Genomic DNA, 112,005 nt, shown 5'->3' with positions numbered 1-112,005 from the left:
TTAGCTCGCGTGGGTACCGCCAATCCAAGACCCGGGGCTTAAGCTCCCGCGCCCTTCGCGACGCTACCCTTGTAGAGCATATTCGCGACGTTCACGCTGAAAATTACGGCGTCTACGGCGTGCGGAAGATGTGGCGCATGCTGCAACGCCAGGGCGTTGACATTGGGCGTGAGCAAACAGCCCGGCTGATGCGCAGCGCTGGTCTGTCCGGCAAGGGAAAAGGTGGGGCACCAATTACGACGCGTAAGCCCACAGGCCCGGATCTTCGCCCAGATTTGGCAAATCGTGAGTTTAAGGCTCCTGGCCCTAATCGTCTGTGGGTGGCGGACATTACGTATGTGCGCACCAGGAAAGGGTTTGTGTACACAGCTTTTGTCACTGATGTGTACTCCCGGAGGATTGTCGGGTGGGCGTTGTCTGATTCGATGCGCACTGAGGCGTTGCCGCTGCGGGCGCTCAACCAGGCGATCGTGTGCGCCACGGAAACGGCGGGCCTAATTCATCACTCGGACCACGGGTCGCAGTATGTGAGCATCGTCTACAACGAGCGCCTGGCTGAGCATGGAATTACGGCGTCGACCGGCACTGTTGGTGATTCCTACGACAATGCTCTGGCGGAGAATGTCAACGGCTCCTACAAGAATGAGCTGATTCATAGGCGAACGTGGGCCGATGTCGTCGACGTGGACATCGCCACGTTCGAGTGGGTTAACTGGTGGAACGAATCACGGCTCCACCAGAGCCTAGGCTACCGCACCCCGGCTGAAGTCGAAGCCGAAATATGGGAACACCACCCCAGTCGAAAAATAATGGAAATCAAGGCAAATGCCTAGGAAAAACCCGGGGCACTTCAGTTATGCCTTCTGGCGGATTCAGGTAGGTAAATAGCGTTCCGTCGTTGATAAGTTCATTGAGCCTGTTGAAGCTTCGCCTAGCGCCACGGTGCGTGAACCAGAATTTTTGACTCGGCTTGACCCACCGCGGTATATCCGCGGCTTTTACCTGGCTGCGGTATGTTTTCTCTTTTAGCCAGGGGCCGAATGTCACGCTGGCCTTGTGGACTCTAGTAATGAACTCGCGTGCTTCATCTTGAGTTTCGATATGTGTGAGCTGATACGCGAACTTGCGCAGTGCTTTATGTGCCAGATAGCGGGGATGACGTGAGATGTCGGTGAGGATATTGCGCTGAACATGAACGAGACATCGCTGGATTTTGGTATCTGGCCAGTGCTTTTTAATGACTGCGCGGGCACCGCCAGAGCCGCCGATCGTGACGATTAGTGGTGGTGCGAGCATGTCTAGGAGTCTGGCGTAGTTGTATTTTGATTCCCCGGTGCACCACAGCCAGGCCACGGGGTGTTCCGCGGTGCACGCAACAAGCAGGCATTTCTTGTGAAAGTAGGTGCCGTCGATAAACAACTGGTCGTAGACGCGGAACTTGTCGGTATGTGAGGGCACCACGATGAACCAAAAGAAGGTAAACCACCGGGTCAGTGTGCGTCGGGTGACGTGAAGGCGGTGTGCTATGCGTTGGGCTGGTTCACCAGTGAGGACCCAGTCTAGAAAGACTTTGAAGTGCTGGATATTGGCGGTGTTGGCCCTGGTGCCGGTTTGAGAAGCGTTGCAGTTGGGGCAACGCCAGCGTGGGGTTCTGGCTGTTGTTGTGCCGTTCTTGTGCATGCTTGTGTTCCGCAGATCGGGCATGCTGGGCGATTCCTAGACCTGTCATAAGAATTGCCGTAGCAGATTCAAATACCACAGGTTGGCAATGACCGGCGTATTTGAGGGCTAAACCTCGGTTGGAACTGATTCCAATTCAATATCCGCACATTGCCCCAGCTCAAGGAATGAATCGACACCACAAATCCCACACAAATGTCCCTTAAGCCTGTTACCTACTAAAAGTAGGAAACAGAGGCACCCAACCCCCCAGGATCACAACAACTTGACAATTGGCGTGCCTAAAACAGCTTGATCAATTTTCTGTAATTCTCTAAGCTTTGTACTCAATTCTCGGTTAATTCAAAAGCTTTTCCTAAAAGCAGTTGTTTTATAAACCGAATAAATCTGCGCGCAGGCTTTCTGCGCTGCTGCGACCAGTAATGCTCAACTAAGGAACTCATGACGACTCCCAATCTCCGTCCCGCGAGTACCCTCGCTGTCATCCCGGATCGTTCGTCCGACGCCCCGGCGCTGTACACGGGGGCCAAGCGCATCAGCGACATTCTACTCTCCGCAACGGCGCTCATTCTTCTCTCTCCTGTCCTGCTCATCGTTGCGCTCCTCATCAAGCTTGACGATGGCGGCCCGGTCTTCTTCGCGCAGACCCGCGTCGGCTACCGCCAGGGACACTTCACCATGCTCAAATTCCGCACCATGCGCACGAACGCCGAGCAGCTCGTGGACCAGCTCCTGGACCTGACCCCTGTTAGGTAGACACCTGATATCCAGCCCTGTTGGGTTGGGAAGAAAGGTAATCTACCACCATGCCTAGGTACTCCGAACAGTTCAAACGTGATGCTGTGGCCCTCTACGAAAACAATGAGGACCTCTCACTTCACGCGGCTTCAGCAGAGCTAGGAATCAATCGTTCCTCACTTTATTCCTGGCTTAAGCAGTACGGCACCGGCAAGCGTGTCCGCACAAAAAGCATGCGCGACAAGGCACAGGCGACGACTGATTCTGAACGAATCCGTCAGCTAGAAAAAGAAGTCTCTAAGCTTCGTGAAGAACGCGATATCCTGCGTAAGGCCGCGAAATATTTTGCCGAAGAGACACGCTGGTAATCCGCTTCCAGTTTGTCTATGACCATCGAACCGAGTACTCGGTCAAGCGGATGTGCCACGTGTTAAAGCTCAATCGCTCCTCGTTCTACAAATGGGTCAACACCCGCGAAAAACGCAGGTTAAAGATGTGTTCGGATGCTCTTATTGGTGCACGAATCAAGAGCATCTTCGATGATGAGCACGGGCTTTATGGTGCTAAACGCATCGCTGCAAGCCTTAAAGCCGATACGGACTTTCCTCCGATCAATCACAAGAAGGTCGCACGCATTATGAAATCCATGGGGCTAAAAGGCTTTACCAAACAACGTCGATGTGTCACTACCAGGCGCAAGCCTGGTCATCGAGTCATGCCAGATTTAGTAGGCCGCAAATTCACCGCTGATAAGCCGAACCAGGTGTATGTAGGCGATATCACCTACCTGCCGTGTAAGGGAGGCAAGAACATGTACCTTGCCACAGTCATCGACGTCTACTCGCGCAAACTTGTCGGTCATGCGCTCGCCGATCACATGCGGGTATCGCTGGTTATCGAAGCTTTGTCCCATGCCAGCAAGGTTCGCGGAAGCCTTAAAGGGGTAATTTTCCATTCTGATCATGGCAGTGTGTACACCTCACAGGCTTTTCAAGACCACTGCACCCAACTTGGTGTTCGCCAATCCATGGGAGCAGTGGGAACGAGTGCCGATAATGCCCTGGCAGAATCGTTTAACGCCACTTTAAAGCGTGAAGTTCTGCGAGATAGGAAAGTTTTTGACAATCCCATCATCTGCCGCCAAGAAGTCTTCCGATGGTGCATGCGCTACAACACGCGCAGACGGCACTCCTGGTGCAACCTTCTAGCCCCCGATGACTTCGAAGCACTCACATCAGCTACACTGACCCAAGCAGCATAGCTAACCCCCGACGTGTCTACTTTCCGGGGGTCAGGCCCCCTCGCCGCCCAAGCCTCCGCAGGCAACGCTGGCAACGAGGTGCTCTTCAAGCTGCAGGACGACCCGCGCATCACGCGCGTGGGCCGCTTCTTGCGCCGCACAAGCCTCGACGAACTGCCACAGCTCTTCAACGTGCTCACCGGCCGCATGTCGCTTATCGGACCGCGCCCGCCGCTGCCGCGCGAGGTCGCCAAGTTCACCCCGCGTGAGCTGGGCAAGTTCAACGCCAAGCCGGGAATCACGGGCCTGTGGCAGGTTATGGGGCGTTCCACCTTGTCGTGGGAAGACTCCATCAACCTGGACCTGCGCTACTGTGCTGAGCGTTCGTTCGGCATGGACATCATGATCTTCTTCCGCACCTTCAAGGTGCTTGCCACGCAAGAAGGCGCGTACTAAACCGCCTTCTTCGCCACTTAGCTCCCCCTGCGGTGTTCTCACTCCCTGACGGCCGCAGAGGGAGCTCTTTCGTCGCTCATGCCATATGCGCCACGGCAGTCACGGCGCGCAGGCCCGAGGAGCCGCGGCGGGCCGGCGCGCTCGCCAACGCAGCAAGGCTGCTGGCGACAGAAAACTGACGGCAGAGAAAAAGCCTGGCTCCAGCATTTGCTGGAGCCAGGCTCTTGTGCGTGAGGGATTTAGCCGCGGTGGAAGCCCGTGGCGTCGGCCTTGTGGGGCAGCACCCGAAGGTCAGACACGATGCGCGGCAGGCGGCGCAGGAAGCCGACTGCATCGACGGTGTAGCGGCCGATGAGTCGGCGCGGCTCGTGCGCTATGCGCCACGCCCAGCCTAGGCGGTACTTGTGGACCCACACCGGGAAGTACTGCTCATTGGCGGCCAGCTGATCGATCCAGCCACCGGCGGTACACACGATGGCTTCGGGCAGCGCAACGTGCAGCTCGGCAGCGACTTCCTCTTGCAGCGGTGCGCCTAGGCCCAGCACGACGACGTCGGGACGCCAGGCGCGCAGCTGCGACGGATCGCGGCGCAGCTCCTTGAGCTCGCCGTAGCCGTCGAAGGCGCAGGTCTGGTGCCCGCCGATGCGCTCCGCCGCCCGCGTCGCCACGCCCGGCGCGGAGCCGATGAACGCAATGCGCTGGTCCGGCTCGAGGACGTCACGAAACAGGACCGGAAGGACGAGGTCGGCCGAGGTGCGGCCCATGTCCATGCCGCAACGCGCCAGCATGAGCTGAAGCAGCGTGCCGTCGATGCCGATGTCCGTCATGGTTTCGAGCGCAGACCACTGCGCCTGCTGCACCGACCAGTGGTTAAGCCATGTGACCACGGCGCCGGGTCGTGCGATGCGCCGAGCGAACTCCGCCACGGCCGGATCCGGTGCAGGTGATGCGCCCGCGCTGGACGGGACGCGGTCGGTGGTGCTGTTATACGTCATGCGGGATTCTCCTTATTGTTCCGCGTCTGCGTCTGCAGAAGCTGCAGCGTCAACGTCGTCGGCAGCGGCATCGTCAGTGAGCTCGGCTTCTGCGGCATCGTCATCGGCTTCTGCGACGGAATCCTCGGCGAGGTCCGCGGCGGCTTCGGCCAGCGCGGCGAGGGCGGGATCGCCCGAGGGCTCGGTGACCGTGGCGCTGAGGTCGAAGACGAAGGACGGAGCCGACTTATAATTGAGGTGGGTTTCGACGGCCAGGCGGTTGCTGCCCGCATGGAAGCGCGACAGCGGAACCTCGACGACATAGCGGTCGCGCGCGGCAACCGACGCGCTCACGGAGCTATCCGCATACGCGGTGTGGGCGACCTCAGACCGAGGCTCGCCCAAGCGGACGCGGCCGACTTCCTCGCCGTTGAGTCGCACAAGCGCGGCATCGTCGGCCCGGACCTCGAGACGCACCACCGCGTCGTCGCCGTGTTGTTCACGCAAGGCGGCGAGGTCGTCCTCAGAGAGCTCAATGTCGTTAACGAAGTACGCGGTGTTCGCGGCGTAGGTCAACGGCGTGGCAACGTCACCAGCACCCCAGCCGATGGGAGCGGCGTCCTCGTTCCAGTCTGCGACGTCGAGGGTGGTGGCCCAATCCTCGGCGGGGGCATCGGCAGCGTAGGAGTAGCGCCAGTCCGCGCCCGCGGCGATGAGCTCGCTGCGGTCCACCGGAATCTCCGTGATGGTGGCCGGTGCCGAATCCGTGACGAGCAACGACGCGTCGAAAGTCAGGGACGGGCTGGACTTGTAATTGAGGTGGGTTTCCACAGCGACGATATTTTCGCCGGGCTTCAAGTAATAGGACGGGATGTCGATCGTCGTGCGCTCCTCTGCGGCGCGCGCGGCGGAGACCACGGCATTCGCGCGGGTGGTGTCCTTCACGTCGCCCTCGTCCATGCGGACGCGTCCGACCTCGTGGCCATTGACGTAGACCACAGCGCCATCATCGGCAATGACCTTAAGCGTCGCCGTCGTAAACGCTGTCGGGTCCGCGACGTCGAAGAGATGCGCAAACCACGCGGTGACGGGGCGCTGTGCCGCGGCCGGCGTCTGGAATTCGGTGCCGAGATCCGCGCCGCCGTAACCCAGCGGCGCAGCACCCGCCTGCCATCCGTCGCGCGTGCCCTCGGTGGTATTCCACGCAGCGTCCGGCGCGCCCTGGTTATAGGAGTACTGCCAGTCCGCGCCCGCGGCGATGAGCTGAGGGTCGTCGTAGCCGAGCGAACCTGCCTCCGGCGCGACGGCCACGTGGGTCGTCGCGGAACGGTTGCCCGCCTCGTCCACTGCTCGGACGAAGTAGCGGTCATCGCCACCGCGCGGCACGGTGGCGCGCGGGCTGATCGACGTCGCGACGACGCGGTCGTCACGCAAGACCTCGTAGCTGGCGGCATCGGAAGCCTCAGCCCAGGTCAGGCCGACGGTCTTCGCAGTAGATTGGTTGAAGGTGACCTTATCCGGCACGCGGGGAGCCTCGCGGTCCTGGGCCGGGTAGCGGACGAAGCCGCCGTTCCACTGTGCTGTGGTGAGATTCGTGCGGGAACCGGTGAAGTCGCCGCCAGCCCACAGCGCGCCGTCCTCCGCGATGAACAGCGACCAGCCGCCGCCGTTGTTCGACCCCAGCATGTACGGTGAGAACTCGCCCAGCTGCTTGCCGGTCTTGGCGTCCCAGGCACCGACCCACTGGATGTTGTCGATGCGGGTGCGGGACTCGCTCAGCGTCGGCCACGAGTAGGAATCCTGGTAGGCGTTCTCATTGCAGTGGCAGCTGGCGTAGGTGACCTCGCCGTTGGAAGCGATAGTCTGCACGTCGCCGCCGTTGGAGCTCATGATGGAGCCAGAGACGCGGTTCATGCTCTGCGGCTCGTAACCGAAGAGGGAGTGCTGGGCGCCGCCAATGAAGACGAGCTCGCCAGAATCCTCGATGGCTTGCTGGTAGGTGGCGCTGGTGTCGCTGGCCTGGAACTGGAAGTCCACGGCCGGAGCGGCACCTGCGGCCGTGGTGAGGACCGCTGCTTTGTTCACCGGGTTGTCCACGGACTTCGTGAAGTAGCCCGCCGCGTAGAAACGCCCGCCGTCAGCCGAGACGTCCGTGTCCACCACGGTGCCGTTGAATTCGGGATTCCACGAGCGGTCCGGCACGCCGTCCAGGCTCACGCGGCCTGCGGAACGCGCGTAGATGTAATTGTCGCCGCCGCTGGTGAGGTGGGTGAACTTACCGCCGAGGTAAACATGGTCCCCGGAGAGAGACAGCGCCTTGACGCTGATAATGCCGTCGCGCAGACGCGAGACGACGTTGAGCGTCCACGATGCATCGATAGCGCCCGTCTTCGGATCCACGAGGACGGTGCCGCGGTGCTCTTCGCCGCCGGCGCGCAGGAAATCACCGCCGATAAGCAGCTTGCCGTTGGGCAGAACGAGGAGAGCCTTGACCTGACCGTCGAGATCCACGGCAAAGTCGCGGCGGACCTCACCCGTGGTGGCGTCGAACGCGGCGACCGCGGTGCGCGGGAGGGACTCGCCCGTCGCGTGGTTTTCTGCCGCCGTGAAATTGCCGCCCACGAAGACGGTGTCGTCTTTTTGCGCAAAGGCCTGCACGGGGGCGTTACCCTCGGTGCTACGGCCGGTCAGGTTACCTGTCACGCCCCACTGCGTGGGCGACGAGAAGCTCGAGACGACTGCGGAATTCGTTACCTCGTCGAGGCCGGCATCCGGGATGGGCTCAAATCCGGCATCGGCGTTGCTCAGCTGCGGGCGCAGATACAGCTCCGCGTACGGCAGCGCGGCATATCCATTCGTGCTCCAAATAAATGAGTCAGCCCCCGTACGGCCGACCCTTTTCCACGGGCCATAGCCGAAGCCGATCTTGTATTGCCGGGCCCGCGTGGTGGAAATATCTATGCCGCGCAGGCCGATGGCGTTGCCCATGAACCTGTCCGTACGGTCTGCGCGGTACCACAAGGGCCCATTATCGAAACGGAAGAGCGCCGGGTCCTCGGCGGAAAGCGCCCACGACCAGTTCTCCATGCGCTGCGGTTTGATATCCGCGGTCTGCCAGCGCGTACCGGAGTTATTGGTGGCACGCACGACGCGCATACCCTCGTCCAACTCGTTGATGTGCTGGCCGCTCAGCAGACCATCGATGGTCTTGGTGGGCAGCTGCGCCGGAGCGAAGTCCGCCGGGGTGCGATCACGGCTAGTGAGCGCGGAAATATCGCCTTGGCCTGCGGGGTAACGGTCCCAACCTTCGCGGCCGCGACCAATCATGACCCAGCCGCCACCGTCCATTTCCTGATCGCAGAAGAATTCCTGCGGCGCCTCCATCTGCGGGGTGAGCAGCCAGTAGGAGCCGTTCTTGGCATCAGGGTTGTCTTGTTTAATAGCCCAACAGGACGCGGCAGCTCGGTCCGGGCTGGACCCGTCCCGCGTGACGACGGCCGGGGTGTCTTGTGCCGCTGGACTCGGCGCCGGCTCCTGCGCGCCTGCGACGGGCGCGAGGATACCGGCGCACAGCGCAACCGCTGCGGCGAGAAGCGAAAATCGTGAGTGAGACATGGAGTTCTTTCTAAAGTTGTGTTTCGCTGCGAAAGCGGCACCGAGGCGCCAAGTCACGAGCGCTTTCCTTGTTTGGCGGCGACGAGCTCGCCCAGCGCTCCAAGGCGTAGCAGCGCGCGCCACCGCCAGCACACTGCGATATACGCAGCACCGCCGACCGCAAGCGCCCCGAGGAGCGCCCACAGGCTCTGGCCACCCAGCCACACCGCCACACCGGAAGCGAGGCCAAGCGTGCCGAGCACCACGGCGACGGGGGCAAGAACCTCCCGCGCCGTGAGCGCAATGCCCAGAAAGACCTTGACCTCGACGGCGGCCATGAGCGCATCAAGCACCATCGAAGCGGACCACGCCACGGCGGCGCCGATGATCCCGTAGCGCGGCATGAGCACGAAATTCGCGCCGACGTTGACGGCCAAGACGACGAGCTTGTTGAACGCGGCCCATCCACTGCGGCCGCTCATAACGAGCAGCGAGTGGATATTGCCCGCCAAGAACGTCACGGCCACGCCTGCCGCAAGAACCGCCAGCGCCGTTCCGCCCTCGCGGAACTCAGGGCCCAGCAGCCCGAGGAAGATCGGCGCGAAGAAGCCCAAAAACACGTACGCCGGCGTGCCAATGAGCACGAGCCACATCGTGGCGGTGAGGTAAAGCTCGCGGGTACGCGACATCTCGCCGCGGTGCAGCAATGCGGACAGTTGCGGGGAAACGACGACGCGCAGCGCGGCATCGACAAGCAAGCCGGCTTGAACGAAGCGGGAGGCGCCGGCGTAGATGCCTGCCGCGTGGTCGCTAAGAAGCCAGCCGGCAAGCAACACGTCGAACCACACAATGGCCTGTTCCAGTCCCGCGGACAGCGTGCGCGGGACCGCAAACCCGAAGACCTCACGGACCTGGCTCGCGCGCGGCAGCGCACGCTCCGAGGCACCATGAACCTCTTCGATACGGCGTAGGCGCCGCAGCACTAGCACGGCTGCCGCCACCGCCATGAGCGCCATGGGCAGTGCCCACGCCGCCGATGCCGCCACCGCCGCGCCACCCGCTACCGCCACGACGGCGATGAAAGGCGGACGCAGGACGGGAAGGCCGATATTTGCCACCATCACGTAGTCGCGCACTGAGCCCAGGGCACGCAGGATGGCAGCAAGGATGAGAAATACAGAGCCGAAAGGAATAAAGAGCGCAATCACGCGCACCGAGCGCGCGACCTCGGGGTTGTCAGTCCACAATAAGGGCGCGGCGATCTCCAGTGCAACAACGAGCACCAGACTCACGGCCACCGCAATGATAAGGAAGCCGTAGACGACAGGGCGAACCTGCCGCGCATCGTCGATCTTTACGCGGGGAAGAAGGTAATTTGACGTCGAATCCAGCCCGAATTTGGCAAAGGCAAGGACGACGGAAAACGCACCAGTAGCCTGAAAAATAATTCCCGCGTGTGCCGCACCAAAAAGTCGCGAAATGACGATGGTGAGGACAAAACCCAAGGCTGCGCTGGTCGCCGATCCGACAAAGCTTAAGGCTCCGCCGCGGGCGAGTTCGCGCTGCTGTGAGCCCGAGTTCTCTGCCGCCGCCGTCGCTGCGGACGCGTCGTGCGCACGGTCGTTAGCCGCGGTCTCTGCGCCAGCTCTTGGTGCGCTCATATACTTTCACTTTCTACGGCTTTTTAATAGCTATCAATAAGCCAGTTCTATTTCTTTCTAGATTCCTGTACATTCATCTCATTAACACCCTATAGGATGTCTGGATAAAATAAGAATCATGCGGGATTTTAAATACTCTTTTCATGGTCGGCAAGGTTTTTTGCGAAAAGGTTTCTCGACAAGCGTCGGAATTGCCTTGGTCGCTAGCCTCGTTGCCTGTAGCAAGGACGAGGCGGACGAGAACACCGCCACGGATGCGCCGGCCTTGGCCACTGAAAGCACCAAAGAAACACGCTCGGCGTCCGCGTCATCGACCTCGCAGGCACCTACATCTGGTGCGGCAGAAACTACCGATGCCGCGAAGGAGCTAGGGTCGGGACGCCGCGGCGGCTCGTCCGACGGGGACGCGAAGGACACGCCGCGTGCTGGCCGCGCTGCAGCACCGCACTCTCCCACCGCGACGATGGAGATGCCCGCGGGGCTTGATGCGCAGGGCGTCGGTGCGGCCCTCGCCGCAGGGCAAGAAGCCCTTACGAACCCGAGCGAGGCGCTACCGGCACGCGCCTCCGAGGCCCTGGGTGCCGACGCGCTCGAGGACGCGGAGAACCAGCGCATCGAATACGAGTCCAATGGCTGGCGCCGAGAAGGCACCGGTGAGGTCGTGGAGGCCGTCGCACTGGCGCCTGCCGACGAGGGCGCCTCGGACGGCACGACGCGCGTGGTGCGCGCCTGTGTGGACAATTCCGGGGTGCGTACCTTCGACGCCGACGGCACGGATATCACCCCGAACCTGCCGGCGAGCGAACGTCGCTCGATCACGTTGCTCACCTTCGAGCGCGTCGACGGCCAGTGGAAGCTGATGAAGACGAGCTTCCCGGACGATCCACGCTGCTAGACGCGTGACACGCCTCGCTTACGGCTCGCACCGCTAGCGAGCCCGCGCGGATGCCGCCCGAGACGCCGACGCCGCGGCGGTGCGCCGGGATGCAGGATGGAGGGGATTCTGGGTCTCGGCGGCGCGGTGGCGAAGCCCCAGGCCCAGCACCACGAGCGAAACCAGCACGCCTGTCATCATGCCGTAGAAGAAGGTCTCCACGAGCGTGGCGAGCAGAACACCGCCAAGGACGGCTCCCGCAGGGTCACGGCACGGCATGAGCGCAATCCAACCCAGCACGAAGGGCAGTAGGAACAGCACGAGACCAACGATGCCATGGGAAAACAGCACGGTCCACAGCTGACCCTGGGTACCGAGCGACGGCAGCCAGGGATATTCCGCCGGGCGCGGAGAACCAAAGCCGAAGAGCGGGGACTCGAGCGTGCGAGCCCACGTCGTGCGGTAGAGCGCCCACCGGTCGTCCGTGGAGTTCGTCGTGGAGACGCGGTTAAAGAAGCTCGCGCCCAGGGGCGAGAAATACCACGCCGTCGCGATGAGGACGAGCCCCAGTGCGGCGCTGCCCACCGCGCGCATGGCGCCACGCCGCAGAGCCTGAAAGCCCACCCACACGGCGACAACGCCCAGTCCGATAAACATGCCGCGGTTGAGCGTCGCCAAGGCCGGTGGCAGACTCACCAGCGCGATGGCCAGCACGCCCCACATGCGAGGGCTGTTGCGCACGAACCACGCGTGGAGCAGCACCAAGGGCAAGACGAGGGAATACACGTTACCCCACGTATTCGCATAGAGGAAGGGCGCGGCCGGGCGAACGTCCTGGGCGACCCAGGCATTCGGGTTCCACTGCGAAGTGCGACGGATGACCATGTCCGCGATGAGGTCGTTGTGTTTAAGGAAGCCCGGGGTCACATACGACGTGGGCGTGCGGATAACGAGTTCAGGCGCTGCCATCGCGAGGTAACCGCATGCGGTCATGCCCACGAGGAACCACACCATCGCCCGCGTCACGCGGTGCGCCGGCAGACTCCCCCGCGCCGAGTAGACGTGGACTGCGAAGACGCCGGCCGAGGCATAGAGCAACAGGCGGTAGACCGCGCCGATGATGCGCCCCGGGGTGTCGTTGAACGGCACCGAAGCAACGACCCACAGCAAAAACAACGCCCAGATAATAATCGGGACTGCGGCAACGAGTTCCCGGCGGCCGAACCACGTGACGACCATGACGGCCGCGGCCACAATCCAGATGAAGTCTCCTACTCCCAGCAGCCACCACAGCGCGTACGCGGCAAACGGAGCGAGCAACGGCCAAGCAGGCAGGCGCGCTGCGTCGTGCGCGCCCGTGCTCATGACGCCCTCGTCGCCCACCGGGCCTGCGCGTAGAGAACAGGTCCACGCAGGAAACCTCGGATTTCTTGGCGCAGCAACTGAGGGGGCATCGGCAAGCCGCTGCCCGCATTGCCTTGGACGCGCTCCGAACCCGGCGCGATGCGACGCAGGATGCGCGGAATGCGGCGTGCGAGCAAGGCGATCGCAGCGGGATGGTGCGTCACCGCCTTGGTGAGCAGCGCCGCCATGCCGGTTCCATCGCCGTACGACTGCGCGATTAGGCCGGCGACGTTCTCGCGGTGGGTGTGGTGAACGACCGCGTCGGGCGTTGTGATGATGGCGCGACCGGCACGCAGTACACGCGCGAAGGCATCGAGGTCCTCGCCGCCCTTAGTCAGGCTGCCGGCCCCCAACGCGGTGTCGAACTCGCCCATCTCGGAGAGGACGGCACGCGGATACGCCATGGAGACGCCGGCACCGACGCGCGCGGTAGTCAAGGGGAAGAAGGGGCCGCCTTCGCCCGGATCGCCCAACGCACGCACCGCCGCGGGTTGCGGGGCGCTGGCCCAGACGGTGGGGCGCACTTGCTTGGGGAAACCGCCGCGATCCTCAAAGAGGAACTGCGAGGGATAGCGCAACTGCGCGGGGAAGACGGGTCCGGTCACGGCGCCGATCTGTCCGGCGGGGGCCGCGGCGAAGACGTCAAGGATGCTGGCCATCCACTCCGGATGCACCTGCGCGTCATCGTCGCTGAACGCAATGATCTCGCCCTGGGCCGCTGCCACGCCGCGGTTGCGGGCATGGGACAAGCCGCCCCGGGGTTCGTCGACGATGCGCAAACGCGGGTCCTCGATGCCTGCCAGTGCGCGGCGGGTATCCCCCGTAGCAGGCGCGTTATCGACGACGATGACCTCAAGGTCGTTGTGTGTCTGCGCGAGCGCCGCCGCCACGGCGCGTGGGAGCAACGGGTTGCGGCCCATCGTGCACAGAATAAGGCTGGCGCTCAGCCCCGCGCCCGCACCCTGCGTCCACGCGCGCTGGACACCAGGCAGGCCGGCGGCCTCGGCTTGGGCGAGGCGGTGCAGCTCCTGCTCATCGAGCGGAACAAAAGGACTGCCAGTGACCTCGCGGTAGCCCAGCGTGTGTCCGTCTTCGCGGATGAGCACGCGGGCCTCGTGGGACGAAGGCTCGGCGTTCTCATCACCGGAGAGAATCTCCAGAGTGTCGGTGCCGCGGTCGTAAACCGCAATGGCGATAGGTGCGATATCGAGCACGTCGATATCCGCAGGGTCAGGCGTGCCGGGCTTGTCTGCGCCCGGGCGGACGGTGGAGTGCGTCATTCGTGGCCTCCCTTAGTGCTTCGCAGCGGTCGTAATGATGCCGCGCAGCGTCACGCCCACGCTCGCGAGGTCGCGCTGCAGCTCCGCGCACTGCGTCGTGGTCCAGCGCACCGGGCCCACGAGGAGCACGTCGGTTCCCTGTTGTACGGCGGCGAGCCGCTCAGCGCGGTGGGTGTCGGCCGCGAGCATCTGAGCGCCTGTGGCGTGTGTAACGGCGTCTGCAGCCGCAACGGTCTCGGCGTCCTCACCATCACGCAGCACGGTCACACCTTGGGCACCGCGGGTCGCGTGCGCCGCTTGGGCGGCGGCGAGGTCCCAGCGCTGGGCATCGCCCGCGGCGCCGACGCCGATGAACACGGGCGCGTGGAAGACGCGCTCTAGATCCGCGATCGAGCGCGGGCGGCGCATCCAGGTATAGGCCAATAAGGCAAGGACGACGCCGAAGACGAGACCGCCCAGCGCACCCGCGAGGAGGAACTTGACCGGCGACGGGGAGCGATACACCGGGTTATCCCCTGCTGCGGCGATAACACTGCCAGCATCAAAGCTCACGTAGCTCAGAGCCGCCCGGCGGTCGCGCAGCGTAGCGAGACGTTGCGACAAAATGTCCTTCTGCACGACGTTCGTCGAGGTACCAAAATCTTCTTGGGAGCGCGCGATAGCCTCATCGAGAGAGGCCTTCGTGTCCTCCACGCGGGCCCGGGTCAGGCTTACGCGCTGGCTCAGGTACGCCGTTGCCAAGGCATCGGCGCCCACGATAGCGCGGTCCTCGTCCGGGTTCGCGTATGTCAACGTCACCACGGTTCCCTCGGCATCACCGGACGCTTCCACGCCCTGGAGTTCCTCCGTGGTCCAGTCCTCGCCGAGCTTTTCTTTCGCCGCGCGCGCCGTCTCCGCAGACTTGGCGATCTGCAGCTCCGTGGAAAAGTCCACGAGCGTCGACGGCGCCTTGTCCCCCACCAGCGGGTCGGCACTCACGGCGGCGACGTTGACTTGGGTACTCGCCACGTAATTGCACGGCGTAACCACCAGGTACACCGCCGCGGCGATGAGCCCCGCCACGATGCCGACGGCAATCCACCGCGGGCGCTGGGTGAGCGCAGCCCACAAGACGTCAAAACCCACGGCGTCAGACGGGGCATTTCGGGTGTCGTTCATGAATTTACGATCCTCAATCAAAGGGGACGGACAGAAAAGATGATAAGGTCAGGCAGAAATATCGCGCGCCCACGCAAGACGCGAACGCAGGCGATGTTCCAGGGCGGCGTGCTGGACGGGGCCTAGGCGGCGACCAGCGGTGCGAATGAGGTCGGCGAAGTGCGCCAGTTCCCGTTCGCGAGTCGAGGCGTCATGCTGCGCGAGGGTGACAATGCGGGTGAGACGCTCGCCTACGAGCGCCGCGCTCAAGTCCCCGAAAGCCTCCGCCTGGTCCGCGTTATCCCAGGACGCGCTGCGCCACGTAGTCGACGCCGTGATCTGATCCGGGTGGACGCGGTACTTGAGCCCCCACACGCCCAGGCGGCGCAGGCGGAAGCCCGCGCTGACGGCGCGCATCCACAAGTCATAATCCTCGGCGGGCACCGCGCGGTAGCCGCGTACGGAGTCGAGTGCCGCACGCGTCGCAACCATCGCTGGGTGCGAGACGGGATTCGTCAGGAGCAGGTGCAGGCCAAACGCCGCCGGGGTAATGCCCAGTGGCACCGCGGGACGCGTCCGCGCCCCTGTGGTGTAGAGGACCTGGTTAAACACGATGTCCGCGCCACGTCCGAGTGCAGGCAGCGCGCTGCGGAAGCGCCACGGCAGCGTGATGTCGTCGGCGTCCATGCGCCCCACCAACTCGGAGTCCGTGTGCGCGAGAAGCCAGTTCAGCGCTACGGCGATGCCACCAGAGGGCGGCTGGGATTCCACACGCAGACGCGCATCGCCCCGGCCTGCGTCCGCCGCGCGGGCCGCCGTCGCGTCAGTGGAGCCGTCGTCGAGGACGACGAGCTCCGCGTCGCGCGGTAAGGCCCGCAGCGTCGAGGAGACCGCCTCACCGACGGTGTTCTGCGCGTTGCGGGCCGGCAGGAGGACGCTGAGCCTAGGCATGAGCACCTCCAGAGGGGACATCGGCAAGCTCCGCTGCGGCGCGGTCGACGGCCGAGAGATCTTTAAAACGGCGCGTGAGCGAAACCGCAGAGTGCGCCGCGGCGACGGCGGCGAGTAGTCCGTAGACCACGGCAAAGGCCGGCGCCCAGCCCCAGAAGACAAAGCTCCAGCACAGCACACCTGGGTCGGTAGGCAACAAAATCCACGAGCGCAGGTTGCCGCCGCGAGTCTGCTGCGCGCCTGCCTTGCGCACCAGCGCCTCAGCAAGAATCTGGCTGAGGAACTGCCCACTCGTCACAACGGAGTACCCGAGCGCCACCAAGGCCAGCCATGAGTACGGGCCCTCGTGGGCCGTGACCGCGATGGCCACGGCCACGTGAACGAGCGGCGAGCGAAACGCGTCGACGACGTGGTCAACCCACTCGCCCGACTTCGACGACAGCTTGGACACGCGCGCCAGTTGGCCGTCCGCGGAGTCAAAAAGGAAGCCCAGCGCGAGCAGGACTGCAGCAAGTACGCCCGTCGACACGGCAAACGGCGCGAAGATGAGCACGAGCATGCCCGCCACCGACAGGCACGCGGAGATGGCCGTGACCTGGTTCGGCGTCCAGCGCAGCTGATAGCCCAGCGCCGCAATCACGCGGGCACCGCGCCGGTTGACCCAGCGCATATACGCGGGTACGCCTTGCGCGGGCTTCTGCGCGGCGTCAAGCTGCGCGATCGCCCAGCTAAAACGAGACTGTGTCGTCGCCATCGGTCCTTATGCCTCTTCCCGTGCGGCACCAGCGCCGGTGAGCGCCACGTCGCGCTCCGCGATTTCGTGGGCCAGGAACTTACGCAACATCGTCGACGAGGTCGACTTCGTGTACGGCAAGTAGACCACGCGGGCACCGACCTCAGCGAGCTCAGCCTCCAGGCGCGCACCCTTTTCCGTACCCTTCCAGTCGTCGCCCTTGAAGAGCACGTCAAAGTGCACTTCTTCCCACGCGACTCGCTTGTCCTGGTCATGGTCGGCGATCACGCCGTCGACGAAGCTCAAGCTGCGCACGAGCTCCATGCGCTCAGCGTGCGGGACGATGGGAGCACGGTTCTTCATGCGAATGAGCGACTCGTCGGTGGCCACGCCGGCAATGAGCGTGGTGCACAGCTTGCGCGAGGCGCGCAGAATGTTGAGGTGGCCGATGTGGAGCATATCGAAGCCGCCTGGAACATAGCCCACGATGGACTCGAGGGCAGGTTCGGCGAGGAGTTCCTCGACGGTGGTGCGGGTGGTCGCAGTGCGGTCGGCGTGGTGGTCGTTCACAGCGTTCGTGCTTTCTCTTCGTGGTCGTGCGCTCGCGCGCGCACTGGGTGCGCGCCGGAAGTCGTGGGACTTCTCTCCCTTCCCGGCCCAGGCTCCAAAGTCCCGGGCGGATATCGGAGAAAGATATCCGCAAAGCCGTGGAATTTCTAAATTAGATTAATCCGAAATTCGGGATAAATATAACTGTTTCATTCACAGTAGCCTTTATTGCAATAAAGTAAAAGACGCACCAAAAGAATTTCTCGTTCTCGGTTCGTTGCACACTCGTTGCCCCGCCGCCCCCGCCGCGCACCGATTACTGCGACAATGGAACCCGTGACTGATAATTCTCGCCCATTTCCCTCCCCGGCCGACTCCGGCGCCGCCGAGGTGCACGCGACAGGCCTGCCGAGCCTCGAGCGCCTGCGCGCCGCCCTCGCGACCTCGCCCCTGCCCGGCGCCGCGCCGTTGCTCCATCAGGTCGATGACTATATCGCGCCGCGCCTGGCCAACCTCGACGCTCCGCTGCTCGCCGTCGTGGGCGGCTCCACCGGCTCCGGCAAGTCCACGCTGGTCAACGGTGTGCTCCACGAGGAGGTAACGACGTCAGGCGTCATTCGCCCGACGACGCGGCAGCCCTCGCTTATCGCGCATCCTTCGGACGCGGAGTACTTCGGCGCGCCGCACGTCCTGCCTGGGCTTGCGCGCGAGCACGGCGAGGCGAACCCACAGGCGACGACGTTGCGCATCGTGTCCACCGAGGCCGTGCCCGCGGGCCTCGCGCTCATCGACGCGCCGGACTTCGACTCCATCGACGACACGAACCGCGCCCTCGCCTCGCAGCTCCTCGCCGCCGCGGACCTGTGGATCTTCGTGACGACGCCAGCGCGCTACGCCGATAACCTCGTGTGGCAGTTCCTCGAGGACGCCGCTGCCCGCAACATCGAGGTCGTCGTGGTCCTCAACCGCGTCGACGAGGACGCGCTCGCTACCGTCCCCGCGGACCTGCAGCGCATGCTCGCCGAGCACAACCTCGGTGCCGAGTTTTTCGTCGTGCCGGACCAAGGTCCTCTCGAGGGCTTGCTGCCCGCCGCGCGCACGGCCGACCTGCGCGCGTACCTCGAGCGCTTGGCTGCCGATACCGCCGCGCGCCACCAGCTGGCCGCCCGCACCGTCGCAGGCGCCCTGGCCAAGGTCGCCGCAGGCACAGAGACGCTCGCCGCGGAGCAAGAGTCTCGCACGGACTTCGCCGCGCATATCGACGAGGTCGTCGCCGGGCACTACGCCGACGCCCGCGCCCACGTCGAGGACGTCACCCGCGATGGCAACCTCTTGCGCACCGAGGTCCTCGCCCGCTGGCAGGACTTCGTGGGCACCTCGGATGCTTTCCGCGCGGTCGACCGCTGGTTCTCTGCGACCCTCGACCGAATCGGATCCTTCTTCACCGGCAAGCCCGCACCTGTACGCGAGGTCGAGACCGAAATCGAAGCCGGTCTCCACGGCGTCATCATCGACGGCGCCGAGACCGCCGCAGCCCGCGCGTGGTCGTACCTCGGGTCCTCCGCGCCCGAGCTGCGCGCCGCCGCATCCCCAGGCCTCGCCCACGCCAGCGCCGATATTTCCGAGCGCGCCGCCCTCCTCGTGCGCGAATGGCAGGCCGAGCTCGTCTCCGACATCGAGGAAAACGCCGCGGGCAAGCGCATGACCGCGCGTCTCGCCTCGCTGGGTGTTAACGCCGTGACCGTCGCGCTCATGGTCGTCGTCTTCGCCTCGACTGCGGGACTTACCGGCGGCGAGATCGCCATCGCTGGCGGCTCCGCCGTCGTGGGCCAGAAGCTGCTCGAGACCATCTTCGGCGAGGACACCGTGCGTCGCATGGCCAAAGCCGCCCGCGAACGCCTCGACGAGCGCGTCGGCGCACTCATGGATTCCGAGCGCGAGCGCTACAACACCGTGACCGCGCCGCTCACGGAGGGCCCCTCCGCAGACGAGCTGCGCGCGGCCGCCACCGCCGCCACCGAGGAGGTCCGCAATGTTTAACCGTTCCCACTCCCTGTCCGAGCGTCTCGACGCCCTCGACCGCGCCGCCGAGTCCGGCGGCGAGTTCTTCACGCCCGAGCAGCACGCCGCCATCTCCCGCGTCCGCGAGTCCGCCGCCGCCCGGCGCGCGCTGTCCGCCGAGCACACGGTGGTCGGCTTCTTTGGTGCCACCGGCTCCGGCAAGACCTCGCTGTTTAATGCCGTGGTCGGCGAGGATCTCGGCGCCTCCTCGCCACGCCGCCCCACCACGTCGTCGCCGCTCGCCGCCGTGTGGCACCCCGAGGGCTCCTCCGAGCTGCTCGATTGGCTCGACGTCGAAGACCGTCGCAACCGCCTCGGCGACTTCGCTCCCAAGGCCGGCCCGCTCATCCTCCTCGACCTGCCGGACTTCGACTCAGTCGAAGCCTCCAACCGCGCGATCGCCACGCGCCTCGCGGGCCAGGTCGACGTCCTCGTCTGGGTCACGGACCCCGAAAAATACGCGGACAACATCATCCACGACGACTTCATCCGCCCGCACGCCTCGCACTCGGCGGTCACCCTCGCGGTCCTCAACAAAGCGGACAAGCTTGCCGATGCCGACGTCCCCACCATCGCCGACTCCCTCGCCGAGCTCCTGCGCGAGGACGGCCTCACCAAGGTCAAGGTCGTGCCCACCTCCGCGAAGACTGGCCTTGGCGTCGACGACCTGCGCACAGCCATCGCCAAGGTCGCCGCGGCCCACAACGCGCAGACCGTCCGCATCGAGGCCGACCTCGACACGGTCACCGCCGCGTGGGCCGACGAACGCGCACCCAAGGACGTGCCCGCGAAAGCCAAGAAGGAACTCGACGAACACCTCGCCACCGCCGCTGGCGCCGAGCGCCTCGCCGCCGCGACGGCTGCCGCCTACCGCAAGCGCCTGGGCCAGACCACCGGCTGGCTGCTCACCTCCTGGATGCTGCGCTTGCGCGCCGACCCGCTGCGCCGCCTCGGCCTGCGCGAGGCCTCGGACGACACGGGTGTGCACCGCACCTCCCTGCCGCCGCTCGACGCGGCAGGCCGCGCCCGGGCCAACAAGGGCCTGCGCTCCTACGCCGCGGCCGCCGCGGACGGCCTCTCCCCCGCCTGGGCCAATGCCGTCGCCGACCGCGCGGAGTCCATCACCGATACGCTTCCCGATGCCCTCGACCGCGCCGCCGCCCGCACCCGCCTGCCCGCACAGCCCTCGAAGGCCTGGGGCATCCTCACCTTCATCCAGTGGCTCGCACTCCTCGCTGCCCTCGTGGGCGTGCTGTGGTACCTCGCCGCGGCCTTCATCCCCGGCGCGCCCTGCGCAAGGAAATCGCCGCAACCTCGCAGGAGCTCATCGTCGAACCGCTCAGTGAACTGCGCTCGAGATACGGCGCATTCCTCGACGACATCCACGCCGCCGCGCGCTAACCCCCCACACGCGAACCGGTTGCCTTGAAGGATTTCACGACAACGAAGGGCCCACAAATCCCGGATTTCGGTTCCTTGATTGTCGCGAAAAGCAGCAACGCCGCCCAGCGCATGCTGGACGGCGAGGAAGCTAGACGGGGTTAGGCGGGGGCATCGGCAGGCTCGGGTTTCGGGGCAACCGTAGCGAGCGGGTCACCGAAGTCGATGGTCTCGCCCGCCATGTAGGTCGGGAGCACCGGGCCGGTCTTCTTCGAGTTGGACACGACGACCGGAGTGGTCACCGGGTAGCCGGCGGCCTTGATGGCTTCGATGTCGAACTCGCACAGGACGTCGCCGACCTTGACCTCGTCGCCCTTCTTCACGTGCGGGGTGAAGTGCTGGCCCTTGAGGTTCACGGTGTCGAAACCGATGTGCATGAGGATGTCCACGTTCTTGCCCGCGGCGTCCTTGCCGCGCACGGCGTAGGCGTGGCCAGACGGGAACGTGACGGTCACCGTGCCGTCGATGGGCGCGACGAGCGTGCCCACGGTCGGCTCCACGGCGGCACCGGCGCCGAGCTTGCCCGCAGCAAACATCGGGTCAGACACGGAAGACAGCGCGATGGCTGTGCCGGACAGCGGCGAGGCGATGCGGAAAGCGTTCGGGTCGGCGACAGCCGACGGGGCGGCACCGTCGGTGGCAGCGGCCGGGACGTCGGTCGCGTCAGGATCAATGGTGCCATTGCGGGAGATGAGCACGCGGCCATACGCGAAGGTTGCGCCAAAGGCCACCACGAGGGAAAGCACGCAGCACAGCAGGAACTGGCCGTAGTCCTCCGGACGGATGGACACGACGCCGATGAAGCCAGCGGCACCGAGCGCGGTGGCCTTGACGTCGAGGAGGGCGACCATCATGGAGGCAATAGCGGAGGCGCCCATGCCGATGTAGAACGGCCAGCGCAGGCGCAGGTTCACACCGAAGATAGCGGGCTCGGTAATTCCAAAGAGTGCGGAGATACCGGATGCGCCGGCCAGGCCCTTCATCTTGTCAGACTTGGTCAGGAAGTAGATGGCCAGCGCCGCGCCGCCCATGGCGATATTGGCCGTGGACGCCGTCGGGAAGACGAAGGAACCGCCCTCGTTCCACAGCATCGTCTCGATGGGCGGGAAGGACTGGTGCAGACCCGTGATCACGATCGGCGAGTAGACGAGACCGAAGAGGAAGCCGGCCACAGGACCCGCGAACTCGGCGAGGTTCGCCAAGCCCAGGCCCAGCCAGTCGCCCGCGGTACGCAGGAACGGGCCGATGAGCGCAAACGTAATGAAGCCCGTGACCAACAGCGTGAGCAGCGGGGTGAGCATGAAGTCCACGGTGCCCTTGAGGCGCTTGTGGAGCCACTTCTCGATGGTCGCGAGGATCCAGGAAATAACGAGCGTCGGAAGAATGGAACCCTGGTAGCCGGCCTGCGCGACGTCGAGGCCGAAGATGTGCCAATACGGCATCTCGCCGGCCTCGATGGTCGCAGCCACGTTATAACCGTTGACGAGGTCCGGCATCACCATGGCCATCGCCATACCCGCGCCGAGGAACTCGTTGCCGCCAAAGCGCTTCGTTGCGGTAAAGCCCACGAGGACGGGCAGGAACGCAAACGGCGCGGACGCCAGCAGGTTAATAAGACCGGCAACATCTGCCATGGCCGGGAACATCTCAATAACGGACTGCTCGCCAAACAAACCATTGACGGTCAGGACGTTATTGAGCGCCATGAGCAGACCGCCACCGACCAGAATCGGGATGAGCGGCACAAAGATATCGGCCAGCACCTTCACGGCACGCGAGAAGCGGTTGCCCGAGCCCGCCGCGATGTCTTTGAGGTTATCCGTCGACACGGCGATGTCCTTGGACGTCGCCTTGTTGATTTCGTCGAACACGACGTTGACGTCGCCCGGGCCGACGATGACCTGGAACATGCCTCCGGCCTCAAAAATGCCTTTGAGGTCCGGATCGTTTTCCAGGGCGGCCTTGTCGACTTTCTTGCTGTCTTTGAGCACCATGCGCAGGCGGGTGGCGCAGTGTGCGAGCGCCACGATATTGTCTTCGCCGCCGATAGCGGAGAGTATTCGCGCCGCGACCTGTGAGTGATCCATTCCGGCGTGCCTCCTCGGAGAGTGAGATGAACTAAATTGGGTCACTTTCCATTAGACATGTCACCCCACAGAAAGCCAAGCATTCGGACATAAATATAGGACGATTCACACCCTAACGGGCAATCCAGCCCTTCCACCGGGCATCGCTGGCACCAAAAACGACCGATGCCCCCGCAATCCGCCCATCACCCGCGAAGACTTCCACTGCGCAGCCATCCGCGATGAGCTCCACGGAGCCAGCCGGGCAGGGTACGATGCGCTCATCCTCACCCACCGCCAAACGGAGTTCTCCCCCGCCATAAGTGACGCGGAAGGCGTCGGCCCCGGAGTCGTCGACAAGCACGTACGTTCCCTCACCGGCCGTCAGCGTGGCTACCGAACCGAACCCAGCACGTGCTGCCTCCGGCGGCACAGCCGGCAGCGACCACAACGGCGCCTGGCGCACCCAGCCATCCTCCAGCCACACGCGCCGCGGCAGGGTGAGTGTGTGGACCCACCCTTCTTCCACAGTCGGGGTGTCATCCTGCGCGGGCAGCCCCATCCATCCCAGCATGATGGCTTCGCCATCCTTTTCCACCAGCTGCGGCGCATAAAACTGGTGCCCATAATCCAACTCGCTAAAGCCCCGCTCCACGTGGAAGACGGTGCCCTCCAGCCGGCCCACGAGGTAACCGCACTGATCGGAGGAGGCGTAGTGCGTGGTGTCGTCGGCAAGCACCGGCTCAAGACCTTGCGGGCAGATGACCAAGACGTCTTTGTCCTCCCCCGTCGCGCGGTCCCGGAGCGTGAGCAAGTTGGGGCACTCCCACATGTAGCCGCCCGGCACGAGGTCCGGGCTCAGGCCCGGCTGAGCACTCGAGGTATCAAAGGTGATCGCACCTTCAAAGGACCACTGCGCCAAGTCCGTGGACCGGTAGAGCACGGCGTGCCCTGTTTCATCCTCCGCCTGGGCGCCGAGCACCATGCGCCAACCCTGCGCGTCGCGGGTGATCTGGGGATCGCGATAGTGCCCCGTGAAGCCCTCCGCGGGGCCATTGATGAGCGGATTGGCGGAATCGTGCTCATAGAAGCCACCTTCTGGACCACCAGCATCGACGGCACGGACGCGATTCTGCGAGGGTATCCGCACGTCATCGCACTTGAGGTTTCCTGTATAAAACAGCCACACGTCCTCACCGTCAACCACCGCGCCGCCCGAGTAGCAACCATGGGCGTCGTGCTCCCGGATGGGGTACAGCGCGTCCGGGTAGTGTCGCCACGGCTTCGCCTCGCCCAAGGAAGCCACGGCATGCCCCCAGCCCGTCTGCTTAGCCGCGTGCGGGAAGCAGGGGTCATGCTGATAGTAAACATGCAGGTTGTTGCCGTCGATGAAGACTCCATTCGGGTCATTGAGACGGCCGGAGGGCGGGGAGAGGTGGAAAAGCGGACGGTAGTTCATGCTCTCGATAGTATGGATTCCATGGACATTATGGTGTGTGGCGAAGACCTTGTTGACCTCGTCCCGCGCGGACGCGGGCAGCTGGTGGATTTAACACCGGCATTGGGTGGCGGTCCCTTCAACGTGGCGGTCGCGGCGAGCCGTCTGGGCGCTAGCGTGGGATTTCAGTCGCGGCTCTCGCGGGATGCCTTCGGGCAGGCGCTCATGGAGCGTCTACATAAAGAACGAGTGGATACTTCGCTCGTGCAGCGGGGTGAGGAACCCACGACGCTGGCGGTCTGCAACATCGGTGAGGACGGCTCAGCCACCTATTCCTTCTACACGGAGGGCACGGCGGACCGCCTAATAGAGCCTGCGCTTGCCGACGTCCCCTGGGCCTGCTTCGGCACCGTCTCCCTCGCCCTCGAACCTGGCGCCTCCCGTTATGCCGCGTTGCTGAAGGACCTTGCCGCGAAGGGCACCAAGGTCGCGCTGGACCCTAATATTCGCCCCTTCTTCGCCACCCCGGAGCACCGCGAGTTCTTGTTGTCTTTGTTGCCGCACGTCACGTTGCTGAAGTTGAGCGAAGAAGAAGTGGAATTCCTGGGCGAAGACGCACTGGCCCAAGTACCCGTCGTCGTGACCACGCGCGGCGCGGAAGGGCTGAGCGTACGCACGGATTCGGTGTCGCTGCAGGTCCCGCCGGTTAAGGTCGAGGTGGCGGACACCATCGGTGCTGGCGACACGGTCATGGCCGCGCTGCTGAGCCAGTTGCTAACGCGGGATATCAGCGCTTTAAGCGCCGAAGAGTGGCAGGAGATCCTCCACTTTGCGGCGACGGCCGCAGCCATTACGGTTTCGCGCACGGGCGCGCAGCCGCCCACGTTTTCTGACGTGGAGGAGCGCCTATGAAATATCCACTGCGCGCCGGCGTAGTGCACGGCCTGCTCTTTGTGCTGGTGGCCGTGGCCTTTATCCTGCCGGCACTCTTCGGCGCTGCAGCACTACTGCCGGTGCCGCTCGCGGCGTGGGCCTCGGTGGTGCTCGCTGCACTCGCGCTTGTCGACGCCTCCTACCACGCCTTCTCCCCTTCCCAGCGCCCCACCCGCGGTTTGCGAGCCCTTTCGGCTGTCGGGGGCGTCGCGCTCATCGCTGGCTGGTTGATGTGGCTGCGGATCTATAACACCATCGACCTGGTCAGCGCCATGCCCTACCGTATCGGCACGTTCCTTCTCGCGGTGGGCGCGGTGTTGAGCGCGTTCTGTTTCGCTATTGCACTCACGCACCGGGGCACACGCTAGGCTCTTGGACGCTTACGCCCCGGGTTCGCGGCCCGATTCAGAGCACGCGTTCCCTAGAGGACTTCGTCTGGGGTGTAGTCCACGTACAGCGCACCCATGGGAACGCTCGCATCGCTTTGCCACCAGCCACGGTCGGGCTCAAAGGGCAAGGTGACGTGCTTGCCCTCGTAGCCTGCCCACGCCCTTTTCTCAACGAGCCCAATGCAATTCTTGCCGGAAAAGGTCAACGTTTTCCGTGACGGGCTGCCACTCTTGTATCCGCTCAAGGTGGTAGGCGCATCCAAAGCCAAGAACCAGACTTCTGCCGAGGCGTAATCGGACACGACAATGCCTGGCACGCCACCATCGAGGTCGCCTGCTTTGACCTTGTGCACAGTGCCTGACACCGTGGTAGGAGCGTCAGCAGGATTGCCCTCGCTGGCAACGCGATCCTTTCGGTACTCGCACTTTTCGATGCCGCTGGCGACGGAGGTGTCCGCCTCGGCATTGTTTCCATCGGTGGATGCAGATGTCTTCGTGTCCTCGACGGTGCCAGAATTACCGGCACCAGGCGAGTAGCCCGCCGGAAGCGTCGGTTTGGGCCCTGCTGCTTCGATGCTCGGCTGTGGCTGTGCCTCCGATTCCGGATCAGGCTGTGCCGTTGGAACGTCCTCAGCGGATCCGACAGCCGGGGCGTCGGCAGCAACGGTAGCCGGCTCCTCTGCGGCGCAACCGACGAGGGTTGCTACGGAGGAAGCACAAACAAGCGTAAGCAGAGAGCGAGAGAGCGCGGACATAGAGAAATTAGCCTTTCAGGAGATGAACGGCCCTACCCTAGCACGTTCCCGCAGCTCACTCCGCATAAACGGAGACCACTCCCCTGTCAGGCTGCTGCCTATGGTGTGCCAAACCAGTGCATGAAAAAGGGCCCCCACGGTCACTGTGGGGGCCATTGTCATCGAGAAGGGCTAGATATTACTTAGCCTTCTCCACGATCTCGACGAGACGGAAGTGCTTGTCCTTGGACAGCGGGCGAGTCTCGGCGATGAGAACGCGGTCGCCGATGCCGGCGGTCTCGTTCTCGTCGTGCGCCTTAACCTTCTTGTTAGTGCGCATAATCTTGCCGTAGAGGGCGTGCTGCTTGCGGTCCTCGAGCTCGACAACGATGGTCTTATTCATCTTGTCGGAGACAACGATGCCGGTGCGGGTCTTGCGAGCGCCCTTTTCCTTCTTAGTGTTCACGTTTGCCTCACTCATGATTAAGCCTCAGCTCCCGGAGCAACGGACAGGCCCAGCTCACGCTCGCGCAGAACGGTGTAGATGCGGGCGATGTCGCGCTTAACCGTGCCGATGCGGCGGTTGTTGGTCAGCTGGCCAGTGGCCTTCTGGAAGCGAAGGTTGAAGAGCTCTTCCTTCGCATCTTTCAGGCGGTTTTCCAGCTCAGCGTTGTCGAGCTCACGGAACTCGTGGGCGGGGGTACCGGTAGCCATTAGAACTGGTCCTCCTTCTTGATGATACGGACCTTGCACGGAAGCTTCTGGCCAGCGCGGCGCAGAGCCTCGATGGCGGTAGCTTCGTTCGGGTAGGTCATCTCGAAGAGGATGCGGCCCGGCTTAACGTTGGCAACCCACTTCTCGACGGAACCCTTACCGGAACCCATACGCACGCCGAGCGGCTTCTGGGTCAGGGGGCGGTCCGGGAAGATGTTGATCCACACCTTGCCACCACGCTTGACGTGGCGGTTGATGGCAATACGTGCGGCCTCAATCTGGCGGTTGGTGATGTACGCCGGCTCGAGAGCCTGGATAGCGTAGTCACCGAAGTTGATGCGGTTACCGCCCTTGGACACACCCGAGCGGGTCGGGCGGTGCTGGCGACGGTACTTGACGCGCTTAGGAATCAGCATGGATTAGCCCTCCTGCTTCTGCTGTGCGCGCTGGCGACGCTGGCCACCACGACGCGGACGACCGTTGCGGTCACCGCGGCCACGGCCCTGCGCCGGAGCGTTCAGTTCGGACTCGCGGACGCCACCGACAACGTCACCCTTGTAGATCCACACCTTGATGCCGATGCGGCCGAAGGTGGTGTGGGCCTCTGCGGTGCCGTAGTCGATTTCGGCGCGAAGGGTGTGCAGCGGAACGCGACCCTCGTGGTAGCGCTCGGTGCGGGACATCTCAGCGCCGCCCAGACGACCAGACAGGAGGATCTTAATACCCTTAACCTGCGGCTGGCGCATAGCGGACTGGATGGCCTTGCGCATTGCGCGGCGGAAAGCCACGCGGTTGACCAGCTGCTCAGCGACAGACTGTGCCACCAGGGTGGCGTTGGCGTCGACCTGCTTGACCTCGAGGATGTTGAGGGCAACCATCTTGCCGGTGAGCTTCTCCAGCTCGCGGCGAATGCGGTCAGCCTCAGCGCCGCGGCGGCCAATCACGATGCCCGGGCGGGCGGTGTGAATGTCCACGCGGACGCGGTCGCGGGTGCGCTCGATGACGACGTCGGCGATGCCGGCGCGGTCGAGGCCCTTCTCCAGGTACTCGCGGATCTTGATGTCTTCGGCTACGTAGTTTGCGTAGTCCTTATCGGCGTACCAGTGGGTCTTCCAGTCGGAAGTGATGCCCAAACGTAGGCCGTGAGGATGGATCTTCTGGCCCATTACTTGGCCCCTTCCTTCTGGCTCTCGACAACCACGGTGATGTGGCTGGTGCGCTTACGAATCATGAATGCGCGGCCCTGTGCGCGCGGCTGGAAACGACGCATGGTCGGACCCTCGTTGGCATAAGCCTCGGAGATGACCAGGGTGCGCGGGTCCAGACCGAAGTTGTTCTCAGCGTTGGCAGCTGCGGATGCAACAACCTTGGCAACCGGCTCAGCGGCGCCCTGCGGAGCGTACTTCAGGATTGCAAGTGCCTCGGCTACGGACTTACCGCGGACCAAGTCGATGACGCGGCGTGCCTTCATCGGGGTAACGCGGACGTAGCGAGCCGTTGCGGATGCGGAGGTGATGGTGTCACTCATCGCTTATCGACGTCCCTTCTTGTCGTCCTTGACGTGACCCTTAAAGGTCTTGGTGGGTGCGAACTCACCGAGCTTGTGACCAACCATGGAGTCCTCGACGAACACCGGCACATGCTTGCGGCCGTCGTGGACGGCGAAGGTGTGACCGATGAAGTCGGGCAGAATGGTGGAGCGGCGAGACCAGGTCTTGATGACCTGCTTGGTGCCGGCCTCGTTCTGAGCATCAACCTTGTTGAGGAGGTGCTCATCGACGAACGGGCCCTTCTTAAGGCTGCGTGGCATTGTTTACCTCCTCTTAGCGCTTCTTGTTCGGGCGACGACGGCGCACGATCATGTTGTTCGAGTAACGGTTCGGGTTGCGGGTGCGGCCTTCCTTGTGGCCCCACGGCGACACCGGGTGGCGACCACCCGAGGTCTTACCCTCACCACCACCGTGCGGGTGGTCAACCGGGTTCATAACGACACCGCGGACGGTCGGGCGGACGCCCTTCCAGCGCATACGGCCGGCCTTGCCCCAACGGATGTTCATCTGGTCAGCGTTGCCAACCTCACCGACGGTGGCGCGGCAACGGATGTCGACGCGACGGATCTCGGAGGACGGCATACGCAGGATGGCGTACTTGCCTTCCTTACCCAGCAGCTGGATGGAGGCACCAGCGGAGCGGGCCAGCTTCGCGCCAGCGCCCGGCTTGAGCTCCACAGCGTGGATGGTGGTACCAGTCGGGATGTTACGCAGCGGCAAGTTGTTGCCAACCTTGATATCTGCGTTCGGACCAGCCTCAACGATGGTGCCCTGCTTCAGGCCCTTCGGGGCGATGATGTAGCGCTTCTCGCCGTCTGCGTAGTGCAGCAGGGCGATGTTGGCGGTACGGTTCGGGTCGTACTCGATGTGTGCGACCTTTGCAGGGATGCCGTCCTTGTCGGTACGACGGAAGTCGATCAGACGGTAACGGCGCTTGTGGCCACCGCCGATGTGGCGGGTGGTGATGCGGCCGTAGTTGTTACGACCACCAGTCTTGCTCAGCGGGCGCAGCAGGGACTTCTCCGGGGTCGAGCGAGTGATTTCCTCGAACTCGGACACGGAGGATGCGCGGCGACCCGGAGTTGTCGGCTTGTACTTACGAATAGCCATAATTCTTCCTTTTCCTTTCGGCTCTTCGGTGGGGCTTAAGCGCCTGCGCCGAAGACGTCGATGGAGTCGCTGCCTTCACGGAGCGTCACGTAGGCGCGCTTGGTGGACTTACGCTGACCGTAGCCGGTGCGGGTGCGCTTGCGCTTGCCTGCACGGTTCACGGTGTTCACGGAAGCAACCTTCACGCCGAAGATCTGCTCGACGGCATCTTTAATCTGGGTCTTGTTGGAGTCCGTGGAGACGTAGAACGTGTAGACGTTCTGCTCCATCAGGCCGTAGGACTTCTCGGACACAACCGGTGCGATGATGACGTCGCGCGGGTTAGCGAGCTTAGCCATTACTTCTCCTCCTTAGCTTCCTCGGCGGCGCCGGTAGCGCGCTCGACGAAGGTGTGCAGGGCCTCAACGGAGAACACAACGTCGTCCGAGTAGAGGACGTCATAGGTGTTCAGCTGGCCGGCGTCCAGGATCTGGACGTTCGGCAGGTTGTTGGCGCTGCGGCGAGCATTGATGTCCTCGCGGCCGATGACCAGAAGAACATTCTTGCGGTCGGTGAGGCGCTCGATGAAAGCCTTGGCCTGCTTGGTGGACGGGGTCTGGCCCGGGACGAGCTCCTCGATGACGTGGATGCGCTCGTTACGTGCACGGTCAGACAGTGCGCCGTAGAGAGCAGCCTTGATCATGCGCTTCGGGGTGCGCTGGGAGTAGTCACGCGGGACCGGGCCGTGCACGGTGCCACCACCGGTGTAGTGAGGCGCACGGATGGAGCCCTGGCGGGCGCGGCCGGTGCCCTTCTGACGGAACGGCTTGCGACCACCGCCGCGGACCTCGCCGCGAGTCTTGGTCTTGTGGGTACCCTGACGAGCAGCAGCGAGCTGTGCGTTGACAACCTGGTGCATCAAAGCAATGGATGCCTCGGTGTCAAAGAGCTCGGCCGGCAACTCAACGGTGCCGTTGGTCTTACCGTCAGCGGTCTGGACGTCTAGCTTGAGGTTGCTCATGCGTGTGCACCGCCCTTCACTGCGGTCTTAACGGTGACGAGGCCACCGCGCGCACCCGGGATAGCACCCTTGATGAGCAGCAGGTTGGACTCGGCATCAATCTTCTGAATCTTCAGGTTCTGGGTGGTCACGCGGTCCTGGCCCATGCGGCCAGCCATGCGCTTACCCTTGAAGACGCGGCCCGGGAACGAAGCGCCACCAATGCCACCAACGCGGCGGTGAGCAGCCTGGTTACCGTGGGCAGCGCCCTGGCCTGCGAAGCCGTGGCGCTTCATGGCGCCAGCGTAGCCGTGACCCTTGGTGGTGCCGGTAACGTCAACGAAGGACACGCCCTCGAAGATGTCCACCTTGACCTCCTGGCCGACCTCGTATGCGGAGGTGTCGTCCATGCGGATCTCAGCGACGTAACGGCGCGGGGTCACGCCAGCCTTCTTGAAGTGACCGGTTGCAGGCTTGTTGACCTTGCGCGGGTCCTTCTCGCCGAAGGCAATCTGGATGGCGTTGTAGCCATCGGTTTCTTTCGTACGGATCTGGGTAACCACGCACGGGCCAGCCTCGACGACGGTCACCGGCACAACGCGGTTCTCCTCGTCGAAGACCTGGGTCATGCCGAGCTTGGTGCCCAGAATTCCCTTGATCTCGTTTTCACTCATTGTTTGTTCTCCACCAAATACGTTGTGTCGATCGCTTACTGGATATTCACGTCGACGCTTGCCGGAAGGTCGATGCGCATGAGGGCGTCAACGGTCTTCGGGGTCGGGTCGAGAATGTCGATGAGGCGCTTGTGAGTGCGCATCTCGAAGTGCTCGCGAGAGTCCTTGTACTTGTGCGGAGAACGAATAACGGCGTATACGTTCTTCTCGGTTGGGAGCGGCACCGGGCCGACAACACGAGCACCCGTACGGGTAACGGTCTCGACGATCTTCTTAGCAGAAGCGTCGATGGCCTCGTGGTCGTAGGCCTTCAGCCGAATGCGGATTTTTTGTCCCGCCACGCTTATCCTCTTCCTCGCTTCCCCACTTTCACATTCCCGGCGTATCCGGGGCGTGAAGCGGTGGGAAATTGCTTCTCGATTTCTCTATAACGTTGTCCGGGCTGGAAGCCATGGCTCAACGCCAGTTGTCTGACTGTCATGACGACCACGAGAGTGACTTAAGGCAAAAGCCCAGAGTGCAGTGCTCGTGACGGGGTACAAGACCCGTAGTCAAAGTAAATAGGAAGAAGACTGGGGCGTTAGATCTCAATGATCCGCAACCAAAGTCTTATTCATATACTGCCGCTGTTTATTTGCCATGCCCCTTCTCCGGTCCATCTTCTCGGGATTGTCTCTGCTCAAGCGCGGACCTAGCCCGATCGGATGACCTTCGCGTGTAGTTCTAAAAGAACCCCACAACAAAGGTGTCATGTTCGCCTTACCAGCAACAACGCCCTACAAGCTGAAGCCTGTGGTTACGTCGCTGTGTTAAAGCAACCCCTGTATTTAAGCACGTAACCTCGCGTTTTCCAAACTCCTGCGGAAACAGTGGGTAACATCACGTTTTGGCCAAGGATTGACTCTCCGCCGCCCCGCGGACCGCGTTCGCGGTTAAGCTCGTGACGTAGATACATACCTACATCAACTACACAATGAGAGGGATCCACCATGGCTGAGAACACCACCCCCAAGGACGTCGCCGAGCAGACCGCCCCGGCGAACGACACCACCCCGGCCCCTGCCCCGGAGCGCAACAAGAACCTGGAGACCGATTTCGGCACCACCCGCATCGATGATGTCGTTGTGTCCAAGATCGCCGGCATCGCCGCCCGCGAGGTTTCCGGCGTCGCTGCCCTCGGCGGCGGTGGCGCCCGCATGATGGGCTCCATCCGCGAATCCTTCGGCGCTTCCGAGGACGTCCGCCAGGGCGTGAGCGTCGAGGTGAACAACGGCACCGCTTCCATTGATATCGCCATCATCGCCGAGTACGGCGTGGCCATCCACGAGCTCGCCGAAGCCATCCGCCGCAACATCATGAATGCGGTCGAGCGCATGACCGGCCTGTCCGTCGATCGCGTCGACGTCGTCGTCCACGACGTCAAGCTGCCGCGCGAAGAGGACGAGTCCACCGAGGCAACTCCGGCGGTTACCCAGGGCCAGGCATAACGTGACCTCTGCCGAGCTCACCCTCCCCCTTGCCACGTCCATAGCGGCGGCGGTGACGGATCTGAGGGGCGTCGCCAAGCTTTCGCCCGGCCGGTTCGGGGAGGTCGCGCTGCTCTTTCCTGGTGAGCGCGTGCACGGCATCCGCCGCCCCAGCCCGCAGGATGACACGCACCTGGAGCTGCACATTGTCGTTGATGTCAGCGCAGGCGTGCCACTCGCCGAGCTTGGCGACGTCACCCGCACCACCGTCCGCGCCACCTGGCCCGCAGTGCGCCGCGTAGACGTGGTCTTCGACGACGCGGTCTAAAAGGAACCGACATACAGAACTAAAGGAAAACCATGAAGAACTACACCTCCCTCGGCGTGATCGCCGGCTTGGTTCTGGCCTTTTTCATCTACCTCGGCGTGTGGTACGTCGCCCTCGCGGTCTTGCTTGCCGCGGTCGGCGGCGTCATCGGCGCGCATTTCGACGGCCGCATTGACCTCACCGCGGTGTGGAAGGGCGTGGTCGGCCAGGATAGAGGCCGAGGCTAGTGAGCACCGAATCAACCGGGGTCGCCCTCTTCGGGCGAACCCGCTTTTCCCTGCGCGCGATGGAGAAGGTCATTAACGCCGCCATTGCGAGCGTGCCGGGGACCGCGGCTGTCGACGCCAAATTAGCCGGCCTCGCCGGCCGCGCCTTTCCGCGCGTGATGGCGCAAATGGATCCGGATACGCAGATGGTGGCGGTGGATGTCGACATCGCTGTGTACTGGCCCTCCCCCGTCACCGAGGTGGCGAAGGCAGTTCGCACGGCAATCCGGGAGGCAGTCCGCGATTTCACAGGTTTTCGCACCACTCGCGTCAACGTAACGGTGGGCGGTGCGGTCCCAGGCGAGCGCACAACCGCGCCGGCGGTCGAGACACGCGCGCCACTGTCGGCGCAGATTCCGGCGATTGTTCCGGAGCGCGCTGTGAAGCCGGTGGACGTAAGCCAGCGCGCCGCGGTGCGCCAAGTGTCGACCCCGGCGCCGGTCCCTGTACGCACGGTGAGGGTGCCGGAGGCGGTGCGGGTGAGGGGCGTCGGCAAGCCTGCGGACGTTAAGGTGCGCACGGAAGGTTTCGGCCCCGGCGAGAATCGCTACGACAAGCTGCGCCCCATCCACACGCCCGAACCGCAGCCGCTGCGCGCAGTCACGGATCCTGCGCCGGTACAGGTCCGCTCGGTGCCTGCGCCACGGGAGTTCGCGCTGCGCCACGTCGAAGTGCCCCGCCCGGTTGAACCGCGCGGCGTGGACCTTCCGCACACTTCTCCGCTTCGCGTCCCGCATGCCAAGCCGCTTCAGCTTCGCCCAATTGCGATTCGGCCCTCGGCCGAGTTCACACGCCGGGTAGACGTTCCACGTCCGGTGCCGCTGCGCGCCATCACCATCCGCGAAGGAGGTCATCATGAGTGAGAACTCGCTGCCCGCTGGCTTTGGCCAACGCCCGAAAGCCTCCCCACCGGCGCGGGGGTGGACCATCATCGTGGGCATCCTGCTGCTCGCGGCCGCCGTCGTCGTGGGGCGTGAGGCCTGGGTGGCAGGTGCCAACGAGGGCGCAACCTCGTGGCTGCAGCCCTTCATCGACGTGATGTCCTCGCCGGAGATCCATACATGGATGCTTGTGGCCGGGGGCGTGGCGATCTTCGTCGGGTTGATTCTGTTGTGGGCGGCGTGTGCGCCGCGGAAGACAACGCACGTGCGGATTGGCTCCGAGGATGCGTCGATGTGGCTGCGCGCGGTGGATATTGCGCGGGTGGCGTCGGCAACGGCGCGTCGGGTGCCGGGAACGACGGCGGCGCGGAGTCGGGCCAAGATCACCAAGGAGCGCTCCCGTATCACGGTCACGGCCACGGGCGATGCCGATGATGCGCAGCTTAAGGAGCGCGTGACTGAAGCGGTGACGGCGGCGCTGGCGGCTATCACGCCAGCCCCGGAGGTTACCGTGGTGATTGAGAATGAACAGGAGGACATCGCCAATGTCTAAGAAGCTTGCCGGTGTGGACCGTGCGCTTTTGGCCATACTGGGAATCCTGCTTATTGCCTTGGGGGTGTGGCCGATCCTCATCCACTTCGACGTGTCTTTCGCTACGTACTTGGCCTCGTGGGTGGACCACGACACGTGGGCGGGTCTGCCTGGGCAGTCTTGGTGGCCTTTTGCGCTGGGCTTGGCGACGATCATCTGTGCCCTCACCGGCCTGTGGCTGGTGATAAGCAACCTGCGCCATCATCGCTTTAATTCGATGCCCTCGGAGGAATCGAATGAGGAGGGTGCGATTAAGACGGAGATGCCCGCGATTGCAGGGGCGGTAGCGGATACTCTCGCTGACATTGAGGGCGTGGAGAAGGTATCGCGGCTGGTGGCCTACGACCGCTCGCGGCCGACGTTGCAGTATGACGTGCTGGCAGATCCCGATACCCCGCTGCTGCGCATCAAGGATGCCATTGAGGTCAATGACCGCGACTTCCGCGCGGCCTTCCCGGACGTGGATGTGGATACGCGGTACAAGGTTCACTTCACGAAGGTCCGCAACGCGGCCACATAGCATTTCTCTTGCTCATAAGCCGCCACTGAGCTCGGCGTTTGCTCCTCCGGTTGCGGGGTTGCTGGTGCTGTTTTAGTCTCTGTGCTCATGGGGGATATCGAAACCTATCTCCGCCTTCGCAACTCGGGGATTGCACTGGTGGAGCATGCACCTGGCTCACCCGATGAGCTCCGCGCGCTCGGCGCGGATGCCTCTGATGCCACCGAGCTTGCCGGCCTACACCAGGTGTACTTCGGTCCCACCCGCTTTAGCGGCAAACAACGCAAAGCCCGCCACGCAGCACTCGCCCAGAAACACAGCCTTGGCACCCTCACACTGATTGAAACCTACACCGCACGCGTGAAAAAGACCCTGGATGCCTGGAACCTCCGCGCAAAACTCGCCGCCACACCCGCACACCGCATCCCACATGTTGCCGCCGCACGACTTAAAGAACTGCGTGCTAAAAGAACCGCCAAACCAGGCGTACGCATCACCTACCGGGAACAAGGCCCCAACACCCTTTCCATTACTGACGATGCCACCACGATTGCCAACATGCGCGCAGTCTTAGAATCCACCAACACCACCGACCTCCTTCAAGCCGCCAATGACGTCTTCTTCAAAGAAGGCACTGGATCCACACCCGCGGTGCGCACCCAAGTCATCGTCACATTAAATGAGTTGGACCAGATCATCAGCGGCGAGGGTGATGAAATAGAGCTCAACCTGACTAACGGCGCGCGCATGACAGGCGCAGAGTTTCTCACCCACACGTTTGCCGAAATAGGCTACGCCACCCTCGTCCACCCTCTTGACGGGCCCATCAACACCTGGCGCCTATCGCGCGGAGCAAACCTCAACCAACGCCTTAGCCTGCACGCGGAATTCCACACCTGCTCAAGACCAGGCTGCAACAAACCAGCCGATTACTGCCAAGTCCACCACCTCATCCCCTGGCAAGCAGGTGGCTTTACCAACATCAAAAACCTCACCTTCCTGTGCGCCTACCACAACGGCATTAACGACGATGACCCACAAAGACCTACCGGACGCGGCTACATGTACCGACTCAACACCGGGGTTAGCTTCATCCCACCCTGGGGTGCACCGATAACCGCAATGCCGGAATACCAAGAAGCACTAGCCAGACTCAACACCGAGAAAGCAGCCGCAAAGGCACAGGCCACAGCCCAAGGATCACCGGTCCAAACCCTAGACACAACACCACAACAACCACCGGACCCACCACCCGACAGCAGCTAACCCCAGCCACCACACACAGCAACAACTGAAAGGAAACGGCTCACCACCAGCGACAACACCGCTACCCGCCAACCGAGGGAAGGTTCGCGGGCACACCGGCGATCCTTCAGACACCACCACCCACAAACCACAACAAGGCACGCAGGAAAACCTGCGAGCTTTATGCCAGCGCTACCCATCATCCAAAGCCAGACTAACGGGCAATCCGGCGATCCCAAGTCCGGCTTCACGTGCTGCCGGAAGCAGCAAGAGCTACGGGATCCTTAAGCCCTTAAAGGCGAAGCCAGGCTGGCAGGATCCCCGACTACGCTTCACAGGCCACGGGAAGCGGCATATGCAACGGGGACCCTTAGCTCTTAAAGGCGAACCCGCCAATCAAGGCCAGCCCTAGTAAGGCTCGGCGCACCAGGACTGATTAAAGGGGTGGCGAGGGAGGAGCACTCCAGGGCTCTGACTCGGCAAGGATAAGCTCCTTGATGACGCCAAACGTGTGCATGGACCCGCGTGAGAGGTGAACACAGAATGGGCTTCCGACTTCGCCTGCCTCGATGCGATGCCACGAGAAATCAGTGCGGATGAGCTCCCGGTTTTTGCGCTCGATGATATGCAGACCGTGGTCTGAGGTTACCCTCGTTTAGTGGACACCCTATTTGTACGGATCTTGTGTCCGTAAGAGAGGATGTTCATTGTGAGTCAACAGCGCAAGAAGTACACGCCGGAGTACCGGCGTGAGGCCGCGAACCTGGTAATCGAGTCAGAGCGCCCAATTGCCCATGTGGCTAAGGAAATCGGTGTTTCCGCCGGGCTTTTAGGCCGGTGGGTCAAACTCGAGCGTGAACGCCGAGGAGCCTCGGATGGGATGAGTGAGGCTGATCTTCGTGCTGAGAATGCTCGTCTGCGCCGTGAGTTGGCGGAAGCCAAGATGGATAACGAGTTTTTGTCAAAAGCGACAGCCTTCTTCGCTTTGAGGCAACGCGAGCAGAAAAGTTCGAACTAATGCAGCAGGAGAAGGCGAACTACAGCATCAAGCGCATGGCACGACTATTAAAAGTATCTCGGTCTGGATACTACAAATGGGCCCATGTGCAGCAGAAACGACTATCCGGAAAGGATGATCGGGCAGCATTTTACGATGATGTTGACCGTAAGATTCATCAGATTTGGAAAGACTCCGATGAGGTTTATGGTGCTCCGCGGATCACCGCAGAGCTTGCCGAGCGCTACCACATTTCGCTTAACCGTAAGACTGTGGCGAAGCGGATGCGCATGATGGGCATTGAAGGGATTTCACCGCGTGCCTTTGTCCCGGTGACTACAATCCAAGCCAAGCGTAAGTCGAGTCTTCCTGACCTGGTCAAGCGCATGTTTGATACTGGTGAGCTCAACCGAGTGTGGATGTCAGATATTACCTACCTTCGCACCGGTGAGGGCTGGTTGTACTTGTGCGCGGTCCGCGATGGTCATTCCCGCAGAGTGCTGGGCTGGGCTATGGATAGCGTGCAAGACACACACCTGGTCGAACGGGCCCTGCGGATGGCGCATACACTGCGCGGTGATGTTCCTGATGGGCTGGTGTTTCACGCTGACCGCGGAACGCAATTTACCAGTGAGAAGCTCTGGGAGGTCTGCAGCAGACTGGGCATTGCTCAGTCTGTGGGGCGTACTGGTGTGTGCTTCGATAACGCGATGGCTGAGTCGTTCTGGTCGACGCTAAAGACTGAATTCTACGACCGTAAGCGATGGCCTACCCGTGATGCTGCACGCAAGGCCGTTGCCTACTGGATTGAAGTCGTCTACAACCGTCGGCGCCGGCACTCTGCACTCGGAATGGTCAGCCCCGTCGACTTCGAGAACCACACCGGCGCAATCAACAGCAGAAAAGAAATAGCTGCCTAACCACTAGGTAGCTCCACTACGTGTCCACGATTTGCGGGCAACCCCAGGTCGAGGAGGATGGTTTCCGTTTCGGTGCGGATGAACCACACGCGGTCCCCCACGCTGCGGCGCTTCAATCCAGTCAAGCTGCGATGGTCTTCGCGCAGCCGGGTAACAGACTCGATAACACCAAAGCGGTGCTCGAAACCTTCAGTGTCTGCGAGGACAAGCGGGCGGCCAGGGCCCACCGGACGGAGTGCTGAGACCTGCCACGCCACAGGTTGCCCTCGTTGTCCTTCCTTCGATACCGGCCGTACGACTGCCACGCACGTGGCTCGATGCGGCTGGGAATTAGAGGCGTAGTCCTCTTGAAACTGGCTTGGGATGCGCTGCTCATCGAGGCACCGTGAGGACTCGGTGGGATCCTTGTCAACCACGCCCGCTCGAAGCGCGGTGGGCACATTGGACACTGGGTGCTCTGAGGACTCGGCGGAAGTCTGAACAACAGGGCCCTGAGGAGAATAGGTAGGGACTGTGGGCGTCAAGGTGACGCGGTGAAACGGGGTAACGACGAGCCAGAGGCCTTCGGTGATGAGGTGGCCGTCGAGAGGCACGAGCGGCGGGTGGACGGCTGCCATGGACTCTAGGCGGGCGGTGAGTTCGTCGTCAGGCACGCCCCAGCCGTATCCTTCCGCCGCCAGCATTCCGAACAGAGTTCCCAAGGGTAAGTCCGGTTGGCCTTCCCACGCGGCACGCAGAGCGGCGAGGGTTCGGTCAATACGGGTTGGGTCAAACATGACTCCTAAGCCTAGTAGGCCCACGATCACCAAAGCCGCCCAACCCCATCAGGGATTGAGCGGCTTACAGACCTGCTAATCAGGAAGGGCCTTAAGCCCTAGCGAGAATTAGCCGAGGATCTTGGTAACGCGGCCAGCGCCGACGGTACGGGAGCCCTCGCGGATAGCGAAGCGCAGGCCCTCGTCCATAGCGACCGGCTGGATGAGCTCTACGGACATCTCAACGTTGTCGCCCGGCATAACCATCTCGGTGCCCTCAGGCAGCTTGATAACGCCGGTAACGTCGGTGGTGCGGAAGTAGAACTGCGGACGGTAGTTGTCCATGAACGGGGTGTGGCGGCCGCCCTCTTCCTTCTTCAGGACGTAGACGGAACCCTCGAACTTGGTGTGCGGGGTGTAAGCGCCCGGCTTGATGCAAACCTGGCCACGCTCAACCTCTTCACGCTTGGTACCACGCAGAAGCAGACCACAGTTGTCGCCAGCCTCGGTGTAGTCCATCATCTTGCGGAACATCTCGATACCGGTAACGGTGGTGGACATGGACTTGTCCTTGATACCGATGATCTCGATGTCCTCGTTGACGTTCAGGGAGCCACGCTCAACACGGCCGGTAACAACGGTACCGCGGCCGGTAATGGTGAAGATGTCCTCGATCGGCATCAGGAACGGCTTGTCCAGCTCGCGCTCCGGATCCGGGATGGACTCGTCGCAGGCGTCCATCAGGTCGATGACGGACTGTACCCACTTCTCGTCGCCCTCGAGAGCCTTCAGAGCGGAGATGTGAACGATCGGAGCTTCCTCGTCGTAGTCCTGCTCAGCAAGCAGCTCGCGGATCTCCATCTCGACGAGCTCGATGATTTCCTCATCGTCAACCATGTCGCACTTGTTCAGTGCAACGAGGATGTACGGAACGCCAACCTGGCGAGCCAGAAGAACGTGCTCGCGGGTCTGCGGCATCGGGCCATCGGTTGCAGCAACAACCAGGATGGCACCGTCCATCTGAGCAGCACCGGTAATCATGTTCTTGATGTAGTCGGCGTGGCCCGGGGCGTCCACGTGTGCGTAGTGGCGCTTCGGGGTGGAGTACTCCACGTGGGAGATGTTGATGGTAATACCGCGCTCCTTCTCCTCAGGAGCCTTATCGATGGAGTCGAATGCGAAAGCGGTGTTCTCCTCCGGGTAAGCGTCAGCCAGAACCTTGGTGATCGCTGCGGTGGTGGTGGTCTTGCCGTGGTCGACGTGTCCGATGGTGCCGATGTTCACATGCGGCTTCGTACGCTCGAACTTCTCCTTTGCCACTGTTTGTCCTCCTGGACTCTATGGCGGCTACGTATTTCGCAGCCACGTGGTTTGTATTGCCATTGGCACTTCGAGCCGAAGCCCATAAGCGCTAATGACGCTTTCTTACGTGCCAGTTACACGATCCTAGATTTATGCCGCAGTTTTTTCAAACTGCCCAAATAGGAGGTAACCCCGCCCAACACGTGCGGACGTTGACCCTCGACAAGAATCAATTTAAAGGATCCTGGGAGGGTAACGGCCGGCTCAACGCGCAAAAACCTTTACGCACTCAGCGGACCGCTACCTCCCCAGCGTTGGGAGCTGGTGCCTACTGGCGAAGACTACCAGCCCCCACAGGCAAGGGAATCGATCGGATCCCCTTAAGCCTTAGGCCTTGGCGCCGGTGCGCTCCTCGATGATCTCCTGTGCCACGGAGGAGGGAACCTCAGCGTAGGAATCGAAGACCATGGTGAAGTTTGCACGACCAGCGGTGGAAGAACGCAGGTCACCAATGTAGCCGAACATCTCGGACAGCGGAACCTTAGCCTTAACCACCTTGGCGCCGGAGCGGTCTTCCATAGCGAAGACCTGGCCACGGCGGGAGGAGATGTCACCGTTAACGGTACCCATGTACTCCTCCGGGGTCACGACCTCAACGGCCATGATCGGCTCAAGCAGAACCGGCTTTGCCTTAGCAACGGCCTCCTTGAGGACCTGGGAGCCAGCGAGCTTGAAGGCCATCTCAGAGGAGTCAACATCGTGGTAAGCACCATCCTCGAGGGTGGCCTTGATGTTCACCAGCGGGAAGCCAGCAACGAAGCCGTACTGCATAGCGTCCTGGATACCCGCGTCGACGGACGGAATGTACTCCTTCGGAACACGGCCACCGGTGACGGAGTTCTCGAACTTGTAGGTTGCGGACTCGCCCTCTTCCAGCTCTTCCGGATCCGGGTTATAAGGCTCGATGGTGACGATAACCTTTGCGAACTGGCCGGAACCACCGGTCTGCTTCTTGTGGGTGTAGTCCAGGGACTCAACCTTCTTGCGAATGGTCTCACGGTAAGCAACCTGCGGGTTACCGATGTTTGCCTCAACCTTGAACTCGCGCTTCATACGGTCAACCAAGACGTCCAGGTGCAGCTCACCCATGCCGCCGATAACGGTCTGGCCGGATTCTTCGTCGAGCTGGACCGTGAAGGTCGGGTCCTCTTCAGCCAACTTCTGAATAGCGGTACCCAGCTTCTCCTGGTCAGCCTTGGTCTTCGGTTCAATAGCAACCTGGATAACCGGATCCGGGAAGTCCATGGACTCGAGGATGATCGGGTTGTCCGGGTTACAGAGGGTATCACCGGTGGTGGTTTCCTTCAGGCCGATGAACGCGTAGATGTTACCGGCGTCAGCGTGCTCGACCGGGTTCTCCTTGTTCGCGTGCATCTGGAAGAGCTTGCCCACGCGCTCCTTCTTGTTCTTGGTGGAGTTGAGCATGTTCTCGCCTGGGATAGCCTGGCCGGAGTAAACGCGCACGTAGGTGAGCTTGCCGAAGAACGGGTGTACGGCAATCTTGAAGGCCAGTGCGGAGAACGGCTCCTGAACGGAAGGCTTACGGGTCAGGGTCTCCTCGCCATCGAGGGAGGTACCGTTGACCTCGCCGATGTCCAGAGGGTTCGGGAGGTAGTCAACAATGGCGTCGAGCAGCGGCTGAACACCCTTGTTGCGGTAAGCGGTACCGCAGAAGACCGGGTAGATCTCGGAGTTAACGGTCAGCTTGCGGATAGCGCCCTTGATTTCCTCAATGGTCAGCTCTTCGCCGCCGAAGTACTTCTCCATGAGCTCTTCGTCAGACTCAGCGACGGTCTCGAGCAGCTTCTCGCGGTACTCCTCAGCCTTCTCCTGAAGGTCGGCCGGGATCTCCTCGATGGTGCCATCGGTACCAATCTCGGTCTTGCCGCGCCAAGTGATGGCCTGCATGTTGATCAGGTCGACGACGCCGTCGAAATCATCCTCAGCACCGATCGGCAGCTGCATAACCAACGGCTTAGCGCCGAGGCGATCGATGATGGTCTGAACGGTGAAGTAGAAGTCAGCGCCCAGCTTGTCCATCTTGTTGACGAAGCAGACACGGGGAACGTCGTACTTAGCAGCCTGGCGCCACACCTGCTCGGACTGCGGCTCCACGCCTTCCTTACCGTCGAAGACAGCAACAGCGCCGTCGAGAACACGCAGGGAGCGCTCAACCTCAACGGTGAAGTCCACGTGACCCGGGGTGTCAATGATGTTGATCTGGTTATTGTTCCAGAAACAGGTCACAGCGGCGGACGTAATGGTAATGCCGCGCTCCTTCTCCTGCTCCATCCAGTCAGTGGTGGCGCCACCGTCGTGGGTCTCGCCGACCTTGCGGTTGATGCCGGTGTAGTAGAGGATGCGCTCGGTGGTGGTGGTCTTACCCGCATCGATGTGCGCCATGATGCCGATATTGCGGACCTTGTGCAGATCCTTAAGCACTTCTTGTGCCACAGTTAATACCCCAACTTAATTGTCGTCGACGCCGGCGTCAGTTATGCACTGACGCAACTTCAAATGACGTCTTCATGGATAGGTCTTGGTCTATTTTGCCACGTCTAGGCTTCTTCGTCAGCGTGAGAGCTAAAGCCCACGCCATAAAAAATAGCCCGAACAACGCTATTCAAGTTTAGGTTCCCCACTAGCTAGCGTGCAGAGCTCCACCAAAGGGAGCGAGAACACGCACTGTCAGCGCAGGTAAACGATGATATCGCTGTTCGAGCCATGATGCCATGTGGCGGGTTCTACCGGCGGGATTACCAGCGGTAGTGAGCGAAGGCGCGGTTGGCCTCAGCCATCTTGTGAGTATCCTCACGACGCTTAACAGAAGCGCCCAGGCCGTTGGATGCATCGAGGATCTCGTTGGCGAGACGCTCGATCATGCTGTTCTCACGACGCTGACGGGTGAAGGTCACCAACCAACGCAAAGCCAGGGTGTTGGAACGAGCCGGCTTAACCTCAACCGGCACCTGGTAGGTAGCGCCACCCACGCGGCGGGAGCGGACCTCGAGGTCCGGGCGGATGTTGCCCAGAGCCTTCTCCAGGGTGCCAACCGGGTCGGTACCGGTCTTCTCGCGGCAAACCTCAAGAGCGCCGTAAACGATGCGCTCAGCGGTGGACTTCTTGCCGTCACGCAGGATCTTGTTCACGAGCATGGTGACCTGCTCGGAGTTGTAAACCGGGTCCTTAACTACAGGACGCTTCGGTGCAGCATTCTTACGCATTGTTGATTACTGTCCCTTCTTTGCGCCGTAGCGGGAACGAGCCTGCTTACGGTCCTTCACGCCCTGGGTATCCAGTGCGCCGCGGATAATCTTGTAGCGAACACCCGGGAGGTCCTTCACACGACCACCGCGGACGAGCACCATGGAGTGCTCCTGCAGGTTGTGGCCCTCACCCGGAATGTAGGCGGAAACCTCGATACCGGAGGTCAGGCGCACACGGGCAACCTTACGTAGAGCCGAGTTCGGCTTCTTCGGGGTGGTGGTGTACACGCGGGTGCACACGCCACGGCGCTGCGGGGAGCCCTTCAGGCCGGCCGTAGCAACCTTGGCCTTCTTGGAGTGGCGGCCCTTTCGGACCAGCTGCTGAATAGTTGGCATAAATCTAGTCTTTCTCTATGACTTCGGCTTGAACTGACCGCTTTCACAAGTCCAAACATGCAAAAATAGGGGCTCTTCTCCGGGGCCCTTCCGCATGTCCAGAACGTCCCTCAACCACAGAATGGTCGAGATACCGATCAGACTTTTCATCTCCTATAAAGATGAAACCTTGAACAGACTACCACCACCCCGCTGATCTGCTCAAATCCATGATGTGGCTGCTTGGCTTGGCACTCAAGCTGCAGTGAGTATTAGCGCCACTCCCAGGTCAGGTCCGCCTCCACCGCGCGCTCAGCGAAGTGCTGTTGCTCCTGCTTCTCCCAGGTTTCAAACCACTCTTCGTAGCCAGGGTCGCGCTCAAGGGCGCGCTCGCGACGCTTCTCACGCGGCCCGTCGATGCGCACGGTCACCACGGAGCCGCGCTCGTTGGCGGCGGCTACGGTGGCCTCAGTAACCGAACCTACGCCTTCAACGATCAGATCGTCGCGCTCATCCAAACTAGCCCAGTCCTTCGGCGCGTTGGCTTCCCAGTCCCAGCGCCAATAGCCCGGGTTATTCTCCCGCAGCACTTGTTCCGAGACCATCTTTGAGCCTTCTTGCAGCCCATGCCAACCAGGATAGAATTCGTCGAGGTGGACAACGCGCCATCCAGTGCGCTCCGCCAGCGCCACGGAGGTCCAGGTCTTGCCGGCGCCCGAGGGGCCGTCGATAAGCACGGTAATTGGGCGCATCGGCCGCTTACGTGCCGCCGCGAGCGACATCACATCATTCAAGAGCCTGTCCATCTCGGCGGCGTTGGTATCGGCAGTTCCCTTACCGCCTTCCCGATGGTCCGTGCGGTCCGTGTCCTGCATGTTGTCTTTCACCACTTCTGGGTTTGTCTAGCGTGCAGCTTTTAAGAGAGTCATCCTAGAGTCCAAAAAATCTCCAGGACCCACTGAGAACCGAAACTACCACCGGAAGCGCCGCAAGGCCGGTTCCCACCACCATCACCAGCCAGTCCCGGCCGGCGAGACGTGAGGGCCGCGCCCAGGTGCGCTGGCCACCGCCCGGCGGTGTGCGCCCGAATCCGCGCGCCTCCATCGCCGTGGCCAGCTTCCCGCCGCGGCGCAGGGCCAACACCAACAACCCGAAGGACATAGTGATGAGGTGCTTGATGCGGCCTTCGTCAGTAAGCCCACGCGCACGCCGCGCCATGGCCAGGTACTGCCAGTCTGATTTAAAGAGCGTCATCATGCGCACCCCGGCCACAGCACCGATAACGAAGCGTGAGGGAAGCTTGAGGATCTGCGAGAGGGCATCCCCCAGCTCCGTCGGGTCAATATCCCGCGCCAGCACCACCATGGGCAACGCCACCGCCAGCACACGCACAGTAATGGCGATGGCCAGCTCTAGCGAGTTATCACTCACCGTAATCAGCCACCAGCTGAAGTACTCCCTGCCACCGGGCGCACCGTAGAGCAACATCGAAATTCCGGACAACGGCGCAATAAGAAACAGGAACCACCCAGCCTTCACCAACCGCGGCCACGACACCCCACACAGCGGCGCGAAAAGAAGCGTCATAACCAACGACACGACTGCGGAGACCCAATCCACCGAAAGCAACAAGGGCGTAACCCACACGAACATCAGAAAGATGCGTGTCAGCGGATTCACCCCGCGCAGCAAACCAGCACTGCCCAAACGGCCAGCGCCCTTCACGCTCACCGAAGACGAATTAGCCACGGCTCACCTCCACGCGGTGGTCACCCAACGCGGAAATAAACAGCGGATCGTGGGTGACTGAAGCAATCGTCGTCCCCTCATCCGCCATGCGCCGCAATAACCACACCAGCTCTGTGAAGGTATGGGGGTCTTGGCCGAAAGTCGGCTCATCAAGAAGCAGCACCTCCGGCGCCGTGACCAACGCCGTGGCCACGGACAACCTGCGCTTTTCCCCTCCGGAGAGAGTAAACGGATTGGCGTTGAGCAGATGCCCCAGGCGCAGCGACTCCACGAGCTCCGCAATGCGCGCCTCCGGCACCTCGCGGTGCATAACCCGGGGTGCTACGCGCAGCTCTTCTGCCACTGTGCGGGCGACGAACTGATGCTCCGGGTTCTGGAAGACGAACCCAATGCGGTCCGCCAACTCCCGGGACTTCCACGTCAGCGGCGAACCTTTCAGCCCTCGGCGCACGTACTCTGCCACACCAATCTCTCCGGAGACTGCCGGAAGCAATCCTGCGACCGTCATCAGCCACGTGGTCTTGCCCGCACCATTTGGCCCAGTAATCACCGTGGACATCCCCCGCGGCAGGGCGTAGCTACGCGGCGGCCCGAAGCGGGTGACCAGGTCCGTACTCCACAGCGCCGCCGTCTCCGGTACTGCCCCAGTGTTGCTTGGCGACGTCCCGCCGATCTCCCGCGCCCGCGGCAAACCGCTAATAGACCGCGACGCTACCACAGTGTCTAAAGGACCGTCAGCGACGATGCGCCCGTCCTTCAGCTCAATAGCTCGGTCGAGCACGCCTTTCCACGCCGCGTGCTGGTGCTCTACAACGATGAGGGTTGCACCCGTGCGCTCCACCATGGTCGTTACGGCCTCGATGACCTCACGCGCACCCTCCGGGTCGAGGTTCGCCGTCGGCTCATCCAGCAGCACCATGCCCGCCCCCATCGCGATGACACCAGCCAAGGCTAGGCGTTGCTTCTGCCCACCGGAGAGCTGCTCGGTGGGAAATGACAAGTCCACCGATGGCCCCACCATCGATAGCGCCGCCGACACCCGCTGCCAAATCTCCGAGCGTGGGTAGGCCAAGTTCTCACAACCAAAGGCCACGTCATCGCCCACGCGCGCGGCAATCACCTGCGAGTCCGGATCCTGCAGGACCAGCCCCACCGGAATCGTGCGTCCGGGTGGCTCCACGTGGCCAGAGGCATCTTCAAGAAGAATCTCCCCGACACGGGTACCTTCATCATCCCCACCAAGCACGCCCGCTATGGCTGCCAGCAGCGTGGATTTCCCGGAACCGGAATCACCGCACAGCAGCACCTTCTCCCCCGGCGATACAACCAAATCAATATCCGCCAGCGCCGGCGCACGCCTCCCTGCATGCGTCCAGCCATAGCCACGGGCCACAAGCTTCGTGGCCCCAGCACTACCCACATCAGCCATCAGAACCAGCCATCACAGTCAGCAACGCCAACCAACCTCAGTCAAAGATTCACAAACAACAAACAACGCGAAACAAGCAGCAAGCAACGAGCAAATAGCCTCAAGCAATACTCGTTTAAGCACTGTGTTGTTCGCGGCCGACCGCAAAGCGGTCCAGCGCACCAGTCTTCGCAAGAGCCTTAACCACGAAATAGCCCACGGCACCCGCCAACACAGCACCGGATATGCTCAGCGTCACCAGGTAGATGATGTTGAACTGCAGAGTCTTGCCCAGGTTTCCGGAAGTAAACAGCTCCAGGACAAACGCACCCCAGCCCGCAGCCATGCCACCGAGCATCGCAATACCCAAGCCAAAGCGGCGGTAGAGGAAAATAGCCAAGACAATCTCGACACCAATGCCCTGCGCAATACCGGAGTACAACGTACTAATCCCCCACTGGGAGCCCAGCACCGCCGACACGATGGCCGCCAGCAACTCCACATAAAGTGCAGCACCCGGCTTGCGGATAATCAGGCCACCGACAACACCACCCAGCAGCCAAATACCAGTAGCAATACCACCCAAGCCCGGTGTGAGCGCGTCCATAGCCTGAAACCAGGCGTATCCCACCGTGTTCCATGCCAGGAACACAATTCCGCACGCCACACCCAGCACGGACGCCACCACGATGTCAACGACGCGCCAATTCAAACTGCGTGAAGCAACACCATTCGCAGTTTCGCCGCTATTAACAAATCCACCATGAGATACAGAGTTCATGATCCCTCCCTTTCGCCGGCATTATCCGGATCAGGTTCGACGGTTCGCCGCTACTCAGCGGCATCTCAGCCTCCCCAGCCAATCCATGCACAACCCAATAAGACAAAAGAAATGGAATCGGGTTAAGCGCAATCAAGGCAAACAAGGAAGCACCCGTGACGATGTGTAATTGGAAGCCGCCAGCGCCAAAAGAGCACCAGCTAAGCACGCTCAAAAAGCACTGTCAGCTTAGCAAGAAGGACCTCACGAGAGCACATCTACCTCTGCTTTAGACAAAAGAAGCGAGCCGCTAGTTCAGGAGAAAACGAATGTACCCCGTCGCGTCCTCTGACCTACGCGACGGGGTACGTGCACACCGGCTTCAACAAGGCAGCGGCCATGAGCCTCCACTCGTACAGCTTAAGGAAAGGAGAAACTTCGGTAGAGACCAAAAAGATGGGCATTAACAAATAGTGTTTCGGAATTATCGAACAAGCACTATCTAGAAATGAACTTTCAAACAGTACCAGCCGAAAAAGCTTGACTGCAAAGTCTCACTTCATCAACTCTCAAGTCGGGTAGGAGGTTAACGCACCCCCCAGGGTGGTGTTCGCGGACGACACCCGTCCCTGTACTTTGATTACTTAGAGACACCTGCACCCAGAGCACAAGCATCAACACTAAGCCCCATAGCCAGAGCACCAGCATCAATCAACGCTACAGAGCCAGCAGCCTGCTGGTGGTCGCCACCAAAGCGCTCCAAATCGGCATCGCTATCAGCCATGCCACCAGCTAGCGGCCTACCGAACGTACCAATCTTCTTTTGTGAAGATGATGACCATCGAGACCTCACTTTAAAGTTTATAGAACGCCGACCGCACCGTCATGGCTAGTAGGTAGGACACCGGCGCCACGGTCACGACGGTAACGAGGAATTGAATGACTTCGGCGCGGAACTGAATCGCGGCATCACCGGGAGCGAGGTCGCGGGTGACGAAGGTGGCGATTCCAGTGACTAGCACAGCAGCAGCGCCAGCGAGTGCCCCGCTGAGAATAGTGAAGCGCGTGTATTTGAAGGCGAAAAAGGCCGCTTCCATGGCCAAGCCCGTCGCGATGATTGTTGACCACCCCAACTGATCAAAGCTCCCAACCAACGCACGGCACAAAATAACGGTCATGACATAGCCCACGAAGGCCGCACCCGGCTTGCGGGTGGTCAAGGCCGCGCACAGAGCACCCATAAACTGCAGCACCCATAAGGCAGAGAGTAGAACCATCAGATTCTCCCAACTGAGGGGCATATCCTCCCCCTCTGCCACTCGTTGAAAAATCGCTGCTTTGCCCCACAGCAGCAATGCGCCCATGAGGGAGAAACCCATGACAACAAGGGCGTCAACCCCTGTCCATGCCTTACTGCTTTCGGCAGTCGCGCGCGAGGATGAAGTCGAATCGTGGACTTTCTTGTTGGACTGGGTCATGGTTACGGCCCTTCTTGATTGGAGTACGGGGTCGATTGAGGCTGGTCTAGTAACGCTGTTGTTGGCTATGCCGTTGGCGCTATTCTAAGCAAAGCCAAATAATCCCGGATACCAAAAAGACCCGCACCTCTTCCCCACCAGTGTGTGGTGCGTGAAGTGCGGGCTTTTTGGTTTCCCTTTGGTGTTCAAGGGCTAAGGACTAGGTCCTAGAACGTGTAGTCCTCCTCCAGCGGGACGGAGGCGCCGGTGAACTCACCGAAGCCGTCGTCGCCGTAGATGGAATCACCGTAGGTCGGGATGGAGTACGCAGCGTTGCGTGCAGCCTCAGTCGGCTTAACGCTGATGTTGCGGTAACGGGAAATACCGGTACCGGCTGGGATCAGCTTACCGATGATGACGTTCTCCTTCAGACCAATGAGCTGATCCGAGCGCTTGTTAATAGCGGCGTCGGTAAGCACACGCGTGGTCTCCTGGAAGGAGGCCGCCGACAGCCAGGACTCCGTAGCCAGCGAGGCCTTGGTAATACCCATGATCTCGCTGCGCAGCTGAGCCGGCTGGCCTCCCTCAGCGACCTGTGCGGCGTTAACCTGCTTGGCCTCAGAGAGGTCAATGAGGTTGCCCGGCAGCAGGTCGGTGGTACCAGCGTCGATGACGGTACCGCGACGCAGCATCTGGCGGATGATGATCTCGATGTGCTTGTCGTGGATGGCCACACCCTGTGCACGGTAGACAGCCTGGACCTCGTCGATGAGGTGCTTTTCCACACCACGGCGGCCGAGGACCTCCAGCACGTCGTGCGGGTCAGGTGCACCACGCATGAGGCGATCACCGGTGCTGACGTGGTCACCGTCGCGCAGGGAGCGCTCAATCATCGCATCCGGGTTGGACTCCATCGGGCGGCGAACCTGAGCCAGGCCCTGGCGCTTCGACAGCTTCTCATAAACGACGTTGTCGGAGCCATCATCAGGGGTGATGGTCAGCGTCCAGAAGTTGCCCTCATCGGATAGGGAGACGGTGCCGTCGACAGAGGCGATAGGCGCACGGTTCTTCGGGTTACGGGCCTCGAAGAGCTCCTGAACACGCGGCAGACCACCGGTAATATCGCCACCGACACCACCCTGGTGGAAGGTACGCATCGTCAGCTGGGTACCCGGCTCACCAATGGACTGCGCGGCCACGATGCCGACGGCCTCGCCGATATCGACCAGCTGGCCGGAGGCCATGGACTTGCCGTAGCACTTGGCACAGACACCGGCCGGGGTCTGGCAGGTCAGCACGGAGCGGACCTTGATTTCCAGCACACCAGCGTTGACGATCGTGCGGCTGAGTTCCTCAGTCAGGTCGGTGCCTGCCTCAGCGATGACCTCGCCGTTTTCATCCTTGACGTCGTTAGCCACGACGCGGCCGGAGGCGGAGGTCTCCCACAGCTCGTGCAGGTCGTAGGAGCCAGGGGCAACCTCGATGCCGAGCGGGACGCGCACGCCCTGGCGGGTGCCACAGTCCTCCTCGCGGACGATGACGTCCTGCGCCACGTCCACCAGACGACGGGTGAGGTAGCCGGAGTCAGCGGTACGCAGAGCGGTATCCGCCAGACCCTTACGGGAACCGTGCGAGTTGTTGAAGTACTCCAGAACCGACAGGCCCTCGCGGAAGGAGGTCTTAATCGGACGGGTGATGTAGTCACCCTTGGAGTTCACAACCATGCCCTTCATGCCGGCCAGGGTCCAGATCTGACGCATGTTACCGGCAGCACCGGACTTCACGATCATCGGAATCGGGTTGTCGTCGGGGTACATCTCTTCTACGGCGTTACCCACGGTGTCCGTGGCATCCTTCCACAGCTCCACCAGGCGGTCGTAGCGCTCGCGCTCGGTCAGGGCACCCTGCTCCCAGTACTTGCGCTCGATGCGCTCTGCTTCCTTCTCATAAGACTCGAGAACCTCGGTCTTGTTCGGAAGAACCAGAACGTCGTGCATAGTGATGGTCACGCCGGAACGGGTGGACCAGTAGAAGCCCGCGTCCTTCATCTTGTCCAGAACCTGGGCAACGGTGATCATTGGGTACTTCGCGGCGAGGTCATTAATGACGTCACCGAGCAGCATCTTGTTGCCGGCGCCGCCCTTACGGACCATGACGCCCTCAAGGTACGGGTAGTTCCACGGCAGCAGGTCATTGAACATGATGCGGCCCAAGGTGGTCTCAGCGAGCCAAGCCTGGCCCTTCTGCCAACCATCCGGGAACTGCTCTGCCTCAATGTCTGATGGCGGACGCAGGTGGGAGATGCGCACCTTGATCGGGGCCTGCAGGCCCAGAACACCACGGTCACGAGCCATGATGGCCTCCGCGTAGGAGGAGTACACGCCCTGCTCCGGACGGTCTTCGGTGGCGGACTGGTAACGACCCTCACCGCCGATCTCGTCCTCGGCCTTGTCCATGGTGAGGTAGTACAGGCCGGTAACCATATCCAGGCGCGGCATAGCCAGCGGCTTACCGGAAGCCGGGGACAGAATGTTGTTGGAAGCCAACATCAGCACACGTGCCTCAGCCTGTGCCTCGGCGGACAGGGGCAAGTGGACTGCCATCTGGTCACCGTCGAAGTCAGCGTTGAAAGCCTCACAAGCCAACGGGTGCAGCTGAATGGCCTTACCCTCGACGAGCTTCGGCTCGAAGGCCTGGATACCCAGGCGGTGCAGGGTAGGTGCGCGGTTCAGCATCACCGGGTGCTCGGAAATAGCCTCTTCGAGGACGTCCCACACCTCGGAGCGTTGGCGCTCCACCATGCGCTTAGCGGACTTGATGTTCTGTGCGTAGTCGTTTTCCACCAGGCGCTTCATGACGAAGGGCTTGAACAGCTCCAGTGCCATGAGCTTCGGCAGACCACACTCGTGCAGCTTGAGCTGCGGACCAACAATAATCACGGAACGACCGGAGTAGTCCACGCGCTTACCCAGCAGGTTCTGGCGGAAGCGGCCCTGCTTACCCTTGAGCAGGTCAGACAGGGACTTCAGCGGGCGGTTACCCGGGCCGGTGACCGGACGGCCGCGACGGCCGTTGTCGAAGAGCGCGTCAACGGACTCCTGCAGCATGCGCTTCTCGTTGTTCACGATGATCTCGGGAGCACCGAGGTCGATCATGCGCTTGAGGCGGTTGTTGCGGTTGATCACGCGACGGTAGAGGTCGTTGAGGTCGGAGGTAGCGAAGCGGCCACCGTCCAGCTGCACCATCGGGCGCAGCTCCGGCGGGATCACCGGGATAGCATCCAGGACCATGCCGGCCGGGTCATTGCCCGAGCGCAAGAAGGCTGCAACAACCTTCAGGCGCTTAAGGGCACGCATCTTCTTCTGGCCCTTGCCGTTGTTGATGATCTCCTTGAGCTCCTCGGCCTCAGCCTCGAGGTCGAAGTTGCGGATCAGTGTCTGGATAGCCTCAGCACCCATGCCGCCAGTGAAGTAATCCTCGTAGCGGTCAACCAGCTCTTCGTAGATAGTCTCATCGATGATCATCTGCTTCGGAGCCAGCTTGATGAAGGTGTTCCAGATTTCATCGAGGCGAGCAACCTCGCGCTCACCGCGCTCGCGGATGTGCTGCATCTCCTTGTCGGCAGCGTTCTGGACCTTGCGGCGGGCGTCGGCCTTAGCGCCGGCGGCCTCCAGCTCAGCCAGATCCTGCTCGAGCTTGGCAGCGCGCTCGGCGATCTCTGCCTCGACGTCATCCTCCACGTCCTTCTTCTCCAGCAGCATTTCTGCTTCCAGAGTGGACTGGTCATTGTGGCGAGCTTCCTCGTCCACGGAGGTGATGATGTTGGCGGCGAAGTAGATGATGCGCTCAAGGTCCTTCGGAGCCAGGTCCAGCAGGTAGCCCAGGCGGGAAGGAACGCCCTTGAAGTACCAGATGTGGGTAACCGGCGCTGCCAGCTCGATGTGGCCCATGCGCTCACGGCGCACCTTGGACTTGGTCACCTCGACGCCACAGCGCTCACAGATGATGCCCTTGTAGCGCACGCGCTTGTACTTACCGCAGGCACACTCCCAGTCACGGGTCGGGCCGAAGATGCGCTCACAGAAGAGGCCGTCCTTCTCCGGCTTGAGGGTGCGGTAGTTAATGGTTTCGGGTTTCTTGACCTCGCCCTTGGACCAGCGACGGATGTCCTCTGCGGTGGCCAGCCCGATGCGGAGCTCGTCGAAGAGATTTACGTCAAACACGTAATGTCTCCCTTTCACCCCCCGTCAGGGGGAAGTTGATGGCTTTGAATGTAGGTGGTGTTTCGTTATGCCCGCCGCTGTTGATAGGCGGCGGACCAAGAAGCTAGGCGATGTCTGCGTCGGAGCGCTCGTCGCGGGACAGGTTAATGCCCAGGGACGGAGCGCCGTCCATGTCGTCATCGTCGGAGCCGGACAGTTCCATCGGAGTGCCGTCGGTGGAGAGAACCTCCACGTTCAGGCAGAGGGACTGCAGCTCCTTGAGGAGGACCTTGAAGGACTCCGGGATGCCCGGATCCGGGATGTTGTCACCCTTGACAATGGCCTCGTAGACCTTGACGCGGCCGACCACGTCATCGGACTTGATGGTCAACAGCTCCTGCAGGGTGTAGGCAGCGCCGTATGCCTGCATTGCCCACACCTCCATCTCACCGAAGCGCTGGCCACCGAACTGTGCCTTACCACCCAGCGGCTGCTGGGTAATCATGGAGTACGGACCGGTGGAGCGGGCGTGAATCTTCTCGTCGACGAGGTGGTGCAGCTTGAGCATGTACATGTAGCCGACGGAAACCGGGTACAGGTAGGGCTCGCCGGAGCGGCCGTCGAAGAGGCGGGCCTTGCCGTGCTCATCCACCATGACGTCACCATCGCGGTTCGGCTTGGAGGAAGCCAGCAGACGAGAGATCTCCTCGTTGGTGGCGCCGTCGAAGACCGGGGTTGCGGTGAGAGACTCCGGCGGGACGTCGTACAGCTCTTCCGGCAGGGTCTTGAGCAGCTCAGCGTTGGCCGGGTCCTCGGTGTCGATCTTCCAACCGGCGTGTGCCAGCCAGCCGAGGTGAACCTCGAGAACCTGGCCGATGTTCATACGACGCGGCACACCGTGGGTGTTGAGGATGATGTCCACCGGGGTGCCATCCTCCATGAACGGCATATCCTCCGGCGGGAGAATCTTGCCCACAACGCCCTTGTTACCGTGGCGGCCGGCGAGCTTATCGCCGTCCTGGATCTTGCGCTTCTGAGCCACGTAGACGCGGATCATTTCGTTGACGCCCGGGGCCAGATCGTCATCATCCTCGCGGGAGAAGCGGGAAACGCCGATGACCTTACCGGTCTCACCGTGCGGCACCTTCATAGAGGTATCGCGAACCTCGCGGGCCTTCTCACCGAAGATGGCGCGCAGGAGGCGCTCCTCCGGGGTCAGCTCGGTCTCACCCTTCGGGGTGACCTTACCGACGAGGATATCGCCCGCGCGGACGTCAGCACCGATGCGGACGATGCCGCGCTCGTCGAGGTCACGCAGAACGTCATCGGAGACGTTCGGGATCTCGCGGGTGATCTCCTCCGGGCCCAGCTTGGTATCGCGAGCATCGATCTCGTGCTCTTCGATGTGGATCGAGGTGAGGATGTCTTCCTCCACGATGCGCTGGTTGAGGATGATGGCATCCTCGTAGTTGTGGCCTTCCCACGGCATGAAGGCAACCAGCAGGTTGCGGCCGAGGGACATCTCACCGTTGTGGGTACCGGGGCCGTCGGCAAGCACCTGGCCTGCCTCCACACGGTCACCCAGGGAGACCAGCGGAGTCTGGTTGTAGTTGGTGTTCTGGTTGGTGCGCTCGAACTTGCGCAGCATGTAAGTATCGCGCTGGCCCTCGTCATCCATGATGGTGATGAGGTCCGCGGTGACGTTCTCGACCACACCCGCCTTCGGGGTGATGATGAGGTCACCAGCATCGTAGGCAGCGCGCTGCTCCATACCGGTGCCCACGTACGGGGCCTCGGAGCGAACCAGCGGCACGGCCTGGCGCTGCATGTTCGCGCCCATGAGCGCACGGTTAGCATCGTCGTGCTCGAGGAACGGAATCATGGCGGTTGCCACGGAGACCATCTGGCGCGGGGACACGTCAACGTAGTCCACGCCGGAGGCGTCGGTCACACCGATATCGCCATCCTTGAGGCGGACCTCGATGCGGTCGCCGGTCAAGGTGCCGTCGGCATCCTTCTCAACCTCAGCCTGCGCGATAGCGAAGCGATCCTCTTCATCGGCGGTGAGGTACTCCACCTGGTCGGTGACTTTGCCGTCCACAACCTTGCGGTACGGGGTCTCAATGAAGCCAAAAGCGTTCACACGGGCGTAGGAAGCCAGCGAACCGATCAGGCCAATGTTCGGGCCTTCCGGCGTCTCAATCGGGCACATGCGGCCGTAGTGCGAAGCGTGAACGTCTCGCACCTCAATGCCGGCGCGCTCACGGGACAGACCGCCCGGGCCCAGCGCGGACAGGCGGCGCTTGTGGGTCAGGCCGGACAGGGAGTTGTTCTGGTCCATGAACTGCGAGAGCTGGGAGGTACCGAAGAACTCGCGGATAGCAGCAGAAACCGGACGGACGTTGATCAGGGAAGTCGGGGTAATCGACTCGGCGTCCTGGGTGGTCATGCGCTCGCGGACGACGCGCTCCATGCGGGACAGGCCCACGCGGACCTGGTTCTGGATGAGCTCGCCGACGGTGCGCAGACGACGGTTACCGAAGTGGTCGATGTCGTCGGTGTGGATGGAGATCATCTCACCGTTCGGGGCCTTCATCTCACGCTCGCCGGCGTGCAGGCGCACGAGGTACTCGAGGGTGACAGCGATGTCTTCCTCGGTCAGGGTCATCAGACCATCGTGGTCTCCGCCCAGGCCGAGCTTGCGGTTGACCTTGTAGCGGCCCACCTTGGCCAGGTCATAGCGCTTGGCGCGGAAGAAGGAGTTATCCAGCAGTGCCTGTGCGAGGTCACGCGTGGGCTGCTCGCCTGGGCGCTGCTTGCGGTAGATCTCCAGCAGAGCCTCATCGGTGTTGGCCACGCCATCGGACTCAAGGGTGGACATCATGAGCTCGGAGAAGCCGAAGCGCTCCTTGATCTGCTCTTCGCTCCACCCCAGGGCCTTGAGCAACACGGTGACCGGCTGGCGGCGCTTGCGGTCGATACGAACGCCGACGGTGTCGCGCTTGTCGACGTCAAACTCCAACCATGCACCGCGGGAAGGAATCACCTTCACGGAGTGCAGCGGGCGCTCGGTGGACTTGTCGATGGTCTGGTCGAAGTAGACACCCGGGGAACGCACGAGCTGCGAAACGATAACGCGCTCGGTGCCGTTGACGATGAAGGTGCCCTTATCGGTCATCATCGGGAAATCGCCGATGAAGACGGTCTGGGACTTAATCTCCTGGGTGTCGTTATTGATGAATTCTGCGGTGACATACAGTGGCGCCGAGTAGTTGATGTCCTTCTCTTTGCACTCGTCCACGGTGTTCTTCACCGGCTCGAAGCGAGGCTCCGACAGGGACAGGGACATGTTGCCCGAGTAATCCTGGATCGGAGAAAGCTCCTCGAGGATATCCTCAAGGCCGCTCGTCACGCGTGCGTCTTCGCCGCGCTCTGCCTGCTCGCGCTCGCGCCACTCGGGGGTGCCGATGAGCCACGCGTAAGAATCGAGTTGTAGATCAAGGAGGCCCGGGACGGCGATAGGCTCGCTGATTTTAGCGAAGGAGTATCGCTTCGGGGCTCCAGGGATGTTGGCCACTGACTTGGTCTGGCGGGAGACTGCCAAGATGGGTCCTTCCAGTACCTCTGGCGGATTGCGGCCCCACCCTGGCCGGTGAGGTGCAAAACCGCTGGTAGATTTAGCATTCGGTCTGCTGTGGAATGACTGGGTTTAGAATGCACAAAATCACCTTGTCAAGTCGGTTTTACCATCACCGCTCGAAAGGCTAAATGTGCACTAAAGATCCAGATTCCAGCGCAACGAAATAGCCTATAGCATAATGGCAGCCTTGTAAAGGCGAAACGTGCCGTCGGCGTGTCGCTGCGGAGATCCGCACGCGCGGGCCTCTAGCGCGCGCGGCTAGCGGGCGTGGCGGTTGGCGGGACGTCGAAAAGCACCCAGCACCCCAAGCAGCACCAGAAGCGCGCCGATGCCGACGCCACCCCAGCGCACCCACTGCCCCACAGCACTCCGCGGGAAGCGCTCTGCTTGCTGGAGCAGCTCCGCGCGGGATTCCTCATCAGTGGCACCGTTGAAGGCGAACTGCACCTCACGCTCGTTGCCCTCGCGGTCAGCCCAATAGTCCCGCACATCAACGTCCATCCCCACGACGAGTCCGGTGGCTTGGTCTACAAAGAGGTCCCGTGTTGCGGCATGGAAGAGGTAGCCCTGCTCGGTGGAGCCGTCCTCGTTGCTCAGCGTGGTGGTCGTGTTCCCGGCATAAAGGGTAGCCACGTTGGTGGGCTCAATCTCCTGATGGTAGCGGTAGACCGTGCGACCATCGATGTCGAGGGATTCCTCGAAGACGGCGTCGGCAGCCTTGCGCAGCACCGGGTCAAAGACCGGGTAGGTGGTCTGCTCGGCATCAGCGGGCAGCTTCAGCCAGTAGCCCTCGACTGGGACCTCCGCCGTGGGCGAGCCCATGGTGTGGGAGAGCGCCGCTGGGCCCGTGGCCTCACCGCTGAGGCGGTCGACGGGATAATTCCACACGCGCGCAAAGCTTAAGTCCTCCACATTGCCGGTGCCGCCACGGATGGCTGACTCCCCCACCCGCAGCGTCGCCGTGTCCTTGTCCGCCGGATCCTGGATATCCATATTGAGCTGATAGGTCATCGGCCCCTCGTACTGCGAGGCACCCTCTGCAGACAGTGCTTGCCCAGTGGCACTCTCATCCTGCATCGTCCACGTGGTGTCCTTGATATCCAGCGGCAGGCGCGGGCTAAAGCTCAAGAAGCTCGACGCCGCCAAGCCGGCAGCGATCAGCGCAACGCCGAGGCCGAGCAGGAGGACGGAGAAGATACGGGACTTGGGCAGCATGGTGGCTCATTCTACAGCTCATTCCCATTAAAACGGGAACAACCCCGCACCGCACACAAGCGGTACGAGGTTGTTGGTGCGCAGCGAGTGTACTGCGCAGGAAAGCTGAGTAATTCAGGTGAATTACTTGAGCTCGACGGAAGCGCCAGCCTCTTCGAGCTTAGCCTTAGCAGCATCAGCGTCGTCCTTGGAAGCACCCTCGAGGATAGCCTTCGGAGCACCCTCAACGAGCTCCTTAGCTTCCTTCAGGCCCAGGCCGGAGACGATCTCGCGGACAGCCTTAATAACGCCGATCTTCTTAGCGCCAGCGTCGGTCAGAACGACGTCGAACTCGGTCTTCTCTTCCTCAGCGGCACCGCCGGCAGCCGGGGCACCAGCAGCAACAGCAGCAACCGGAGCAGCGGCCTCAACGTCGAAGACCTCCTCGAACTCCTTGACGAACTCGGAGAGCTCGATGAGGGTCATTTCCTTGAAAGCTTCAATGAGCTCGTCCTTGGTGAGCTTAGCCATGATTGGCATCCTTTCTCATTGTTCCTGGCCGCGCTAGGCAGCCAGATAAGTGTGTGTGTTTAAGTTGTGCGCCTGTAAGTGGCGTCTTAAGCTTCCGCAGCCTTCTTGTCCTGCAGGGCCGCAGCGGTGCGGACCATCTTGGTTGCAGGAGCGTTGAATACGGCGGCAGCCTTTGCCATAGAACCCTTCATGGCGCCAGCCAGCTTTGCGAGGGTGGTCTCGCGGTTGTCCAGCTTGGCGATGGCCTCAACCTGGTCGGCAGACAGAGCGTTGCCGTCCATGTAGCCACCCTTGATAACGAGTGCCTTGTTGTCATCAGCGAACTTGGTGATGACCTTCGCAGCATCCACTGCCTCGCCCTTGATGAACGCAATAGCGGTCGGGCCAGTCAGGTGCTCGTCAAGACCCTCGATGCCAGCTTCGTTGGCAGCGATCTTGAAAAGGGTGTTCTTGGCGACGGAGTACTCAACGTCAAAGCCGAGGTTGGTACGCAGCTCCTGGAGCTGACCCACGGTCAGGCCACGGTACTCGGTAAGCACGATGGAGTTTGCACCCTCGAGCTTCTCCTTCAGTGCCGCCAGGTCTGCGGTGTTCTTCGGGTTTGCCATTTTCTACTTCGCCTCCTTTCGAAACATCTCTTGTGTTTTCCGCCGGGGCCTTCCCTACTCCGCTTGCCCGATGGACAGATGGACAACCGAAATAACAAAAGCCCCGTGCAAGAGCACAGGGCGCGCGCGGAAATCCGCGCTCATTCGCAAAGTGTCTCCTGCGTGGGCCGCCCTCTAGGATGAGGAACCTTCGATCCGGGTATCCGGATGACCGACGGTCTTCGGTGAACTTTGACTCGGCCTCAGCGGGCCGTTCAAACTTCGCTAGGTACTTTACAACCCGACCTGTCACAACTCCAAATCGCTCCGCTGGGAGTTTCCTACTCGAGCTCGTGTATGAGCATGTCTAGTCACCGAGCACCCCACGCGGAACGATGACAGGGGCGTCGCCTCGCGGGTCATCCCAGATCTCGACGTCGATGCCATAGGCGGCTGCCAACACGTCTTTCCGCAACGCCTGGCGGGGAGTTCCCTGCGCGATGACCTCGCCATTGTTCATGACCACCATGGTGTCGGAGTACTGGCCGGCCAGCATGAGATCGTGCAACACGACGACGACTGTTTTCCCCGCGTCGGCTTGTTTGCGCACAAGCTCTAAAACGCTAATGGCGTGGGCTGGATCGAGGAAGGTTGTGGGTTCGTCGAGAAGCAGCACCGGCGTGTCCTGCGCCAAAGCAAGCGCCAGCCACACGCGCTGGCGTTGGCCGCCCGAGAGCGCCGCGATGTCACGGTCGATGAAGTCAATAATACCAGTCTCCACGCAGGCCTGCGCGATGATGTCGCGGTCCTTCGCGGACAGTCCCCGCCCGCGGCCCAGGTGCGGGTAGCGGCCGCGCGCTACGAGCTCGCCCACCCGCAGCCCATCCGGCGCCATCGGCTGCTGCGGAAGGAGCGCCACGTGGGCAGCTGCTTCCTTCGGGCTCATAGCATGCACGTCCAAATCACCGATGTGCACGCTCCCCTGTCGCGGGCGAAGAATCTTAGACAAGGTCTTCAACAGCGTGGACTTGCCGCAACCATTCGGTCCAATAAGCGTGGTGATTTCACCTGGGCGGGCCACCAAGTCAACGCCGGACAGGATGTCTTCCCCGTCCTTATAGCCGGCATGAATACCGGTAGCTGTAATTTCTCTGTCTTTCACAAGTTTTTTATCCTCTCCGCCGTGCGGCATTCCACACCAAGATGACCAGGGCACAACCTCCGATGATGGAGGAGACAGCGCCCACTGGAGCGTCCATCGGCAGCATTCCAGCAATGACAGCGCACGCGCTCAACAAAGCGGCGCCGGCAGCGCAGGAGACTAGGGGCACCGGCGTGGGCGTTCGGGCAACAATGCGCCCCACATGCGGGGCCAGGAGCGCGATGAAACCAATGGGGCCGGCCACGGATACGGTCACCGCGCAGATGCCCGTAGCTGCGACCAGCAGCAGCGCGCGTGTTCGCGTGATGTTAACCCCGAGGGAAAGGGCCGAGAGATCATCATGCGCAAGAAGCGGCAACTCCCGAGCACACCACAGGCCAAGCACCACAAAAGGAGTCAACCCCACGAGCAAAGGAAGAATGACCTCCATCCGCACGAAGCCCGTGGTTCCCGCCAGCCACAGCTGCGATTGCGCCGCGCGGAGGAGCTCGGCTGCGCGCAAGAGATACGCCACCAGCGCTTGAAACAGCAGGGAGAGCGCGATTCCGACGATGACGATGCGGTTGCTCGTGCCGATTCCCCCAAGTGCCACCAGCAGGATGGCTGCCAGCACGGCACCCAACAGCGCGAGCCCGGCCCTCCACCAGAACATGGAGAGCCCGTCGGCAAGCAGCGGCCGGGAGACTACCGTTCCGAGGACCACCATGACGGACGCGCCACCAGTCACGCCAAGAATGTCAGGCGAGGCCAGCGGATTGCGCGACATTGACTGCGTCCACGACCCCGCCAGTCCGAGCGCGGCACCCACAATGAGGGTCGCGAGAGCTACCGGCATGCGCAGGTCCCAGACAACGCGAATTTCGCTACGGCTTCCCCCGCCGTTGAGAATCTCCAGGACCCGCCCCGGACTCAAGGCCACAGGCCCCTGGCCCAAAAGGAGGACATATGAGCTTGCTGCGACCAGAACAAAGAAGCAGGTCGCTGCCCATATCCATGTCCGGCGCTGCCGCTCTTGGGAACGCAGTTGCTTGACGACGTCCCCCTTCTGCAACCCCCTCATAGCTTGTGCTCCCCACGGTGTACGGCCCAGATGAGAAATGGTGCGCCCACAAAGGCCAAGACGATGGACATCTCCAGCTCAGAGGGACCTGCGATGAGGCGGCCGAGAATATCCGCAGTGAGTACGGAGCAACCACCGAGCAATGCGGCCGGTGCAATCATCGCGGTAACTTCTGGCCCCGTGAACCGGCGCAGCAGATGGGGGATAGCGAATCCGACGAAAGCAATGGGCCCCGTCGCCGCGGTAGCGCATCCTGCTAGGACAACGATGCTCAAGGCAGCACCGCGCCGCGTCAGCGTGGGCGAGCCACCTAAAGCAACCGAGGATTCCTCCCCCATTGCCAGAAGATCGAGCGGGCGCGCCACACGTGCGGCGATGATAAACCCGATGAGCAATCCGGCACCTGCGATGGCGACATCCTCTGGGCCGCGCCCGAACGTGGAGCCAATGGTCCACCGGCGCATGCTGTCGAGAACATCCGTGGAGTACAGGCCGATCAGCATGGCGCCAGAGCTCAAGGCGGCAGCAACGCCTGCGCCGACTAGAACCAGCGTCAGGGGATCCTGAAACCTGCGGGACACGCCCAGCACTAATGCCGTGGCTAAGCCAGCGCCGAGGAGGGCGAGCGCGGTCCGCATTCCGGTTGAGGTGGCGACACCTAGCGCCGCCCCGAGGGCAACCAGGAACGAAGCTCCCGCGGTAATACCGATGAAGCCCGGATCAGCCAAGGGGTTTCTAGTCCAGGACTGGGCGATAACACCCGATACCGCGATTGCGGCACCCGCGAAGTAGGCCACGAACGTGCGGGGAATACGCAAATCCCACACGATGTTCTCGATATCTGCTTCGCCTCCGCGGAGGAGCGCAGACAACAGATCCGGCAGCGGAATAGCCCTCGAACCCACCGCCAATGAGCACAGCAAAAGGAGGAAGGTCGACACAACTAGGGCCGTGGTGAGCAGTGCGCGGCTTCTCCCCCGCGAATCCAATGCGGCTGCCTCATCGCCGTGGCGCGCATCCGCAGCACCGTGGATAGCCTCAGCCTTCCTCGGTAATGCGAGCACTTAAAGCTTCTCTTCGAACTTGTCGACGGCCCACGGGATCGTCAGCGGGTTCGGCATGCTCATCGCATTGCCGGTGTCCGTGTCCAGGTAGCGCACACGGCCATCCTTGACCACGTCGAGGCCCTGGAACGTGGAATCCTTCTTGAATTCATCGGCCGCGCCGTTGTAATCCAAGACGAACAGGTAGTCCACGTTGTTGAGCTGGGAGTAGTTTTCCGGGGCATAGTCCACGAAGAAGCTGGAGCCATCACCCTGCAGTTCCTTCGGAATGTCAAAGCCGAGGTTCTCAATGAACTGGCCGCGGCCGTCTTCTGCTGTGTAGAGGCCCAGCTTCCCGTCATAGGGCATGACGATGGCTGCGCGCTTGCCCTGCAGCTCCGGGTGGGAGTCCTTGAACTGCTCAAAGGCGTCCTCCGCTTGGTCAATGAGCTTCTCCCCCTCCTCTTCCTTATCCACGGCAGAGGCGATGGTCTTAACTTGCTCCTCCCAGGGAATCTGCCAGTCTTCGAAACCTTCGGGCTTCACGGTCAGCGGGGCGATATCCTCGAGAGATTTCTTCGCCTCCTGATCCACAGCTTGGTTCACGGCGATGATCTGCGTGGGATCCGAGGCCGTGACCTGTTCAAGAACCTCTGCCGTGAAACCGGAAGCGGTGTTATAAATCACCTCGGGCTGGGCGTCACCCAAAAGTTCCTTCGCCCATGGGCCAACGCCGGAGCCATCACCGTCGCCTTGCGAACCCCAGGGCGCTACGGCAACCGGAGTGATTCCGAGTGCCAGCACGGTATCGGCATCACCGAGCCCCAGGCTGGCAACGCGCACCTCCTCAGCACTGTCCGCACCCGCGCTGTCCTCGCCACTTCCGCGCGAGCACCCCGCTAAAGCAATCGCTGCCGCTGAGACAATAGCGAGCACTGCTTTCGCGCGCTGGTTGATAGCAACCATGGAATGAACCTTTCCTTCACAGGGAAGCGGCACGCACATTAACGCGCCCCCTAACTTATTTGAGGCTAGCCTAACCTGCGCGTTATGATGGTTTCAAATTGGCCTCTACCTAGGATCAATTCCCTTGACGCATCACCGCCTACTTCCCGTAACCCTCACCGGGAACACCCGCCTCAAGCCGCGACTGCACCGTTTAACTTTTCACTCGCCGGCTTTTAGTGACTACCCCTTAGCCGGGCCTGACGAGTATTTTGGGCTCCTCATGCCCCAAGACGAGCAGGATTTTTCGCCCTTCGCGGTCGACGATGCCAATGTTCGCGCCGCCGTCACCCGATTGCCCGACGACATTCGCCCAGCATTGCGCTGGTACACCATTCGCAAGCTCAACCAAGAAGCGTGCACCATCGATGTCGACGTGGTGACCCATGGCGATAATGGCCCGGGTTCACACTGGATCCTCAATGCCCAACCCGGGGATACCGCCGGAATATATACCGGGCAAGCACTGTGGCAGGCCCCTAGGAAGTCACAACTGTTACTCGCGGATGCCTCTGCTCTACCGGCACTGTGGCACATCCTCGAGCACTACGAAGCCTTCTCACCGGAAATCTTGGATGCAGTCGACGTCGTTGCCATGATCACAGACGACGATGAAGTTGAAGACGGCTTGGAGGAGACGTGGCGCGGCAAGGTCCGCTCACTCACCATGGTCCTGGCTCCACACGACGAACACTGCACACGCGCCAGACAACTTCTCGGCTCCCGCTTCACCCCCGATACCGCACCAGATTCGGTATGGGTTGCCGGTGAAGGGGATCTCGCAAAAGCTGTGCGCTCATTAGCCGTGCATGACTGGGGCGTTCCGCGCGAAAACGTCATCTGGTCCGTGTACTGGATGAAAGGGAGGCCGCGGCCTTAGAGCAGTCTTCGCCTCTAGAGCCTGCCGCCTGGGGCACAGGGACCAAAGCAATGGCACCTCATGCAAAGGAGCGCATGCATTCACCTGGGCTTATCTCGATTCAGCGCTGCATATGGTGTCTTTAGTCTGGTCCCCCTTCCCCTCCTCCAGTCAGGTGCCTCAGCTGCGCTGGGGGCTAAAGCGCGCTGGGCCTAAAGTCTCCGCACACAGGACAACGCGGGTCCCAGTGAAATCTGGGACCCGCGTTGTAAGGGGTCTTGTCTATCAGGCGGTTTCTCACGCCGCCCGCCCTGCAAGACTCAGGGTGTTCTCTCTATCTCTCATGCGCCTCTCTCAAACGCACGAGATTATTATGCGGCACGTTCCTTGTAATCCCATACCACCAACCTGCCAATTGCCTGTTAGTGAGAAAAGTGCCGTTACCCTACACAAATCCAGCACTAGACACGGGAAAAGCCGCAGGCAGAGGTCTACCATGGGGCTAATGATGAACCCACGGATTCATTCTCAAGCCCAACCACCTATTGGCCATACCCCGCTGATGCGCGTGGACGCCATTAATCCCCGTACCGATGTGCACCTCTACCTCAAGCTAGAGCAATTCAACCTGGGTGGATCCGCCAAGGACCGCACCGCACGCGCACTCATCCAAGCCGCGCTTGACGCCGGCGACATAGGCCCCGGATCCACCCTGGTGGAGTCTTCCTCGGGCAACCTCGGCATGGCACTGGCCCGCCAGGCCCCACTTGCGGGGATGAAATTCCACTGCGTGGTCGATCCGCGCGTCAATTCCTCCACCGTGGCCACGATGCGGGCCTACGGCGCCCACGTAGAATTGCTGGATCACCCGGACCCGGAAACCGGCGATTGGCTCACCGCTCGCCGCACCCGCGTGGCCGAGCTTCTAGAAGAGATCCCCAATTCTTTCAATCTCAACCAGTACTCCAACGAGGCCGCCTTTTACGCCCACGCCGAAGGCACGATGACGGAAATCGTGGACCAGCTCGGACAGGCACCCACCCACTTGCTCGTCGCTATGAGCACCACCGGTACTCTCGGCGGCTGCGTGCGAAAGCTCACTGAGCTTGGCGCGGATACGGAGACCATCGGTGTCGATGCCGAAGGCTCCGTGTTGTTTGGGGGCCAGCGCGGCACCCGCATGCTGCCGGGCTATGGTGCTGGCATTGTCACCGATCTATCCACCAAATTCTCACCGTCCTCAGTAGAGCGTGTGCCCGATCTGGATGCCATTGTGGCAGCCCGTCGCCTCGCCCAGGCCGAAGGCCTTCTGCCTGGGGCCTCCGGTGGCGCGGTTATCGCGGCATTCCAGCGTCTCGCGCCTACCCTTCCGGCCGGTGCAGAGGTCGTCGCCGTACTCCACGACGGTGGCCAGCCTTACCTCGATACGATCTACAACGATTCCTGGGTCTGCGAGCACTTCGACATCTCTCCTCCCGAGCTCGCCGCGCGCGTCGAAGGGGATTCAGAGTGAGCCCGCAGGAACCTTCCCGCCGCATCGCCATCATCGGCGGCGGTCCACGCGGGCTGTGGGCCGTAGAAGAACTCATCGAGCGCGCCCGCATCCCCGTGGATATCACCGTCTTTGATCCCTACCCCGCCGGCGCCGGCGCGGTGTATCGCCCGCAGCAGCCGTCGCAATGGCGCCTTAACGTCAATTGCGCCATCGTCACCACCGCACACGATAGCTTCAACGCTTGGCGCACCCGCCGCGGGGAATCCACCACCGATGCCTTCCCGCCGCGCGCGCAGGTAGGGCAATTCCTGGCCGATACGTGGGCTGCTGCCCTGCACCGCGCCCCGCAGCACGTACGCATTCGACACCTACCCCAGCGTGTGCGTTCGGTGTCTACCGCTGACGACGGGTTCATCGTCGATGGCTCGCCCTTCGACGAAGTCCTCGTCTGCACCGGCCACGATCACCTCCACCCCGGTGCCTTAGTTCACGAGCCTTCCCGCGTTCCGATCACCGGACTCTACTTCGGCGCCGATTTGCCCAGTGCCCCGCGACGAATTGGGGTGCGCGGTGCTGCCTTGAGCTTCATCGATGTCTGCCTGCTGTACGGCGATACCGCCGAGCTCATCTTCCCGGTGAGCCGCAGCGGGCGTTTCATGGAGGTCAAGCCCGCCCCGGGCACGCCGCAGCCCGAGATCCCGGCCGACGTAAGGCGCGCCTGTGCCGGCGTGCACAATGCCGATGATTTGCGCGACATCCTCCTGGCGGCCGCCGGATCGATGGGTGAGTTTTCCACCGGGGACCTCGCTGCAGTGCTCGACGGCCACGACTTTTCCGGCGATGCCGTCGCGGAGCTGGATGCCTCCCTCCGCGCCGCCGAGGGCACCGGGACGCTTACCCCGGCTGCGGCTGTAGGCGCGGCGTTTCGGGGGCTCTTTCAAGAATGCGTTGAATGGCATAAGACTCATGGCGCCATGCCCGGCTTCCGTGAGCTCTCGCGCACCCTCGAGCGCGTGGCCTTTGGCCCACCACCGGTCACCGCGCGGCACCTGCTCGAGCTCATCCGCACAGGCGTGGTAGATACCCGCTACCTCGCCGCCCCGGACCAGATAGACCACTGGCGCGAGCAGGGTGGCATTGATCTGCTTATCGATGCCACCGTAGCTCCCCAAGCCATCCTCACCCCTTTCCACGATGTCCCCGGCGTCGTGGAAATCGGCCGCATGAATGAGCTTGAGCTTCCCGGCCATGACTCGTTGAACCGTTCCGTGCACGATGACATCCCCCGTTGGGCGGAGAAAGTAGGAAACCCATGACCAACCACACCACCCCGTTACCCGTTCATGGCACCGTTGCGCTGCGCGCGCGGTGGGAAGAGTGGATGACGGAATTGGTGGGCGACCCACAGCAAGTTTCCCGCCTTACCTCCGAGTATGGCTCGCCCGTTAATGTGCTCAACCCCGCGCCGCTGCGCCGCAACGCCCAAGAGCTCCTCGATGCCGGCGCCTCTCATGGCGTGGACACCCAGGTATTTTTCGCTCGTAAGGCCAATAAAGCCTTGTGCTTCGTCGACGCCGCCCGCGAGGCTGGCCTAGGCGTGGACGTCGCCAGTGAAAATGAGCTGCGCCAAGTGCTTATCCGTGGAGTCGCGCCCGAGCGGATTATCCTCAGCGCGGCTATTAAGACCGACGCGTTGCTGCGCCTAGCTATCGACCGCGGAGTCACCATTTCCTGCGATTCGCGAGCGGAAGCCGAGCGCATCGCTGCCCTTGCCAAGGCCCTCAACCACACCGCGCACGTCGCACCGCGCCTTGCCCCCAACCCGGATAACCTACCGCCGACGCGCTTCGGTGAGCTCCTTCACGCATGGCAAAGCCATGCCTGGCCCGAAACCATCCACACTGACGGCGTTCACGTACACCTGCATGGTTATAGCGAATCGGACCGCCGCACCGCACTCGCGGAGGCCATCGCCCTCATCGAGCACCTCCGCTCGGCCGGCCAGCCTGCTTCCTTCATCGATATCGGCGGCGGTGTTCCCATGAGCTACCTCGAATCCCGCGAGCAATGGGAGTATTACCAGCAACGCATCGCAGCCCAGCGCGCCGGCACCGGTGAGCCTTTCACCTGGAAGTCCGACCCGCTCTCAAATACCTACCCCTTCTGGCAAACACCCACCCGCGGCCAGTGGTGAGACCAACTTCTTTCTGGTGAGGTAGCCGGGTTTGGACCTGCCGGCCGTGCCTTGAGCGAGCGGAATATTTCTCTTCATTTGGAGCCAGGGCGCAGCCTGCTCGATGGCTGCGGCATCATTCTCGCTGAGGTCAGCTTCCTCAAAGAGCGCTCCGACGGCCTGCCCCTCATCGGCGCAGCTATGAACCGCACCCAGTGCCGTACCGCGGCGGATGACATTTTGCTCGACCCGCTCCTCGTGCCCACTGCCGGAGACCGCGGTACGGTGGGCCGGGAACCGCGCACCGGGTTCGTGGTGGGGGCCTATTGCATCGAAGATGAAGTCATCCTGCGCCGCGAGCTCGATTTCCCAGAGGGCATAGCGGTGGGCGATACCCTCGCTATCCCCAACACCGCCGGTTACTTCATGCATATTTTGGAATCTGCCTCTCACCAGATTCCGTTAGCACGCAATGTCTACCTGGACGCAGACAGCCGGGGCTGGGAGCCAGACGATATCGACGCTTAACAATCCCCGCCGCTATCTGCACGGGACTGGCAGGCATAGGAAAAGGGCTCCGAGGGTAAACCTCGAAGCCCTGTGCCATTTAGCGCGATGCGCTCGACCGATTTACTCGGTGTAGTTCTTCTCCACGGAAGCGTCGACCGGGATGCCCGGGCCGGAGGTGGTGGAGATGGTGACCTTCTTGGCGTAGATGCCCTTAGCGGAGGCCGGCTTCAGGCGAATGATCTCGTCGTACAGCGCGCCGTAGTTCTCAGCCAGCTTCTCAGCATCGAAGGAAGCCTTGCCGATGATGGCGTGCAGGTTGGAAGCCTTGTCAACGCGGAAGGAAATCTTACCGCCCTTGACGTCAGCAACGGCCTTGGACACGTCAGCGGTCACGGTGCCGGTCTTCGGGTTCGGCATGAGACCACGCGGGCCCAGGACGCGGGCAACGCGGCCAACCTTGGCCATCTGATCCGGGGTAGCGATAGCAACGTCGAAGTCGATGTTGCCCTCGTTGATAGCAGCGATCAGCTCTTCGGTGCCCACGATGTCGGCGCCAGCAGCCTTCGCAGCCTCAGCGTTGTCGCCCTCAGCGAAGACAGCCACGCGGACGTCCTTACCGGTGCCGTGGGGCAGGGAGACAGTGCCGCGAACCAGCTGGTCAGCCTTACGCGGGTCAACGCCGAGACGGAAGACAACATCAACGGTGGCGTCGAAGTTCTTGGAGGAGGTCTCCTTGGCCAGCTTGGCGGCCTCGATCGGACGGTACAGGCGGGAGCGGTCTACCAGCTCAGCGGCAGCCTTGTATGCCTTGGACTTGGTGCTCATAAGTGCAATTCCTTTTCTTGGATTGATGTGGTGTTAGCGGGCCGAAGCTGGCCCTGCCACGCGCGATACAGAACGTATCGCGCATTAAATCGAATTTTTACTTAGCCGAGACGCCGTCAACGGTGATGCCCATGGAGCGAGCGGTACCAGCAATGATGCGGGCGCCGTTCTCGATGTCACGAGCGTTGAGGTCCTCGAACTTGGTCTGTGCAATCTCCTTGCACTGATCCCAGGTCACGGAGCCAACCTTGTCGGTGTGCGGAACGCCGGAGCCCTTCTTGATGCCAGCGGCCTTGAGCAGGAGCTTAGCTGCCGGCGGGGTCTTCAGCTTGAAGTCGAAGGAGCGGTCCTCGTACACGGTGATTTCCACCGGAACGACGTTGCCGCGCTGGGACTCGGTCGCAGCGTTGTAAGCCTTGCAGAACTCCATGATGTTGACGCCGTGGGCACCGAGTGCCGGGCCGACCGGCGGAGCCGGGTTAGCAGCGCCTGCCTCGATCTGGAGCTTGATCAGGCCAGTGACCTTCTTCTTGGGAGCCATCGAATTACCTCTTTCCTGTGGTACCGGAGTGCCGCCACGATGAATAACAGCGCCCCGTCCGGATGCTCACGCATTGTGGGCCACCGGAGGATGAACGTTTCAAGATGCGCAAAAGCGCACGGCGTTCAAGTCTAGAACACCGTGCGCCCAGCTCAAAATCGCTTTTTAGGAGATACGCTCGATCTCCGTCGGGGACAGCTCCACCGGGGTCTCGCGGCCGAAGATGGACACCAGGCCCTGCATCTTGCCGGTCTCTGGGTCGATCTCGGAGATGGTGGCGGAGACAGAAGCCAGCGGGCCAGACAGGATGGTGACGGCCTCGCCCACCTCGAAGTCGTGCGCGTAGGCCTTGGCGGCCTCCTTCTCCGGCATGGCCACAACCTGCTCGCCCTCGGAGTCTGCTGCGGAGTCCTCCGGAGAGACCGTCGGATCGTTCGGCATGAGGAACTTAGCAACGTCGCGGATCTTCACCGGGGTCGCGTTGCCCTCATTGCCCACGAAGGAGGTCACGCCCGGGGTATCGCGGACGACGGACCAGGCGGCGTCGTTAAGCTCCATGCGCACCAGCACGTAGCCCGGCAGCAGCTTGCGCTTGACTACCTTCTTCTTGCCGTCCTTCTTTTCAATGGCCTGCTCGACCGGCACAACGACCTCAAAGATGGAATCCTCCACCTCGAGTGTCTGGGCACGCATATCGAGGTTGGTCTTCACCTTGTTCTCATAACCGGAGTAGCACTGGATGATGTACCACTGGCCCGGCTGCTTCTTCAGCTCGCGGGTAAAGGCGCGCAGGCGGGACTTATACTCGGCGTCGGCTACTGCGGCGGCGTCTGCCTCAGCGCTTGCCGACGCCTCCCCTGCACCCTCGCCTTCAGCCTCATCCGTGACGCCACCGAGAGCAGCCTCAGCGGCCTTGGTAGCAGCTTCCTTTTCGGCAGCTTCCTTCTCCTCAGCGGACAGTTCCTCCTGCGGCTGCTGGGATTCCTCAGTAGCCTCGACCGCTTCGGCGGCCTGTTCCTGGACGTTATCGATCATGGCCTGCTCGAGGGAGGTGCCAGTGTTTTCTTCGCTCATTGTCTGCTACTCCAAATTGGTGTTCATTCTTCCAGTCCCCCACCAGGGTACTCGGCGGGACTAGGGCAAAAAGTATCCCGCCGTTTCCCCTAGTCGAGCTAGCGGGAAGGCGGCGGGATGAAAGTATGAAATTAGTGTACTAAGGCGCGAGGATTGCTTCAACTCCGAGGCCGGTCAGCGTGTCCACGCCCCACACCAGAGCGGTGAGGACGATAAGAAAGGCGAAGGTCACCAGAACGTACTGAAGCATTTCCTTGCCGGTAGGCCACACGACCTTCTTCATCTCAGAGACGACTTCACCTGGGAAGGAGCCGACGGATCCGCCGAAAGAATCTTCCTTCTTATCCTCGACGCGCACGACGCGCTTGTCGGTGTAGGAATCAGTAGAGGTGGTCGCTGCGCCAGAGAGCTGACGCTTGCCGGTTGGGCGCGGAGCCCCGGTGCTCGGCTGCTTTTCCTCGCTCACGGCGATTCCCTCCTTGGAAGTGATGTGGCAGGGGCGACAGGACTCGAACCTGCAACCTACGGTTTTGGAGACCGTTGCGCTACCAATTGCGCCACGCCCCTCTGCGTGCCCTTTTGGGACAACGCACAACCCTACCAGAACAGTGATTCCCCATGGAAACCACGTGCCGTATAAGGCTGGGAGTCGGTAGTGAAAAAGCGCCCATATGCGGGCGCTTTTCTTTCCCGGTAGCGATGGCGAGAATTGAACTCGCGACACAGCGATTATGAGTCGCTTGCTCTACCACTGAGCTACACCGCCATATTCACTTTCTGAAAGCTTCCAGAAACATGAATGGAGCCCCCTGACAGAATCGAACTGTCGACCTTTTCCTTACCATGGAAACGCTCTGCCGACTGAGCTAAGGGGGCACAGCCTCTTAGAGTCACGGAGTTTCTTCCGCTGTGCTCTCGTTGAAGCCTTGAAAAGATTAACCCGAAACGCTTAAACAACACAAATCGCCAGTACGACAATGGTTTTTGCGCACTTTTCAGGCACCTAAACTCGCACACATCACCCTTGCACCACTCTCGCGGTAGACCGCCCCTACTCCAGGCGCACCAAACCCAGCTATTGTTGACGTATCAAATACTTTATGTGCTCTAGGGAGGACACATGAGCTCTGGTACCCAGAAGCAGACACCGAAGGACTGGGCCAGCGACGCCCAGAATGCCTCGACGGACGGCGAATTCAAGCGAGACACCAACTACATCGGCGACCGCATTCTTGCCTCGGTCACCGGTGACGAACCACAGCCTTCCGTGGCTGGTAGCGGCGAGGCCCTCGACTGGCCGGTGCAGCCCCACCGGTATCGCCTCATTGCTGCGCGCGCTTGCCCGTGGGCACACCGCGCCGTCATCGTACGGCGCCTGTTGGGACTGGAAGATGTCATCTCCTTAGGCCTGGCGGGCCCCACCCACGACAAGCGCTCCTGGACTTTCGACCTCGCCCCCGACGGGCTCGACCCCGTCCTGCGCATCCCCCGCCTGCAGGATGCGTATTTCGCGCGCTTTCCTGCCTATCCGCGGGGCATCACGGTGCCAGCCATTGTGGAAGAGTCCAGCGGCAAGGTTGTCACCAACGACTTCAACTCCATGGTGCGGGACTTCCAGACAGAGTGGACCGACTTCCAACGAGAAGGCGCACCCAACCTGCTGCCGCCGTCCGAGCAGAAGGAGGAGATGGAGGAAATTAACGACTTCATCTTCAGGAAGCTCAACAACGGCGTGTATCGCGCGGGATTCTCCGCATCCCAGGAGGCTTATGAAGAGGCCTATGCGGATGTCTTCGAGGTCCTCGACTGGCTGGAGGAGCGGCTAGCCCACCGCCGCTTCATCATGGGTGAGCACATCACGGAGACCGATATCCGGGCATACACCACCTTGATCCGCTTTGACGCTGTCTACCACGGCCACTTCAAGACCAACCGGAATAAGATCAGCGAGATGCCGAACGTTTATGGCTACTTGCGCGAGCTATTCCAGCTCCCCGGTTTCGGCGATACCACCGACTTCACCGAGATCAAGCAGCACTACTACATAGTCCACCGCGAAATTAATCCCGCCCAAGTGGTGCCGGCCGGTCCCGACCTTAATGGCTTGGCACAGCCCCACGGCCGCGATTACCTGCCGGGTGCGCCCTTCGCTGAAGGCACCACCCTGCCGGGGCCGTTGCCTGAAACTGAGCGGTTGAGGAACCCCACGGATTTCCAGCGAGAGCTGTTCTCCTTGGATTAGACCCTGAGTCACCCGGAGATCGAAAAATCCCGCAGACTCATCATCGCGTCTGCGGGATTTATTCTGTGCCAGGTAGAAGATTCGAACTTCTGAAGGCGAAAGCCGGCGGATTTACAGTCCGCTCCCTTTGGCCGCTCGGGCAACCTGGCAAGCACTCTTGAGTGCGGTTATGTACTTTACTACGAACTCCCGCCTAACATGCAAATCGCCAGGCAGGAGGGGCTTTTAACCCACGCGCTGAACGGTATAGTCCGCCAACTGGCGCAGTGCTTCACTAGCCGTGCATTCCGGCAGCAGGGAAAGCTGGTCCTCGACCACGCGCAGGTACGCGTTGACGTCGGCCAACGCCTTGTCACGGCCGCCCGACTGCCACAGCAGCTCGATGGCGCGTTGCACGGAAGCGTCATCCTCCAGCGGGCCTGTCAGCAGGGCGCGCAGCTCATCGCCGACCTCGCCTTCCTCCTCCAGGGCATAGAGCACCGGCAGGGTGAACACGCCCTCGCGCAGGTCCGTGCCCGGGGTCTTCCCGGATTCCTCGGAGTCGGAGAAGATGTCGATGACATCGTCGACGATCTGGAAAATCATGCCTACGGCCGCACCGATTTGGCGCAGCGCCTCGCACTGTTCTGGACCCGCACCCGCGTGGTAGGCACCCAGGTAGCCGGCGGAGGCAATCAGCACCGCGGTCTTTTCCCGGATCACCGCCGTGTAGTGCTCTACGGCGTTGGCTTCGCCAGCACCGATGGTTTCCCGCATCTGGCCGGTGACGAGCTCCTCGAAAGTCTCCGCGAAATGCTCCACCGTGTGGGTATCCAGCTGGCTCATCAGCCGCGAGGCGTGCGCGAGCAGTGCATCGCCCGCCAGAATCGCCACCGAGTTGGTCCACCGGAAGTTCGCGGAATCCACGCCGCGTCGGCGCTCCGCCTCATCCATGACATCGTCGTGGTAGAGCGTAGCCACGTGGACCATTTCCACCACGGTTGCCGCCTTCACCACCTCGGGGGATTGTGAACGTTCACCGAACTCGGAGGCCAACAACGCCATCATCGGGCGGAAACGCTTGCCACCAGCCAGGGACAGGTGGCGCACTTTGTCCTTGATGAAGTCCTGCCCGCGGTCGAGCTCCGTATTCAGCAGGTCCTCTACAGCAGCCATCCCGGCGTTGATACGCTCGGTGAGCTGCGCATCCCCCAAGTCCACGTGCTTGGCGTGAGTTTGGCCGTGTGACATTAAACGTGTTCCTTTAAGCTCAAAAATCCTAGTGTTTACTTACCGTAGCCCATGGCACGGCCCTCAACACACTTGTGGCCACTATCCCGTGCAATGATAGTCCCCATGTCGGAGCAGATCGATTCCACCCTTGTTGACGTCGCCATCGTAGGCGCCGGGCCCGCCGGCGCTGCCGCCGCTATCCACGCCGCACGCGCCGGCCATGAGACGCTGCTTGTCGACGCCTCCCCTTTCCCCCGCGACAAGACCTGCGGCGATGGACTGACCCCGCGCGCCATGCACCAGTTGGAGCTCCTCGGCATCGAGGTCAACGCGTCCTACCGCAACCGCGGCCTCAAACTGCATGGCTTCGGCGGCACCGTCACCGCCCCGTGGCCTAAGACCTACCCCTCGCACAAAGGCACGGCCCTGCCGCGCTATGAATTCGACGCGCTGCTGGTTGAGGCTGCGCAGGCAGCCGGCGCGCAACTGATAACCGGCGCGGCGACACAGCCGGAGCTGGACGGCAACCGGCTGGTGGAGTTCTCCGTCGGCAAGCGCCGCGTGCGCGCCCAGTGGGTCATCGTGGCCGACGGGGTGCGCTCGACGTTTGGCAAGCAGTTGGGCCGCACCTGGCACCGCGAGGAGGTCTATGGCATTGCTGCACGCGCTTATGCCGATTCACTGCGGGACGGCGAGGAATGGATGCACTCCCACGTTGAGCTCAAGGACCCCGAGGGCGTGGTGCAGCCGGGCTATGGCTGGATCTTTCCGCTGGGCCAGGGGGTCAATATCGGCTTGGGCGCGCTCTCTACGGCCGCCCGCCCGGCCCGCCTCAACACGAAGAAGGCGCTGGATTTCTACGCTGAGCAGCAGCGTTCGGAATGGGGCCTGGGCGAGCTGCGCAACGTCACCTCGGCGATGCTGCCCATGGGTGGTGCGGTGTCTGGAGTTGCCGGCGCGAACTGGATGCTCATCGGTGACGCTGCGGCATGTGTTAACCCCCTCAACGGCGAGGGCATCGACTATGGCTTGGAAACGGCAACACTCGCCGTGGAGATGCTCGGCACCAAGGACCTCACCTTGGCGTGGCCAGACCGGCTACGCGCCGAGTATGGCGAGGCCTTCCTACTTGCCCGCACCGCCGCGCGCCTGCTGACCTACCCACAATTCCTGCCGCTGGCCGGGCCCGTGGCCATGCGCGGGCCGGTGGGCCGCATGCTCATGCCGGCCGCAGCGCGTCTCATGGGCAACCTCATCACCGACGAGGACAAGGACCTCCTCGCCCGCGCCTGGCGGCTGGCCGGCGGGGCAGTTTCTACGCTGCGGCGCGATACACCTCTCTGGGCCTAAGGCGCCTAGGCGGGCTTAACTGCGGAGTGCAACGCCACGATGCCGAAGGTCAGGTTGCGCCACCCAGCTTGCTTCCAGCCATTGCGATTAATAGCGGCGGCCAGCTCATGCTGCTCCGGCCACACACGGATGGACTCCGCGAGGTAGATATAGGCCTCCGGGTTGGAGGAGACCACCTTGGCAATCGGCGGCAGCAAGCGGGTCAGGTATTCCTTGTAGACGGTGCCGAAGACCGGGATGACCGGCTTGGAGAACTCCGCCACTGCTAGGCGCCCGCCGGGCTTGGTCACGCGCGCCATCTCCCGCAGGCCCAGCTCGAAGTCGTGGATATTGCGCAAGCCATAGGAAATGGTCACCGCGTCAAAAGTGTTATCCGCAAAGGGCAGGCGCATTCCATCGCCGGCCACCTTGGGAACATCGCGTTCCGCGCCAGCCGCGAGCATGCCGAGGGAAAAGTCACAGGCCACGCACCACGCGCCGGACTTGGACAGCTCTTCCGTCGAAACGGCCGTTCCGGCAGCCAAGTCAAGGACCTTCTCCCCTGGCTGCAGGTTGAGCCGCTCGCGGGTCAGCCGGCGCCAGCGTGCGTCCTGACCAAAGGACAGCACCGTGTTGGTGATGTCGTATTTCTTGCCCACCGCGTCAAACATGCGCGCGACATCGAAGGGCTTCTTCTCCAGATCTGCCTTAGACACAAGCGCCTAGTTTAGGCGACGCGCGCTCCCAGAGCGCGAGCGGCCCAACGCGGCAGCTCCGGACGCTGGCCCAGAATGGTCAGCGGGACCTCACGGACATTCTCCAAAACCTCTTCGTAGTAGCCCAGCAGCTGCTCGCACAACGCCGGCCAAGTCTTGGAGGCAATCGACTTCCGGGCGTTCTCCCGCATCTCCTGGTGAATCTCCGGATTGAGAAGCGCGTCGACGGCATTCGGGAGATCCTCGACGAACGTAGGGACATCGAGAAGCAACCCGTTATAGCCCTCCTCAATGAGGTCCACCGGGCCGCCCGCGCGGGGGCCGATGGTGGGCACGCCTGAGGCCTGCGCTTCCTGGATGGCCTGGCAGAAAGTCTCGAACTCGCCGGCGTGCACGAAGACATCAAGGCTTGCATATGCGGCTGCGAGCTCCTCGCCACCCAGCGCCCCAGTGAAGACTGCACCTGGCAGCTGGGCCTCCAGCAGCGGACGCTCTGGGCCATCGCCAACAATGACGAGCTGAATATCCTCACGATCATTGAGCGCGGACAGGCGGTGCACGCCCTTTTCTGCGGCCAGCCGGCCCACAAAGCCGACGATCTTTTTCTTCCCCGTAGAGTCCCAGTTCCGGCGCAGCGCCGCCGAGCGCTTCGAGGGGTGGAAGCGCTCCGAGTCTACGCCGCGGCCCCAGTGGCGCACGTTCTTGATGTGGTGCTTCTCCAAGTCGCTGATGGTCAGTGAGGAGGGCGCGAGAGTCATTTGGCACGCGTTGTGGATGGTGCGCAGCCACTCCCACACCCCATAGGCCAGCGCGGAGGCATGGTACTTGGTGGCGAATCCCGCGACGTCCGTCTGGTACAGCGCCACTGCCGGAATGCGCAGCTGACGTGCGGAGAATGCGCCCGCAGCTCCGAGAACGAAGGGACTGGCCAAGTGAATGATGTCCGGCTTGAACTCGCGCAGCGCCTCGTCCACAGCGGAAGTGGGAACGCCGACCGGGAGCGAATCCACCAGTGGCACCCGCACGGTGGGCACGCGCACGATGGTGAACCCGAGGTAATCAGGGATCTCCTCCTGCCCATCCCGGGCACCAGGAGCGATGACGATGGCCTCGTGGCCGTGCTCGTGGAGGTATTCGAGGACACGCAGCACGGAGTTGGTCACTCCGTTGACGTTAGGCAAGAAGGATTCCGCGACGATGGCTACACGCATGCGCCCCATCATTCCTTTCCTGGGTGCTCGGTTGGTAAAGCACGCGCTAAATTCCGGTTAATTTTCCCGCTTGCCCACCACAACGCCCCGGCAATCAGGGTCGCCACAGCTGCAGAGGACAGCGCCGGAATAATCGATAGCGTCCATTCTCGGCCTTCCACCTTGACTAGGTCCGGGTTGTTCTTGGCATAGAGCACCCAGACCTGCTGTCCCTCCCCCAGCCCGGTGGGATAAAGCAGGCCGGTGGGCGGGGTGTGATAGATACCCTCGGAGTCCTGGAAATCCACGAAGGTACGCAAGGTGCCGACATCCGTCACCGTGGCCAGGGCGCGCCCGGGGTTGGCGCCGATGGTGCGGTCATTGAGAAAAGGGCCGATGACCATTCCCGCCATGCCCACGAGAGCTGCGGCGTACAGCACCAGGATCAGCTGGCGTACCCGGCGCCGCGGCATTTACTGACCTACCTTGGCATTCAAAGCTTCCTGCAGCGCGCGGCGCGAGGACCTCGTGGTATGCGCCTCCACCACGGTGATGCCGGTGGAGTATTCCTTGAGTTCTGCCAAAACGTCGAGCAGCTCCTGCGCCGAGCTCACCTCGCGGTGCTCAGCACCGCAGGCTTCCGCTAGCTTGGCCACACCCACCCCATGCGGCGTCCCAAAGGCCTTCTCGAAGGAGTCGCGCAGGTGCTCGCGGCCCTGTTCGAGCACCTCGAAGATGCCGCCGCCGTCGTCGTTTGAGACGACGATGGTGAGGTTCTCCGGGCGCGGGTTGTCTTCGGGAAGGATGAGCGAAGTCGCATCGTGGAGGAAGGTGACATCCCCCATGAGCGCCACGGTGCGCGGGGCGCGCGGGGCGTCGGCTTCGCGGGACTGGGTGGCCAGGGCGATACCGATGGCCTGCGCTATGGTGCCGTCGATGCCGGCGGCCCCGCGCGGCGAATAGGTCTCCACACCGTCGAAGGGCAGGCCGATGAAGGACGCATCCCGCACCGCGTTGGAGGCGCCCAGGACGAGGGTATCTCCGACGGCGAGGGTGTCCCCCACCGCGGCGGCGACGTGGAGGCCGGTAAAGCCGATCTCGGGCTTGGTGGCATCCTCACCGGTGGTCTCCGCCAGAACCTCACGAACACCGTCGGCCGCCATCTGGGCCGCGCCTTCGCAGATCTTCATCCACTCTCGCGTGGGCTCGCCGCTGGTTTTGGCGGTGGTACCCAGCTGCGCGGACTCGCCACGGGGGTTGGTGAAATCTTCCGTGCGCGACAGACAGATGAGATCGATATCGGGATCACTCAGCAGTGCCAGGACACCGCGGTGCAGGGTGGGATGGCCCACGACGATGACCTGCTCCACCTTGGTGTTGACCACGTAGTCGTTGGCGGAGACTTGGGCGCGGCGGAAGAGGTGCGCCGCGGCCGGGTGCACCGGGTGATAGGGCGCAGGTGCCGTGGGCTCGGCGATGGTGGGGACATCCTCCAGGCCTTCGACTTCCCAGGCCTCATCGCCGGCGATGACGAGCGTGTTGCGGCTGAGATCGACGGCCACCTCGCCGTGATTCGCCCACCGCGGGGTACGAGCGCGGTGCTGCGTGTAATCCGTCGGGCTACCGGGCAGCTCTTCGCCTACCAGCGGGGCATCGAGAGCCACGTTGATGTGCACCTGGCGGTCATTCAAAAAGCGCTCCGCGATAAGCGGGATATCACTCGTGCTCTCCACCTGGGTGGTCTCCGCATACACGCCGAAGATGCCGGGCTGCTCAATAGTCTGGGAGGCCCCCGTGCCCACCAAGCGGGCCGGCCGGTCCGCGCTGATGACGGCCAGCGGGGTATGCGAGTAATGCGCCTCCACCATCGCGGGCAGGGCATTAGCCACCGCGGTGCCGGAGGTCATCACGATGCCGACGTGCCGGCGTTGGACGCGTGCCAAACCTAAAGCAGCGAAGGCGGCGGAGCGCTCATCCAGGCGGGTATGCACGCGAATATCGCTGCGCGCGAGAAGCGCCAAAGACAGCGGTGCGTTGCGCGAACCCGGGCAGATAACCACGTCGGTGAGGTGCCGCGAAAGCTGGGCCGCCAGTGCTTCGGCCAGCTGCATCGACTCCGGCTGCGCGGAGGCAGTGGGCTCGGTGTGAGATTCAGTATTAGGCATTGCCTGCACCACCCGTATCGAGCTCTTCCATGCCCGAATCGAATTGCTCGAAGAGGTCATTGATCAACCCTTCCAATTCGGCTCCACCCTGGTCCACACGGTCCTGGACGTCCGGCGGCAGCTCCGTCGGCAGCTCCGTCGGAATATCGGTGGGGAGGTTATCCCGCGGCGAGCTCTTGGTGGTGGTCACCGTGGTGGGAACCTCGGTGGTCACGGTCTCGGTAACCGGCTCCGGGGCGGGTTTGTCAGCATCCGCTGCCGCACCGCGCCACAGGAAGAACAGCACGCCGGCGAAAACGACGGCGATAGCAGCGATGGCCGCGAAGACATAGGACAGGGCTCCCCCGCCCTTCTTCGGCTGCTCCACCTGGTAGCTGGACGGGACCGGGTCATACTGCGGCTGCTGATAGTTCTGGTCATAGCCCTGCTGATAGGGCTGACCATAGGCCTGCGCGTTCTGGGATCCGGGCTCCGGGAAGTGTTGTTGGGGACGCTGTGGCGGCTGCTGTTGGGGCGCGCCGAACTGGCGGGTTTCGTTCTCACCGGTGACGCGGCCGAACTGCCGCGTCTCGTTGTCGCCGTTGTTGTTGGTCATGGGATTTACCTTATCGTGCACCCGCGCCACTTAGCACCCGCCCGGTGGGCGTTAGTCCCGTGGAAACCTGACCCGGCGTGCCATCCGCCACAATCTTTCCGCCATCCGAACCAGACCCCGGGCCCATCTCAATAACCCGGTCAGCGCCGGCGATGAGGTGACGGTCATGATCTGCCACCACGACAGTATGGGAGGCCTCCACCAGCGAGTGCAGCTCAGCGATGAGCAGGTCGATATCGGCCGGGTGCAACCCGACGGTGGGCTCATCCAGCAGGTAGACGGTATGGCCCCGGCGCGAGTTGCGGGAGCGCTGCAGCTCCGTGGCAAGCTTGATGCGCTGCGCTTCACCGCCGGAAAGCTCCGGAGCGCCCTGGCCCAAGCGCAGGTAACCCAGACCGACCGCCTCCAAGGTTTGCAGCGCGTGGAGGATCGGCGCTTCATCTGCAAAGACCTCCAGGGCCTCTTCCACCGTAAGGTCGAGGATGTCCGCGATGGTCCTGTCCTTCCAGCGGATGGACAAGGTGTCATCGTTATAGCGCTGTCCCTGGCAATCCGGGCACTGGGTATAGGAGCCTGGAAGGAAGACCAGCTCGACCTCGATCTGGCCGGCGCCACCGCAGGTGGGACACTGGCCTTGCTTAACGTTGTAGGAAAAGCGCGAGACCGTCCATTTCTTCTTCTTGGCCTCCGGGGTGGCCGCGAAGAGCTTGCGCACGTTGTCGAAGAGGTTGGTGTACGTCGCCACCGTGGAGCGCGGGGTTCGGCCGATTGGCTTTTGGGTAATGGAGACCACGCGCTTGACCTGCTTCGGACAGTCCGGCCCCGTGAGCATGTCATGGAGTGCGGCCAGCAACGTGGATTTGCCGGAACCCGAAAGCCCAGTAATGGCCGTAAACTGGCCGAGTCCGAAGTCCACGTCGAGGCCATCGATGGTGTGCGAGTGCACCCGGCGCAGCGCGATGTCCCCGTGCGCCGGGCGCGCTTCGACCTTGGGCGTGGGGCGCGGGCGCGCCAAGGCACGCGCGGTGGGAGTATCTGCAGAGTCCGCCGCCTCTATGTAATCGGCGACGGGACCCGAGTACACCACCTGGCCGCCGCGCTCACCGGCGAGCGGGCCGACATCCACGATCCAATCGGCCTGCTTGACCAGTTCCATGTCGTGTTCCACCAGCAGCACCGAGTTCCCCTCCGCGATGAAGCGCCGGCACATATCAAGCACCGCGCCCCGCTCCACCGGGTGCAGGCCCGCAGAGGGCTCATCCAGGACATAGGTCACACCATAGAGCCCGGAGCGCAGCTGCGCAGCCAGGCGCAGGCGCTGCACCTCACCGCCCGAGAGCGTGTCCATAGGCCTATCCAGGCTGAGGTGCCCCAGGCCGAGTTCCAATGCAGATTCAAAGGCCGGAAGGAGGGCCTTGAGGAGCAGGTCTTCCGCATCATTCGGCTGTGGTTTCTGAGCGCTTAACAGCTCGTGGGCTTCGCTCAACGGGAGGGCATTGAATTCGTCGATCGGCAGCCCAGCGTAGGTGACCTTGAGCGCCTTCGCCGTCAGCCGGCGTCCCTGACAGGTATCGCAGCGGCGGGTTTCCATGAAGCTCAAGACGCGGGCGCGGAGTGTATCCGACTTCGTCTCCGCATAGGTCTTGGTCAGGTAGCTGGCCACGGAGCGCCACGTGCCCTCGTAATTGCGCTGGATCTGATCCGCCCCGCGGCGCGGCTTGACGGTTACCACCGGGCGCTCCTCGGTGAAGAGGATCCACTCGCGGTCTTTCTTCGGCAAATCCTCCCACGGTGAATCCAAGTCATAGCCCAGTTCTTGCAGAATGTCGTGGAAGTTCTTGCCCGCCCAGGCTCCGGGCCACGCAGCAATCGCGCCTTCCTCGATGCTCAGGCTGGGGTCCGGCACCATGGACGCCTCCGTGGGTTCGTGGACCACGCCGGTGCCCTGGCACTCCGGGCACATGCCTTCTGGGGTATTCGGGGAGAAGGAATCGGAGTACAGGCCCTCCGGGTTGTCACCGCAGCGCGAGTAAAGAAGGCGCACGGAGTTAGACATGGCGGAGATCGTGCCCACGGTGGAGCGCGCGCTGCTTGCCGACGCCGACTGCTGCAACGCCACCGTCGGCGGCAACCCCTCAATGCGGCCGACCTGAGGGTCCACCGCGGAGGCGATGAGGCGTCGAGCAAAGGGCGCGACGGATTCCAGGTAGCGGCGCTGGCCTTCGCCATGAATGGTGCCGAAGGCCAGCGAGGACTTGCCGGAACCGGACACCCCCGTCACGGCCACGAGCTGGCCGCGTGGAAGGTCCACATCCACGTTGCGAAGGTTGTGCAGGTGCGCGTCTCTCACGGAAATCGTCATGCCCGCCAGCCTACGCTGACCTCCGGACATGGACCGTGAGCTGTGCTTTTAAAGGTGCGGCCAGCACTGACGCACACGCTCGAACCACCACTCGCGGCGCTCGCCCGGCGCGGCGAGCGCGCTGAGGCGATCCGGATCGGGGGCAAGGGATTCGGCGCGCAGGTGACCGTCGACAAGCTCGCGTGGTGCTGTCACATCCTCCAGGAACAGCGACCCGGTAGCCAGGCCCGCAGCGGCCGGGGTGACGTCGATGTCTTCGTCGTCATAGATTTGCGGCAAGGCGGCCACTGCGGCAAGTCCCATGGAGATTCCCACCGAGGTATCCAGGGCAGAGGCCACCGTGATGTCCATGTGGCGCTCGCGCAGGTGGGAGGCTACCTCGAGTACTTTGCGCACCCCGCCCAGCGGCGCGGGCTTAACCACGGCGACATCGGCCGCCTGCAATTCCGCCACCCGATAAGGGTCGCTAGCCTTACGTATGGATTCATCAGCCGCCACACGCACGAAAATCCCGGCGCGCATGAGCTGGGTGCGCACCTCCTTGAGTTCCTCAACGGTCTTGCACGGCTGTTCCATGTAATCCAGCGGCATGAGCTCCTTGGCCGCGGTGACGGCTTCCTCAACGCTCCAGCCGCAGTTGGCGTCGACGCGCAAAACCGGCACGCGACCCTGTGCCTCGATGTAGGCGCGGACAGCGTGAACGCGCGCGATATCGTCCTCTAGGGTCTGCCCCTTCTCCGCCACCTTGATTTTGAAGGTGCGGCAGCCGGGATAGCGCTCCATGACCTCCGGCACCTGCTCGGCAGGAACCGCAGGGACGGTGCCGTTGACTTCTACCCACTCGCGCACGGGTTCCGGAAAGCCTTCGTAGGCCGCTTCCAGCCCGGCGGCGAGCCAGCGGGCGGATTCCTCCGCTCCGTACTCCAGGAAGGGGGCGAACTCACCCCAGCCCGCGGGGCCATCGATAAGCAGCGCCTCCCGGGTAGTAATGCCGCGGAATTTCACGGCGAGGGGCAGGGATACCACGTGGGCGCGATCGAGGACGTCATCAATGTGCATGAGGTTCATCGTACGTGTGGGGGGTTGAGCGCGACACCTGTCATAGCCGGTGTTACCTTATAACAGTAAGTGGATATAACCAGAAGAAGGATCCTCAGATGCTTTACCTTCTCATCGCACTGCTGGCCATCGCCGCAGTTGTCTACCTCATCTATAAGAAAGTCCACGCCGCGGCCTCCATCTTCGCCGTTGGCGTAGTCCTGCTCATGCTCGCCGCCCTCACTGGGCGCGCGGATTTCCGCACCACCGAAATCGAAGCCACGGGTAATGCCTTCTACGATCAGCTGCTCGTCGTGGACGCGCTATTCAAAGCACGCTTCTCCGGCATCGGCATGGCGATTATGGTGCTCTTCGGCTTCGTGTCCTATATGCGGCACATTGGTGCTGATGCCAAGACGGTCGTGGTGCTCTCCTCACCGCTCAAGCGCTTCAAAGGTTCCTACTGGCTGGTTCCAGTGGGCTTCATCTTGGGCACGCTGCTCTCGCTGGTGATCCCCTCGGCCGCAGCGCTGTCCTTGCTTCTTGTGGCCACTCTCCTGCCAGCGCTCATCGCTGCGGGCCTGACCCCGCTGACCGTGGGCGCCATCGTGGTGACCTCCTCTACCATTGTGCCCACCCCACTTGAGGCCGGCCTCATTCAGGGCGCCGATCTCACCAACATGACGCCGACGGAATTCGTCTACGGTGCTGTCGCCTATGCCACCGTTCCCACGCTCCTCATCACGGCCTTCGTCCACATGTGGTGGCAGCGCCACTGCGATAAGGTGGATGCCCGCAAGGCTGAAAGCTCCGGTGAGGTCAGCGCCGATTCGATGCACGATGACGCTACCGAGGAAGCTATCGCCCGCGCCGCTTCCCTGCCGGGCTACTACGCCGTGCTTCCGCTCATGCCGCTGCTACTCATCATCGTCTCCGCCATTCTTAACCGCTTGGGTGTCATCCCCTTTGAGGGCGGCATCCTCCCGGTGACCGTGGTCTCTTTGTTCATCGCGATGATCATCGAGTCCATCCGCAAGCGCACCGTCACCGGTGCTGTGGATTCCATCTCCAGCTTCTTCAAAGGCATGGGCGAAGGTGCTGCGGGCGTCGTGGCCCTGCTGGTCGCCGCCGCTGTCCTCGTGGAGGGCATCACGCAGATGGGTGTCATCGACATGCTTATCGACGCCACCGAAGGCTCCTCCGGCGCCGCCGTCCTCATCGTCCTCATCTTCGTCGCCGCCACCGCCGCAATGGCCGCGCTCACTGGCTCTGGCACTGCCCCCTACTTTGCCTTCTCTGAGGTGGTTCCCAACCTGGCCTCGCAGACCTCCATCCACGCCCCGCAGATGCTCACCGCCATTTGGGGCACCTCCAACCTCATGCGCCAGGTCTCCCCGGTCAACGCCGCGGTACTCATTGTCTCCGGCGCCATCAAGGTCAACCCCATCCAACTGGTCAAGCGCACCTCCGTGCCCATGATTGTGGCGACGGTGCTCAACACGCTGTTTGCGTTCATGTTTATTGGGTAGCGGTTTTTCGCGCGGGCTCAACGTTAATCACGGAGCCCGCGGTACGTTTTGGTAAATAAGGTCCCCCAAATCCGAAAATCTGCGGGCATATTTACGAAAACGTACCAACCAACCGTGCAGGACGTACACATCGATCAAATAAGGCCCGCCTCGAAGTTTTAGGCCACTATTTGTTAGAAGCGTCACGACCACACGGCGAAGCCTCCTGTCTGCCGTACAATTGCCCAGACAATGAATCCCATTAAGCGTTAAGGAGGAACCATGCTACTTGCTGAAGCATTGGCCGAGCGCGCCCAGGCGCAGGAGCGCCTCAACTCGCTGAGTGACCGGCTCGCGGCGACGGTCCGCATTCAGGAAGGCGATGAACCGGATGAGAACCCGACGGATCTCCTCCGTGAGCTGGAAGGCGTGACCAAGCGCATCGATGAGCTCGTCATCGCCATCAACGCCACGAACACGGCCACCGCGTTCGACGATGAGATCACGCTCATGGAAGCGCTGGCGCTGCGTGATGGTCTGCTGCGCAAGCGCCGCATCTACCAGGGATTGGCAGAGCGTGCGGGTGCGCGCCACGACCGTTACTCCCGCTCGGAGATCAAGTTCGTGGCCACGGTGCCCGTGCCGAAGTTGCGCGAGCGCGCCGATGATCTGGCCCGCCAGTACCGCGAGCTAGATACCCGCATCCAGCAGCTGAACTGGAATACGGAACTGATAACTAAATAAGGTCTGCCGCTAGTTGTGCCGCATTCTTGCGGCACGTCATGTCGTTCGACATGTAGTCATGTCGCGCGTCAAGCGCGCGACGGTAGCCCACACCCTTCGCAGCGAGCGCAACCCTTACTGGGCAGGGAAGAGCCCAGTGCTTCTCAGGCGCCTTCGCAGCGCAAGAAGGCAGGGAGGTTCGATTCCGTCCCACTGTATGGTGTACCGCGCTGGTACGGAGTACACGTGCACATTGACGGGGATAATCCCGCAGTATTGTTTATTGTTTATCACCGCCGCGCTGGGCGGAGAGTGTGGGTGAGGGTTTGGGAATGGGGACTATACTTCCGGCGCACCGCTTTCCAATTAAGCTGGTGTGCCATGAGCGAGCAGAAAAACTACAGCACAGATAATCCGTTCAAACCGGAGCTCTGGCGTCCTGTCGAGGGCTTTGAAGACCTGACGGACATCACCTATCACCGGCTCATCAGTGACGTTCCGAAGCCCCAGCGCAAGGACGGCATCGTCCGCATCGCCTTCGACCGCCCCGAGGTGCGCAATGCGTTTCGTCCGCACACCGTGGATGAGCTCTACCGCGCGCTGGACCACGCGCGCCGCACGCCGGATGTCGGCACGGTGTTACTGACCGGCAACGGGCCTTCCCAAAAGGACGGCGGCTGGGCCTTCTGCTCCGGCGGTGACCAGCGCATCCGCGGCCGCTCCGGGTATCGCTATGCCACGGAGCATGCGCATGATGACGCGACTGCCGATGAATCCACCGTGGACACCGCCCGCGAGAAGGTTGAGGGCGGCCGCCTGCACATCTTGGAGGTCCAGCGCCTCATCCGCACCATGCCCAAAGTGGTCATCGCCGTGGTCAACGGCTGGGCTGCTGGCGGCGGGCACTCCCTGCACGTGGTGTGCGATATGACCATTGCCTCCCGCCAGGAGGCCCGCTTCAAGCAGACCGACGCCGACGTCGGCTCCTTCGACGCCGGCTATGGCTCGGCCTACCTGGCCAAGATGGTGGGCCAGAAGTACGCCCGCGAGATCTTCTTCCTGGGCCGCACCTATGACGCACAGCGCATGTACGAGATGGGCGCGGTCAACGAGGTGGTTGATCACGCCGACTTGGAGGATGCCGCCATCCAGATGGGGCGCGAAATCAACATGAAGTCCCCCACCGCCCAGCGCATGCTCAAGTTCGCCTTCAACCTCACCGATGACGGCCTCATGGGCCAGCAAGTCTTCGCTGGAGAAGCCACGCGCCTGGCCTACATGACAGACGAGGCCGTCGAAGGCAAGGAATCCTTCTTGGAAAAACGCGAGCCCAACTGGGATGACTTCCCGTACTACTACTAATCGTCATTCCTCGAGGAGGATCCACAGTGCTGTATTTCGCCATTACCCTCGCGGCCATCGCGCTCATTGCCGTCATTGCGTCGCGAGTGTGGATGTTACGCCGCATCCAGCAGGCTCAGAGGGACGGTGAGCGCCCCTTCGATCAGGAGGATGAGCTCATCAACCCTTACGAGCACCGCGGGCGGTAACCTAGCTAACCGTGACCATCCTCTCTCCTCTGCCTGTCAATCCACATGACCCCGCCGCCATCCTCCCTGATCTGGAAGCGGCCATCGCAGGACAAGCCACCTTCCTGCCCGTCCCGGCGGAGGACCGCACCCGCGCGCAGCTCCTGCGCAACCACATGCGCGCAGGAGAACCCATTAACTCCTCCATCGCGCTGGTTGTGGCCACCTCTGGGTCCACGGGCACGCCGAAAGGCGCGCAACTCACGGCCGCCAATTTGGTCTCCAGCGCCGATGCCACGCACCGCGCTCTCGGCGGCACCGGTCAGTGGCTGCTAGCCATGCCCGCCGCCCATATCGCGGGAATCCAGGTATTAATCCGCTCGCTCGTCGCGGGTGTGGAGCCGCTCTGCCTTGACCTGTCGGAAGGTTTTTCCATCCCCAATTTCGCCCGCGCCGCGCACGAGCTGGCCGCCACCGGGGATCGCTCATACACGGGCCTGACCCCCATGCAGCTGGCCAAGGCCATGGATTCGCTAGAGGGAATCGAGGCCCTGCGCACCTTTGACGCCATCCTCGTCGGAGGTGCTGCCACCCACCCACAGTTGTTGGAGTCAGCGAAGAAGCTGCGCATCACCATCGTCACCACCTACGGTTCCTCGGAGACTTCCGGTGGCTGCGTCTACAACGGACAGCCACTGGATAGCGCTCGTGTTCGCCTCGGCGAGGAGAACCGCATCTACCTCGGCGGGCCCATGATTGCGCAGGGCTACCGAAACGTGGACTCAGATGCCTTCATGGTCGATGAATCCGGCACCTCGTGGTTTGCCACTTCGGACGCCGGGGCGTTGAACGGCAATACCCTCACCGTCACCGGGCGCCTCGACAACATCCTGAACACCGGCGGGCTCAAGCTCCACCCAGAGCAGCTCGAGCAGCACATCCTGCACGTGCCGGGAGTGGACGGCGTGTGCGTGGTCGGCATCCCCCACCCACGCTTAGGACAGATGATCGTTGCTGCCTATACCGGATGGGCGGATGTCGGCGATATCCTTGTGGCTCTCGACGATAGTGGCCTTCCCCGGTGGCACATCCCCAAGGACTTCAAGCGCCTAGCCGAGCTCCCCACCACCGGCCCCGGCAAGGTTGACCGCCTCGCCGTCACCCGGCTGTGGAGCGCCTAAACCTCCGCTTCGCTGATGCTGCGTACGGCGATACCGCGCGCAGCGGATTCCCCGATCGGGAAACTCGAACCGCCGTCTACGGCAACCTCGAGCACACCCGCGACCGAGGGGGCAACGACGGTCACTTCCACCCCCGGCCGCACTCCATATTTATCCAGGTAGCGCAAAAATTCGCCATCAGCGTCAGTGACCTGCTCCACGGTGACGGGGGTCTGTGCGGGGACGTCGATAAGCGTAATGCGCGAGACCGGCTCGGCAGTGCCATCCGGGGCAGGTATGGGATCACCATGCGGATCGCGGGCGGGGTTGCCCAGGAAAGAATCGAGACGTTCAACGAGCCTGTCGGACGTCGCGTGCTCTAGCATTTCCGCCTCATCGTGCACCTCATCCCAGGTATAGCCCAGAGTGCGCACGAGGAAGGTTTCCAGGAGTCGATGCCGACGCACCATTGCCACAGCCAGCCGCCGGCCTTCCTCAACAAGCCGAACACCGAAGTAGCGTTCGTGTTCCACCAGCCCCTTCGCGGCCAGGCGCTTGACCGCCTCCGAAGTAGTGGGCAGTTTCTGCCCCGCCGCTTTGGCTAGATCCCCGAGCGGCATCGCGGTATTAGCGCCCTCTTTCTCCTCATAGGTCCAGAGGATCTTGAGGTAGTCCTGGGTGCGTTCGGGCAGCTCACTGATGTGCATACCCCCATCGTAGTTCAGCCTATTGCTTCCAAAGGTTTCAGGACTTATGCTCTTTCAAGTTCACTCTATTGAACATCGACATTCACTTTTAATAAGAGAGGTTTCCCGTGAAGAAACTTATTTCGCTTCCCCTCGCTTCCCTCGTGGCTGCCACCGCGCTGACTGCCTGCACCAGCAGCGACTCCGCCGAAGCCCAGGACGACAATCTGACGATCTTCGCCACGACCGGTTACTTGGCTGATGCGGCCGCCAACATCGCCCCGGACGCCGACATCACCACCATGGTCGGCCCCGGCGGCGATCCACACACCTACCAGCCCACCACGCGCGATATTGAAAAGATGCAGGACGCCGACCTCGTCCTCTGGAATGGCCTTCACCTCGAGGCGCAAATGGTGGACCAGCTCTCCTCCCTCGGTGAGAAGCAGCTAGCTGTCGGCGAACAGCTCGATACTGCTGACCTCCTGCCGTGGCCCGAGCAAGGCGACAAGGGCGAAAAACTCTACGACCCGCACATCTGGAATAGCCCCGAGCTGTGGAGCCAGGTCGTCGATCACATCGGCACCAAACTCGGTGAAATCGACTCTGACAATGCCGAAGACTATGCCGCGGCCGCCGATGCATTTGAAGACAAGATTGCAGCCGCGCACGACAAGGCCGCTAAGGAACTCGAAAACGCCTCCCCGCGCGTTCTCATCACCGGCCATGACGCTTTCAACTACTTCGGCAAGACCTTCGACTTTGAAGTCCAAGCCACCGACTTCGTCACCACCGAAGCCACCAAGTCCGCCACTGAGATCTCCGAGCTCGCGGATACCATCGCGGAGAAAAAGGTCCCCGTTATCTTCCAAGATAACCAGGCGAACCCACAGGCCATCACTTCTCTCAAGGAAGCCGTAGAATCCCGCAACTGGACAGTCACCATCTCGGATGAGGAGCTCTTTGCCGATACCCTCGGCCCGGAAGCCCCCACCGATACCTACCTCGGAGCCTTTGAGCACAATGCTAGCGCCGTGGCGAAAGCACTGAGCTAATGCTCCACGTTGAAAACCTCACCGCCGGCTATCCCCGCACGCCGGTGCTTCACGACGCCACCTTCACCCTCACCCCCGCGACCATCACCGGACTGGTAGGCGCGAATGGGTCGGGAAAGTCCACTCTGGTCCGCACGCTGGTCGGGCTCCTTCCGCCACTAGCCTGCGGGTCGATGACCTTCGATGGCGTCGATCTTGCGCATTTTCGGCAGCGGCTCGGGTACATGCCACAACATGCGAATATCGACTGGAGTTACCCTGCCACCGCCTTCGACGTTGCCCTGATGGGCCGCACCGCCGGGCTGCGCTGGTGGCAGTGGCCCAGCCGCGCTGACAAAGACGCCGCCCACGCAGCACTTGCTCGCACCGGAATGCAGGCACACGCGCAACTGCCAATTTCCGCGCTATCTGGTGGGCAGCGCCAGCGCGTGTTGTTGGCGCGCACGCTCGTTAGCGATCCGGAATTCATCATCCTGGACGAGCCCTTCGCTGGTGTTGATGCCGCAAGTCAGCGCGCCATCATGGATGTACTCAAGGAACTGCGCGACAACGGCGTGACCATCCTGCTGGTGCACCACAACCTGGCGGAAGTCGCCGACTTTTGCGATGAGGTCCTCATGGTCGGCCACGGCCGGCTCATTGCTGCTGGCCCCACCGAACAGGTTCTCACAGAGTCCGCCATTGCCGATATGTTTTCCCTGCCATCATGAACCCACTCGAGCTTCTTCAGAACTACACCTATACCCAGGCACTCCTGGGTACCGTGCTGATCGGTGGCTGCGCCGGCGCGCTCGGCCCATTGGTATATGTTCGCCGCACCAGCCTGCTGGCCGATGCCATCTCGCATTCTTCCCTGCCCGGCCTGCTCACCGCCTTCCTCGTGGCCACCGCCATTGGCTGGGACGGGCGAAACGTCTGGCTCCTTGCTTGTGGAGCCCTGCTCACCGGAACGCTTGCGGTGGTCTGTATTCACCTCATCCCGCGGTTGACTCCCCTGGGGCAAACCACTGCGATGGCGGCCACGCTGACCACGTTTTTCTCGGTAGGCATGCTGCTCATGCAGTATATTTCCCGCCGACCATTGCCTGGCAAGGCCGGAATCCAGGATTATTTGCTGGGAAATGCCTCCACGCTCACTCGCGCGGATGTGCGCTCCACACTCATCATCGGTGGCTGCGTGCTGCTTTTTCTTTTCCTCATTCACACCCGGCAGGCCGCGGTCACCTTTGACTCAAGTTTTGCCCAGGTAGCCGGCATTCGCGCCTCGTTCCTCAACGCGGCTAGTTTCTTCGCCCTCACCGCCATCACGGTGCTCGGTGTCAAAGTCGTCGGCGTGGTACTCATGGTCGCCGTAGTCATCAGCCCTGCCGCCGCTGCCCGCCCCTGGACCACGCGCTTGCTACCTTTCATCGCGCTCTCCGGGTTCCTCGGCGCGGCCACCGCTGCTCTCGGCTGCTATGTCTCCATTGCGCACGGCCCGCTGCCCACCGGTCCGGTCATCGTCCTGGCTCAGGCAGCGCTCGTCACCATCAGCCTCCTCAGCAGAAAGCTCGCCTCATGACCCTCGCCGCCACTGCTTGTCTCCTTGCCGTCCTGACTGCCTTAGCCTGTGCTATCCCCGGCACCTTTGTTGTCCTCAAAGGCCAGGCCATGCTTATCGACGGCATCGGCCATGCCGTCCTTCCCGGGATTGCCATCGGTTACCTCTTTACCTCCGATCTGGATTCGCCCGTGCTGCTCGCTACCGCGGCTGCCGGCGCCTTGGTAGTAGCGTTGGGGACCGATGCGCTCCAGCGAAGCCCACTGGTGACTGCTGATTCCGCCCTCGGGTTGGTCTTTCCCGCCCTGTTTGCCGCCGGAGTCATCTTGATCTCCACGCACATGAGCCACGTGCACCTTGATGTCCACGCGGTTCTCGTCGGTGATCTCAACCTCGCGGCCTTCTCCAACCCTAACTATTGCTACATCATGGCCGCAGTGCTGGGTATCAATGCTCTCTTCCTCGCCCTTACACTGCCGCGTTTATCCGCCACGACTTTTGACGCCGATTTTTGTGCCGCACGCGGGGTGCCCACGCGCGTTCTTCACGTCATTTTTATGACCGTGGTTGCCTGCACTGCCACCGCCGCTTTTCACGCTGCCGGTGCCATGCTGGTCATCGCGCTCATGGTATTCCCGACGATGACCGCGCGACTGCTTACTCAGCGCGTGCCCACGCTGGTGTTGACTGCCTGTGGCGTTGCCGCGATCAGCGCAGTCGTTGGATTTTGGGTTGCCTATGTCCTCGACGCAGCTACCTCTGCCGCAATGACAGTCACCAATGCCGTCGTTTTCGTCGCGGTGCTCATTATCTACCGCCTTCGCCAACGCACCAGCTCATTGCCGCAGCGAACCACACCAGTGGCACAATAGTGAGCATGTCTGCCTTTTCCGCCACTCCTGCCGATTGGCTCCAGGGTGCTCGCCCGCATACCTGGGCCAATGCCTTTGCTCCCGTTATCGCTGGTACCGGCGCTGCCGCCGCGGCGCATGGTTTGCACTGGGGCCGGGCGTTGCTGGCACTCATCGTGGCCTGGGCTCTTATCATCGGCGTGAACTACGCCAACGACTACTCCGATGGCATCCGCGGCACCGATGATGACCGCACCGGCCCCCAGCGCCTCACCGGCGGCGGGCTGGCCAAACCACAGCACGTCAAGTTCGCCGCCTTCGCTTGCTTCGGCGTGGCCGCCATCGCGGGAATTTCGCTCTCCCTGGCTGCCAACGCAGCTTGGTTCATCCTCGTCGGCGCCGTGTGTATCGCCGGCGCCTGGTTCTATACCGGTGGCAAGAACCCCTACGGCTACCGCGGGTTCGGAGAAATCGCCGTTTTCGTATTCTTCGGGCTCGTCGCCGTCCTGGGCACCGAGTACACGCAGGTCGGCCGCATCACGTGGACGGGCCTTGCCTTAGCCGTGGGTATCGGCGGTATGAGTGCGGCGGTAAACCTGGCCAATAACATCCGGGACATCCCCTCCGATAAGGCCACCGGCAAGATCACTTTGGCGGTGCGCCTGGGTGATAAAAAGTCCCGCACGCTATTCATGACACTCTTGCTGCTGCCGGTACTACTCACCATCGGCCTAGCCTTCGATTCCTGGGCCGCGCTCGCTTCGCTGCTCTACTTCCCCCTCGCGCTGGGTGCTATCCGCACCGTCAACCGCGGCGCACGCGGCCCGAAACTCATCCCAGTACTTGGCATGGCCGGCCGCGCGATGCTGGTGTGGGCGGTTATCAACGCTGTAGCGCTGGCCCTGGTTTAACCACCGATTTAGCGGCCAGCCAGCTCCTCTTGGACCCACTTCTTGTGGGCCTTGCGCTGCGCGGAGTACTCCGCCAGCGTCTGAGTGGCTTCCATGCGCCACGTGGAGAAGATCAGCATGGACAGCGGCAGCGCCACAAACAACGCCAACAGGGCGGAGACCAGCAGCGGAAAGGTCCCGAGAACCGCCATGGCCAGCAGCTGAATCACCGCGGTGAGCACAATGAACAGCACCACGCGGGCAGCCCCGTACTTCCACAAAGCGACGCGGGAGCGGCGCTTGAGCGCCGGGTCCGGCTGGGGCGGTTCGGAGTTCTGGGAGGCGTTGGTGGTGTTTTCTGTCTGACTCATAATTCTCACTTTTACTTTGCGGGCATTCCGTAGAATACAACGCATGGGTCGATTGATACTACTACTCTTGTTTGTCCTCGCGGCGGTCCTCGTATGGAAGGCCTTTGGTCCGTCGAGTTGGAATAAGAAGGCACAGCAGCCGCAGCGCCCCGCAATCAAGGGCCCAGACGATGACGAAGAGTTCCTGTGGAACCTAGAGAAGCAGCGCTTCAAAGAGCGCCGCGCCAGGGAGCGGGAGGCAGAGCGCCAAGAAGAAGAGCGCCGCCGGCGCTCACAGGGTTCACAAGGTTCCCAGAAACCCAAGGCCACCGAGGACAAAGACGATAAAGGCAAAGGAGCCGACGAAGCCTAAGCCTTCGGCTCGAAGGTCATCTCGAGATCGAGCGCTTCAGCCACCGCCATCACCTTTTCCCAGCGCACGCCAGAGCCGCCGTGCTCGATAGTGTGCAGCGTGGAGCGCGAAATCCCGGCCTTCTCAGCCAGCGCCTGCTGCAAGATACCGAGTTCTCGGCGGCGCTGCGCAAAGCCCTCACCGAGAGCGATGAGCTGCGGGTTATCGCCCGCCGGCTTGCCCTGCTTGTGCCGCGGCTTAGGGGTCTCCGCCATTTAGTTCAGCCCCGCATAGGAGTGCAGGCCGGAGACAACCATGTTGATGAAGAACAGGTTGAAGATCATGAGCAGCATCGCCGCGATGTTGATATACGGCGCGGCCTTGCGGAAGGCCGGCGTCGCGCGGGCGTGCAGGTAGGCGGCGTAGAGGATCCAGGTGGCAAAGGAGACGGTCTCCTTCGGGTCCCAACCCCAGTAGCGGCCCCATGCGGACTCGGCCCAAATGGCACCCAGCACAATACCCAGGCCCAGGGTCGGCAGCGCCACCACGCCCAAGCGATAAGCCAAGCGGTCCAGCTTCTTCGCCGAAGGAAGCGGGCGGGCAAGCGCACCGAAGAAACCAGACTCATTACCCTTCGGCTGGAATTCACGCAGCACGCTGAGCAGAGAGGCAATACCGGAGACCACGCCGATGGACGCGCCCAACGAGACCACGGTGACGTGAATCGGCAGCCAGTGGGACTGCAGTGCCGGAACCACCGGAGCGGATTCCGCATAAAGCTTGGTGGAGCCATAGAACATCAGCGCCAGAATCGGCGTGAGCAGCCACGGCCACAGGGTGCGCCACTCCTTGCGCTGCATGGCAATGGTCGCCACCACCATGGCGCCGGCGGTCACCATGAGCACGTACTCGTAAAGGTTGCCAAACGGGAAGCGCCCCGTTGCCAGACCGCGCAGCACAATGGCCGCCAAGTGTAAGGCGATACCCAACCACAGGAGCATCTGCGTCATGCCGCCGAGCTTGTCGGCGTTCTCCCGCTTCTTCGCCAGATCCGCATCTAGGTCAGCATCGGGACCAGCGCTGGCTGTCGGGGGGACGTCGCCAAGCACGGCACTGTCTGCCGAGGCCCCCACGCTGGCGAGTTCGCGCTGCTGCGCCACAGCACTCGTGCGGGAGCGCATAGCCTCGATGATGCTGTGCATCCGGCCGTAGTAGACCAGGGACAACACCAAGGCGAGAGCATAAACGACGAACGCGGTTTGCACCGCGATGTCGGAAAAGTTGGACAGATTTTGATCAACCTGCATGAGTGGGAAACCTTGCCTTCACAATCGTGCCTACACCGTGCTTCACGCACGAGGCTGCATGAGCGGAGAGATTTATGGTGCTCATAAGAGTACCCCCCCTTCCCAGCAGTATCCAACTTTTGACGGATACACTCCGCTCCTTTAGTCGGCGGAGTAGAGCTCGTCTTCCTCCACCTCATCGGGATCCGGCAGTTCCAGGAGATCGCGGTGAAGCTCGTGGAATTCCTCAGACCAACCCGCGCGGTCGGTACGGGCAAGGCCGCCCATCTCGATGTCGGTGCCGCCGTTGGCGCCCGGCCGGATGCGCACCCACACGCGGCGGCGCTTAATTACCAGCGAGCCAACCAGCGATACCAGCATGACCAGCGAGGACACCAAGACCCAGCTCTGGAAGGGGTCATAGGAAACCTGGTAGTTCGCGAACTCGGAGGCGCCATCGAAGGTGATCTTCGTACCGTCGTCCAGCGTGACCGATTCACCCTGGTTTAGGTTGACGCGGTCGATCTTCTGCAGCTGGCCCGTGTGGACCAGGTTGGAATCCAGGGAGAAGAAAGACTGCGGGGTACCCGTGTCCAGGCCGGCATCACCGCGGTAGATATCGATAGCCACGGCTGGGTCCAGCATCGCTGGGTAGGAGGATTGCAACAGCTTGCCGCTCTCACCGGACCACTCGGCGGTCGGCGCAAAGAGGCCCTGGATGGCGATCTGGTTCTGGCGGCGCTCAAACAGGTCCGGGTACATGCCCGCCGGCGGGTCGAAACGCATCACTCCCGAGGACAGGAAGAACGTGGTGTCGGTCGGCTGGAACTGGATGGTCTGCGTGCGCTTTTCGCCGTTGGGCCACTCCACCGTCATCGTCGGCGCAAAACCGTGGCCCTGCAGGTAAACGCGGTTTTTGTCAATGCGCAGCGGGTGATTGACCTGCAGCTGGTAGTCCTCCCAGGTCTCCGGGTCCGTGAAGATATCGTCGCCTGCGGCATAGGACACGTTCGAGGTGAACATCTCCGCCTGGCCATTGGGCAGGTAGTCCGCGGTGAAGTCGTGGGCCTTAAAGCAGAAGGGGTGCAGGCCGGTGCCGTCGAACAGCGGGCCGGCGCGGAAGGAATCATAGACAGAGGTTGATGTATTACAGAACTCCGTGGACTGCGGCTGTTCCTGGGTCTGGCCCTGGGAGTTCTTCTCCGTCACCACGATGACCTGGCCTTCATAGTGCACCAGGCGCCCGGCTGCCATGGTCAGCAGGATGGCCACGAGAGCAATGTGGAAGATGAGGTTGCACAGCTCGCGGGCATAACCGCGCTCCGCGGAGAAGGACTGCGCACCCGCACGGTCCTTGTCTGGGGAGACCGCATTGACGCGCCACTTCTTCAACATGGTTTTGGTGGCAGCCGCGATCTCCTCCGGGGATTTCTCCGAATGCCCGGTGGCGTTCAGCGGCATCTTATTCAAGAACTTTGGTGCGCGCGTCGGCGGGGTGCGGTAGGCCTTGTAGTGATCCCAGGAGCGCGGGATGATGCAGCCCACCAGGGAAATCATGAGCAACACGTAGATGGCCTGGAACCAGACGGAGGAGAAGACGTCGAAAAGCTGCAGCTTATCGTAGATCTCTGCCACTTTACCGTTGGTCTCAATGAAGTCATTGACATTGGACTCATTGAGCGAGCGCTGCGGCAGGAGCGAGCCCGGAATGGCAGCAATGGCCAGCAGGAAGAGCAGTGCCAGCGCGGTGCGCATGCTGGTCAGCCAATGCCAGGCCTTGCGGATATATCTCACGAAAATTCTCCTTTAAATCAGCGTCGCGCCATAGGACACGGTCCACTGGCGGATGGCGTTGATGAAATCTGCCCAGAGCCCGGTCAGCAGCGCCAAGCCGACGAGGATCATGGCGATGCCGCCAACAATCTGGATGGCGCGGGAGTGTTTGCGCATCCAGGTCACGGTGCGCATCGCTTTGGCGGAGCCCAGTGCCACGAGTAGGAAGGGCAGGCCCAGCCCCAGGCAGTAGCCGATGATCAGGATCGTGCCGCGCAGCGCTGTGGTTCCTTCGGTGCCGGCAGAAACGGACAGGATGGCGGCCAGCGTGGGGCCCAGGCACGGGGTCCAGCCCAGGGCGAAAACCCCGCCGAGCAGGGGCGCGCCCAGCCACGTGGTCCAGCGCCGCGGGGCCATGCGGGTGTCCTTCTGCAGCACCGGCACCACGCCCATGAACACCACGCCCATAAGAATGGTGATGATGCCGCCGGCGCGCATGAGGGTGTCCGCGTTGAGCGTCAGCGCCGAAATGGCACCGAAAACCGACACCGTAGCGAGGACAAACACGATGGTAAAGCCCAGCACGAAGAGTGCTGCGGCACCGACCACGGCCCAACGCCGGCGCTTGCCGACGCCCACCCCCAGCTCCTCGTCATAACTAACCTCTCCGCCCACCACGGAGGCGAGGTAGGAGATATAACCCGGAACCAGTGGAACCACACATGGCGAGGCGAAGGAGACCAACCCGGCCACAGCGGCGGCGAGCACTCCGATAAGGAGCGGGCCGGACACGGCGGCATCAGCAAAGCTTTGTCCCACGCCGTCAGCGACAAGGATCACTGTTCTTTCTCCAGCTCGTCGACGACCTCAAGGACATCCTTCTCCGTGATCTCCGTCAGGAAGACTGCGGCGGGGCGGTGCTGCTTATCCAACACGATGGTGGTGGGCACCACGGAGGTGGGCACGCCGCCGAGCGCCGCGGCCGTCTTGAAGGGCGGGTCATAGATGGAGGGGTACTCCAGGCCGTTATCGGCCATAAAATCCCGGGAGATCTCCGGGTTGAAGTCCTTGACATTGATGCCTAGCACGGTGCCGACCTTGCGCTTTTGCAGCTCCGAGTGGATGGCCTGGAGGTCATCCGATTCGGAGCGGCACGGCGCGCACCACTGGCCCCAGGAATTCAGGACGACGATCTGGTCCTGAAAATCCGAGAGCTTGATTGTCGTGGACTCATCCCGCAGGTCCTCACCGGAGAAATCCTTGAGTGGTTTGCGGTCTGCTTCCTCGTAACGAATGGTGGTCTGCCCGCCGGGTGAAATAAACTCGAAGGTGCCGCCGGAAGCAACGGCGTTCTGTGCATTCTCCTCGCTCTGTGTACAGCCAGCTAAGGCAAACACAGCAACGACACCGGCCACGGCGGCGCGGATAGTTTTACGCGCCATTAGATGTCCTGTGCAGGTTCGGAGTAGAAGATATCGATAATCTCGCGGTCGCGGTAGACCAGCGAGGTCACCGAGGCGAGAGCGCATTGGCGGTCCCACGGCGCGTGGGCCAGGCGCTTGCCCAACACGGTGCGCTGCACCATGACGATGGGCAGCTGGTGGGACACCACGATGGCCTCGTACCCCTCAGCCTTGGAACGAGCGCGCTCAGCGGCGTCCATCATGCGCGCGGCGATCTCCTCGAAAGGCTCGCCCCACGAGGGCTCAAGCGGGTTGACCATGAGCGGCCAGCGCTGCGGGTTCCACAGCTGCGAGTTCCAACCCTTGGTGCGCAGGCCCTCGAAGCGGTTGCCGGACTCGATGACGCCCTTGTCGACGTCCACCTCCAAGCCCGTCACCTGCGCAATCGGCAGCGCGGTTTCCTGCGCGCGCTGCAGCGGCGAGGCCGCCAGGTAGGTCACGTCATGGCCCTCAAAGGCTTTCGCCGTGCGTGCGGCCATGGAATGCCCACGGGAGGACAAGTGATAGCCCGGGATGCGCCCGTAGAGGATCTTATCCGGGTTATAAACCTCGCCGTGGCGGACGAAGTGGACGATGGTGGTGGACATATGCCTGTGTCTATCCCCTCAACATGGTTGGTTTAGTGCGGGCGCTGCGCGCTGGCAGCGGCCTGGGCGGCAGGCTTGAGAGCTGCCTCGATTACCTCAAAATCTTTGTCCGTGAGCGCGTCAGACACAAACCAGGTCTCGAAGGCTGACGGCGGGACGTACACGCCGCCCTCCAGCAGTGCGTGGAAGAAGGGGGCGAAACGCCAGGTATCGGCGGCCTGCATATCGGCGAAGTTGCGGCCCTGGCCCTCGGCGAAGCGGATGGAGAACATCGTCTCTGCGCGCTGGATGTGGTGTGCCACGCCGGCGGCATCAAGCGCCGCCGTTATCAGGCCGGTCAGGCGGTCCGCGTTGGCCTGCAGGCGCGGGTACAGCTCTTCGTTTGCGAGCTCCAGTGATGCTAGGCCGGAGGCCATCGCTACCGGGTTACCGGACAGCGTGCCCGCCTGGTAGACAGGGCCCGACGGTGCCAGCGAAGCCATCACGTCGGCGCGACCACCGAAGGCAGCGGCCGGCAGGCCGCCGGAGACCACCTTCCCGAAGGTCACCAGGTCACCCGCTACCCCATCGACGCCGAACCAGCCCTTGTAGGAGGTGCGGAAACCGGTCATGACCTCGTCGAGGATGAGCAGGGCGCCGTCGGCATGCGCGATCTCCTTGAGTGCCGCGTTGAAGCCCTCCTCTGGGGCCACGGTGCCCATGTTGCCCGCCGCGGCTTCGGCGATGATGCAGGCGATCTCTCCCGGGTGCGCGGCAAAGGCCTCGCGGACGGCGTCGAGATCGTTATAAGGAACAACGATGGTATCCGCGGCCGAGGCGCCGGTCACGCCCGGGGAATCCGGGAGCGCGAAGGTGGCCACGCCGGAGCCAGCCGACGCCAACAGCGCGTCCACGTGGCCGTGGTAGCAGCCCTCAAACTTCAGGACCTTGGCGCGGCCGGTGAAACCACGGGCCAGCCGCACGGCGGACATGGTGGCCTCGGTACCGGAGTTGACCAGGCGCACCTGCTCCACGGCGGTGCGCTTGACGATGTGCTCCGCCAGCAGCGTCTCGCCCTCGGTGGGGGCGCCGAAGGAGAGGCCGTCGGCAGCCGCCTTCTGCACTGCCTCCACGATGGCCGGGTGGGCATTGCCGTGGATCATCGGGCCATAGGAGCTGACCAGGTCGACGTACTCGTTGCCGTCGATATCCCACAGGCGGGAGCCCTCACCGCGAGCGATAACGCGGGCTTGGCCGCCCACGGATCCGAAGGCGCGGACCGGGGAATTCACACCGCCCGGGGTGACCTTGGTGGCGCGCTCGAACCACTCGGCGGACTGGGACGTATTCTGCTGGTTTAGCTGGCTGGAGTTAGGCATAGCCCACATTGTATCGGTTTTAGCCCTATACAAAAGTTGGAGTCCCCTCGTGTCCCACGGTCGCTCCTCCAAAGCCTCGCGCGCGCCCTCGACACGCTCGCGCTGCGCACCCGCCACTGTGGCGCTATGCTGGCAGCACACTGTTGATTCTGCCTTTCTTTATTTCGGCGCTGGGGTGCGCTGCGGAGAGGCACTACTTAAGGGGGATTCCCATGGCTTCACGCCGATTTCTTATCATTCTTGCCTGCCTTCCGCTGTCTGCCTGTGCCACCACGCAGGCAGAAACCGCTCCGCGAAGCGAGCCCGGTCCCATTACCTCGGCCCCACCGACGTCCTGGGAGCCGAATGCCCTACCTCAGCCGGTCAACCGCTTGGGCGACACCACCTCCATCGCGCCAGCCCCAGCCGAACCAGAACCTGAAGCCCAGGCACCAGCTCCCGCACCCACGAAGGTTGAGGCACCAGCACCACAGGTAGAAACCGTTACGCTCCGTGCCCCAGCGCCAGCGCCAGCGCCCGCACCAGCACCGCACCCGGCCCCGCCACAGAGCCCCAAACCCAAGTTTGAGCTTCCCAAACCCCCGCACATTCCCATCCCGCCGGAAGTCCAGGAAGGGCTCGACCACATACCTACGCTTCCCCCGCTGCCCAAAGCGGAGGAGATCTACATCGACGTGCCCTTCTAAAACCTCTAAGGGTAGACCCTGATCTACCTCCTATATTCCCCCCGCTGTGCATGACAAGAAACATGTCCGAGAGTTAACCTGAACCCGATTTCAATGACGGCGTTAACCTGACAGTAAGGGATTCATGAATAAGAAAGCTCTCGGCATCACTGCTGGCGCTATCGCTGCGGTTCTCCTCGCAGGCGGCGGTGGAATGTACGCACTAACCAGTGGGTCTTCCGATATTCAGCTCACCGCAACCGATGTCACGACAACCGCCAAAGAAGACCTCATCAGTTCCGTCTCCGCCTCCGGAACGGTTTCTGCCGAGCGCGAACTCTCGCTGACCACCTCGCTGACCGGCCCCATCCAGTCCTTGGACGCGAAAGTGGGTGACCGCGTCGAGGCCCAACAGTTGCTCGGCCGCATGGACACCACCGAAACCGAGCGTGAGCTCGAGGCCCAGCGCACCTCCCAGGAGGCAGGCAAGCTTGAGGCCGTCCACCAGATTGAGGACGCCCAGCTGCAGCTGCGCCAGCTTCAGGATTCCCTCGACCAAGGCCTCAACCCCGAGGTCAACAGCGCCCAATCCGCCGTGAACTCGGCGCAGACCGAATACGCCGAAGCACAGCGCAAGCTCGATGAAGCCTTGGCCACCAAGGGCGACCGCCCCGAGATTGCAGAGGCCCGCGCCGCCGTCGAGCAAGCACGTTCTGGTGTGCGCGATGCGGAGTCCAAGTCTTTCCAGTCCGCACTGGCCTCCCTCGGCACTGCCACCGAGGATCCCTCCGGCCTCAACACCGCCAGCGCTTTCTTGAGCTATCTGGACTCCGATGAGGCAGTGCAGGATTCTGAGCGCCAGCTCAAGCAGTCCGAGGAATCCTATGGCCGCGTCCTCCGCGGTATCGACCGCGAGCTGGGCGAGCAACAGCGCGCCACCGCTTCCTCCTACCAAGCGGTTGCCGATGCCGAACGCGCGCTGCAAGCCAGCAACCTGGCCATCGAGCAGCAGATTTCCTCCCAGTCCCAGGCGGTGAACCACGCGGTGGAATCGGCGGCGTCGGCAAGCGCGAATAACGCCAAGGAAAATGGGCCGCTGGAGTACCGGCTCTCCCAAGCCGACCTGCGCTCCCCTCTGGCAGGCGTTGTCACCGCCGTCAACGGCCAGGCCGGCGCCCCGGCCGAGGGCCCCATCCTCACCGTGGCGGATGACTCCTCCCTGCTGGTGAAATCCACGGTCAAGGAGGGCGATATCGCCCGCATCAAGGTCGGCGATGAAGTCTCCTTCACCTCGCCATCAAGCCCTGGCAAAGAATACAAGGGCAAAGTCACCTTCATCTCCCCCACCGCTGAGCAGCCCGATGTCGAGGCTGGTGCAGGGGGCGGCTCCGGCAAGCCAACTGGTTCTACCAAGCCCGAATTCCCCGTGCACATCCACGTCGATGGCAACCGCGAGGGCCTGCGCCTCGGTTCCACCACGAAGGTGAAAATCATTACGAAGAAGGATAAGAACGCCATCACCGTGCCGCTCTCCGCCATCTATGAAGACGGCGGAAAGAAGAACGTCCTCGTCGTCGACAACGGCACGATCCAGGCGCGCGAGGTCAAGGTGGCCAGCGAATCCGATTTCTCCGCCGCCATCTCCTCCGGCCTCAAGGAGGGCGAGACCGTCATCAGCCAGGCGGATACGCACAAGGACATGGTCGGCATGTCCGCCTCCGTAGAAGGCTCCGATGATGCGGAAGAGAACGCATGAGCCGCCTCATTGAGATGCGGGGAATCGTCAAACGTTTCAACGAGGGTCTCGACAGCGAGCTGACCGTCATCCCGGGCCTCGACTTCAGCGTGGACGAAGGCGAGTTCGTGGCCGTCGTGGGCCAGTCCGGCTCCGGCAAGTCCACGCTCATGAACATCATCGGCTTGCTCGACCGCCCCACCGCCGGCGAATACCAGCTGGCTGGCGTGGATGCGCTGGCGCTTGGCGACGACAAACTAGCCTCCTTCCGCGGCCAAAAAATCGGATTCATCTTCCAGAACTTCAACTTGATCGGCCGCATGTCCGCGCTGAAGAACGTGGAGATGCCCATGGTCTATGCGGGCGTTTCAGCCCACGAGCGCACCCAGTGCGCGGAAGAGCTTTTGGAGATGGTCGGCATGTCCGACCGCATGAATCACCTGCCTAATGAGCTATCCGGTGGTCAGAAGCAGCGCGTGGCGGTGGCCCGCGCACTGGCCAACCAGCCGGAGATTCTGCTGGCGGACGAGCCCACCGGCGCGCTGGATTCGCAGACCGGCCGCATGGTCATGGACTTATTCCACGAACTGCACCGCACGCATGGAAAAACCATCTTGTTCATTACCCACAACCCGGAGTTGGCTGATGAATGCAGCCGCACCGTCACGATGAAGGACGGGGTGTTGTCATGAATTTCGCTGAATCCACCAAGATGGCGCTGACCAGCTTGCGCACCAACAAGATGCGCTCGGCGCTAACACTCTTAGGCGTCATCATCGGCATCGCCGCGGTGATCGCCATCGTCACACTCGGCCACTCCTTGCAGGCCTCGGTTCAAAAAGACTTGGACAAGGTGGGCGCCAATAACTTCACCGTTCAGGTCAAGGAGCGCCCTGAGGAGGGCGAAGAGGAAGAAGCCGACGATCCTTTCATGGGCGGCGGCTATGTCGAGGACGAGTCCTCGATGCTCACCCCGGACATGCTGGACCGCGCCAAAGAGGTCTTGGGAGATCAGATCACCGGCATCAATATCGGCGAGTACAGCTCTTATTCCGGCGCCCTCGTGGTCGAGGGCGAATCCGGGGAGGAGACCGCCAACCTCCTCATCCGCCCGACCAACCCGGACTATGTCTCAGGCTCCTCCTATTCCATCGTGGCCGGGCGCTTCCTCAGCGAAGACGATATCGATTCCAGCCGAGCAGTAGCCATGCTGGATAAGGAAACCGCCACCAAGCTCTTCGGCGCTCCTGAAGACGCTATTGGCCAATACGTGAGCTTTGAAAGCCAAGAGGCCTCTCCTATTGAGCTCGCCGTCATCGGCGTTTTTGAAGAGCCGCAAACCGGCCCTCTTGTAGGCGGTGGCCCCAGCCAATCCGCCTTCGTTCCTTACCCGCTGGAAGCCGAGCTTTCCGATTCCCCCGGTGCCGGCACCGCCTTCAGCGAGGTCACCGTTCGCGGCAACCCAGACTTGGACAAGGCCGCGGTAGCCAGCAACCTGCAGCGCGTCTTCGATAGCTACTACAAGGACAACCCGGACTACATGGTCAAAGTGACCGACTTCAGCGATGACCTCGCGTCCTTGAACCAGATCTTCACCACGATGAGCCTGGTGCTCGCGGCCATCGGCGGTATCTCGCTGCTCGTCGGCGGCATTGGCGTGATGAACATTATGCTCATCACCGTCACCGAGCGCACCCGCGAGATTGGCATCCGCAAGGCGCTTGGCGCACGCCGCCGCGATATCCGCATCCAGTTCATCACAGAGGCCATCGTGGTCTGTCTCATCGGTGGACTCATCGGCATCGCCATCGGCACTGCCGCCGGCATGGCGGGTGCGGCCGCCATCGGCTCACTCGTGGCACCGCCGCTCTGGGCGGTTATCCTCTCGCTGCTCTTCTCGCTGGCTATTGGCCTCTTCTTTGGCTACTACCCTGCGGGCAAGGCCGCAAAGCTGGACCCGATTGAGGCGCTGCGCTACGAGTAAATCCCGCGTCGTCGTTTCAAACGACGACGCCTCCTAGTGCACTACCTTCAGGCCCACGATCCCGCCAATGATCATGGCGAGGAACAGCACCTTCCAGACAGTTGCCGCCTCGTGCCCGGCGGCGAAGGAGTAAATGACGGTGACCACCGCGCCCACGCCGGCCCACACCGCGTAGGCCGTGCCCACGGGGATGGACTTCATGGCCCAGCCCAACCCACCCATGGAAATGGCGCAGGCAACGAAAAAGATCACTGAGGGCCACAGGCGGCTAAAGCCCTCCGACTTATCCAGCGCCGCTGCCCACACGGCCTCGAAGGCACCGGAGAAGATCAACACGAACCACGACATAGCCAGCCTCCCTCGTCCGGGGCTCGCATGAATCGCGGCGAGCCTGCCCACAATGATGGCACACTGGGCGGCATGAAGATTGCATTCCTTGGTACTGGCCGCATGGGCACCGAGCTCGCCCGACACCTTCTCAAGAACCATGAGCTCACTGTGTGGAACCGCACCGCCGAGCGCGCACAGCCGCTGGTCGACGCCGGAGCCACCCTCGCCGATTCCCCCACCGCCGCCGTGGAGGGCGCAGAGGTCATCATCACCTCGCTCTTTGGGCCCGATGACATCCGTGAGCGAGTCATTGACACCAACCTCATCCCGGAGGGCGTGACCTGGATCGATACCACGACCGTCTCCCCCATGCCGCCCGCGAGTTCGCCGCCGCGGTTGACTCTTATGTCCACGCGCCCGTCGTTGGTTCACTGGGCCCAGCGCGCGAGGGCAAGCTCGGCGTCTACGTGGGCACGCCTGACGACGACCGCCGTGAGCTCGCCATGACCATCGCCGAGTCCTGGGCCGACGAGAACAAGCTCATCGGCGTAGAATCCGCCGCCACCGCAGCGATTGGCAAGCTCCTGGCCAACCTGGCCCTCGCCGTAACCGCGGAGGGCGTGCTCGAAGCACTCCACCTCGGTGAGTCTGAGGGTCTCGATTCCGAAGTCGTCCTCGAGATGCTCGACATCACCGGCTTGGCCTTCATGAAGAACATGAAGGGCCCGTTCATCACCGGCGAGCGCAACACCACTCCGGGTGACTTCACCGTGGACGCCCTGTGCAAGGACGCCAAGCTCATGGAGATGACCGCCAACAAGCCGCTGCCGGCAGTGGCCGCCGCCATCGAGCGCTTTGAGGAGCAGCAGGCCATGGGGCACGGCGACCAGGACTTCTCCTCCATCTTCGTCTTCCGCAACAAGGGATAAACCCGGCTTCTAGCCGCCCTGCGGTGCGACGATCCCGCGCAGCACCTCCTCCAGCTGCGCGTTATCTCCAGTGTCCTGACTGTGAAAGCGCGCGGCAATAAACTCCGCGCGCACGCGGCTATCACTCGCTAGCCGCTCCACGTCGAGTTGATATCCTGCCGCCGTAACCAGCGCGTCAAAGAACACCGTCTGTGTGCGGGTATTCCCTTCCCTAAAGCTGTGCACCACATTGAGCTCACCCCACAGCTCCGCCAGCTTGGCTACGAAATCATCAAACCCTAGACCACGCAGAAAATTGTCCTTCGCAAGCCCCGCAAACAGCTTCTCTGCTGCCTTTCGTCATTTCCGGTCCCGCCGGGTAGTAGGCATGCCCAGCCTTAATCATGAACTGGTCTGTAGGGGCAGTTCGCTCTTCACCCGCCCATTCATACACATCCTGAAAAAGATGTCGATGTATGGCCTTGAAATGCGCATAATCAAAAGCACCTTCCACAGGTGCCGAGTCCAACTCGGTCATCCGAAGAAATACAAGCTTTTCTTCCAAGATCCGTAGTTCTTCTGCGTCATCTAACCCCAAGCGATTCTTCAGAACCTTGGTCCCTGGAATGAAATAGTTCTCCCAGCCCCCGCTCATGTTTCTCCCCCGCGCTCTACTTCAGCGAAGCACGCCGTACACGAGCGATTGCTTCGTCGGCAGATAGTGTCCCTGCGGCTATCTCGCGGCCTAGCTGGCGCACGTACTCATCAGTCACATCGTGGCCTGCTAAACGTAACGCAGCATCACTCAACGCTAACGGATCACGGCCGCTACTACTGCTGCTTTCAATTTGAATAGGCTCCGACATTGCTGCCCTCCCGAGTTTTCAACTACATTTTCTCTCATTTTAGCAGCTCATAACACTAATCCCAAGGGCGTTTCCCATCACTAGGACAACGTTCAGGGCGTGCATTTTGCTAAACTTCATCAATAAGTTTTAACTATTGTCTAGCCGCCCAATGTAAGGAGATCGCCGCCCAGCAATGCTTTCCATCGACGCCGATTATGGGCATTCCACGCCCCTTGGACACCTTGAGAAGGACTTCGCCCCCGGCCACGTTTATGGCCTTGCCGGACCTAATGGTTCAGGTAAATCCACGTTGCTGGCCACGCTTGGCGGGGAGCTTGCCCCTCTCGATGGCTCTGTGGAGTGTGACGGCCATCCCGTCGGCACGAAGGAGCAGCCGGGCGCTGTGATTACGGTGGCCGAGCCGGTTTTCCTCCCCGACCTCACCGTTGGCGAGCACCTGGACTTGATGGGGAAAGCGGCAGGGGTGGACGTCGCCAAGCTCTGCGAGCTCTGGGCGCTTGAGCGTCTCCTTCCGCACCCAGCCTCGCGCCTGTCCTCGGGCCAGCGCCAGCGCGTCTTTCTAGCTGCGCAGCTGTACCAGCCGGCGCGTGCTTTACTTATCGACGAGCCCGAGCGCCACCTTGACACCGCCTGGACTAAGTTCCTGACAGGTGAGTTGCGCTACCTAGCCGACGAAGAGAATCGCTGCATCGTCGTGGCCTCACATTCCGACACCATCACCCAGGCATGCGACGAGGTGGTGCAGCTGTGATGCGCGCTCTATCTCGACTGGGCGACGGTATCTGGTACCTCATTCTCGCCGGCATCGTCATCGGCTTCGGTTACACAGGATGGCAAGAAGTCGGCGCCGTCGCGCCTGCCATCCCGGCGCGCATCACGCTGACTAGTATCGCTCCGATTGCCGGCATCGTGGGACTGCTCGCTCTCATCGTGTTCGCCGAGACGCTTTATCCCCTACGTGCGTTATCCAGGGAGCGTTGGGTGTACGTTGATCGCCCGCGCGGCCGGCTCCGCGGCACGGACTGGATCACGTGGGCGCAGCTGGTCGGCTTCGGAGTCTTGGGACTCGGCATCTGCGTGTCCACCGGGCTATCCCCGTGGTTCGCGCTAGCAGTCCCGGCCCTACGTTTCGTCGTGGGGTGGCGCTCGTTCACGCTGGCTTCGCTACTCAGCGCTGGGCGCACGCGCCTGGTCGGCGGTTCTGGCCTAAGCCTTCTCGATTCGGAAGTCACCTCTGATGCCATTGCGAGCCAATCCGCGTGGATTCCTCGTCGCGCCCATGCATCCTCCACGTTGGCGGGTCTCTTCTTCCGTCGTTTGGGACGACGGTGGTACATCGGCGTCGGTGCGCTCGCGGCCCTCGGCTTGACGTTGGGACTCGCACCACAGCTCGGGGCGCTGGCCATCGTCGGCTTCATGTCCGCGTGGAGCATCGTCGGTGCGGCGGTTGGGCGCGCCGCATCCTTCGGCCGCGTCAACGACGATGCATGGCCCGACTGGGGCCTTCCCCTTATAGCTTCTGTGGGCACAGCACTGCTTGGTGCCGGGGGCCTGACCCCCGGAAAGTAGACACGTCGGGGGTTAGCTATGCTGCTTGGGTCAGTGTAGCTGATGTGAGTGCTTCGAAGTCATCGGGGGCTAGAAGGTTGCACCAGGAGTGCCGTCTGCGCGTGTTGTAGCGCATGCACCATCGGAAGACTTCTTGGCGGCAGATGATGGGATTGTCAAAAACTTTCCTATCTCGCAGAACTTCACGCTTTAAAGTGGCGTTAAACGATTCTGCCAGGGCATTATCGGCACTCGTTCCCACTGCTCCCATGGATTGGCGAACACCAAGTTGGGTGCAGTGGTCTTGAAAAGCCTGTGAGGTGTACACACTGCCATGATCAGAATGGAAAATTACCCCTTTAAGGCTTCCGCGAACCTTGCTGGCATGGGACAAAGCTTCGATAACCAGCGATACCCGCATGTGATCGGCGAGCGCATGACCGACAAGTTTGCGCGAGTAGACGTCGATGACTGTGGCAAGGTACATGTTCTTGCCTCCCTTACACGGCAGGTAGGTGATATCGCCTACATACACCTGGTTCGGCTTATCAGCGGTGAATTTGCGGCCTACTAAATCTGGCATGACTCGATGACCAGGCTTGCGCCTGGTAGTGACACATCGACGTTGTTTAGTAAAGCCTTTTAGCCCCATGGATTTCATAATGCGTGCGACCTTCTTGTGATTGATCGGAGGAAAGTCCGTATCGGCTTTAAGGCTTGCAGCGATGCGTTTAGCACCATAAAGCCCGTGCTCATCATCGAAGATGCTCTTGATTCGTGCACCAATAAGAGCATCCGAACACATCTTTAACCTGCGTTTTTCGCGGGTGTTGACCCATTTGTAGAACGAGGAGCGATTGAGCTTTAACACGTGGCACATCCGCTTGACCGAGTACTCGGTTCGATGGTCATAGACAAACTGGAAGCGGATTACCAGCGTGTCTCTTCGGCAAAATAATTCGCGGCCTTACGCAGGATATCGCGTTCTTCACGAAGCTTAGAGACTTCTTTTTCTAGCTGACGGATTCGTTCAGAATCAGTCGTCGCCTGTGCCTTGTCGCGCATGCTTTTTGTGCGGACACGCTTGCCGGTGCCGTACTGCTTAAGCCAGGAATAAAGTGAGGAACGATTGATTCCTAGCTCTGCTGAAGCCGCGTGAAGTGAGAGGTCCTCATTGTTTTCGTAGAGGGCCACAGCATCACGTTTGAACTGTTCGGAGTACCTAGGCATGGTGGTAGATTACCTTTCTTCCCAACCCAACAGGGCTGGATATCAGGTGTCTACCTAACAGGGGTCAGGTCCCGGTATCCTCCTCTTGGTGTGGAATCTTTCCGCCATCGCAGTGGCGCTCATCATCGCCGGCCTTAGCTGGGCGTCGTTTAAGCGTTCCCGCCCGGCACGGGTGGACAGCATGTCCATGCTGGATAGCGGCGGTTTCGGCGTCTCCTTCTCCCCCGAGGTGCTGCACTACATTGCCCGCGGCGCCCTCGGTTTTGGCGTGGCGGCCCTTGCGCTCGGGTATTAGCCGGGGCTAGCCTTTCAGGCATGAAGATTTTTTCCTAATTCGACGTCACTCTTTTTGCGCGACTTACTCGAAGGTGGATTTCTTCATGCCTATTTCTTTTTCTCATCTCACCGTCGTTTGGCCCGACGGCACCCCCTGTTTCACGGACCTCACCGGCTCCTTTTCCTCCCACTTCACGGGCTTGGTCGGGGCGAATGGCTCCGGAAAATCAACGCTAGCCAAGGTACTTGCTGGCCTCATTGCCCCGACTTCGGGAACGGTATCCGCGGGCTCAGTCATCTATGTCGACCAGGATTTAGGCCTTCACACGTCTGACACCATCGCCGATGTCTTTGGCGCGACGGAGATCCTCAGCGCCATTGCCCGCATTGAGGCTGGCGAATACTCAGAAGAGCTCGCCACCACTGTTGGTGAGCAGTGGGATGTGGCAGAGCGCATCGAAGCGGCTCTCGACGCCGCAGGTATCCCCTTCCTCTTAGAGCGCACCATTGGTACTTTATCTGGCGGTGAAGCAGTGACCGTGGCGCTGACTGCAGCCTTCTTCCGCAAGCCGGATTTCCTGATCCTCGACGAGCCCACCAATAACCTGGACTCCGAATCACGCCAGCGCCTGCTCGAGCTCATTCGCACCGCGCCGATGCCGGTTCTCGTTGTCTCACATGACCGCGAACTCCTCGAGCACGCGGACAGCATCGCTGAGCTCTACCACGGAACGCTGCGCGAGTTCGAGGGAAACTACTCCTCTTACCGCGCAGCGATTGATGCCGAGCAGGATTCCGCGCAGGCCAAGGTCAGGGAAACCAAGGCCAACCACCGCAAACAGATCCGCGAGCGCGCCGCTATGCAGACCCGCATTGCCCGCGATGCCCGCCGCGGCAAGAACTTCTCCAACTCGAAGCGCAAACCCGGCATGGCCATGGGCAATGACAAGAACCGTTCCGAGCGCTCCGCCGCT

Annotated in this window: 112 protein-coding genes, 4 tRNA genes and 1 pseudogene (2 of these 117 only partly in view); 44 read left to right on the top strand and 73 right to left on the bottom strand. The window is 62.2% G+C overall.

Features of this window, described 5'->3' with window-relative positions:
• A protein-coding gene (locus CAURIM_RS02170) for an IS3 family transposase (protein WP_029158952.1) crosses the window boundary here: on the top strand, positions 1–833 show its 3' portion. It extends 79 nt beyond the left edge of the window; 833 of the gene's 912 nt are visible here — the last part of the coding sequence; its start codon lies off the left edge, out of view; its stop codon occupies positions 831–833.
• On the opposite strand, the gene CAURIM_RS02165 is transcribed toward CAURIM_RS02170, so the two are convergent.
• Entirely contained in the window at positions 817–1,704 is an 888-nt protein-coding gene (locus CAURIM_RS02165) for a transposase (protein WP_201828691.1), read from the bottom strand. The two genes, CAURIM_RS02170 and CAURIM_RS02165, sit on opposite strands and share 17 nt — an antisense overlap.
• Before the next feature lie 417 nt (positions 1,705–2,121).
• Here CAURIM_RS02165 and CAURIM_RS02160 point away from each other — a divergent pair, with 417 nt between their 5' ends.
• From CAURIM_RS02160 to CAURIM_RS02150, 3 genes are all read left to right on the top strand, one after another.
• Positions 2,122–2,436, top strand: coding sequence for a sugar transferase (locus tag CAURIM_RS02160; protein WP_201828692.1), 315 nt, complete (start codon positions 2,122–2,124; stop codon positions 2,434–2,436).
• A gap of 50 nt (positions 2,437–2,486) precedes the next feature.
• Positions 2,487–3,679, top strand: a protein-coding gene (locus tag CAURIM_RS02155) for an IS3 family transposase (RefSeq protein ID WP_408909948.1) whose coding sequence is annotated in 2 segments (ribosomal slippage) — positions 2,487–2,769 and positions 2,769–3,679 — 1,194 coding nt in all. Because the reading frame shifts where the segments join, the coding sequence is not laid out codon by codon here.
• A gap of 12 nt (positions 3,680–3,691) precedes the next feature.
• A complete protein-coding gene (locus CAURIM_RS02150) occupies positions 3,692–4,114 on the top strand; it encodes a sugar transferase (protein WP_201828693.1) in 423 nt (140 codons plus the stop codon).
• Between the two features lie 239 nt (positions 4,115–4,353).
• On the opposite strand, the gene CAURIM_RS02145 is transcribed toward CAURIM_RS02150, so the two are convergent.
• Genes CAURIM_RS02145 through CAURIM_RS02135 form a run of 3 tightly spaced genes read right to left on the bottom strand, consistent with a single transcriptional unit; the run spans position 4,354 to position 10,343 of the window.
• Positions 4,354–5,109 (bottom strand): WecB/TagA/CpsF family glycosyltransferase, encoded by a 756-nt coding sequence (locus CAURIM_RS02145; protein WP_201828694.1) that lies wholly within the window; start codon positions 5,107–5,109, stop codon positions 4,354–4,356.
• Between the two features lie 12 nt (positions 5,110–5,121).
• Positions 5,122–8,703 (bottom strand): fibrinogen-like YCDxxxxGGGW domain-containing protein, encoded by a 3,582-nt coding sequence (locus CAURIM_RS02140; protein WP_236659328.1) that lies wholly within the window; start codon positions 8,701–8,703, stop codon positions 5,122–5,124.
• A gap of 53 nt (positions 8,704–8,756) precedes the next feature.
• Entirely contained in the window at positions 8,757–10,343 is a 1,587-nt protein-coding gene (locus CAURIM_RS02135) for an oligosaccharide flippase family protein (protein WP_201828695.1), read from the bottom strand.
• Positions 10,344–10,461: 118 nt separating this feature from the next.
• Here CAURIM_RS02135 and CAURIM_RS02130 point away from each other — a divergent pair, with 118 nt between their 5' ends.
• Positions 10,462–11,238, top strand: a complete 777-nt coding sequence (locus CAURIM_RS02130) for a hypothetical protein (protein ID WP_012714835.1) — start codon at positions 10,462–10,464, stop codon at positions 11,236–11,238.
• A 33-nt stretch (positions 11,239–11,271) separates the two neighbouring features.
• Here CAURIM_RS02130 and CAURIM_RS02125 read toward each other — a convergent pair whose 3' ends face one another.
• From CAURIM_RS02125 to CAURIM_RS02100, 6 genes are read right to left on the bottom strand one after another with little or no spacing between them, the layout of a single operon-like run.
• Complete coding sequence (locus tag CAURIM_RS02125; protein ID WP_012714834.1) at positions 11,272–12,582, bottom strand: O-antigen ligase family protein; 1,311 nt, start codon at positions 12,580–12,582, stop codon at positions 11,272–11,274.
• On the bottom strand, positions 12,579–13,901 hold the full coding sequence (locus CAURIM_RS02120) for a glycosyltransferase family 2 protein (protein ID WP_010189612.1): 1,323 nt from the start codon (positions 13,899–13,901) through the stop codon (positions 12,579–12,581). The genes CAURIM_RS02125 and CAURIM_RS02120 overlap by 4 nt, the downstream gene beginning before the upstream one ends.
• A 12-nt stretch (positions 13,902–13,913) precedes the next feature.
• Positions 13,914–15,059 (bottom strand): GumC domain-containing protein, encoded by a 1,146-nt coding sequence (locus CAURIM_RS02115; protein WP_010189613.1) that lies wholly within the window; start codon positions 15,057–15,059, stop codon positions 13,914–13,916.
• Positions 15,060–15,107: 48 nt separating this feature from the next.
• Positions 15,108–15,989 (bottom strand): glycosyltransferase family 2 protein, encoded by an 882-nt coding sequence (locus CAURIM_RS02110; RefSeq protein WP_029158953.1) that lies wholly within the window; start codon positions 15,987–15,989, stop codon positions 15,108–15,110.
• Positions 15,982–16,743 (bottom strand): CDP-alcohol phosphatidyltransferase family protein, encoded by a 762-nt coding sequence (locus tag CAURIM_RS02105; RefSeq protein ID WP_012714833.1) that lies wholly within the window; start codon positions 16,741–16,743, stop codon positions 15,982–15,984. Before CAURIM_RS02105 ends, CAURIM_RS02110 begins: the two co-directional genes overlap by 8 nt.
• 6 nt (positions 16,744–16,749) lie before the next feature.
• Positions 16,750–17,292 (bottom strand): FAD synthase family protein, encoded by a 543-nt coding sequence (locus CAURIM_RS02100; RefSeq protein WP_010189619.1) that lies wholly within the window; start codon positions 17,290–17,292, stop codon positions 16,750–16,752.
• Between the two features lie 306 nt (positions 17,293–17,598).
• Between CAURIM_RS02100 and CAURIM_RS02095 the strand changes: the two genes are divergently transcribed.
• Positions 17,599–19,311 carry a GTPase family protein gene (locus CAURIM_RS02095; RefSeq protein ID WP_012714832.1) on the top strand — a complete coding sequence of 571 codons (1,713 nt, stop codon included), beginning with the start codon at positions 17,599–17,601 and terminating at the stop codon, positions 19,309–19,311.
• Complete coding sequence (locus CAURIM_RS02090; RefSeq protein WP_236659330.1) at positions 19,304–20,761, top strand: GTPase; 1,458 nt, start codon at positions 19,304–19,306, stop codon at positions 20,759–20,761. Before CAURIM_RS02095 ends, CAURIM_RS02090 begins: the two co-directional genes overlap by 8 nt.
• A gap of 112 nt (positions 20,762–20,873) precedes the next feature.
• On the opposite strand, the gene CAURIM_RS02085 is transcribed toward CAURIM_RS02090, so the two are convergent.
• Positions 20,874–22,859 carry a sucrose-specific PTS transporter subunit IIBC gene (locus tag CAURIM_RS02085; RefSeq protein WP_201828696.1) on the bottom strand — a complete coding sequence of 662 codons (1,986 nt, stop codon included), beginning with the start codon at positions 22,857–22,859 and terminating at the stop codon, positions 20,874–20,876.
• Positions 22,860–22,971: 112 nt separating this feature from the next.
• Positions 22,972–24,297 (bottom strand): glycoside hydrolase family 32 protein, encoded by a 1,326-nt coding sequence (locus CAURIM_RS02080; RefSeq protein WP_010189637.1) that lies wholly within the window; start codon positions 24,295–24,297, stop codon positions 22,972–22,974.
• Between the two features lie 21 nt (positions 24,298–24,318).
• On the opposite strand from CAURIM_RS02080, the gene CAURIM_RS02075 reads away from it, so the two are divergent.
• Positions 24,319–25,188, top strand: a complete 870-nt coding sequence (locus CAURIM_RS02075; protein WP_201828697.1) for a carbohydrate kinase family protein — start codon at positions 24,319–24,321, stop codon at positions 25,186–25,188.
• A complete protein-coding gene (locus CAURIM_RS02070) occupies positions 25,185–25,577 on the top strand; it encodes a hypothetical protein (protein WP_201828698.1) in 393 nt (130 codons plus the stop codon). The genes CAURIM_RS02075 and CAURIM_RS02070 overlap by 4 nt, the downstream gene beginning before the upstream one ends.
• A 53-nt stretch (positions 25,578–25,630) precedes the next feature.
• Here the strand turns inward: CAURIM_RS02070 and CAURIM_RS02065 are convergent, their stop codons facing one another.
• From CAURIM_RS02065 to rpsJ, 12 genes are all read right to left on the bottom strand, one after another.
• Entirely contained in the window at positions 25,631–26,353 is a 723-nt protein-coding gene (locus tag CAURIM_RS02065) for a hypothetical protein (RefSeq protein WP_010189640.1), read from the bottom strand.
• Between the two features lie 178 nt (positions 26,354–26,531).
• Positions 26,532–26,813, bottom strand: a complete 282-nt coding sequence (rpsQ, locus tag CAURIM_RS02060) for a 30S ribosomal protein S17 (RefSeq protein WP_010189641.1) — start codon at positions 26,811–26,813, stop codon at positions 26,532–26,534.
• Positions 26,814–26,815: 2 nt separating this feature from the next.
• Positions 26,816–27,046 (bottom strand): 50S ribosomal protein L29, encoded by a 231-nt coding sequence (gene rpmC / locus CAURIM_RS02055; protein ID WP_010189642.1) that lies wholly within the window; start codon positions 27,044–27,046, stop codon positions 26,816–26,818.
• Positions 27,046–27,462, bottom strand: coding sequence for a 50S ribosomal protein L16 (rplP, locus tag CAURIM_RS02050; protein ID WP_201828699.1), 417 nt, complete (start codon positions 27,460–27,462; stop codon positions 27,046–27,048). The genes rpmC and rplP overlap by 1 nt, the downstream gene beginning before the upstream one ends.
• A gap of 3 nt (positions 27,463–27,465) precedes the next feature.
• Complete coding sequence (rpsC, locus tag CAURIM_RS02045; RefSeq protein ID WP_010189644.1) at positions 27,466–28,212, bottom strand: 30S ribosomal protein S3; 747 nt, start codon at positions 28,210–28,212, stop codon at positions 27,466–27,468.
• On the bottom strand, positions 28,212–28,574 hold the full coding sequence (gene rplV / locus CAURIM_RS02040) for a 50S ribosomal protein L22 (RefSeq protein WP_010189645.1): 363 nt from the start codon (positions 28,572–28,574) through the stop codon (positions 28,212–28,214). The genes rpsC and rplV overlap by 1 nt, the downstream gene beginning before the upstream one ends.
• Positions 28,575–28,577: 3 nt before the next feature.
• Positions 28,578–28,856 carry a 30S ribosomal protein S19 gene (gene rpsS / locus CAURIM_RS02035; RefSeq protein ID WP_010189646.1) on the bottom strand — a complete coding sequence of 93 codons (279 nt, stop codon included), beginning with the start codon at positions 28,854–28,856 and terminating at the stop codon, positions 28,578–28,580.
• 13 nt (positions 28,857–28,869) lie between these two features.
• Positions 28,870–29,706, bottom strand: coding sequence for a 50S ribosomal protein L2 (gene rplB, locus CAURIM_RS02030; protein WP_010189648.1), 837 nt, complete (start codon positions 29,704–29,706; stop codon positions 28,870–28,872).
• A 35-nt stretch (positions 29,707–29,741) separates the two neighbouring features.
• Positions 29,742–30,044, bottom strand: a complete 303-nt coding sequence (gene rplW, locus CAURIM_RS02025) for a 50S ribosomal protein L23 (protein ID WP_010189649.1) — start codon at positions 30,042–30,044, stop codon at positions 29,742–29,744.
• On the bottom strand, positions 30,044–30,706 hold the full coding sequence (gene rplD / locus CAURIM_RS02020) for a 50S ribosomal protein L4 (RefSeq protein ID WP_010189650.1): 663 nt from the start codon (positions 30,704–30,706) through the stop codon (positions 30,044–30,046). The genes rplW and rplD overlap by 1 nt, the downstream gene beginning before the upstream one ends.
• Positions 30,703–31,359: a 50S ribosomal protein L3 gene (rplC, locus tag CAURIM_RS02015; protein WP_010189651.1), complete on the bottom strand. Its 657-nt coding sequence runs from the start codon at positions 31,357–31,359 to the stop codon at positions 30,703–30,705. The genes rplD and rplC overlap by 4 nt, the downstream gene beginning before the upstream one ends.
• A gap of 35 nt (positions 31,360–31,394) precedes the next feature.
• Positions 31,395–31,700 (bottom strand): 30S ribosomal protein S10, encoded by a 306-nt coding sequence (gene rpsJ, locus CAURIM_RS02010; protein ID WP_003848085.1) that lies wholly within the window; start codon positions 31,698–31,700, stop codon positions 31,395–31,397.
• A gap of 648 nt (positions 31,701–32,348) precedes the next feature.
• On the opposite strand from rpsJ, the gene CAURIM_RS02005 reads away from it, so the two are divergent.
• From CAURIM_RS02005 to CAURIM_RS01970, 8 genes are all read left to right on the top strand, one after another.
• The gene (locus CAURIM_RS02005; protein WP_010189665.1) at positions 32,349–32,846 is read left to right on the top strand and encodes an Asp23/Gls24 family envelope stress response protein; all 498 of its coding nucleotides are present in this window, start codon (positions 32,349–32,351) and stop codon (positions 32,844–32,846) included.
• A gap of 1 nt (position 32,847) precedes the next feature.
• Positions 32,848–33,153, top strand: coding sequence for a hypothetical protein (locus CAURIM_RS02000; RefSeq protein ID WP_010189667.1), 306 nt, complete (start codon positions 32,848–32,850; stop codon positions 33,151–33,153).
• A 32-nt stretch (positions 33,154–33,185) separates the two neighbouring features.
• On the top strand, positions 33,186–33,380 hold the full coding sequence (locus CAURIM_RS01995; RefSeq protein WP_010189668.1) for a hypothetical protein: 195 nt from the start codon (positions 33,186–33,188) through the stop codon (positions 33,378–33,380).
• A complete protein-coding gene (locus tag CAURIM_RS01990) occupies positions 33,380–34,282 on the top strand; it encodes an Asp23/Gls24 family envelope stress response protein (protein ID WP_201828700.1) in 903 nt (300 codons plus the stop codon). Before CAURIM_RS01995 ends, CAURIM_RS01990 begins: the two co-directional genes overlap by 1 nt.
• Positions 34,275–34,853, top strand: coding sequence for a DUF6286 domain-containing protein (locus CAURIM_RS01985; RefSeq protein ID WP_144656611.1), 579 nt, complete (start codon positions 34,275–34,277; stop codon positions 34,851–34,853). The genes CAURIM_RS01990 and CAURIM_RS01985 overlap by 8 nt, the downstream gene beginning before the upstream one ends.
• On the top strand, positions 34,846–35,412 hold the full coding sequence (locus CAURIM_RS01980) for an alkaline shock response membrane anchor protein AmaP (protein WP_201828701.1): 567 nt from the start codon (positions 34,846–34,848) through the stop codon (positions 35,410–35,412). The genes CAURIM_RS01985 and CAURIM_RS01980 overlap by 8 nt, the downstream gene beginning before the upstream one ends.
• A gap of 87 nt (positions 35,413–35,499) precedes the next feature.
• Positions 35,500–36,657: an HNH endonuclease signature motif containing protein gene (locus CAURIM_RS01975; protein WP_201828702.1), complete on the top strand. Its 1,158-nt coding sequence runs from the start codon at positions 35,500–35,502 to the stop codon at positions 36,655–36,657.
• A gap of 679 nt (positions 36,658–37,336) precedes the next feature.
• A protein-coding gene (locus CAURIM_RS01970) for an IS3 family transposase (protein ID WP_201827686.1) occupies positions 37,337–38,553 on the top strand; the annotation gives its coding sequence in 2 pieces (ribosomal slippage) (positions 37,337–37,598 and positions 37,598–38,553; 1,218 coding nt in all).
• Here the strand turns inward: CAURIM_RS01970 and CAURIM_RS01965 are convergent.
• The 20 genes from CAURIM_RS01965 to CAURIM_RS01870 form a co-directional block, all read right to left on the bottom strand.
• The gene (locus tag CAURIM_RS01965; RefSeq protein ID WP_201828703.1) at positions 38,550–39,329 is read right to left on the bottom strand and encodes a hypothetical protein; all 780 of its coding nucleotides are present in this window, start codon (positions 39,327–39,329) and stop codon (positions 38,550–38,552) included. The two genes, CAURIM_RS01970 and CAURIM_RS01965, sit on opposite strands and share 4 nt — an antisense overlap.
• Positions 39,330–39,437: 108 nt before the next feature.
• Positions 39,438–40,628: an elongation factor Tu gene (gene tuf / locus CAURIM_RS01960; protein WP_070444762.1), complete on the bottom strand. Its 1,191-nt coding sequence runs from the start codon at positions 40,626–40,628 to the stop codon at positions 39,438–39,440.
• A gap of 369 nt (positions 40,629–40,997) precedes the next feature.
• On the bottom strand, positions 40,998–43,124 hold the full coding sequence (fusA, locus tag CAURIM_RS01955; RefSeq protein WP_070645245.1) for an elongation factor G: 2,127 nt from the start codon (positions 43,122–43,124) through the stop codon (positions 40,998–41,000).
• A gap of 302 nt (positions 43,125–43,426) precedes the next feature.
• Positions 43,427–43,894: a 30S ribosomal protein S7 gene (gene rpsG, locus CAURIM_RS01950; RefSeq protein WP_010189692.1), complete on the bottom strand. Its 468-nt coding sequence runs from the start codon at positions 43,892–43,894 to the stop codon at positions 43,427–43,429.
• Between the two features lie 6 nt (positions 43,895–43,900).
• Complete coding sequence (gene rpsL, locus CAURIM_RS01945) at positions 43,901–44,272, bottom strand: 30S ribosomal protein S12 (RefSeq protein WP_010189693.1); 372 nt, start codon at positions 44,270–44,272, stop codon at positions 43,901–43,903.
• Positions 44,273–44,523: 251 nt separating this feature from the next.
• Complete coding sequence (locus tag CAURIM_RS01940; RefSeq protein ID WP_010189695.1) at positions 44,524–45,126, bottom strand: isopentenyl transferase family protein; 603 nt, start codon at positions 45,124–45,126, stop codon at positions 44,524–44,526.
• 55 nt (positions 45,127–45,181) lie between these two features.
• Positions 45,182–45,904 carry an energy-coupling factor transporter transmembrane component T family protein gene (locus CAURIM_RS01935; RefSeq protein ID WP_049754623.1) on the bottom strand — a complete coding sequence of 241 codons (723 nt, stop codon included), beginning with the start codon at positions 45,902–45,904 and terminating at the stop codon, positions 45,182–45,184.
• Between the two features lie 88 nt (positions 45,905–45,992).
• Complete coding sequence (locus tag CAURIM_RS01930) at positions 45,993–47,429, bottom strand: ABC transporter ATP-binding protein (RefSeq protein WP_010189699.1); 1,437 nt, start codon at positions 47,427–47,429, stop codon at positions 45,993–45,995.
• A gap of 115 nt (positions 47,430–47,544) precedes the next feature.
• Entirely contained in the window at positions 47,545–48,189 is a 645-nt protein-coding gene (locus CAURIM_RS01925; RefSeq protein WP_012714825.1) for an ECF transporter S component, read from the bottom strand.
• A gap of 619 nt (positions 48,190–48,808) precedes the next feature.
• Positions 48,809–48,952, bottom strand: a complete 144-nt coding sequence (locus CAURIM_RS01920) for a hypothetical protein (RefSeq protein WP_010189701.1) — start codon at positions 48,950–48,952, stop codon at positions 48,809–48,811.
• Between the two features lie 70 nt (positions 48,953–49,022).
• The gene (locus CAURIM_RS01915; RefSeq protein WP_010189703.1) at positions 49,023–49,646 is read right to left on the bottom strand and encodes an ECF transporter S component; all 624 of its coding nucleotides are present in this window, start codon (positions 49,644–49,646) and stop codon (positions 49,023–49,025) included.
• Positions 49,647–49,852: 206 nt separating this feature from the next.
• Positions 49,853–53,848: a DNA-directed RNA polymerase subunit beta' gene (locus tag CAURIM_RS01910; RefSeq protein ID WP_201828704.1), complete on the bottom strand. Its 3,996-nt coding sequence runs from the start codon at positions 53,846–53,848 to the stop codon at positions 49,853–49,855.
• Between the two features lie 103 nt (positions 53,849–53,951).
• On the bottom strand, positions 53,952–57,431 hold the full coding sequence (gene rpoB, locus CAURIM_RS01905; protein ID WP_070448029.1) for a DNA-directed RNA polymerase subunit beta: 3,480 nt from the start codon (positions 57,429–57,431) through the stop codon (positions 53,952–53,954).
• Positions 57,432–57,725: 294 nt separating this feature from the next.
• Positions 57,726–58,682, bottom strand: coding sequence for a cell envelope lipid trafficking protein PgfA (gene pgfA / locus CAURIM_RS01900; protein WP_201828705.1), 957 nt, complete (start codon positions 58,680–58,682; stop codon positions 57,726–57,728).
• A gap of 123 nt (positions 58,683–58,805) precedes the next feature.
• Entirely contained in the window at positions 58,806–59,192 is a 387-nt protein-coding gene (rplL, locus tag CAURIM_RS01895) for a 50S ribosomal protein L7/L12 (RefSeq protein ID WP_046647762.1), read from the bottom strand.
• 86 nt (positions 59,193–59,278) lie between these two features.
• Positions 59,279–59,800 (bottom strand): 50S ribosomal protein L10, encoded by a 522-nt coding sequence (rplJ, locus tag CAURIM_RS01890; protein WP_070644693.1) that lies wholly within the window; start codon positions 59,798–59,800, stop codon positions 59,279–59,281.
• Between the two features lie 346 nt (positions 59,801–60,146).
• Positions 60,147–60,971 carry an ABC transporter ATP-binding protein gene (locus CAURIM_RS01885; protein WP_236659331.1) on the bottom strand — a complete coding sequence of 275 codons (825 nt, stop codon included), beginning with the start codon at positions 60,969–60,971 and terminating at the stop codon, positions 60,147–60,149.
• Complete coding sequence (locus tag CAURIM_RS01880; protein ID WP_201828707.1) at positions 60,949–62,001, bottom strand: FecCD family ABC transporter permease; 1,053 nt, start codon at positions 61,999–62,001, stop codon at positions 60,949–60,951. Before CAURIM_RS01880 ends, CAURIM_RS01885 begins: the two co-directional genes overlap by 23 nt.
• Positions 61,998–63,065 (bottom strand): FecCD family ABC transporter permease, encoded by a 1,068-nt coding sequence (locus tag CAURIM_RS01875; protein WP_201828708.1) that lies wholly within the window; start codon positions 63,063–63,065, stop codon positions 61,998–62,000. The genes CAURIM_RS01880 and CAURIM_RS01875 overlap by 4 nt, the downstream gene beginning before the upstream one ends.
• Positions 63,066–64,010 carry an ABC transporter substrate-binding protein gene (locus tag CAURIM_RS01870; RefSeq protein WP_201828709.1) on the bottom strand — a complete coding sequence of 315 codons (945 nt, stop codon included), beginning with the start codon at positions 64,008–64,010 and terminating at the stop codon, positions 63,066–63,068.
• A gap of 124 nt (positions 64,011–64,134) precedes the next feature.
• Here CAURIM_RS01870 and CAURIM_RS01865 point away from each other — a divergent pair, with 124 nt between their 5' ends.
• From CAURIM_RS01865 to CAURIM_RS01845, 5 genes are all read left to right on the top strand, one after another.
• A complete protein-coding gene (locus CAURIM_RS01865) occupies positions 64,135–64,929 on the top strand; it encodes a siderophore-interacting protein (protein WP_201828710.1) in 795 nt (264 codons plus the stop codon).
• 475 nt (positions 64,930–65,404) lie between these two features.
• Positions 65,405–66,421 (top strand): pyridoxal-phosphate dependent enzyme, encoded by a 1,017-nt coding sequence (locus CAURIM_RS01860; RefSeq protein WP_070448016.1) that lies wholly within the window; start codon positions 65,405–65,407, stop codon positions 66,419–66,421.
• Positions 66,418–67,719, top strand: coding sequence for an FAD/NAD(P)-binding protein (locus CAURIM_RS01855; RefSeq protein WP_201828711.1), 1,302 nt, complete (start codon positions 66,418–66,420; stop codon positions 67,717–67,719). Before CAURIM_RS01860 ends, CAURIM_RS01855 begins: the two co-directional genes overlap by 4 nt.
• On the top strand, positions 67,716–68,597 hold the full coding sequence (locus CAURIM_RS01850; RefSeq protein WP_236659332.1) for a type III PLP-dependent enzyme domain-containing protein: 882 nt from the start codon (positions 67,716–67,718) through the stop codon (positions 68,595–68,597). Before CAURIM_RS01855 ends, CAURIM_RS01850 begins: the two co-directional genes overlap by 4 nt.
• Before the next feature lie 51 nt (positions 68,598–68,648).
• The gene (locus CAURIM_RS01845; protein ID WP_236659333.1) at positions 68,649–69,104 is read left to right on the top strand and encodes a type III PLP-dependent enzyme domain-containing protein; all 456 of its coding nucleotides are present in this window, start codon (positions 68,649–68,651) and stop codon (positions 69,102–69,104) included.
• Between the two features lie 102 nt (positions 69,105–69,206).
• Here the strand turns inward: CAURIM_RS01845 and rplA are convergent, their stop codons facing one another.
• The 7 genes from rplA to CAURIM_RS01810 all read right to left on the bottom strand — a co-directional run bounded on the left by rplA (position 69,207) and on the right by CAURIM_RS01810 (position 72,402).
• Positions 69,207–69,911, bottom strand: coding sequence for a 50S ribosomal protein L1 (gene rplA, locus CAURIM_RS01840; RefSeq protein ID WP_070448010.1), 705 nt, complete (start codon positions 69,909–69,911; stop codon positions 69,207–69,209).
• A 97-nt stretch (positions 69,912–70,008) separates the two neighbouring features.
• Positions 70,009–70,452 (bottom strand): 50S ribosomal protein L11, encoded by a 444-nt coding sequence (rplK, locus tag CAURIM_RS01835; protein ID WP_201828712.1) that lies wholly within the window; start codon positions 70,450–70,452, stop codon positions 70,009–70,011.
• A gap of 165 nt (positions 70,453–70,617) precedes the next feature.
• Positions 70,618–71,526: a transcription termination/antitermination protein NusG gene (gene nusG, locus CAURIM_RS01830; protein WP_070731373.1), complete on the bottom strand. Its 909-nt coding sequence runs from the start codon at positions 71,524–71,526 to the stop codon at positions 70,618–70,620.
• A 139-nt stretch (positions 71,527–71,665) separates the two neighbouring features.
• Complete coding sequence (gene secE / locus CAURIM_RS01825) at positions 71,666–71,992, bottom strand: preprotein translocase subunit SecE (protein WP_070448002.1); 327 nt, start codon at positions 71,990–71,992, stop codon at positions 71,666–71,668.
• Positions 71,993–72,017: 25 nt separating this feature from the next.
• A tRNA-Trp gene (locus tag CAURIM_RS01820) sits at positions 72,018–72,093 on the bottom strand.
• Between the two features lie 127 nt (positions 72,094–72,220).
• Positions 72,221–72,292 (bottom strand) — tRNA-Met (locus tag CAURIM_RS01815).
• A gap of 34 nt (positions 72,293–72,326) precedes the next feature.
• Positions 72,327–72,402: transfer RNA gene (locus CAURIM_RS01810), tRNA-Thr, on the bottom strand.
• Between the two features lie 244 nt (positions 72,403–72,646).
• Here CAURIM_RS01810 and CAURIM_RS01805 point away from each other — a divergent pair.
• Positions 72,647–73,768 carry a glutathione S-transferase C-terminal domain-containing protein gene (locus CAURIM_RS01805; protein ID WP_201828713.1) on the top strand — a complete coding sequence of 374 codons (1,122 nt, stop codon included), beginning with the start codon at positions 72,647–72,649 and terminating at the stop codon, positions 73,766–73,768.
• Between the two features lie 66 nt (positions 73,769–73,834).
• On the opposite strand, the gene CAURIM_RS01800 is transcribed toward CAURIM_RS01805, so the two are convergent.
• Positions 73,835–73,917: transfer RNA gene (locus CAURIM_RS01800), tRNA-Tyr, on the bottom strand.
• A 76-nt stretch (positions 73,918–73,993) separates the two neighbouring features.
• Positions 73,994–74,998, bottom strand: coding sequence for a polyprenyl synthetase family protein (locus CAURIM_RS01795; RefSeq protein WP_070447998.1), 1,005 nt, complete (start codon positions 74,996–74,998; stop codon positions 73,994–73,996).
• Positions 74,999–75,091: 93 nt separating this feature from the next.
• Between CAURIM_RS01795 and CAURIM_RS01790 the strand changes: the two genes are divergently transcribed.
• A complete protein-coding gene (locus CAURIM_RS01790; protein WP_201828714.1) occupies positions 75,092–76,330 on the top strand; it encodes a geranylgeranyl reductase family protein in 1,239 nt (412 codons plus the stop codon).
• A 5-nt stretch (positions 76,331–76,335) separates the two neighbouring features.
• On the opposite strand, the gene CAURIM_RS01785 is transcribed toward CAURIM_RS01790, so the two are convergent.
• The 7 genes from CAURIM_RS01785 to CAURIM_RS01755 are packed head-to-tail and all read right to left on the bottom strand — an operon-like array spanning position 76,336 to position 84,396.
• Complete coding sequence (locus tag CAURIM_RS01785; RefSeq protein WP_201828715.1) at positions 76,336–77,025, bottom strand: demethylmenaquinone methyltransferase; 690 nt, start codon at positions 77,023–77,025, stop codon at positions 76,336–76,338.
• 11 nt (positions 77,026–77,036) lie between these two features.
• Positions 77,037–78,236: a glycosyltransferase family 4 protein gene (locus CAURIM_RS01780; protein WP_070448041.1), complete on the bottom strand. Its 1,200-nt coding sequence runs from the start codon at positions 78,234–78,236 to the stop codon at positions 77,037–77,039.
• An 8-nt stretch (positions 78,237–78,244) separates the two neighbouring features.
• Entirely contained in the window at positions 78,245–78,688 is a 444-nt protein-coding gene (locus CAURIM_RS01775) for a DUF3592 domain-containing protein (protein ID WP_201828716.1), read from the bottom strand.
• On the bottom strand, positions 78,689–80,380 hold the full coding sequence (gene menD / locus CAURIM_RS01770) for a 2-succinyl-5-enolpyruvyl-6-hydroxy-3-cyclohexene-1-carboxylic-acid synthase (RefSeq protein WP_070644705.1): 1,692 nt from the start codon (positions 80,378–80,380) through the stop codon (positions 78,689–78,691).
• A complete protein-coding gene (locus CAURIM_RS01765; RefSeq protein ID WP_070711046.1) occupies positions 80,373–80,975 on the bottom strand; it encodes a hypothetical protein in 603 nt (200 codons plus the stop codon). The genes menD and CAURIM_RS01765 overlap by 8 nt, the downstream gene beginning before the upstream one ends.
• 10 nt (positions 80,976–80,985) lie before the next feature.
• Positions 80,986–83,337, bottom strand: a complete 2,352-nt coding sequence (locus tag CAURIM_RS01760; protein WP_070644707.1) for an ATP-binding cassette domain-containing protein — start codon at positions 83,335–83,337, stop codon at positions 80,986–80,988.
• 48 nt (positions 83,338–83,385) lie between these two features.
• Positions 83,386–84,396 carry an o-succinylbenzoate synthase gene (locus CAURIM_RS01755; RefSeq protein ID WP_070711063.1) on the bottom strand — a complete coding sequence of 337 codons (1,011 nt, stop codon included), beginning with the start codon at positions 84,394–84,396 and terminating at the stop codon, positions 83,386–83,388.
• Positions 84,397–84,494: 98 nt separating this feature from the next.
• Between CAURIM_RS01755 and dcuC the strand changes: the two genes are divergently transcribed.
• The 5 genes from dcuC to menE all read left to right on the top strand — a co-directional run bounded on the left by dcuC (position 84,495) and on the right by menE (position 89,316).
• The gene (dcuC, locus tag CAURIM_RS01750) at positions 84,495–85,904 is read left to right on the top strand and encodes a C4-dicarboxylate transporter DcuC (RefSeq protein ID WP_201828718.1); all 1,410 of its coding nucleotides are present in this window, start codon (positions 84,495–84,497) and stop codon (positions 85,902–85,904) included.
• A 261-nt stretch (positions 85,905–86,165) separates the two neighbouring features.
• Positions 86,166–86,627, top strand: a complete 462-nt coding sequence (locus CAURIM_RS01745; protein WP_010189741.1) for a DIP1984 family protein — start codon at positions 86,166–86,168, stop codon at positions 86,625–86,627.
• A gap of 360 nt (positions 86,628–86,987) precedes the next feature.
• A complete protein-coding gene (locus tag CAURIM_RS01740) occupies positions 86,988–87,968 on the top strand; it encodes a 1,4-dihydroxy-2-naphthoyl-CoA synthase (RefSeq protein ID WP_201828719.1) in 981 nt (326 codons plus the stop codon).
• A gap of 26 nt (positions 87,969–87,994) precedes the next feature.
• The gene (locus CAURIM_RS01735) at positions 87,995–88,156 is read left to right on the top strand and encodes a hypothetical protein (RefSeq protein ID WP_158397450.1); all 162 of its coding nucleotides are present in this window, start codon (positions 87,995–87,997) and stop codon (positions 88,154–88,156) included.
• An 11-nt stretch (positions 88,157–88,167) separates the two neighbouring features.
• Positions 88,168–89,316, top strand: a complete 1,149-nt coding sequence (gene menE, locus CAURIM_RS01730) for an o-succinylbenzoate--CoA ligase (protein WP_201828720.1) — start codon at positions 88,168–88,170, stop codon at positions 89,314–89,316.
• Here menE and CAURIM_RS01725 read toward each other — a convergent pair.
• Positions 89,313–90,002, bottom strand: coding sequence for a metal-dependent transcriptional regulator (locus tag CAURIM_RS01725; RefSeq protein ID WP_070447976.1), 690 nt, complete (start codon positions 90,000–90,002; stop codon positions 89,313–89,315). The genes menE and CAURIM_RS01725 overlap by 4 nt on opposite strands.
• 107 nt (positions 90,003–90,109) lie before the next feature.
• Between CAURIM_RS01725 and CAURIM_RS01720 the strand changes: the two genes are divergently transcribed.
• Genes CAURIM_RS01720 through CAURIM_RS01700 form a run of 5 tightly spaced genes read left to right on the top strand, consistent with a single transcriptional unit; the run spans position 90,110 to position 94,338 of the window.
• Positions 90,110–91,036 (top strand): metal ABC transporter substrate-binding protein, encoded by a 927-nt coding sequence (locus tag CAURIM_RS01720; protein ID WP_201828721.1) that lies wholly within the window; start codon positions 90,110–90,112, stop codon positions 91,034–91,036.
• Positions 91,036–91,746 (top strand): metal ABC transporter ATP-binding protein, encoded by a 711-nt coding sequence (locus tag CAURIM_RS01715; protein WP_201828722.1) that lies wholly within the window; start codon positions 91,036–91,038, stop codon positions 91,744–91,746. The genes CAURIM_RS01720 and CAURIM_RS01715 overlap by 1 nt, the downstream gene beginning before the upstream one ends.
• Complete coding sequence (locus tag CAURIM_RS01710; RefSeq protein WP_070447970.1) at positions 91,743–92,597, top strand: metal ABC transporter permease; 855 nt, start codon at positions 91,743–91,745, stop codon at positions 92,595–92,597. Before CAURIM_RS01715 ends, CAURIM_RS01710 begins: the two co-directional genes overlap by 4 nt.
• Positions 92,594–93,448 (top strand): metal ABC transporter permease, encoded by an 855-nt coding sequence (locus tag CAURIM_RS01705; protein WP_070447968.1) that lies wholly within the window; start codon positions 92,594–92,596, stop codon positions 93,446–93,448. Before CAURIM_RS01710 ends, CAURIM_RS01705 begins: the two co-directional genes overlap by 4 nt.
• 5 nt (positions 93,449–93,453) lie before the next feature.
• Complete coding sequence (locus tag CAURIM_RS01700) at positions 93,454–94,338, top strand: 1,4-dihydroxy-2-naphthoate polyprenyltransferase (protein WP_201828723.1); 885 nt, start codon at positions 93,454–93,456, stop codon at positions 94,336–94,338.
• An 8-nt stretch (positions 94,339–94,346) separates the two neighbouring features.
• Here CAURIM_RS01700 and CAURIM_RS01695 read toward each other — a convergent pair whose 3' ends face one another.
• Positions 94,347–94,688: a DUF4229 domain-containing protein gene (locus CAURIM_RS01695; RefSeq protein WP_046647785.1), complete on the bottom strand. Its 342-nt coding sequence runs from the start codon at positions 94,686–94,688 to the stop codon at positions 94,347–94,349.
• A gap of 43 nt (positions 94,689–94,731) precedes the next feature.
• On the opposite strand from CAURIM_RS01695, the gene CAURIM_RS01690 reads away from it, so the two are divergent.
• Positions 94,732–95,040, top strand: a complete 309-nt coding sequence (locus tag CAURIM_RS01690) for a hypothetical protein (protein WP_201828724.1) — start codon at positions 94,732–94,734, stop codon at positions 95,038–95,040.
• Here CAURIM_RS01690 and CAURIM_RS01685 read toward each other — a convergent pair.
• The 7 genes from CAURIM_RS01685 to hemL all read right to left on the bottom strand — a co-directional run bounded on the left by CAURIM_RS01685 (position 95,037) and on the right by hemL (position 101,495).
• Positions 95,037–95,294, bottom strand: a complete 258-nt coding sequence (locus tag CAURIM_RS01685) for a helix-turn-helix domain-containing protein (protein ID WP_070718964.1) — start codon at positions 95,292–95,294, stop codon at positions 95,037–95,039. The two genes, CAURIM_RS01690 and CAURIM_RS01685, sit on opposite strands and share 4 nt — an antisense overlap.
• Positions 95,295–96,326: a c-type cytochrome biogenesis protein CcsB gene (gene ccsB, locus CAURIM_RS01680; RefSeq protein ID WP_070447958.1), complete on the bottom strand. Its 1,032-nt coding sequence runs from the start codon at positions 96,324–96,326 to the stop codon at positions 95,295–95,297. It lies immediately after the preceding gene.
• Positions 96,327–96,467: 141 nt separating this feature from the next.
• Positions 96,468–98,099, bottom strand: a complete 1,632-nt coding sequence (locus CAURIM_RS01675) for a cytochrome c biogenesis protein ResB (RefSeq protein ID WP_201828725.1) — start codon at positions 98,097–98,099, stop codon at positions 96,468–96,470.
• A gap of 12 nt (positions 98,100–98,111) precedes the next feature.
• Complete coding sequence (locus tag CAURIM_RS01670) at positions 98,112–98,918, bottom strand: cytochrome c biogenesis CcdA family protein (protein WP_201828726.1); 807 nt, start codon at positions 98,916–98,918, stop codon at positions 98,112–98,114.
• Positions 98,915–99,520, bottom strand: coding sequence for a TlpA disulfide reductase family protein (locus tag CAURIM_RS01665; protein ID WP_201828727.1), 606 nt, complete (start codon positions 99,518–99,520; stop codon positions 98,915–98,917). Before CAURIM_RS01665 ends, CAURIM_RS01670 begins: the two co-directional genes overlap by 4 nt.
• Positions 99,520–100,128 carry a histidine phosphatase family protein gene (locus tag CAURIM_RS01660; protein ID WP_201828728.1) on the bottom strand — a complete coding sequence of 203 codons (609 nt, stop codon included), beginning with the start codon at positions 100,126–100,128 and terminating at the stop codon, positions 99,520–99,522. Before CAURIM_RS01660 ends, CAURIM_RS01665 begins: the two co-directional genes overlap by 1 nt.
• Before the next feature lie 32 nt (positions 100,129–100,160).
• Positions 100,161–101,495 carry a glutamate-1-semialdehyde 2,1-aminomutase gene (hemL, locus tag CAURIM_RS01655; RefSeq protein ID WP_201828729.1) on the bottom strand — a complete coding sequence of 445 codons (1,335 nt, stop codon included), beginning with the start codon at positions 101,493–101,495 and terminating at the stop codon, positions 100,161–100,163.
• Between the two features lie 203 nt (positions 101,496–101,698).
• Here hemL and CAURIM_RS01650 point away from each other — a divergent pair, with 203 nt between their 5' ends.
• The 4 genes from CAURIM_RS01650 (at position 101,699) to CAURIM_RS01635 (ending at position 105,870) form a co-directional block, all read left to right on the top strand.
• A complete protein-coding gene (locus CAURIM_RS01650) occupies positions 101,699–102,172 on the top strand; it encodes a hypothetical protein (protein ID WP_070718976.1) in 474 nt (157 codons plus the stop codon).
• A gap of 124 nt (positions 102,173–102,296) precedes the next feature.
• Positions 102,297–103,907, top strand: a complete 1,611-nt coding sequence (locus tag CAURIM_RS01645) for a permuted SH3 domain-containing protein (RefSeq protein ID WP_201828730.1) — start codon at positions 102,297–102,299, stop codon at positions 103,905–103,907.
• Positions 103,904–104,578 carry an ABC transporter ATP-binding protein gene (locus CAURIM_RS01640; protein ID WP_201828731.1) on the top strand — a complete coding sequence of 225 codons (675 nt, stop codon included), beginning with the start codon at positions 103,904–103,906 and terminating at the stop codon, positions 104,576–104,578. The genes CAURIM_RS01645 and CAURIM_RS01640 overlap by 4 nt, the downstream gene beginning before the upstream one ends.
• Complete coding sequence (locus CAURIM_RS01635; RefSeq protein WP_201828732.1) at positions 104,575–105,870, top strand: ABC transporter permease; 1,296 nt, start codon at positions 104,575–104,577, stop codon at positions 105,868–105,870. The genes CAURIM_RS01640 and CAURIM_RS01635 overlap by 4 nt, the downstream gene beginning before the upstream one ends.
• Positions 105,871–105,903: 33 nt before the next feature.
• Here the strand turns inward: CAURIM_RS01635 and CAURIM_RS01630 are convergent, their stop codons facing one another.
• On the bottom strand, positions 105,904–106,218 hold the full coding sequence (locus CAURIM_RS01630) for a DMT family transporter (RefSeq protein ID WP_070447941.1): 315 nt from the start codon (positions 106,216–106,218) through the stop codon (positions 105,904–105,906).
• 72 nt (positions 106,219–106,290) lie between these two features.
• On the opposite strand from CAURIM_RS01630, the pseudogene CAURIM_RS01625 reads away from it, so the two are divergent.
• Positions 106,291–107,129 (top strand): annotated as a pseudogene (locus CAURIM_RS01625) (NAD(P)-dependent oxidoreductase).
• Positions 107,130–107,138: 9 nt separating this feature from the next.
• On the opposite strand, the gene CAURIM_RS01620 reads toward CAURIM_RS01625, so the two are convergent.
• The gene (locus CAURIM_RS01620; protein WP_253587865.1) at positions 107,139–107,375 is read right to left on the bottom strand and encodes a hypothetical protein; all 237 of its coding nucleotides are present in this window, start codon (positions 107,373–107,375) and stop codon (positions 107,139–107,141) included.
• Positions 107,376–107,400: 25 nt separating this feature from the next.
• On the bottom strand, positions 107,401–107,763 hold the full coding sequence (locus tag CAURIM_RS01615; RefSeq protein WP_201828733.1) for a Fic family protein: 363 nt from the start codon (positions 107,761–107,763) through the stop codon (positions 107,401–107,403).
• A 386-nt stretch (positions 107,764–108,149) separates the two neighbouring features.
• Between CAURIM_RS01615 and CAURIM_RS01610 the strand changes: the two genes are divergently transcribed.
• A complete protein-coding gene (locus tag CAURIM_RS01610; protein WP_070731348.1) occupies positions 108,150–108,728 on the top strand; it encodes an ABC transporter ATP-binding protein in 579 nt (192 codons plus the stop codon).
• Complete coding sequence (locus CAURIM_RS01605; protein WP_236659336.1) at positions 108,728–109,546, top strand: ABC transporter permease; 819 nt, start codon at positions 108,728–108,730, stop codon at positions 109,544–109,546. Before CAURIM_RS01610 ends, CAURIM_RS01605 begins: the two co-directional genes overlap by 1 nt.
• Positions 109,547–109,562: 16 nt before the next feature.
• On the opposite strand, the gene CAURIM_RS01600 is transcribed toward CAURIM_RS01605, so the two are convergent.
• A protein-coding gene (locus CAURIM_RS01600; RefSeq protein WP_435383988.1) for an IS3 family transposase occupies positions 109,563–110,755 on the bottom strand; the annotation gives its coding sequence in 2 pieces (ribosomal slippage) (positions 109,563–110,473 and positions 110,473–110,755; 1,194 coding nt in all).
• Between the two features lie 88 nt (positions 110,756–110,843).
• Between CAURIM_RS01600 and CAURIM_RS01595 the strand changes: the two genes are divergently transcribed.
• Positions 110,844–111,050 (top strand): hypothetical protein, encoded by a 207-nt coding sequence (locus CAURIM_RS01595; protein WP_236659337.1) that lies wholly within the window; start codon positions 110,844–110,846, stop codon positions 111,048–111,050.
• An 85-nt stretch (positions 111,051–111,135) separates the two neighbouring features.
• A protein-coding gene (locus CAURIM_RS01590; RefSeq protein ID WP_201828734.1) for an ATP-binding cassette domain-containing protein crosses the window boundary here: on the top strand, positions 111,136–112,005 show its 5' portion. The gene runs 642 nt beyond the window's last position; 870 of the gene's 1,512 nt are visible here — the first part of the coding sequence; the start codon lies at positions 111,136–111,138; the stop codon falls past the right edge of the window.

Source organism: Corynebacterium aurimucosum (assembly GCF_030408555.1).
GTDB classification, from domain to species: domain Bacteria; phylum Actinomycetota; class Actinomycetes; order Mycobacteriales; family Mycobacteriaceae; genus Corynebacterium; species Corynebacterium aurimucosum.
This window is presented reverse-complemented; position numbering and strand designations above follow the sequence as displayed.

What these genes read in the sequence shown, in the direction of transcription:
- CAURIM_RS02165 (WP_201828691.1), bottom strand. Translation starts at nt 1,704, where the DNA reads ATGCCCGATCTGCGGAACACAAGCATGCACAAGAACGGCACAACAACA.
- CAURIM_RS02160 (WP_201828692.1), top strand. Translation starts at nt 2,122, where the DNA reads ATGACGACTCCCAATCTCCGTCCCGCGAGTACCCTCGCTGTCATCCCG.
- CAURIM_RS02145 (WP_201828694.1), bottom strand. Translation starts at nt 5,109, where the DNA reads ATGACGTATAACAGCACCACCGACCGCGTCCCGTCCAGCGCGGGCGCA.
- CAURIM_RS02140 (WP_236659328.1), bottom strand. Translation starts at nt 8,703, where the DNA reads ATGTCTCACTCACGATTTTCGCTTCTCGCCGCAGCGGTTGCGCTGTGC.
- CAURIM_RS02135 (WP_201828695.1), bottom strand. Translation starts at nt 10,343, where the DNA reads ATGAGCGCACCAAGAGCTGGCGCAGAGACCGCGGCTAACGACCGTGCG.
- CAURIM_RS02130 (WP_012714835.1), top strand. Translation starts at nt 10,462, where the DNA reads ATGCGGGATTTTAAATACTCTTTTCATGGTCGGCAAGGTTTTTTGCGA.
- CAURIM_RS02125 (WP_012714834.1), bottom strand. Translation starts at nt 12,582, where the DNA reads ATGAGCACGGGCGCGCACGACGCAGCGCGCCTGCCTGCTTGGCCGTTG.
- CAURIM_RS02120 (WP_010189612.1), bottom strand. Translation starts at nt 13,901, where the DNA reads ATGACGCACTCCACCGTCCGCCCGGGCGCAGACAAGCCCGGCACGCCT.
- CAURIM_RS02115 (WP_010189613.1), bottom strand. Translation starts at nt 15,059, where the DNA reads ATGAACGACACCCGAAATGCCCCGTCTGACGCCGTGGGTTTTGACGTC.
- CAURIM_RS02110 (WP_029158953.1), bottom strand. Translation starts at nt 15,989, where the DNA reads ATGCCTAGGCTCAGCGTCCTCCTGCCGGCCCGCAACGCGCAGAACACC.
- CAURIM_RS02105 (WP_012714833.1), bottom strand. Translation starts at nt 16,743, where the DNA reads ATGGCGACGACACAGTCTCGTTTTAGCTGGGCGATCGCGCAGCTTGAC.
- CAURIM_RS02095 (WP_012714832.1), top strand. Translation starts at nt 17,599, where the DNA reads ATGGAACCCGTGACTGATAATTCTCGCCCATTTCCCTCCCCGGCCGAC.
- CAURIM_RS02090 (WP_236659330.1), top strand. Translation starts at nt 19,304, where the DNA reads ATGTTTAACCGTTCCCACTCCCTGTCCGAGCGTCTCGACGCCCTCGAC.
- CAURIM_RS02085 (WP_201828696.1), bottom strand. Translation starts at nt 22,859, where the DNA reads ATGGATCACTCACAGGTCGCGGCGCGAATACTCTCCGCTATCGGCGGC.
- CAURIM_RS02080 (WP_010189637.1), bottom strand. Translation starts at nt 24,297, where the DNA reads ATGAACTACCGTCCGCTTTTCCACCTCTCCCCGCCCTCCGGCCGTCTC.
- CAURIM_RS02075 (WP_201828697.1), top strand. Translation starts at nt 24,319, where the DNA reads ATGGACATTATGGTGTGTGGCGAAGACCTTGTTGACCTCGTCCCGCGC.
- CAURIM_RS02070 (WP_201828698.1), top strand. Translation starts at nt 25,185, where the DNA reads ATGAAATATCCACTGCGCGCCGGCGTAGTGCACGGCCTGCTCTTTGTG.
- CAURIM_RS02065 (WP_010189640.1), bottom strand. Translation starts at nt 26,353, where the DNA reads ATGTCCGCGCTCTCTCGCTCTCTGCTTACGCTTGTTTGTGCTTCCTCC.
- rpsQ (WP_010189641.1), bottom strand. Translation starts at nt 26,813, where the DNA reads ATGAGTGAGGCAAACGTGAACACTAAGAAGGAAAAGGGCGCTCGCAAG.
- rpmC (WP_010189642.1), bottom strand. Translation starts at nt 27,046, where the DNA reads ATGGCTACCGGTACCCCCGCCCACGAGTTCCGTGAGCTCGACAACGCT.
- rplP (WP_201828699.1), bottom strand. Translation starts at nt 27,462, where the DNA reads ATGCTGATTCCTAAGCGCGTCAAGTACCGTCGCCAGCACCGCCCGACC.
- rpsC (WP_010189644.1), bottom strand. Translation starts at nt 28,212, where the DNA reads ATGGGCCAGAAGATCCATCCTCACGGCCTACGTTTGGGCATCACTTCC.
- rplV (WP_010189645.1), bottom strand. Translation starts at nt 28,574, where the DNA reads ATGAGTGACACCATCACCTCCGCATCCGCAACGGCTCGCTACGTCCGC.
- rpsS (WP_010189646.1), bottom strand. Translation starts at nt 28,856, where the DNA reads ATGCCACGCAGCCTTAAGAAGGGCCCGTTCGTCGATGAGCACCTCCTC.
- rplB (WP_010189648.1), bottom strand. Translation starts at nt 29,706, where the DNA reads ATGGCTATTCGTAAGTACAAGCCGACAACTCCGGGTCGCCGCGCATCC.
- rplW (WP_010189649.1), bottom strand. Translation starts at nt 30,044, where the DNA reads ATGGCTAAGCTCGCTAACCCGCGCGACGTCATCATCGCACCGGTTGTG.
- rplD (WP_010189650.1), bottom strand. Translation starts at nt 30,706, where the DNA reads ATGAGCAACCTCAAGCTAGACGTCCAGACCGCTGACGGTAAGACCAAC.
- rplC (WP_010189651.1), bottom strand. Translation starts at nt 31,359, where the DNA reads ATGAGTGAAAACGAGATCAAGGGAATTCTGGGCACCAAGCTCGGCATG.
- CAURIM_RS02005 (WP_010189665.1), top strand. Translation starts at nt 32,349, where the DNA reads ATGGCTGAGAACACCACCCCCAAGGACGTCGCCGAGCAGACCGCCCCG.
- CAURIM_RS01995 (WP_010189668.1), top strand. Translation starts at nt 33,186, where the DNA reads ATGAAGAACTACACCTCCCTCGGCGTGATCGCCGGCTTGGTTCTGGCC.
- CAURIM_RS01985 (WP_144656611.1), top strand. Translation starts at nt 34,275, where the DNA reads ATGAGTGAGAACTCGCTGCCCGCTGGCTTTGGCCAACGCCCGAAAGCC.
- CAURIM_RS01980 (WP_201828701.1), top strand. Translation starts at nt 34,846, where the DNA reads ATGTCTAAGAAGCTTGCCGGTGTGGACCGTGCGCTTTTGGCCATACTG.
- CAURIM_RS01975 (WP_201828702.1), top strand. Translation starts at nt 35,500, where the DNA reads ATGGGGGATATCGAAACCTATCTCCGCCTTCGCAACTCGGGGATTGCA.
- CAURIM_RS01965 (WP_201828703.1), bottom strand. Translation starts at nt 39,329, where the DNA reads ATGTTTGACCCAACCCGTATTGACCGAACCCTCGCCGCTCTGCGTGCC.
- rpsG (WP_010189692.1), bottom strand. Translation starts at nt 43,894, where the DNA reads ATGCGTAAGAATGCTGCACCGAAGCGTCCTGTAGTTAAGGACCCGGTT.
- rpsL (WP_010189693.1), bottom strand. Translation starts at nt 44,272, where the DNA reads ATGCCAACTATTCAGCAGCTGGTCCGAAAGGGCCGCCACTCCAAGAAG.
- CAURIM_RS01940 (WP_010189695.1), bottom strand. Translation starts at nt 45,126, where the DNA reads ATGCAGGACACGGACCGCACGGACCATCGGGAAGGCGGTAAGGGAACT.
- CAURIM_RS01935 (WP_049754623.1), bottom strand. Translation starts at nt 45,904, where the DNA reads ATGTTCGTGTGGGTTACGCCCTTGTTGCTTTCGGTGGATTGGGTCTCC.
- CAURIM_RS01930 (WP_010189699.1), bottom strand. Translation starts at nt 47,429, where the DNA reads ATGGCTGATGTGGGTAGTGCTGGGGCCACGAAGCTTGTGGCCCGTGGC.
- CAURIM_RS01925 (WP_012714825.1), bottom strand. Translation starts at nt 48,189, where the DNA reads ATGAACTCTGTATCTCATGGTGGATTTGTTAATAGCGGCGAAACTGCG.
- CAURIM_RS01920 (WP_010189701.1), bottom strand. Translation starts at nt 48,952, where the DNA reads ATGGCTGATAGCGATGCCGATTTGGAGCGCTTTGGTGGCGACCACCAG.
- CAURIM_RS01915 (WP_010189703.1), bottom strand. Translation starts at nt 49,646, where the DNA reads ATGACCCAGTCCAACAAGAAAGTCCACGATTCGACTTCATCCTCGCGC.
- pgfA (WP_201828705.1), bottom strand. Translation starts at nt 58,682, where the DNA reads ATGCTGCCCAAGTCCCGTATCTTCTCCGTCCTCCTGCTCGGCCTCGGC.
- rplL (WP_046647762.1), bottom strand. Translation starts at nt 59,192, where the DNA reads ATGGCTAAGCTCACCAAGGACGAGCTCATTGAAGCTTTCAAGGAAATG.
- rplJ (WP_070644693.1), bottom strand. Translation starts at nt 59,800, where the DNA reads ATGGCAAACCCGAAGAACACCGCAGACCTGGCGGCACTGAAGGAGAAG.
- CAURIM_RS01885 (WP_236659331.1), bottom strand. Translation starts at nt 60,971, where the DNA reads ATGCCGCACGGCGGAGAGGATAAAAAACTTGTGAAAGACAGAGAAATT.
- CAURIM_RS01880 (WP_201828707.1), bottom strand. Translation starts at nt 62,001, where the DNA reads ATGAGGGGGTTGCAGAAGGGGGACGTCGTCAAGCAACTGCGTTCCCAA.
- CAURIM_RS01870 (WP_201828709.1), bottom strand. Translation starts at nt 64,010, where the DNA reads ATGGTTGCTATCAACCAGCGCGCGAAAGCAGTGCTCGCTATTGTCTCA.
- CAURIM_RS01860 (WP_070448016.1), top strand. Translation starts at nt 65,405, where the DNA reads ATGGGGCTAATGATGAACCCACGGATTCATTCTCAAGCCCAACCACCT.
- CAURIM_RS01850 (WP_236659332.1), top strand. Translation starts at nt 67,716, where the DNA reads ATGACCAACCACACCACCCCGTTACCCGTTCATGGCACCGTTGCGCTG.
- rplA (WP_070448010.1), bottom strand. Translation starts at nt 69,911, where the DNA reads ATGAGCACCAAGTCCAAGGCATACAAGGCTGCCGCTGAGCTGGTAGAC.
- rplK (WP_201828712.1), bottom strand. Translation starts at nt 70,452, where the DNA reads ATGGCTCCCAAGAAGAAGGTCACTGGCCTGATCAAGCTCCAGATCGAG.
- nusG (WP_070731373.1), bottom strand. Translation starts at nt 71,526, where the DNA reads ATGAGCGAAGAAAACACTGGCACCTCCCTCGAGCAGGCCATGATCGAT.
- CAURIM_RS01805 (WP_201828713.1), top strand. Translation starts at nt 72,647, where the DNA reads ATGAGCTCTGGTACCCAGAAGCAGACACCGAAGGACTGGGCCAGCGAC.
- CAURIM_RS01795 (WP_070447998.1), bottom strand. Translation starts at nt 74,998, where the DNA reads ATGTCACACGGCCAAACTCACGCCAAGCACGTGGACTTGGGGGATGCG.
- CAURIM_RS01790 (WP_201828714.1), top strand. Translation starts at nt 75,092, where the DNA reads ATGATAGTCCCCATGTCGGAGCAGATCGATTCCACCCTTGTTGACGTC.
- CAURIM_RS01780 (WP_070448041.1), bottom strand. Translation starts at nt 78,236, where the DNA reads ATGCGTGTAGCCATCGTCGCGGAATCCTTCTTGCCTAACGTCAACGGA.
- CAURIM_RS01775 (WP_201828716.1), bottom strand. Translation starts at nt 78,688, where the DNA reads ATGCCGCGGCGCCGGGTACGCCAGCTGATCCTGGTGCTGTACGCCGCA.
- menD (WP_070644705.1), bottom strand. Translation starts at nt 80,380, where the DNA reads ATGCCTAATACTGAATCTCACACCGAGCCCACTGCCTCCGCGCAGCCG.
- CAURIM_RS01765 (WP_070711046.1), bottom strand. Translation starts at nt 80,975, where the DNA reads ATGACCAACAACAACGGCGACAACGAGACGCGGCAGTTCGGCCGCGTC.
- CAURIM_RS01760 (WP_070644707.1), bottom strand. Translation starts at nt 83,337, where the DNA reads ATGACGATTTCCGTGAGAGACGCGCACCTGCACAACCTTCGCAACGTG.
- CAURIM_RS01755 (WP_070711063.1), bottom strand. Translation starts at nt 84,396, where the DNA reads ATGCACATTGATGACGTCCTCGATCGCGCCCACGTGGTATCCCTGCCC.
- dcuC (WP_201828718.1), top strand. Translation starts at nt 84,495, where the DNA reads ATGCTTTACCTTCTCATCGCACTGCTGGCCATCGCCGCAGTTGTCTAC.
- CAURIM_RS01745 (WP_010189741.1), top strand. Translation starts at nt 86,166, where the DNA reads ATGCTACTTGCTGAAGCATTGGCCGAGCGCGCCCAGGCGCAGGAGCGC.
- CAURIM_RS01740 (WP_201828719.1), top strand. Translation starts at nt 86,988, where the DNA reads ATGAGCGAGCAGAAAAACTACAGCACAGATAATCCGTTCAAACCGGAG.
- CAURIM_RS01725 (WP_070447976.1), bottom strand. Translation starts at nt 90,002, where the DNA reads ATGCACATCAGTGAGCTGCCCGAACGCACCCAGGACTACCTCAAGATC.
- CAURIM_RS01715 (WP_201828722.1), top strand. Translation starts at nt 91,036, where the DNA reads ATGCTCCACGTTGAAAACCTCACCGCCGGCTATCCCCGCACGCCGGTG.
- CAURIM_RS01710 (WP_070447970.1), top strand. Translation starts at nt 91,743, where the DNA reads ATGAACCCACTCGAGCTTCTTCAGAACTACACCTATACCCAGGCACTC.
- CAURIM_RS01705 (WP_070447968.1), top strand. Translation starts at nt 92,594, where the DNA reads ATGACCCTCGCCGCCACTGCTTGTCTCCTTGCCGTCCTGACTGCCTTA.
- CAURIM_RS01700 (WP_201828723.1), top strand. Translation starts at nt 93,454, where the DNA reads ATGTCTGCCTTTTCCGCCACTCCTGCCGATTGGCTCCAGGGTGCTCGC.
- CAURIM_RS01695 (WP_046647785.1), bottom strand. Translation starts at nt 94,688, where the DNA reads ATGAGTCAGACAGAAAACACCACCAACGCCTCCCAGAACTCCGAACCG.
- CAURIM_RS01690 (WP_201828724.1), top strand. Translation starts at nt 94,732, where the DNA reads ATGGGTCGATTGATACTACTACTCTTGTTTGTCCTCGCGGCGGTCCTC.
- CAURIM_RS01685 (WP_070718964.1), bottom strand. Translation starts at nt 95,294, where the DNA reads ATGGCGGAGACCCCTAAGCCGCGGCACAAGCAGGGCAAGCCGGCGGGC.
- ccsB (WP_070447958.1), bottom strand. Translation starts at nt 96,326, where the DNA reads ATGCAGGTTGATCAAAATCTGTCCAACTTTTCCGACATCGCGGTGCAA.
- CAURIM_RS01665 (WP_201828727.1), bottom strand. Translation starts at nt 99,520, where the DNA reads ATGGCGCGTAAAACTATCCGCGCCGCCGTGGCCGGTGTCGTTGCTGTG.
- CAURIM_RS01660 (WP_201828728.1), bottom strand. Translation starts at nt 100,128, where the DNA reads ATGTCCACCACCATCGTCCACTTCGTCCGCCACGGCGAGGTTTATAAC.
- hemL (WP_201828729.1), bottom strand. Translation starts at nt 101,495, where the DNA reads ATGTGGGCTATGCCTAACTCCAGCCAGCTAAACCAGCAGAATACGTCC.
- CAURIM_RS01650 (WP_070718976.1), top strand. Translation starts at nt 101,699, where the DNA reads ATGGCTTCACGCCGATTTCTTATCATTCTTGCCTGCCTTCCGCTGTCT.
- CAURIM_RS01645 (WP_201828730.1), top strand. Translation starts at nt 102,297, where the DNA reads ATGAATAAGAAAGCTCTCGGCATCACTGCTGGCGCTATCGCTGCGGTT.
- CAURIM_RS01640 (WP_201828731.1), top strand. Translation starts at nt 103,904, where the DNA reads ATGAGCCGCCTCATTGAGATGCGGGGAATCGTCAAACGTTTCAACGAG.
- CAURIM_RS01635 (WP_201828732.1), top strand. Translation starts at nt 104,575, where the DNA reads ATGAATTTCGCTGAATCCACCAAGATGGCGCTGACCAGCTTGCGCACC.
- CAURIM_RS01630 (WP_070447941.1), bottom strand. Translation starts at nt 106,218, where the DNA reads ATGTCGTGGTTCGTGTTGATCTTCTCCGGTGCCTTCGAGGCCGTGTGG.
- CAURIM_RS01615 (WP_201828733.1), bottom strand. Translation starts at nt 107,763, where the DNA reads ATGAGCGGGGGCTGGGAGAACTATTTCATTCCAGGGACCAAGGTTCTG.
- CAURIM_RS01610 (WP_070731348.1), top strand. Translation starts at nt 108,150, where the DNA reads ATGCTTTCCATCGACGCCGATTATGGGCATTCCACGCCCCTTGGACAC.
- CAURIM_RS01605 (WP_236659336.1), top strand. Translation starts at nt 108,728, where the DNA reads ATGCGCGCTCTATCTCGACTGGGCGACGGTATCTGGTACCTCATTCTC.